This window comes from Streptomyces sp. NPDC101227, assembly GCF_044767545.1.
Taxonomy (GTDB): domain Bacteria; phylum Actinomycetota; class Actinomycetes; order Streptomycetales; family Streptomycetaceae; genus Streptomyces.
Window position 1 is genome coordinate 1 of sequence record NZ_JBIWOD010000001.1, and the last position, 114,975, is coordinate 114,975.

At 69.1% G+C, this 114,975-nt stretch carries 104 protein-coding genes and 2 pseudogenes (1 of these 106 only partly in view); 60 read left to right on the plus strand and 46 right to left on the minus strand.

Translation table 11 applies throughout. From position 1 onward, the window contains the following. A pseudogene (locus ACIRPT_RS00005) lies at positions 1-139 on the plus strand (IS481 family transposase); the annotation flags it as partial. A gap of 204 nt (positions 140-343) precedes the next feature. Here the strand turns inward: ACIRPT_RS00005 and ACIRPT_RS00010 are convergent. Beyond that, positions 344-541 (minus strand): transposase, encoded by a 198-nt coding sequence (locus ACIRPT_RS00010; protein WP_403819806.1) that lies wholly within the window; start codon positions 539-541, stop codon positions 344-346. Between the two features lie 917 nt (positions 542-1,458). On the opposite strand from ACIRPT_RS00010, the gene rfbH reads away from it, so the two are divergent. Beyond that, positions 1,459-2,763, plus strand: coding sequence for a lipopolysaccharide biosynthesis protein RfbH (rfbH, locus tag ACIRPT_RS00015; protein ID WP_403819809.1), 1,305 nt, complete (start codon positions 1,459-1,461; stop codon positions 2,761-2,763). After that, on the plus strand, positions 2,760-4,151 hold the full coding sequence (locus tag ACIRPT_RS00020) for an NDP-hexose 2,3-dehydratase family protein (RefSeq protein ID WP_403819812.1): 1,392 nt from the start codon (positions 2,760-2,762) through the stop codon (positions 4,149-4,151). The genes rfbH and ACIRPT_RS00020 overlap by 4 nt, the downstream gene beginning before the upstream one ends. 113 nt (positions 4,152-4,264) lie before the next feature. Here the strand turns inward: ACIRPT_RS00020 and rfbB are convergent, their stop codons facing one another. From rfbB to ACIRPT_RS00070, 10 genes are all read right to left on the minus strand, one after another. Then, the gene (gene rfbB / locus ACIRPT_RS00025; RefSeq protein ID WP_403819814.1) at positions 4,265-5,236 is read right to left on the minus strand and encodes a dTDP-glucose 4,6-dehydratase; all 972 of its coding nucleotides are present in this window, start codon (positions 5,234-5,236) and stop codon (positions 4,265-4,267) included. Beyond that, positions 5,236-6,141, minus strand: coding sequence for a glucose-1-phosphate thymidylyltransferase RfbA (rfbA, locus tag ACIRPT_RS00030; protein WP_403819818.1), 906 nt, complete (start codon positions 6,139-6,141; stop codon positions 5,236-5,238). Before rfbA ends, rfbB begins: the two co-directional genes overlap by 1 nt. 99 nt (positions 6,142-6,240) lie before the next feature. Further along, positions 6,241-7,164: a putative sugar O-methyltransferase gene (locus ACIRPT_RS00035; RefSeq protein WP_403819820.1), complete on the minus strand. Its 924-nt coding sequence runs from the start codon at positions 7,162-7,164 to the stop codon at positions 6,241-6,243. 73 nt (positions 7,165-7,237) lie between these two features. After that, positions 7,238-8,116: an alpha/beta fold hydrolase gene (locus ACIRPT_RS00040; RefSeq protein WP_403819823.1), complete on the minus strand. Its 879-nt coding sequence runs from the start codon at positions 8,114-8,116 to the stop codon at positions 7,238-7,240. A gap of 126 nt (positions 8,117-8,242) precedes the next feature. Further along, positions 8,243-9,109, minus strand: a complete 867-nt coding sequence (locus tag ACIRPT_RS00045; RefSeq protein ID WP_403819825.1) for a TauD/TfdA dioxygenase family protein — start codon at positions 9,107-9,109, stop codon at positions 8,243-8,245. 3 nt (positions 9,110-9,112) lie between these two features. Next, the gene (locus tag ACIRPT_RS00050; RefSeq protein ID WP_403819828.1) at positions 9,113-10,465 is read right to left on the minus strand and encodes an FAD-dependent oxidoreductase; all 1,353 of its coding nucleotides are present in this window, start codon (positions 10,463-10,465) and stop codon (positions 9,113-9,115) included. Further along, positions 10,462-12,177, minus strand: a complete 1,716-nt coding sequence (locus ACIRPT_RS00055; RefSeq protein ID WP_403819831.1) for a prenyltransferase/squalene oxidase repeat-containing protein — start codon at positions 12,175-12,177, stop codon at positions 10,462-10,464. The genes ACIRPT_RS00050 and ACIRPT_RS00055 overlap by 4 nt, the downstream gene beginning before the upstream one ends. 15 nt (positions 12,178-12,192) lie before the next feature. After that, on the minus strand, positions 12,193-13,209 hold the full coding sequence (locus tag ACIRPT_RS00060; RefSeq protein ID WP_403819834.1) for a UbiA family prenyltransferase: 1,017 nt from the start codon (positions 13,207-13,209) through the stop codon (positions 12,193-12,195). A 1-nt stretch (position 13,210) separates the two neighbouring features. Beyond that, the gene (locus ACIRPT_RS00065) at positions 13,211-14,098 is read right to left on the minus strand and encodes a fumarylacetoacetate hydrolase family protein (protein WP_403819837.1); all 888 of its coding nucleotides are present in this window, start codon (positions 14,096-14,098) and stop codon (positions 13,211-13,213) included. Positions 14,099-14,135: 37 nt separating this feature from the next. Further along, positions 14,136-15,437: a cytochrome P450 gene (locus tag ACIRPT_RS00070; RefSeq protein WP_403819840.1), complete on the minus strand. Its 1,302-nt coding sequence runs from the start codon at positions 15,435-15,437 to the stop codon at positions 14,136-14,138. Between the two features lie 549 nt (positions 15,438-15,986). Here ACIRPT_RS00070 and ACIRPT_RS00075 point away from each other — a divergent pair. The 11 genes from ACIRPT_RS00075 to ACIRPT_RS00125 all read left to right on the plus strand — a co-directional run bounded on the left by ACIRPT_RS00075 (position 15,987) and on the right by ACIRPT_RS00125 (position 29,621). Further along, positions 15,987-16,748, plus strand: coding sequence for a class I SAM-dependent methyltransferase (locus ACIRPT_RS00075; protein WP_403819843.1), 762 nt, complete (start codon positions 15,987-15,989; stop codon positions 16,746-16,748). A 228-nt stretch (positions 16,749-16,976) separates the two neighbouring features. Next, on the plus strand, positions 16,977-18,191 hold the full coding sequence (locus ACIRPT_RS00080; RefSeq protein ID WP_403819846.1) for a cytochrome P450: 1,215 nt from the start codon (positions 16,977-16,979) through the stop codon (positions 18,189-18,191). Between the two features lie 326 nt (positions 18,192-18,517). Further along, on the plus strand, positions 18,518-18,793 hold the full coding sequence (locus tag ACIRPT_RS00085) for a phosphopantetheine-binding protein (protein WP_403819849.1): 276 nt from the start codon (positions 18,518-18,520) through the stop codon (positions 18,791-18,793). A 50-nt stretch (positions 18,794-18,843) separates the two neighbouring features. Beyond that, positions 18,844-19,875 carry a ketoacyl-ACP synthase III family protein gene (locus tag ACIRPT_RS00090; protein WP_403819852.1) on the plus strand — a complete coding sequence of 344 codons (1,032 nt, stop codon included), beginning with the start codon at positions 18,844-18,846 and terminating at the stop codon, positions 19,873-19,875. Positions 19,876-19,969: 94 nt separating this feature from the next. Further along, positions 19,970-20,998: an acyl-CoA dehydrogenase family protein gene (locus ACIRPT_RS00095; RefSeq protein ID WP_403819855.1), complete on the plus strand. Its 1,029-nt coding sequence runs from the start codon at positions 19,970-19,972 to the stop codon at positions 20,996-20,998. Then, a complete protein-coding gene (locus tag ACIRPT_RS00100; protein WP_403819858.1) occupies positions 20,995-22,785 on the plus strand; it encodes an amino acid adenylation domain-containing protein in 1,791 nt (596 codons plus the stop codon). The genes ACIRPT_RS00095 and ACIRPT_RS00100 overlap by 4 nt, the downstream gene beginning before the upstream one ends. Beyond that, complete coding sequence (locus ACIRPT_RS00105; RefSeq protein ID WP_403819861.1) at positions 22,778-24,505, plus strand: cobalamin-dependent protein; 1,728 nt, start codon at positions 22,778-22,780, stop codon at positions 24,503-24,505. Before ACIRPT_RS00100 ends, ACIRPT_RS00105 begins: the two co-directional genes overlap by 8 nt. Positions 24,506-24,715: 210 nt before the next feature. Further along, the gene (locus ACIRPT_RS00110) at positions 24,716-25,696 is read left to right on the plus strand and encodes a polyprenyl synthetase family protein (RefSeq protein ID WP_403819864.1); all 981 of its coding nucleotides are present in this window, start codon (positions 24,716-24,718) and stop codon (positions 25,694-25,696) included. A gap of 117 nt (positions 25,697-25,813) precedes the next feature. Then, a complete protein-coding gene (ispG, locus tag ACIRPT_RS00115) occupies positions 25,814-26,950 on the plus strand; it encodes a flavodoxin-dependent (E)-4-hydroxy-3-methylbut-2-enyl-diphosphate synthase (RefSeq protein ID WP_403819867.1) in 1,137 nt (378 codons plus the stop codon). Continuing rightward, the gene (locus ACIRPT_RS00120) at positions 26,947-28,728 is read left to right on the plus strand and encodes a 1-deoxy-D-xylulose-5-phosphate synthase (RefSeq protein WP_403819869.1); all 1,782 of its coding nucleotides are present in this window, start codon (positions 26,947-26,949) and stop codon (positions 28,726-28,728) included. Before ispG ends, ACIRPT_RS00120 begins: the two co-directional genes overlap by 4 nt. A 146-nt stretch (positions 28,729-28,874) precedes the next feature. Further along, positions 28,875-29,621 (plus strand): SDR family NAD(P)-dependent oxidoreductase, encoded by a 747-nt coding sequence (locus tag ACIRPT_RS00125; protein WP_403821704.1) that lies wholly within the window; start codon positions 28,875-28,877, stop codon positions 29,619-29,621. A 134-nt stretch (positions 29,622-29,755) separates the two neighbouring features. On the opposite strand, the gene ACIRPT_RS00130 is transcribed toward ACIRPT_RS00125, so the two are convergent. Then, positions 29,756-31,210 carry a serine hydrolase domain-containing protein gene (locus ACIRPT_RS00130; RefSeq protein ID WP_403819871.1) on the minus strand — a complete coding sequence of 485 codons (1,455 nt, stop codon included), beginning with the start codon at positions 31,208-31,210 and terminating at the stop codon, positions 29,756-29,758. Between the two features lie 30 nt (positions 31,211-31,240). Beyond that, complete coding sequence (locus ACIRPT_RS00135; protein ID WP_403819874.1) at positions 31,241-32,287, minus strand: cytochrome P450; 1,047 nt, start codon at positions 32,285-32,287, stop codon at positions 31,241-31,243. A gap of 254 nt (positions 32,288-32,541) precedes the next feature. Between ACIRPT_RS00135 and ACIRPT_RS00140 the strand changes: the two genes are divergently transcribed. Then, entirely contained in the window at positions 32,542-33,603 is a 1,062-nt protein-coding gene (locus ACIRPT_RS00140) for a Gfo/Idh/MocA family protein (protein WP_403819877.1), read from the plus strand. A gap of 161 nt (positions 33,604-33,764) precedes the next feature. On the opposite strand, the gene ACIRPT_RS00145 is transcribed toward ACIRPT_RS00140, so the two are convergent. Continuing rightward, positions 33,765-34,763, minus strand: a complete 999-nt coding sequence (locus ACIRPT_RS00145; protein WP_403819879.1) for an alpha/beta hydrolase — start codon at positions 34,761-34,763, stop codon at positions 33,765-33,767. A 407-nt stretch (positions 34,764-35,170) separates the two neighbouring features. On the opposite strand from ACIRPT_RS00145, the gene ACIRPT_RS00150 reads away from it, so the two are divergent. Further along, positions 35,171-36,361: a nucleotide disphospho-sugar-binding domain-containing protein gene (locus tag ACIRPT_RS00150; protein ID WP_403819882.1), complete on the plus strand. Its 1,191-nt coding sequence runs from the start codon at positions 35,171-35,173 to the stop codon at positions 36,359-36,361. A gap of 1 nt (position 36,362) precedes the next feature. Here ACIRPT_RS00150 and ACIRPT_RS00155 read toward each other — a convergent pair whose 3' ends face one another. Further along, complete coding sequence (locus tag ACIRPT_RS00155) at positions 36,363-37,298, minus strand: NAD-dependent epimerase/dehydratase family protein (protein ID WP_403819885.1); 936 nt, start codon at positions 37,296-37,298, stop codon at positions 36,363-36,365. Between the two features lie 159 nt (positions 37,299-37,457). Beyond that, positions 37,458-38,033 carry a dTDP-4-dehydrorhamnose 3,5-epimerase family protein gene (locus ACIRPT_RS00160; RefSeq protein WP_403819888.1) on the minus strand — a complete coding sequence of 192 codons (576 nt, stop codon included), beginning with the start codon at positions 38,031-38,033 and terminating at the stop codon, positions 37,458-37,460. A 300-nt stretch (positions 38,034-38,333) separates the two neighbouring features. Between ACIRPT_RS00160 and ACIRPT_RS00165 the strand changes: the two genes are divergently transcribed. The 3 genes from ACIRPT_RS00165 to ACIRPT_RS00175 all read left to right on the plus strand — a co-directional run bounded on the left by ACIRPT_RS00165 (position 38,334) and on the right by ACIRPT_RS00175 (position 41,135). Next, positions 38,334-39,563, plus strand: a complete 1,230-nt coding sequence (locus tag ACIRPT_RS00165) for a cytochrome P450 (protein ID WP_403819891.1) — start codon at positions 38,334-38,336, stop codon at positions 39,561-39,563. Between the two features lie 55 nt (positions 39,564-39,618). Continuing rightward, entirely contained in the window at positions 39,619-40,431 is an 813-nt protein-coding gene (locus tag ACIRPT_RS00170) for a class I SAM-dependent methyltransferase (protein ID WP_403819894.1), read from the plus strand. A 314-nt stretch (positions 40,432-40,745) separates the two neighbouring features. Beyond that, positions 40,746-41,135: a hypothetical protein gene (locus tag ACIRPT_RS00175; RefSeq protein WP_403819897.1), complete on the plus strand. Its 390-nt coding sequence runs from the start codon at positions 40,746-40,748 to the stop codon at positions 41,133-41,135. An 868-nt stretch (positions 41,136-42,003) separates the two neighbouring features. On the opposite strand, the gene ACIRPT_RS00180 is transcribed toward ACIRPT_RS00175, so the two are convergent. Then, positions 42,004-42,909, minus strand: a complete 906-nt coding sequence (locus tag ACIRPT_RS00180; RefSeq protein ID WP_403819900.1) for an EamA family transporter — start codon at positions 42,907-42,909, stop codon at positions 42,004-42,006. A 105-nt stretch (positions 42,910-43,014) separates the two neighbouring features. On the opposite strand from ACIRPT_RS00180, the gene ACIRPT_RS00185 reads away from it, so the two are divergent. From ACIRPT_RS00185 to ACIRPT_RS00220, 8 genes are all read left to right on the plus strand, one after another. After that, positions 43,015-43,944 carry a LysR family transcriptional regulator gene (locus tag ACIRPT_RS00185; protein WP_403497632.1) on the plus strand — a complete coding sequence of 310 codons (930 nt, stop codon included), beginning with the start codon at positions 43,015-43,017 and terminating at the stop codon, positions 43,942-43,944. A 438-nt stretch (positions 43,945-44,382) separates the two neighbouring features. Further along, the gene (locus ACIRPT_RS00190) at positions 44,383-45,909 is read left to right on the plus strand and encodes a PqqD family protein (RefSeq protein ID WP_403497634.1); all 1,527 of its coding nucleotides are present in this window, start codon (positions 44,383-44,385) and stop codon (positions 45,907-45,909) included. Further along, on the plus strand, positions 45,906-47,183 hold the full coding sequence (locus ACIRPT_RS00195; protein ID WP_403819903.1) for an acetyl-CoA carboxylase biotin carboxylase subunit family protein: 1,278 nt from the start codon (positions 45,906-45,908) through the stop codon (positions 47,181-47,183). Before ACIRPT_RS00190 ends, ACIRPT_RS00195 begins: the two co-directional genes overlap by 4 nt. 6 nt (positions 47,184-47,189) lie before the next feature. Further along, a complete protein-coding gene (locus ACIRPT_RS00200; protein WP_403819906.1) occupies positions 47,190-47,960 on the plus strand; it encodes a class II glutamine amidotransferase in 771 nt (256 codons plus the stop codon). Further along, positions 47,947-48,756 carry a hypothetical protein gene (locus ACIRPT_RS00205; RefSeq protein ID WP_403497638.1) on the plus strand — a complete coding sequence of 270 codons (810 nt, stop codon included), beginning with the start codon at positions 47,947-47,949 and terminating at the stop codon, positions 48,754-48,756. The genes ACIRPT_RS00200 and ACIRPT_RS00205 overlap by 14 nt, the downstream gene beginning before the upstream one ends. Beyond that, on the plus strand, positions 48,753-49,319 hold the full coding sequence (locus ACIRPT_RS00210) for a YbaK/EbsC family protein (protein ID WP_403819909.1): 567 nt from the start codon (positions 48,753-48,755) through the stop codon (positions 49,317-49,319). The genes ACIRPT_RS00205 and ACIRPT_RS00210 overlap by 4 nt, the downstream gene beginning before the upstream one ends. Before the next feature lie 210 nt (positions 49,320-49,529). After that, positions 49,530-50,198 carry a HEAT repeat domain-containing protein gene (locus tag ACIRPT_RS00215; RefSeq protein ID WP_403819912.1) on the plus strand — a complete coding sequence of 223 codons (669 nt, stop codon included), beginning with the start codon at positions 49,530-49,532 and terminating at the stop codon, positions 50,196-50,198. A 6-nt stretch (positions 50,199-50,204) separates the two neighbouring features. After that, positions 50,205-51,209, plus strand: coding sequence for a MerR family transcriptional regulator (locus ACIRPT_RS00220; RefSeq protein WP_403819915.1), 1,005 nt, complete (start codon positions 50,205-50,207; stop codon positions 51,207-51,209). A 152-nt stretch (positions 51,210-51,361) separates the two neighbouring features. On the opposite strand, the gene ACIRPT_RS00225 is transcribed toward ACIRPT_RS00220, so the two are convergent. From ACIRPT_RS00225 to ACIRPT_RS00235, 3 genes are all read right to left on the minus strand, one after another. Continuing rightward, positions 51,362-51,610, minus strand: coding sequence for a hypothetical protein (locus ACIRPT_RS00225; RefSeq protein ID WP_403819918.1), 249 nt, complete (start codon positions 51,608-51,610; stop codon positions 51,362-51,364). Next, positions 51,589-52,095, minus strand: a complete 507-nt coding sequence (locus tag ACIRPT_RS00230; protein ID WP_403819921.1) for a hypothetical protein — start codon at positions 52,093-52,095, stop codon at positions 51,589-51,591. Before ACIRPT_RS00230 ends, ACIRPT_RS00225 begins: the two co-directional genes overlap by 22 nt. 122 nt (positions 52,096-52,217) lie before the next feature. Continuing rightward, positions 52,218-52,355 carry a hypothetical protein gene (locus tag ACIRPT_RS00235; RefSeq protein WP_403819924.1) on the minus strand — a complete coding sequence of 46 codons (138 nt, stop codon included), beginning with the start codon at positions 52,353-52,355 and terminating at the stop codon, positions 52,218-52,220. Between the two features lie 119 nt (positions 52,356-52,474). Between ACIRPT_RS00235 and ACIRPT_RS00240 the strand changes: the two genes are divergently transcribed. Then, positions 52,475-52,735, plus strand: a complete 261-nt coding sequence (locus ACIRPT_RS00240; protein ID WP_403819927.1) for an IPT/TIG domain-containing protein — start codon at positions 52,475-52,477, stop codon at positions 52,733-52,735. A 274-nt stretch (positions 52,736-53,009) separates the two neighbouring features. Here the strand turns inward: ACIRPT_RS00240 and ACIRPT_RS00245 are convergent, their stop codons facing one another. From ACIRPT_RS00245 to ACIRPT_RS00260, 4 genes are all read right to left on the minus strand, one after another. Next, on the minus strand, positions 53,010-53,810 hold the full coding sequence (locus tag ACIRPT_RS00245; protein ID WP_403819930.1) for a thioesterase family protein: 801 nt from the start codon (positions 53,808-53,810) through the stop codon (positions 53,010-53,012). 62 nt (positions 53,811-53,872) lie between these two features. Then, the gene (locus tag ACIRPT_RS00250; protein WP_403819933.1) at positions 53,873-54,379 is read right to left on the minus strand and encodes a DUF4097 family beta strand repeat-containing protein; all 507 of its coding nucleotides are present in this window, start codon (positions 54,377-54,379) and stop codon (positions 53,873-53,875) included. A 478-nt stretch (positions 54,380-54,857) separates the two neighbouring features. After that, on the minus strand, positions 54,858-56,189 hold the full coding sequence (locus ACIRPT_RS00255; RefSeq protein ID WP_403819936.1) for a cytochrome P450: 1,332 nt from the start codon (positions 56,187-56,189) through the stop codon (positions 54,858-54,860). Positions 56,190-56,406: 217 nt separating this feature from the next. After that, positions 56,407-57,543, minus strand: a complete 1,137-nt coding sequence (locus ACIRPT_RS00260) for a haloacid dehalogenase-like hydrolase (RefSeq protein ID WP_403819939.1) — start codon at positions 57,541-57,543, stop codon at positions 56,407-56,409. A gap of 212 nt (positions 57,544-57,755) precedes the next feature. On the opposite strand from ACIRPT_RS00260, the gene ACIRPT_RS00265 reads away from it, so the two are divergent. The 3 genes from ACIRPT_RS00265 to ACIRPT_RS00275 all read left to right on the plus strand — a co-directional run bounded on the left by ACIRPT_RS00265 (position 57,756) and on the right by ACIRPT_RS00275 (position 60,430). Then, a complete protein-coding gene (locus ACIRPT_RS00265) occupies positions 57,756-58,628 on the plus strand; it encodes a helix-turn-helix domain-containing protein (RefSeq protein ID WP_403819942.1) in 873 nt (290 codons plus the stop codon). A gap of 5 nt (positions 58,629-58,633) precedes the next feature. Beyond that, positions 58,634-59,053 (plus strand): VOC family protein, encoded by a 420-nt coding sequence (locus ACIRPT_RS00270; protein WP_403819944.1) that lies wholly within the window; start codon positions 58,634-58,636, stop codon positions 59,051-59,053. 279 nt (positions 59,054-59,332) lie between these two features. Further along, positions 59,333-60,430: a PP2C family protein-serine/threonine phosphatase gene (locus ACIRPT_RS00275; protein ID WP_403819946.1), complete on the plus strand. Its 1,098-nt coding sequence runs from the start codon at positions 59,333-59,335 to the stop codon at positions 60,428-60,430. 19 nt (positions 60,431-60,449) lie between these two features. Here ACIRPT_RS00275 and ACIRPT_RS00280 read toward each other — a convergent pair whose 3' ends face one another. Further along, positions 60,450-60,611 carry a hypothetical protein gene (locus ACIRPT_RS00280; RefSeq protein ID WP_403819949.1) on the minus strand — a complete coding sequence of 54 codons (162 nt, stop codon included), beginning with the start codon at positions 60,609-60,611 and terminating at the stop codon, positions 60,450-60,452. Positions 60,612-60,872: 261 nt separating this feature from the next. Between ACIRPT_RS00280 and ACIRPT_RS00285 the strand changes: the two genes are divergently transcribed. The 3 genes from ACIRPT_RS00285 to ACIRPT_RS00295 all read left to right on the plus strand — a co-directional run bounded on the left by ACIRPT_RS00285 (position 60,873) and on the right by ACIRPT_RS00295 (position 63,417). Then, entirely contained in the window at positions 60,873-61,439 is a 567-nt protein-coding gene (locus tag ACIRPT_RS00285; protein WP_403821707.1) for a heme-binding protein, read from the plus strand. Between the two features lie 224 nt (positions 61,440-61,663). Continuing rightward, positions 61,664-62,260: an ankyrin repeat domain-containing protein gene (locus ACIRPT_RS00290; RefSeq protein ID WP_403821710.1), complete on the plus strand. Its 597-nt coding sequence runs from the start codon at positions 61,664-61,666 to the stop codon at positions 62,258-62,260. Next, positions 62,257-63,417 (plus strand): YncE family protein, encoded by a 1,161-nt coding sequence (locus ACIRPT_RS00295; protein ID WP_403819952.1) that lies wholly within the window; start codon positions 62,257-62,259, stop codon positions 63,415-63,417. Before ACIRPT_RS00290 ends, ACIRPT_RS00295 begins: the two co-directional genes overlap by 4 nt. A gap of 22 nt (positions 63,418-63,439) precedes the next feature. Here the strand turns inward: ACIRPT_RS00295 and ACIRPT_RS00300 are convergent, their stop codons facing one another. Then, positions 63,440-63,826: a MarR family winged helix-turn-helix transcriptional regulator gene (locus ACIRPT_RS00300; RefSeq protein ID WP_403819955.1), complete on the minus strand. Its 387-nt coding sequence runs from the start codon at positions 63,824-63,826 to the stop codon at positions 63,440-63,442. A gap of 85 nt (positions 63,827-63,911) precedes the next feature. Between ACIRPT_RS00300 and ACIRPT_RS00305 the strand changes: the two genes are divergently transcribed. The 3 genes from ACIRPT_RS00305 (at position 63,912) to ACIRPT_RS00315 (ending at position 68,057) form a co-directional block, all read left to right on the plus strand. Beyond that, the gene (locus ACIRPT_RS00305) at positions 63,912-65,423 is read left to right on the plus strand and encodes an MFS transporter (protein WP_403819958.1); all 1,512 of its coding nucleotides are present in this window, start codon (positions 63,912-63,914) and stop codon (positions 65,421-65,423) included. A 429-nt stretch (positions 65,424-65,852) separates the two neighbouring features. Beyond that, positions 65,853-67,703, plus strand: a complete 1,851-nt coding sequence (locus ACIRPT_RS00310) for a PIG-L family deacetylase (protein WP_403819961.1) — start codon at positions 65,853-65,855, stop codon at positions 67,701-67,703. Positions 67,704-67,805: 102 nt separating this feature from the next. After that, positions 67,806-68,057, plus strand: a complete 252-nt coding sequence (locus ACIRPT_RS00315; RefSeq protein WP_403497676.1) for a hypothetical protein — start codon at positions 67,806-67,808, stop codon at positions 68,055-68,057. A gap of 97 nt (positions 68,058-68,154) precedes the next feature. On the opposite strand, the gene ACIRPT_RS00320 is transcribed toward ACIRPT_RS00315, so the two are convergent. The 6 genes from ACIRPT_RS00320 to ACIRPT_RS00345 form a co-directional block, all read right to left on the minus strand. Beyond that, complete coding sequence (locus ACIRPT_RS00320) at positions 68,155-68,787, minus strand: glyoxalase (RefSeq protein ID WP_403819964.1); 633 nt, start codon at positions 68,785-68,787, stop codon at positions 68,155-68,157. Positions 68,788-68,844: 57 nt separating this feature from the next. Beyond that, complete coding sequence (locus ACIRPT_RS00325; RefSeq protein ID WP_403819967.1) at positions 68,845-70,491, minus strand: protein kinase; 1,647 nt, start codon at positions 70,489-70,491, stop codon at positions 68,845-68,847. A gap of 103 nt (positions 70,492-70,594) precedes the next feature. After that, positions 70,595-70,852 carry a hypothetical protein gene (locus ACIRPT_RS00330; protein ID WP_403819970.1) on the minus strand — a complete coding sequence of 86 codons (258 nt, stop codon included), beginning with the start codon at positions 70,850-70,852 and terminating at the stop codon, positions 70,595-70,597. Next, the gene (locus ACIRPT_RS00335) at positions 70,849-71,295 is read right to left on the minus strand and encodes a hypothetical protein (protein ID WP_403497683.1); all 447 of its coding nucleotides are present in this window, start codon (positions 71,293-71,295) and stop codon (positions 70,849-70,851) included. Before ACIRPT_RS00335 ends, ACIRPT_RS00330 begins: the two co-directional genes overlap by 4 nt. Before the next feature lie 478 nt (positions 71,296-71,773). Further along, positions 71,774-73,267, minus strand: a complete 1,494-nt coding sequence (locus tag ACIRPT_RS00340) for a sensor histidine kinase (RefSeq protein WP_403819974.1) — start codon at positions 73,265-73,267, stop codon at positions 71,774-71,776. Then, positions 73,264-74,010: a response regulator transcription factor gene (locus ACIRPT_RS00345; protein WP_403497687.1), complete on the minus strand. Its 747-nt coding sequence runs from the start codon at positions 74,008-74,010 to the stop codon at positions 73,264-73,266. The genes ACIRPT_RS00340 and ACIRPT_RS00345 overlap by 4 nt, the downstream gene beginning before the upstream one ends. Before the next feature lie 230 nt (positions 74,011-74,240). Between ACIRPT_RS00345 and ACIRPT_RS00350 the strand changes: the two genes are divergently transcribed. From ACIRPT_RS00350 to ACIRPT_RS00385, 8 genes and pseudogenes are all read left to right on the plus strand, one after another. Then, positions 74,241-76,259 carry a LodA/GoxA family CTQ-dependent oxidase gene (locus tag ACIRPT_RS00350; protein WP_403819977.1) on the plus strand — a complete coding sequence of 673 codons (2,019 nt, stop codon included), beginning with the start codon at positions 74,241-74,243 and terminating at the stop codon, positions 76,257-76,259. Further along, positions 76,256-77,413: an NAD(P)/FAD-dependent oxidoreductase gene (locus tag ACIRPT_RS00355; RefSeq protein ID WP_403819980.1), complete on the plus strand. Its 1,158-nt coding sequence runs from the start codon at positions 76,256-76,258 to the stop codon at positions 77,411-77,413. The genes ACIRPT_RS00350 and ACIRPT_RS00355 overlap by 4 nt, the downstream gene beginning before the upstream one ends. Beyond that, the gene (locus tag ACIRPT_RS00360; RefSeq protein WP_403819984.1) at positions 77,410-78,135 is read left to right on the plus strand and encodes a hypothetical protein; all 726 of its coding nucleotides are present in this window, start codon (positions 77,410-77,412) and stop codon (positions 78,133-78,135) included. Before ACIRPT_RS00355 ends, ACIRPT_RS00360 begins: the two co-directional genes overlap by 4 nt. 210 nt (positions 78,136-78,345) lie before the next feature. Further along, entirely contained in the window at positions 78,346-79,116 is a 771-nt protein-coding gene (locus ACIRPT_RS00365; RefSeq protein WP_403819987.1) for an SDR family NAD(P)-dependent oxidoreductase, read from the plus strand. Positions 79,117-79,141: 25 nt separating this feature from the next. Then, positions 79,142-82,039: a BTAD domain-containing putative transcriptional regulator gene (locus ACIRPT_RS00370; protein WP_403819990.1), complete on the plus strand. Its 2,898-nt coding sequence runs from the start codon at positions 79,142-79,144 to the stop codon at positions 82,037-82,039. Positions 82,040-82,073: 34 nt separating this feature from the next. Further along, positions 82,074-83,303: an FAD-dependent monooxygenase gene (locus ACIRPT_RS00375; RefSeq protein WP_403819993.1), complete on the plus strand. Its 1,230-nt coding sequence runs from the start codon at positions 82,074-82,076 to the stop codon at positions 83,301-83,303. 15 nt (positions 83,304-83,318) lie between these two features. Then, positions 83,319-83,546, plus strand: a pseudogene (locus ACIRPT_RS00380) (diadenosine tetraphosphate hydrolase); the annotation flags it as partial. A 74-nt stretch (positions 83,547-83,620) separates the two neighbouring features. Then, a complete protein-coding gene (locus ACIRPT_RS00385; RefSeq protein ID WP_403819996.1) occupies positions 83,621-84,400 on the plus strand; it encodes an SDR family NAD(P)-dependent oxidoreductase in 780 nt (259 codons plus the stop codon). 137 nt (positions 84,401-84,537) lie between these two features. Here ACIRPT_RS00385 and ACIRPT_RS00390 read toward each other — a convergent pair whose 3' ends face one another. Both ACIRPT_RS00390 and ACIRPT_RS00395 read right to left on the minus strand, forming a co-directional pair. Continuing rightward, entirely contained in the window at positions 84,538-85,197 is a 660-nt protein-coding gene (locus ACIRPT_RS00390) for a class I SAM-dependent methyltransferase (RefSeq protein WP_403819999.1), read from the minus strand. Positions 85,198-85,378: 181 nt separating this feature from the next. Further along, the gene (locus tag ACIRPT_RS00395; protein WP_403820002.1) at positions 85,379-85,921 is read right to left on the minus strand and encodes a nucleoside-triphosphatase; all 543 of its coding nucleotides are present in this window, start codon (positions 85,919-85,921) and stop codon (positions 85,379-85,381) included. A gap of 121 nt (positions 85,922-86,042) precedes the next feature. Between ACIRPT_RS00395 and ACIRPT_RS00400 the strand changes: the two genes are divergently transcribed. After that, positions 86,043-86,495 (plus strand): YbhB/YbcL family Raf kinase inhibitor-like protein, encoded by a 453-nt coding sequence (locus ACIRPT_RS00400; RefSeq protein WP_403820005.1) that lies wholly within the window; start codon positions 86,043-86,045, stop codon positions 86,493-86,495. 68 nt (positions 86,496-86,563) lie between these two features. Here ACIRPT_RS00400 and ACIRPT_RS00405 read toward each other — a convergent pair whose 3' ends face one another. Further along, positions 86,564-86,965, minus strand: coding sequence for a hypothetical protein (locus ACIRPT_RS00405; protein WP_403820008.1), 402 nt, complete (start codon positions 86,963-86,965; stop codon positions 86,564-86,566). Between the two features lie 218 nt (positions 86,966-87,183). Between ACIRPT_RS00405 and ACIRPT_RS00410 the strand changes: the two genes are divergently transcribed. Further along, a complete protein-coding gene (locus tag ACIRPT_RS00410) occupies positions 87,184-88,083 on the plus strand; it encodes an aminoglycoside phosphotransferase family protein (RefSeq protein WP_403820011.1) in 900 nt (299 codons plus the stop codon). A 173-nt stretch (positions 88,084-88,256) separates the two neighbouring features. On the opposite strand, the gene ACIRPT_RS00415 is transcribed toward ACIRPT_RS00410, so the two are convergent. Further along, positions 88,257-89,108, minus strand: a complete 852-nt coding sequence (locus ACIRPT_RS00415) for a putative RNA methyltransferase (protein ID WP_403820014.1) — start codon at positions 89,106-89,108, stop codon at positions 88,257-88,259. A 395-nt stretch (positions 89,109-89,503) separates the two neighbouring features. Here ACIRPT_RS00415 and ACIRPT_RS00420 point away from each other — a divergent pair, with 395 nt between their 5' ends. Beyond that, complete coding sequence (locus ACIRPT_RS00420) at positions 89,504-89,824, plus strand: hypothetical protein (protein WP_403820017.1); 321 nt, start codon at positions 89,504-89,506, stop codon at positions 89,822-89,824. Between the two features lie 24 nt (positions 89,825-89,848). On the opposite strand, the gene ACIRPT_RS00425 is transcribed toward ACIRPT_RS00420, so the two are convergent. Then, on the minus strand, positions 89,849-91,246 hold the full coding sequence (locus ACIRPT_RS00425; protein WP_403820020.1) for a condensation domain-containing protein: 1,398 nt from the start codon (positions 91,244-91,246) through the stop codon (positions 89,849-89,851). A 419-nt stretch (positions 91,247-91,665) separates the two neighbouring features. Here ACIRPT_RS00425 and ACIRPT_RS00430 point away from each other — a divergent pair, with 419 nt between their 5' ends. The 3 genes from ACIRPT_RS00430 (at position 91,666) to ACIRPT_RS00440 (ending at position 94,117) form a co-directional block, all read left to right on the plus strand. Beyond that, positions 91,666-92,094, plus strand: a complete 429-nt coding sequence (locus tag ACIRPT_RS00430; RefSeq protein ID WP_403820023.1) for an Rrf2 family transcriptional regulator — start codon at positions 91,666-91,668, stop codon at positions 92,092-92,094. A 225-nt stretch (positions 92,095-92,319) separates the two neighbouring features. Next, the gene (locus ACIRPT_RS00435; RefSeq protein ID WP_403820026.1) at positions 92,320-93,534 is read left to right on the plus strand and encodes an MFS transporter; all 1,215 of its coding nucleotides are present in this window, start codon (positions 92,320-92,322) and stop codon (positions 93,532-93,534) included. A gap of 58 nt (positions 93,535-93,592) precedes the next feature. Beyond that, the gene (locus tag ACIRPT_RS00440) at positions 93,593-94,117 is read left to right on the plus strand and encodes a GNAT family N-acetyltransferase (RefSeq protein WP_403820029.1); all 525 of its coding nucleotides are present in this window, start codon (positions 93,593-93,595) and stop codon (positions 94,115-94,117) included. A gap of 85 nt (positions 94,118-94,202) precedes the next feature. Here the strand turns inward: ACIRPT_RS00440 and ACIRPT_RS00445 are convergent, their stop codons facing one another. Further along, entirely contained in the window at positions 94,203-96,278 is a 2,076-nt protein-coding gene (locus tag ACIRPT_RS00445) for a hypothetical protein (protein ID WP_403820032.1), read from the minus strand. After that, a complete protein-coding gene (locus ACIRPT_RS00450; protein ID WP_403820035.1) occupies positions 96,275-97,183 on the minus strand; it encodes a hypothetical protein in 909 nt (302 codons plus the stop codon). Before ACIRPT_RS00450 ends, ACIRPT_RS00445 begins: the two co-directional genes overlap by 4 nt. A gap of 153 nt (positions 97,184-97,336) precedes the next feature. Between ACIRPT_RS00450 and ACIRPT_RS00455 the strand changes: the two genes are divergently transcribed. The 3 genes from ACIRPT_RS00455 to ACIRPT_RS00465 all read left to right on the plus strand — a co-directional run bounded on the left by ACIRPT_RS00455 (position 97,337) and on the right by ACIRPT_RS00465 (position 101,625). Then, positions 97,337-98,230 carry a DUF1963 domain-containing protein gene (locus ACIRPT_RS00455; RefSeq protein ID WP_403820038.1) on the plus strand — a complete coding sequence of 298 codons (894 nt, stop codon included), beginning with the start codon at positions 97,337-97,339 and terminating at the stop codon, positions 98,228-98,230. Positions 98,231-98,758: 528 nt separating this feature from the next. Beyond that, positions 98,759-100,693, plus strand: a complete 1,935-nt coding sequence (locus ACIRPT_RS00460; protein ID WP_403820041.1) for an ABC transporter ATP-binding protein — start codon at positions 98,759-98,761, stop codon at positions 100,691-100,693. Continuing rightward, positions 100,690-101,625 carry a serine/threonine-protein kinase gene (locus ACIRPT_RS00465; protein WP_403820044.1) on the plus strand — a complete coding sequence of 312 codons (936 nt, stop codon included), beginning with the start codon at positions 100,690-100,692 and terminating at the stop codon, positions 101,623-101,625. The genes ACIRPT_RS00460 and ACIRPT_RS00465 overlap by 4 nt, the downstream gene beginning before the upstream one ends. A 170-nt stretch (positions 101,626-101,795) precedes the next feature. On the opposite strand, the gene ACIRPT_RS00470 is transcribed toward ACIRPT_RS00465, so the two are convergent. Further along, a complete protein-coding gene (locus ACIRPT_RS00470; RefSeq protein ID WP_403820047.1) occupies positions 101,796-103,241 on the minus strand; it encodes a glyceraldehyde-3-phosphate dehydrogenase in 1,446 nt (481 codons plus the stop codon). 537 nt (positions 103,242-103,778) lie between these two features. On the opposite strand from ACIRPT_RS00470, the gene ACIRPT_RS00475 reads away from it, so the two are divergent. The 3 genes from ACIRPT_RS00475 (at position 103,779) to ACIRPT_RS00485 (ending at position 105,841) form a co-directional block, all read left to right on the plus strand. After that, positions 103,779-104,246 carry a MarR family transcriptional regulator gene (locus tag ACIRPT_RS00475; protein WP_403820050.1) on the plus strand — a complete coding sequence of 156 codons (468 nt, stop codon included), beginning with the start codon at positions 103,779-103,781 and terminating at the stop codon, positions 104,244-104,246. Positions 104,247-104,572: 326 nt separating this feature from the next. Further along, complete coding sequence (locus ACIRPT_RS00480) at positions 104,573-104,809, plus strand: DUF397 domain-containing protein (RefSeq protein ID WP_403498657.1); 237 nt, start codon at positions 104,573-104,575, stop codon at positions 104,807-104,809. Between the two features lie 87 nt (positions 104,810-104,896). Beyond that, positions 104,897-105,841, plus strand: coding sequence for a helix-turn-helix transcriptional regulator (locus ACIRPT_RS00485; protein WP_403820053.1), 945 nt, complete (start codon positions 104,897-104,899; stop codon positions 105,839-105,841). A gap of 19 nt (positions 105,842-105,860) precedes the next feature. On the opposite strand, the gene ACIRPT_RS00490 is transcribed toward ACIRPT_RS00485, so the two are convergent. Then, positions 105,861-106,649 carry an SAM-dependent methyltransferase gene (locus ACIRPT_RS00490; protein WP_403821713.1) on the minus strand — a complete coding sequence of 263 codons (789 nt, stop codon included), beginning with the start codon at positions 106,647-106,649 and terminating at the stop codon, positions 105,861-105,863. Positions 106,650-107,642: 993 nt separating this feature from the next. Beyond that, positions 107,643-107,906, minus strand: coding sequence for a hypothetical protein (locus ACIRPT_RS00495; RefSeq protein WP_403497740.1), 264 nt, complete (start codon positions 107,904-107,906; stop codon positions 107,643-107,645). 422 nt (positions 107,907-108,328) lie between these two features. On the opposite strand from ACIRPT_RS00495, the gene ACIRPT_RS00500 reads away from it, so the two are divergent. After that, complete coding sequence (locus tag ACIRPT_RS00500; protein WP_403820057.1) at positions 108,329-109,345, plus strand: DUF5954 family protein; 1,017 nt, start codon at positions 108,329-108,331, stop codon at positions 109,343-109,345. 19 nt (positions 109,346-109,364) lie between these two features. Here ACIRPT_RS00500 and ACIRPT_RS00505 read toward each other — a convergent pair whose 3' ends face one another. The 4 genes from ACIRPT_RS00505 to ACIRPT_RS00520 are packed head-to-tail and all read right to left on the minus strand — an operon-like array spanning position 109,365 to position 113,523. After that, positions 109,365-110,045, minus strand: coding sequence for a response regulator (locus tag ACIRPT_RS00505; RefSeq protein ID WP_403820060.1), 681 nt, complete (start codon positions 110,043-110,045; stop codon positions 109,365-109,367). Next, positions 110,042-111,382 carry a sensor histidine kinase gene (locus tag ACIRPT_RS00510; RefSeq protein ID WP_403820063.1) on the minus strand — a complete coding sequence of 447 codons (1,341 nt, stop codon included), beginning with the start codon at positions 111,380-111,382 and terminating at the stop codon, positions 110,042-110,044. Before ACIRPT_RS00510 ends, ACIRPT_RS00505 begins: the two co-directional genes overlap by 4 nt. A gap of 10 nt (positions 111,383-111,392) precedes the next feature. After that, the gene (locus ACIRPT_RS00515) at positions 111,393-112,556 is read right to left on the minus strand and encodes an acyltransferase (RefSeq protein ID WP_403820066.1); all 1,164 of its coding nucleotides are present in this window, start codon (positions 112,554-112,556) and stop codon (positions 111,393-111,395) included. Then, positions 112,549-113,523, minus strand: a complete 975-nt coding sequence (locus tag ACIRPT_RS00520; RefSeq protein ID WP_403820069.1) for an alpha/beta hydrolase — start codon at positions 113,521-113,523, stop codon at positions 112,549-112,551. The genes ACIRPT_RS00515 and ACIRPT_RS00520 overlap by 8 nt, the downstream gene beginning before the upstream one ends. Positions 113,524-113,825: 302 nt before the next feature. Between ACIRPT_RS00520 and ACIRPT_RS00525 the strand changes: the two genes are divergently transcribed. Beyond that, complete coding sequence (locus ACIRPT_RS00525; RefSeq protein WP_403497749.1) at positions 113,826-114,470, plus strand: CatB-related O-acetyltransferase; 645 nt, start codon at positions 113,826-113,828, stop codon at positions 114,468-114,470. Between the two features lie 248 nt (positions 114,471-114,718). Then, positions 114,719-114,975, plus strand: the start of a protein-coding gene (locus ACIRPT_RS00530; RefSeq protein WP_403821716.1) for a macrolide family glycosyltransferase. Its footprint extends 934 nt past the window's final position; the window shows 257 of its 1,191 coding nt (coding positions 1-257); it begins with the start codon at positions 114,719-114,721; its stop codon lies off the right edge, out of view.

A 114,975-nucleotide genomic window follows, 5' to 3' on the forward strand; every position in this document is an offset into this window, starting at 1 on the left:
GCCCTACACCAGCAACACCGAGCGGACCGAAGCCTTGACAGACTTCCTCCACACCTACAACCACCACCGATGCCACACCGCACTGGACGGGAAACCGCCCATCACCCGCGTGAACAACGCTGCGGATCAATACACCTAGGCCTTGAAGGACCTGTTGAGGGCCTCGGCCTTGGCGTTGTCGTAGCTGTCGGCGACGGATGTGACCGATGCGGTCACGCCCTCCTCAAGGAGCCGTTCAGCGTGGCACCCGCGCCAAGACCGAAGCGCGCGCGATGACCTTCGAGACCCGGGCTGAGTACGAAGCTCGCCCGCTACAACTCGACTACTATCTCGCGGAGTTGGGTCAATCCGGTCTGCTCGGCGTCGTCAGTGGATCGGGTCGGCCGCCCTGGTCGACCTCGGCCTGGCAGCCCCAGCCGCGCAAGGCTTCCTTGTGGATACCCAGGTCACGGGCCACGTGGGCGACCGGGCGGCCGGAGGCCCGGACTTCGCGGACGGCCCGCTCGCGCAGCTCGTCGGGGTACTTCCGTGGTGCAGGCATCGGACCTGTGTTCCCTCATCGGCCGAGGCGATCATGCCTGGCTTCAGGGCCGCTGCAAAGTCCGGTTCAGCTCACCTGACCGGTTGCCGCTACCAGAGCTGCCGGAGTCCTTGCCCTGTGAGCACGAGAACGCTCGGCGGACGCGGGAGTCGTCGCGCCGACGGCCAGGTGCACGGCCCGGTTGTCGGCCAAGCCTCCGGCACGGATCTTCAGTGTGCGAGGCAGACCTGCAGAAGGCTGAGCCTAGATTGGCTTTAGCCGCGCAGGCCACACTTGCAGAACTGGTAGGTGCGGAGCGTCTACGGAGTGGGAGAGCCCCCATGGCAGGGAGCTCTTCAGGTCAGTGCCCGCCCGTGAATCGAGTGCTGACCATCAATCGCTGCTTGTACCAGACGCGTTCGGTTTCTTGGAGTGACCTATCTGCACGGCGCTCGCCGTTGCGGCCGCCCACGCGATCCGGGTCAGTTGAGGTGCCCGACATGACGACAGCTACCAGGTCGGTGGCGAAAGCTGCACGCCGACTCCGAGCCGCAGTTCGTCATGAACGCCGTGGGCGCGGTCTGGAGGGGCGATGGGCGGGCACCCAGGCCGTCCGGGAGCTGTCGTCGACATCGTCCAGGACGGATCCGTTCCGGTCCGCAGGTTCGCCATACCGATGCTCACATACCGTTGCGGCTCTCGGGGAGGCGTCGACATCCGGCGTCCGCGTGCGGGAGAGGAAGCCCGTACAGGCGAACCGCTCCGACGCTCTGTGGCAGCGGTCGGCCAACTCGCGGGCGCGACGACCGCTCCATTGGGCAATGAGCCGGAACCAGAGGGACTCCGTGCGAGATCCTCTCGTGGCCGCACGGGTGCCTGTACCCGTCCTGCCGAATGACTGCCCCCGGAACAACCCACGGCAAAGGCGAGGAGAACACATGAGTGACCGGGTCGCGCACATCCTCGATGAGGTACGGCAATACCACCAAGACACCAAGGACGACAGGGGCTTCGTCCCTGGCGTCACGGAGATCTGGCCGTCCGGGGCCGTACTCGACGACGAGGACAGGGCGGCCGTGGTCGAAGCGGCCCTGACCCTGCGGATCGCGGCGGGCCGGTCGGCCCGGAAGTTCGAATCGGCCTTCGCCCGGCGAATGCAGCAGCGCAAGGCGCATCTGACCAACTCCGGTTCCTCGGCGAACCTCCTTGCGGTCACCGCCCTCACGTCACCGCAGGTCGAGCAACGCAGGCTCGTTCCGGGCGACGAGGTGATCACGGTGGCGGCGGGCTTTCCCACAACCGTCAATCCCATCCTGCAGAACGGCCTCGTCCCGGTCTTCGTGGACATCGACCTGCACACGTACAACACCACCGCAGAGCGCGTCGAGAAGGCCATCGGGCCCCGCACCCGGGCGATCATGATCGCGCACGCGCTCGGCAACCCCTTCGAGGTCGCGGAGGTGGCACAGCTCGCCGAAGAACGCGACCTCCTGCTGATCGAGGACACATGCGACGCGGTCGGCAGCACCTATAGGGGACAGCTCGTGGGGACCTTCGGCGACCTCGCCACGGTCAGCTTCTACCCGGCTCATCACCTCACCATGGGCGAGGGCGGCTGTGTGCTCACCTCAAACTTGGCCCTGGCCCGGATCGTGGAGTCGCTACGGGACTGGGGCAGGGACTGCTGGTGCGAGCCGGGGGAGAGCAACACCTGCCACAAGCGGTTCGGCTACCAGATGGGGACGCTGCCGGCCGGTTACGACCACAAGTACATCTTCTCCCACGTGGGCTACAACCTGAAGGCAACCGATCTCCAGGCGGCCCTAGGCCTGTCCCAGTTGGACAAACTCGACGACTTCTGCGCGGCGCGGCGGCGCAACTGGGGGCGGCTGCGCACCGGTCTGGCGGAGGTTCCGTGGCTACTGCTGCCGGAACCCACGCCGGGGAGCGACCCGAGCTGGTTCGGTTTCGTCATCACCGTCGACCCCGAGGCGCCCTTCAAGCGCGCGGAACTCGTGGACTTCCTGGAGAACCGCAAGATCGGCACGCGCAGGCTCTTCGCCGGCAACTTGACGCGCCACCCCGCCTACATCGATCGCGAGTTCCGCGTCTCCGGCGAGCTGTCCAACAGCGACATCGTCACTGAGCACACCTTCTGGGTCGGCGTCTACCCCGGCCTCACCGAGGAGATGATCGACTACGTCATAACCTCCATCACCGAGTTCGTGGGGACTCACCGGTGACCGCGCGCAGCACCACACAGGCGTGGCCGCCGCTCAAGGCCCGGCGGGCTGCCACGCTGCCCGACCGTGTCGCCCGGTCCGCGGCCGCGCCGGCCGGTGAGAGCGCGGCCGGGATCCACAGGTGGCTCCAACAGCGCCGCGATCAGGCCTCGTTCGCGGTGGACCGCATCCCCTTCGAGGCTCTCGAAGACTGGTCGTTCGCCCCGGAGACCGGAAACCTCGTGCACCGTAGCGGTCGGTTCTTCACCGTGGAGGGCCTGCACGCTGCCATCGGTGAGCATCCCGATCAAGTGGAGTGGCAACAGCCCGTCATCGTCCAGTCGGAGGTCGGGATCCTGGGTATCCTCACCCGGGAGTTCGATGGAGTTCTGCACTTCCTGATGCAGGCCAAGATGGAACCGGGCAACCCCGAGCTGCTGCAGCTCTCGCCAACCGTGCAGGCCACATACAGCAATTACACCAAGGTCCACAAAGGTGCGTCCGTCCGCTATCTGGAGTACTTCACCGACCCGTCCCGGGGCCGCGTCCTTTCGGACGTGCTGCAGTCCGAGCACGGCTCCTGGTTCCACCGCAAGCGCAACCGCAACCTGATCGTTGAGGCCATGGGCCCGGTACCCGAGCACGAGGACTTCCGCTGGCTCACTCTGCGCCAGATCCATGAGCTCCTGCGTTACGACAACACGGTCAACATGGACGCGCGCTCAGTCCTCGCCGGCCTGCACGTGCGCAGCACGCCTTACGCGCTGCACTCGGACACGGAACTGCTCTCCTGGCTGGCCGTACGACGGGCCACGACCCCGATCCGCAGCGAACGCATCCCGCTCGCCGACGTCTCGGGCTGGACGCGCGGCGGATTCTCGATCGACCACGAGGACGACCGCTACTTCCGTACCGTGGCCGTGTCGGTACGGGCGAGCAACCGCGAGGTCGGCCACTGGACCCAGCCGCTGATCGAACCACGCGGACAAGGGGTGGTCGCGTTTCTCACCCGCACGTTCGTGGGTGTGCCGCACGTGCTGGCCCAGGCCCGTGCCGACGGCGGCTCCATCGATGTGGAGCTGGGTCCCACGGTTCAGTGCCAGCCCGGAAATTACGCACACCTGCCCGCCGCGAACCGACCGCTCTTCCTCGACCTGGCCACAACGGCACCCCCCTCCCGGATCCGCTACTCCGCTCTGCACTCCGAGGAAGGCGGCCGCTTCTTGGACTCGGTGAGCCGCTACCTCATCCTGGAAGCCGATGAGAGCGACGCACCGCTCGATGCGCCGCCAGGGTTCCACTGGGTCTCGCGGGACCAGCTCGCCGCTCTCACCCAGTACAGCCACTATGTCAACATCCAAGCGCGGACACTCCTGTTGTGCCTGAACTCGCTGGAGGAAGGTGGCTGAGACGTCCCTCCGGGATGTCCCACGATGCTTGGGAAATCACGGGGCCCTTGGGGGCCGGATCCGAGACGGGCGGCCCACTCGCACCCGGATCGTGGATGCGGTGGGCCGCTCGGTCATGGCATGGGGCCACCGGCGAGCGGCTCCCACCAGGAGCGGTTGTCCCGGTACCAGGCGATCGTCTCGGCGAGCCCGGACTCGAAGTCGCGCCGGGGGCGGTAGCCGAGTTCGCTCCGGGCCTTGACGCCGAGGATCGAATACCGCCGGTCGTGCCCCTTGCGATCCGTCACGTAACGCACCTGGTCCCAGGTGCGGCCACAGGCCTTGAGCAGCAGTTCCGTCAGCTCGCGGTTGCTCAGCTCGGTGCCGCCGCTGATGTTGTAGACCTCGCCTGGACGCCCCCTGGTTCTTACCAGGTCTACGCCACGGCAGTGGTCCTCGACGTGTAGCCATTCACGTACGTTCTCACCGTCGCCGTACAGCGGTACCACGTCGCCCGCGAGCAGCCGGCAGACGAACAGCGGAATGATCTTCTCGGGGAATTGCCTTGGCCCGTAGTTGTTACTGCAGCGGGTCACCCGGACGTCCAGACCGTGGGTGCGGTGGTAAGAGAGGGCGATCAGGTCGGAGGCCGCCTTGGAGGCCGCATAGGGAGAGTTGGGGCCGAGGGCGTCCTCCTCGGTGAACCGACCGGCCGCAATGGATCCGTAGACCTCGTCGGTGGACACATGCACGAAGCGGCTGACTCCCAGACGCAGCGCCGCGTCGAGGAGCGTCTGTGTGCCGGTCACGTTGGTGCGTACGAACGCGTCCGCACCAACGATGGACCGATCGACGTGAGACTCAGCCGCAAAGTGCACCACCTGGTCGGCACGGGACATGAGTCGGGCGACGAGTTCGGCGTCGCAGATGTCTCCCTGGACGAAGCTCAGACGTGGGTGCGTGAGATCCAGGTTGTCGAGCCTGCCCGCATAGGTGAGCTTGTCGAGCACAGTGACGTGGGATACCTCGACGGGGCCGAGCGCGAGCACCATCCGGACGTACGCGGAACCGATGAAGCCGGCGGCTCCGGTGACCAGGAGACGCATCACTCCTCCATGAGCTCGGCGGGTGTCGGATTGAGCTGGTGTGCGAGGGCGCTCCTCATGACGTACTGACCGTAGGGCGAACCGCACATCTCGGCGCCGAGCTGGTAACAGGCGTCCGCGTCGATGAAACCCATGTACATGGCGATCTCCTCGACACAGCCGAGACTTATGCCCTGGTGATGCTGTATGTCCCGGACGAACCTGCCCGCGTCGAGAAGGGATTCGTGGGTTCCGGCGTCCAGCCAGGTGACGCCCCGGCCGAGCCACACCAGATCGGCACGTCCCTCGGCCAGATATGCGCGCAGGACATCTGTGATCTCCAATTCACCGCGCATGGAAGGGCGTAGGCCCCGTGCGATGTCCGTCACGGTGTCGTCGAAGAAGTACAGGCCCGGGATCGCGAGGTTGGAACGTGGCTGCTCCGGTTTCTCTTCGATGGAGATGAGCCGTCCCTTCGCATCGATCTCGGCGACGCCGAAATGCTGGGGTTCGGCGACCTGGTGACCGAAAAGGACGCATCCACGCAACTTTCGTACAGTCCTGCGCAGCATGGAGGGCAGTTTGGCGCCGTGGAAGAGGTTGTCACCCAGGATCAGGGCACATTCTTCGCCCTCGATGTGCGGGGCACCGACGAGGAAGGCGTCAGCGATTCCCCGTGGCTCTTCCTGGGACGCGTAGTCGATACGCATGCCCAGTCTGCTGCCGTCTCCGAACAACCTGCGGAACAGCCTGAGCTCCGCGGGTCGAGCGATGATGAGGACGTCATCGATGCCCGTGAGCATGAGCACGGACAGTGGGTAATAGACCATGGGCTTGTCGTAGACCGGAGCGAGCTGCTTGGAACCCACGAGGGTGAGGGGCTGTAGCCGGGTCCCGTTGCCGCCTGCCAGGAGTATGCCCTTCACCGGAGTGGATCCTTATGACGGCGGCATGCAGCCATTTGGCACGCCGCCCGGGTCACCGGGCGGACCACGGCTCTCTTTCCATCCATGACGTCCAGCAGCTCACCCATCACTCGACTTTCGCGGGTTCTTGTAGAGGACCTGCCAGAGGTAGCTCCACGGAATCGCGCGGCTGTCACCGACGCAGTCCCAGGCGTCACCCGGCCGGTATCCGTCGATGAAGGCGGGGACCGCGGCTTGCACCGCCTGGCTGTCATGGATGTCCAACAGCTGCCGGAGAGGTCCGTTCTCCAGCGCCATCTGCACGGCCTCCTGGCCCTGCAGGTAGCCGTCCAGGCTTTTGTCGATGTATTTGCCCACCGGATTCTTCACGTAGAAGGCCGAGCAGGTTTCGTTGATCAGATCGAGATAGGCCCTGACGGTCTCCGGACTCATCTCGGTCATCGAGTGGATGTTGATGCACAGGTCAAAGTGCTCGGACCTCAGGGAGTCATCCTCCAGGCTGTTGACCTCGATGAAATCGATCAACTTGAAGCGAGAGTCGTCCAGGACTTGGCGAAGGTACGCCCTGCTCAGCTGCAGTGTGTTCTTCAGGTCAACGATGCAGTACCCGGAGACGTCGTGGTTGGACATGACCATGTGGCACGTGCGCCCGTAGCCGGCACCGATCTCCAGGATCTTGGCGCCGCTCAGGTTGATTTCACGTTCGATGAATCCGACTTCGAACGTCGCCTGCAGGTAGTCCATGCACAGCGTTTCACCCTCGCACTGCACCGTGATCGGGTCGCCCACGTCCCGGTTTGGGGTCTGCCTGATCCTCGCCAGCTCCTCCGGACTCAGCGCCATGCCGAGGTGGTAGGCCAGTGCCTTGAGATACCGGACGCCGTTCGTCGACGGGTCCCAGAGGGAGAGCTTGAAATTTCTCGGGTCGGACTTGAGATTCGTCAGGTCGACGGCAGCGTCCTCGGTGATCCAGCGGTTCTGTATGCGCTCCCACTGCCGGCTGGCCTGGAAATTGTGATCCATTTCGCTCCATCCTGGTGTGATGATTCGGTCCGGTCGAGCCGTGGACGACCGCCCTGTCCGCGGCCCCTCCACGTCACTGCGGTGCGGTGGTGTGCGCCCTGGGGTGCGGTTTGGTGTGCGCCGTTCCGAAAGCCTCGCGGAGCAGGTCGGCGAACGGCTCCGGTTGTTCCTGAAAGCCGGTGTGTCCCGCGGGGAAGGTGGCCAGGGGGGTATCGAGCAGACCGGCGAGCGCCGCCGCGGTCCGGTGGTAGAGCTGCCCCTGGGACGTCGTGCCACCTCCTACGACGATGGGGACGGACGCTGTCCGGAGCGCGTCGAGGTCGGGACGGTAGCGCGTGGTGGGCTGGAGAATGTATCCGAAGAAGCGGTCGAGGATGGCCCGGACGTCCTTCGGCGGGGTGTACAACTCGCGGGTCGACGCCTGCCCGACGGGCGGCGGCGGGGCGAAGCTGACGCCGGACAGTGCCGAGTACTTTCGCAACGCCACGTCCGAATGGCCGGCGGCGTAGTCCCGGCAGAGCTCATCGATCGTGGTGCGCACCTGCTGCACGTCCGGCAGGAACTCGGTCACCGGGGGTTCGTGGGCCACCAGGGTGCGCACGGCGTTCGGATGCCGGGTGATCAGGGCGAGGCCGGTGGTGGCTCCGCCGCTGTTGCCGAATACATGCGCTGGTCCGGCGTCCAGCGTCGATATCAGTTGCTGAACGTCATCCGCGATCAGCTCGGGCGTCGCCTTCTGGCCCGGATCGCTGATGGTGCTGCGGAGGATGCCGCGGGGATCGTAGGTCACGACGGTGAAGTCCGCGGCGAGCAGGGACGCGAGGGCCGTGAATCCCCTGCTGCCCATGGGGGAGCCGATCATCAGGAGAAGCGGGCCGGAGCCGCGGATGTCGTAGCACAGACGTGCCCCTGGCACGTCCAGGGTATGTGTCGTGGGGCCGACGTTGGCCATGCTCAGTTCTCCCTCACGAGTCGCCGCAGCGGATTCCGGTGCTCTCTCGGCATCATGGGAGCACCCGGGCAGCAGTGGATGGCCTTTCGCAGGAGGTCAGCCGGGCGCCGCCCCTGGCCGAGCCCATCAGTACGCTTCCTTCGCGTTCACCCAGTCCGGTACGTACCGCTGGCCCGGCATGGGGCGGTAGTGTTCCCACCGGGGCTCGCTCCCTGAGGGGGTGTCGCCGAGCACCACGACGCGCAGGCCCCGGCGACGTTCGGAGTAGTCGTCCACCGCGTAGTGCTGCGTGACCCTGTTGTCCCAGATCGCTACGTCGCCCGGCTTCCACTGATAGCGGCAGATGAACTCGGGGGAGGTGGAGAAGCGATAGAGGTACTGCAGGAGCGAGTCGCTCTCGTTCCGGCTCAGTTGTGCGATGTGCGAGGTGTGGGCCTGGTTGACGAACAGTGCCCGACGGCCCGTCTCCGGGTGGACACGCACGACCGGGTGCTCGGCCAAGCTGTCCAGCCCCGGAATGTGGATGGCATGGATGGCGGTGAGGCCGTCGAGCAGGTCGCGGAGCGGCGCGGACAGCCCCTCGTACGCCAGATACTGGTTCGACCACATCGTGTCGCCGCCCTGCGGCGGGTTGTCGACGATCTGCAGGACGGTTCCGATGGGCGGGTTCGGCGCGTAGGTCATGTCGGTGTGCCAGATCGGAATCTTGCCGTTCTGCTCCGAGTCGATGATCTGGATCTGACGATGCCCGTCCAGATGGGGCAGGTAGGCGTGCTCCTCCAGCGCGCCGAACCTGCGGCCGAAGGCGATGCGCGACTCCGGCGACCAGCCCTCCTGCCCCGGGATGAAGATCACCAGGTGTTTCAGCAGCAGCCGGCGCAGCTCAGCGAACTCCGCGTCGGTGATCTTCTCTAGCCGCACGCCGTGAATCTCGGCTCCCAGCGCACTGGTGAGCGGCCGGACCTCGAAGGCCGTGGTGAAGGTGTCTGACACTTTTCAATCCTTCTGTCCGTTGTCTCGACATACCTGCGTTCCGCTCCCGGTCCGGTGCCCGGGAGATCGCGGGGGTGCGAACGACCGCGCTCGCAGGTCGGGCATGACCCCCAACTGCACGAGCCGGTCGAACCTGCCGAGCGGGCGCATGCCGAGGCCCGACATGTTGTACGTCGTCAGGTAGCTCAGGCGGCTGCTTCTGGCGGTTCCTCGCATGAGCCGCCGACCGATGGCCCTGCCGCCGCGTGAGGTGCTGGTCATCATGCGCGCCGCGTTGTGGCTCATGGTGTGCACGGCCTGGATCTTGTTCATCCGATCGTTCTCGTAGCCGCGCAGCGCCCTGTCGACGGCGGCGCCGTCGGCGAAGTCGACGGCCGCGAGCCGGGCCGCCAGGCCCTCGGCCTCGTCGATCGAGGTGTTCATCCCCTGGGCCGCCAGGGGATGAACGACGTGTGCCGCCTCCCCGAGCAGGACGATGCCGGGTCGGACGAGCGACGGGGCGCGGTATCGCCAGACCGGGAGCAACTGGCGGCGTTCCAGGTTCTCTTCGAGCAGCTTGGCGATCGGGTTCAGCGCGGGTACCTGGTCGACGAGCCCCTCGCACCATCGCCGCAGCTCGGCCGGGCCGGCCTTGCGGAGCTCGTCCGCCCTCACTTGGACGTAGACCCGGATCCGCGCATCCGGCAGCGGGTAAACCATGACCAGACCGCGGTCCGTGACGTAGGCCGACACTTCGTCGCCCACCGGCAGGGGGCCGGGCAGCTCGAAGGACAGCAACCGGTGGTCGTACGCGACGGGTTCGGCATTGATCCCCACAAGCTTGCGCAGGCGCGAGGACATGCCGTCGGCCGCCACGACGAGTCGGGCCCGAATGTCGACGGCCGTGCCGTCCATCATGGCGCGTACCCCGGAGATCCGGCCTCCCGCGTCCGTGCTGAGGCCCTTGACCAGGACGCCACGGCGCAGGCTCACCGTTGGGCCGAGCGACTCGGCCATGCACTCCAGGATCGTCGAGTAGCCGTGGGCGAGCATCCAGGGCCGTTCGCCGCCGAGTGCCGCGAAGTCCATGGCCATCAACTCCTCCCCGTCGGCCGTGCGGGCGACGAGGCGGCTCAGCCGAACCGCCTGTCTGGCCTCGAGGTGGCCGAGCGCGCCCCACGCGTGCAGGGAGTCCAGGGATCCGGGCTGGAGCACCTCGCCCTTCCAGACCGAAGGCTGGGTCGGCCGCTTGTCCGACAGGGTCACCTTCAGGCCCAGTCGGCCGAGGGCGCAGGCCGCCGCCAGCCCGGCGACCCCGGAGCCGCAGACCACCACGTCGGTGTCCACCCGATGGTCGGTGCCGTGCTCGGTCGTCACAATGTCTCCCGCTCCGCCACCGGACCGGCGGCGAGCGCGGTCCGGTAAGCGCCCAACGCCCGGAGTACCAGCCCGTTCACGATCAGGCCGTCCACGTAGTAGGCCAGGCGCCGGATGTGCAGGCACACCGGGCTTGCCTCCCACAGGCCGTCGTCCCCTTGTGCGGACGTGATCCATTCCGCCGCTCGCCGGAGCCGGTCATCCTCCGCAGGCAGACCGGCGGCGAGCAGGCCGCGCAATGCCCAGGCGGTCTCCTCGACGGTGCCCACCGACGGGTCGTCGCCGAGCGTGGCAGTCTCGCCCGGACCCCATGAACCGTCGACCAACTGCGAGTTGAGGAGGGCCTCGCGGGCACGCCGTGCCGCCGGGTGGTCGCCCACTCCGCCGCGTGCGAAGGCCACGAGCGCCGTGGCTGTCGCCGAGGTGAGGCCCCTGTACCACAGGCCTTCGTAGGTGCCGTCCGGCCGTTGGCTGGCGAGCAGCCAGTCCAGGGCCTTGACGATCCTGGGGTCGCTGCGGGACAGACCGCCGTCGAGCAGCGCCTCGACACACTGTGCCGTTGTATAGGGGCAGGGGCCGTCATTCGCGAGTGTGGTGTCCGGGACAAAGGTCCCCCACGACCCTCTGCCGTCCTGCCGCGAGACCAGCCAGTCCAGGCCGCGCCGCAGATGCTCCCCCGGCTCTCCGCCGCCGGCGGGCGTGAGTGCGGCCAGAACGTTGGCGCTGTCCAGGAAGTTCGGCCACCCGCGGGGGCCCTCCCAGCCCCATCCGCCGGGCGGCGCGTCGTAGACCGGGAACGCCTGGGCCTGCTGACACTCACGCAGCCACTGGCGGGCCCGGACCAGCCGCAGATCCTCGGTGTAGCCGGTGTCCGCCAGGCCGCGGGCGACGTAGGACCCGCCGATCAGGTCGAGCCCCTGCATGATGTGCCAGGAGCCGTCAGGCTGCACGTTCGACCGAAGGTAGTCGACGGTGTCGGCGATCATGTGTTCGGGGGCCTTGGCAAGGCACAGGCCGATGCACACCACCGCGGTGAGCCAGTTGTCCCCGCCGTATCCGCCGCGGTCGTTCTCCCCGCGTTCCATCTGTTGGAGCAGGCGGAGCCCGGTCGGCCGGGCCAGCCGGTGCAGCAGCCGTCCGACGCCCTTCGGGGGGTTGTGGTGGGCTTGGATGAAGGCCATGGCCACGAAGGGCGCGGCCCGGAAGGACAGCCGGGGCCGCCATAGCCGCCGAGGCAGCAGGAGCAACTCCAGTGGGATGCGCCGGGATCCGCGCATGTCCCGCAGACCCGCCAGGACGAGAAACGTCGTGGCCATGTGGATCATCCCGGGGTCGGCGAGTGACTCCACGCCGCCGAGCGACTCGAGCAGATCCAGCGCACGCCGCGAAGGCTCCTCGGTTGTCTGTGGAGCCGTCAGCCTCAGGGCCGATGCCGTCACTACAGTGGGCACCAGCTGCGACGCGGCGCCGGGCACTCCGCCCCAGCCGCCGTCGGCGTTCTGGACGGACACCAACCACGCCGTTCCCCGCTCGATCAGGTCGCGCGAGCGCTCGGGGTCGGCGAAGTGCAGGGCGGTAATCGCACCGGCGGTCCCCAGGACGGCGGTGGGGCGGCGGTTCGGCCAAAAACCCTCTGGAGGCTGCGTCGCGAACAGCGCCTCCGCGGCGCGCGCGACCGATGCCTCGACCCGGCTGTCCATATCTGAGCACAAAACGAACCGTCCTCCTTAGGGAAAGCGAGCCGGTGCGGTCGCCGCGTCCTCGCCGGGGCGTGCGGCGGCGCCGTGCGGGAATTCGTACCGGGAACGCATGGCCTGTTGGGTGCCGAGCGTGACGGCGAGCATCGGGGCGAGGATCCCGAGCGCGACGAGACCTCCGAGGCTCGGCACCAGGAACACGGCCGCCAGCACCATCCGTTCGGCGACCAAGACCTCATGCGAACGCAGGGCTAGGTGTGCCGCGGGCTCGGGTCCGGACGCGTACAGCATGCCGAAGGCGCCGCCCCCGAGGCCGGCCGTGACCAGGAGCATCACGAGACCGCCCTCCCGGTCGCCCGGCATGGTGAGAAGCCCCGCCGTGGCCACGGACACGGCCAGTGCGTAGAGTCCCGCCGCTGTCCGGACGGCCGTCCGGAGCCCGTGTCGGACCGGGAAGGTGGCGTATCCGCCCGCGCGGTCACCGGAGGCGTCGCGCAGTGTGCCGACGAGATTGGACGCGGCGTCGTGCGCCCAGAACACCGGCACGAACATGAGGATCTTCACCGGCGGGTAAGCCGAGTCCGTCATCGCCCCGAAGACGAGCGCCCCGCCGGTCAAGGATCCGCGGACGAGATTGCCCAGCAACCCCTTGGCCTTGAAGAAGCCGTTGTAGGCCATCGCCCCGCCGATACCGGCGGCGGTCACGATGAGGGTGCGGTAGTTGACGACGGCCGCTGTGACGACGGCAGCCATGGCCAGGGCTGTGCCGCACCACACTGCCGTGCGGGGGCGGATCAGACCCGAGGGGATGGGCCGCTGAGGTTTACTGATGGCGTCGAGCTCGCGGTCGAGGTAGTCGCCGAGGTAGTGCGCCGCGACCCAGATCAAGGTGGGCACGGCCCATGCCGCCGCCAGGTGAGGGGCAGAGTGCCGGTCGGTGGCAATGGCATGTCCGGCCAGGCCGACCAGGCCGACGTACCAGAGGGTGTAGGGCCGCCACATTCGCACATGGGCCATGAACGTTGTGCTGAGTCGGCGTCCGCTCACCTCAGGCGCTCCTTCCGGACGGACGGTCCGTGATGCCGCTGAGCGCCGCGTCGCCGTTTCCGGTCGGGTCGGGTGCCCACGGCCGGTCGGAAGTCGTGCTGACGGTGTTGCGCAGGGTGCCCATTCCCGCTATCGACACTTCGACCTGATCGCCTACCGACAGGGGACCCGAGCCTGTGGGGGTTCCGGTAAGGATCACGTCGCCGGGGAGCAGCGACATGTGCCGGCTCACCACCGCGACGACCTCGTTCACCGGTGTGATGAGGCCGCGTGTGCTGCCGTCCTGCCGGATTTCGTCATTCACCCGGCAGGTGATCCGCAGGTCCGCCGGGTCCAGGTCGGTGGCCAGCCAAGGTCCCAGCGGGGTGAAGCTGTCGAAGTGCTTCGCCCAGACGGGCGGGTGCCCGGTCTGTTCCTCTGGGGCCCTGCGGGCGTACGCGGTGAGGTCGTTCGCGCAGGTGTATCCGGCCACGACCTCCCCTGCGCGCTCTGGCGGGACGCTCTTGCAGGCCGTCCCGATCACCACCGCCAGCTCGGCCTCGTGTCTCAGCTCCCAGGCCTCCCCCGGATGGCCGACCGGATCGCCATGGCCGACCAGCGTCGACGGTGGCTTCAGCACGACGGCGCAGGAGGCGGGGTCCGCAGGGCGCCCGAGGTCGACGGCCACAGTCCCGTGCGGCGCGTAGTTGAGCGCGACACAGACAATCTTGCTCGGCGCCGCCGGCGGCAGCAGCGTGACCTCGCCCATCGGGCGCGCCCCGCCGACGTCGTCCACCCAGCCACGGGTGGGGGCGTCGTACCGGACGGGCACGATGAGATCACCGTTCTCGTCGTGTTCGATACGCCCGTATCCGCGCCGGCCGTGGTCGGCGAATCTGCAAATCAACACCTGTGTGCTCCCCGTTCAGCAGTGCAGACGGTGGGTCCTACCAGGCGACCGGCAGCTCTTCGAGGCGGAGCGTGACGTGCCCGCCCCGCCAGCTCAGGCTCTCCGGTGGCACGGCGGGCCGCAGGTTCGGGAATCGCCGTAGGAGTGTCGAGAACGCCGTCTTGAGCTCAAGCCGTGCCAGGGCCGCCCCCAGACAGTGGTGCGCGCCGTAGCCGAACGCGAGATGCGGGTTCGGCCCGCGCGTGACGTCGCAGCGTTCGCTGTCAGGGAAGACCGTCTCGTCGTGGTTTGCCGCGTTGATCGATACCTGGACCAGATCCCCCTCGCAGATCTGCTGATCTCCGAGACGCACCGCTTCGGTGGCTATCTGTACTCGGTTGACATCGATGACGGGCTGGTAGCGCAGCAGCTCCTCGACGGCGGGGACGACGAGATCCGGATCGGCGCGCAGCTTGTCCAGCTGGTCCGGGTTGCGGAACAGCCGCAGCATCCCGCCACTGATCGCGGTCTGGGTCGTCTCCAGGCCGCCCGCGAGTACGACGACGGTGAGCGACAGCAGTTCCTCCATGGAGAGCGCGTTCTCGCTGTCGTGAGCGTGCACCAGCCTGGTCAGGATGTCCGCGTCCGGTGCGAGCCCGTCGTCCAGCGCCGCGCGCTTGACCGGCACTTGGCGCTCGATGTAGGCGGTCAGTTCCCGCCATGCCTTCTGATCGGGAGCGCCGTCGCCGATCGTGGTGATGCGGTCGCACCATCCGCTCAGCGCGTCGCGGTCTTCGATGGGGAAGCCGAGCAGCTCGCAGATGGCGATGGCAGGCAGCGGAACCGCCAGGTGGGCGACGAGGTCTGCCGGTGGCCCCTCCTCTTCCATGGCGTCGATCAGGTCGTCGGTCCATGCCTGGATGCGTGACGTCATGGCCTCGATCCGCCGGACGGTGAATGCCTTGGAAACCAGGGCACGCAGCTCGCTGTGGGGGCGGCCGTCCATGTTCACCGACCGTGCGCCGCCCGGCTCTTCGCCGGACCGCCGGGCGCGCACACCCACGACGTCCCGGCTGAAGCTCCGGTCGTTCAGCACCGTCCGGACGTCCTCGTGCCGGGTCGCCAGCCAGGCCTCCTGCCCGTCTGACAGCAGCACCCGAGGGAGCGTTCCCTGGCGACGCAGTTCGACCAGTCGCGGATGCAGTTCGCCCGCGGAGTCCGCGGAACTCGGAAAATCAAGAACACGGTCCATTGTCGGGAATCCGATCTGAATGGTCTGCGCGCAGGGCGTGCTTCGCCGCGTGCCCGGCCCGGTACGGTGCGGTTCGCGGGAAAGGAGTTGCGGAAAGGGAGCCCGCATCTCTTCGCGAGGGCGGCTTACGCGTCCTCGTAACGTGGAATTACCCTGGCAGCTGCTTACTGTGACAACAATCCCTGATTAGTGGGGGAGTGTCCGCCGGCGCGGGTGCCATGACCTGTGTCCCTCCGTCCCGTCCCGTTGCGTACCCTGGTCGCTGGCGGCATGGTCACCAGCCCCGATCCCATATCAGTCATTATTGGCGACAAGTCGCAGCACAGACATGAAGATCACGATCCACTGCTGGCGTATTAGCAGGTGGAATCACATCTTGGCCAGCCCTAACTTTTCGGAGTTGTCGTCGCCCGCGCCGTCCGGCATCGTGGCCACTCGATTGTGGATTCGTACCGTACCGACGATGTGTGGACTGAGCTGCGTGCGCGGCATCAGTTCTTGCGCCAGTTGGAGTGGCGGGTATAGGAGATGGCCCTGGCTCACAATTTCTCGTCGAAATTGATCTGAGCGGGAGTTGGCTCATCAAGATAGGTGGTACAGGCTGTGCCCAACACACGAGCATCTTTCTCCGAGGACGAGCTTCCCCGACATCGCCGGGTGGCGGAGGGGTTCGGCGCGGACCCGGAACGCTACGACCGGACCCGCCCCAGCTACCCGGAAGCTTTGGTCAACCAGATCGTCGAGGCCCGCACCGAGCTCAATGTCCTTGACGTCGGCTGCGGCACCGGCATCGCTGCCCGACAGTTTCAGGCGGCCGGCTGCACGGTGCTCGGAGTGGAGCCGGACACGCGGATGGCCGAGTTCGCGCGGCGGCGCGGGCTCGAAGTCGAGGTGTCGACGTTCGAGGCCTGGGACCCAGCAGGCCGGCCCTTCGACGCTGTCGTCTCCGGGCAGACCTGGCACTGGCTGGACGCGGTTGCCGGCGCGGTGAAGGCCGCTCAGGCGCTGCGGTCTGGTGGCGAGCTGGCGGTGTTCTGGAACGCGGAAATTCCGCCGCCCGAGGTGCTGCGGTCCTTCGGCGAGATCTACCGACGGGTATTGCCCGATTCCCTCGTTGCACGCCAGTGGACGACCAACGCCCTGGACGGATACGCGATGTTGAGCAGGAATGCAGCCGACGGGATACGGAAGGCCGGTGGTTTCGGTACCCCGAAGGAGTGGCGATTCAACTGGGAGAAGTCCTACACCCGGGACGAATGGCTGGATCAAATGCCCACTCACGGTGACTTCGGCCAGCACCCTTTGGCCCAGGTGACAGAGGTACAGGAGGGCATCAGTGCCGCCATCGACGCGATGGGGGGCAGCTTCACCATGGGCTACACCACGGTCGCGATGAGTGCGGTGCGGACGTCCGTATGAGCGCGTGCCCTGCATAGGAAGAACACCGGCAGCAACGGAACGACGAGAAACCAGAGTCCGTCAAGAGCCAACCGCTACGACGTGTGTCGTGGGCGTACCGAGCGACGCATGGGGAGAGCTGTCGTTCACCTACGTCGGTGCTTTCGACGACATCCCCCGAGGACGGTGCCCTGGTGTCCGTCACCTCTATGACCGGGACCGGCACGGCGAACCACCGATCGGGAAGGGATGACCGAGATGACGGCTACCGAGCGAGGGACCAGGTTGGCCGACCAGTCCGCCGATGCTGGGACGATGCTCGCCTGGTTCCGGCGGATGAGGGAGAGCGAACCTGTCAGCCACGACGGGGAAGCCGGCGTCTGGCACGTCTTCCGCCACAGCGACGTGGAACGGATCCTTGCCGACCCGGGCACCTTCTCCTCCGACTTCAGTTCGTTCATGCCGGCGCAGGAAGATGTCGACCGCTTCATCAAGGGCAACCTTCTCCGCAAGGACCCGCCCCAGCACCGCAAGCTGCGCACCTTGGTGAGCAAGGCCTTCACCCCGGGTGTGGTCGCCCAGCTCGCGCCTCGCATCGAGGTGATCACCGATGAACTGCTGGACGCGAAGGCCGGAGCGGAGCAGATCGAGCTGGTCTCGGATCTGGCGTCTCCCCTTCCGGTGACCGTGATCGCCGAACTCCTTGGTATACCGGCCGAGGACCGCCCGATGTTCGGGCGTTGGGCCGATTCCCTCGTCGCACCGGAGAGTCAGACAAGTTTCATACCGAACGAGGAACGCACGCAGTCCATGGCGATCGTCATGCGCGAGATGAACGCCTACTGCCTGGAGCACATTCGCCGTCGGCGGGCCAGACCGAGGGAGGACCTGGTCAGCAAGCTCGTGGCGGCGGAGGTGGACAGTCAGCGTCTGGACGACGACGAGATCATCGGGTTCGTGGGGCTTCTGCTGCTCGCCGGACACATCACGACCACGGCGCTGCTGACCAATGTCGTCCTGTGTCTGGATGAGCATCCGGAGGTCGCCGCGACACTGCGCGCGGACCCTGGTGGGCTGCCCGGCGCCATAGAAGAGGTACTGCGTTTCCGCACACCTTTGGCTCCGAGCATGCGCAGGACGACGAGAGACGTCCGGGTCGGTGAACAAACGGTACCGGCGGGCCAGATCGTTCTCGCGTGGCTGGCCTCGGCCAACCGGGACGAGCGGCAGTTTCCCGGGCCGGACAGCTTCGACATCCGTCGCGCACCTAATCCGCACCTAAGCCTCGGGCACGGGATCCACTTCTGCCTGGGAGCACCGCTCGCCCGTCTGGAGGTAAGGATCGCCCTGGAGAAGATGCTCGGTCGCTGGAGCGAGATGTCGGTCGGAGAGGGGGTCGAGTACCACGATGCGCGAGGGATTGTCGGGGCCAAGCGGCTCCCGCTTCGCCTGCGCTGGACCTGACGGCTGGACCCGAGCGGCAGAAGAGAAGACCGGAACAGGGCGATCGACTTGCTGTAGTCCCTGCCCCGGGTCGCCATGGCGAACGAACGGCCGTGCAGTGGCCGAAGGTTGACCAGGGCCGAGAGTCCCCCAGAAGTGGGGGTACTCCCCAATGAATGTGCGTGCGAGTATGTTGCGCAACCTCCGTTAGACAGAACGAAAAGGGCGCGAGAGCCTGCCATTCGATGGCGGCATGACGCGAATAATTCAGTCCTCTCAAGCGTCGATTCCCCTGCTGCACCGAGGAATTTTGACCAATCCGCTAATTGGACCGAGGTTCTGTGAATATGGTCACGGAGAATACAGATTCGGTATACGTTCTTGCTCGTCTCGACTCGCTCCTCAGGGAAGTCTGGGACCAACTTCCCGCCGGCGTTCCGGTCCAGAGCGACGCGTCGTTTCTCAGTCTTGGCGTCGACTCGCTCACGCTGGTTCTGCTGCTCGACAAGGTGGGCTCGGAGTTCCACATCGACTGGGAGACCGAGACTTCTCCAGGCGCCGCCAGCTCGCTGCGCTCGATTTCGGACCTGGTGGTGCGAAGGCATTCTGACAACGCCGCTTGAACAGGGGGGAACCAGTGCGTACCAGGGGTATATACCTCGCCGGAGTCGGCGTGTTCCTGCCTACGGCGCAGAGCATCGAATCGGCAGTGGAGCAGGGGCTCGTCCCGGCCGGCACGGCGGCGGATTACGACCTCTCGGGCGTGGCGGTCGCGGGGCGGATCGCGGCGCCGGAGATGGCCCTGGCCGCCGCGCAGGAGGCACTCAAGGGCAGCGGCGTGAGTGCCGAGGACATCGGGCTGCTCCTGTACACGGGCGTCTGGCATCAGGGCCCCGACGGATGGGGTCCCCAGGCATACCTGCAACGGCACCTGCTCGGCGACGACCTGCTCGCGATCGAGGTCAGGAACGGCTGCAACGGAACGTTCAGTGCGCTGGAACTGGCAGCCGGGTACCTCAAGGCCTTTCCTGAGATCCCGGCGGCGCTGGTCACCGCGAGCGACAACTTCGGCACGAGGCTGATCGACAGGTGGAACCCCGGCGACGGAGTGTCCTACCTGGGTGACGGCGCCAGCGCCGTCGTGGTGAGCACCGCGCCGGGATTCGCGGAGCTGACTTCCCTGTGCTCGGCCACGTTCTCGGAGATGGAGGAGGCCCATCGAGGCGGGGAGCCGCTGTTCCCGCCCAATGCCACTACCGCCACCGCGCTGGACTACGGAGCCAGAGGTGCCGCCTTCCAGCGGAAGGCCGAAGGGGACGGATCGTGGGTGCGGCTGCTGCTGGGCCACCAGAGGCACAACGTCGAATGCACCGAGCGGGCGCTGGAGGAGGCCGGTGTGACGGCCGGCGACATCAGGCTCGTCCTCATCCACGGCATGCCGCGCCGGGCGGCCGCCTCCTATCTCAAGATCCTCGGTTTCTCCCTGGAACAGTCGACGTGGGACTTCAGCAGGACCGTCGGGCACCTCGGCGCGAGCGATCACATGGCTGCGCTGCACCACCTGCTGGCGACGCACCGGCTCGAAGCCGGGGACCACGTGCTGCTGTGCGGCTTCTCCCCGGGAGTGACCTATAAGGCGGCAGTCGTCCGCATCCTCGGTACCGAACCGACACGGGAACGTAAGGCCCAGGCCAGTGGACTTTGACCTCACTCCGGAACAACGACGACGGTTACAGCGCATCCGCGACGCCGCCGGCCGTCTGCCTTGCCCAGAGCCGGGGGAGGCCGCAGGAAGGGACATGTGGCAGGCCGCGGGAGAGTGTGGGATCACGGGCCTGTGCCTGCCCGAGGACCACGGCGGCGGCGGGTTCGGTGCGCTCGACACGGCTCTCGGCCTCGAGGCGTTCTGCGCGGGCGGCGCCGACACAGGGCTCGCCTTCGCGATCGCCGCGCACCTGCTGGCATGCGGCACCGCTCTCGCGGAGCACGCCCACGAGCCGGTGCGGGCCGACCTGCTGCGCGGTTTGAGTTCCGGCAAGACGATCGCCGCCAACGCGATGACCGAGGACGAGGCCGGGTCGGACGTGAGCCGGCTCGTGACGACCGCGGTGCCCGACGGCGACTCCTACGTGATCAACGGGGTGAAGTCGTTCGTCAGCAACGGCCCCTTGGCGGACGTTCTCGTCACCTACGCGGTCACCGCGCCCTCTGCCGGGTTTCTGGGACTGTCGGCCTTCGCCGTTCCCGCCGGCTCGCCCGGCCTCCGGGTCGGTCCCCCCCTTGCCAAGGTGGGCCTGGACGGGTGCGCCGCCGCACGGGTGGAGTTCTCCGAATGCAGGGTTCCCCGTCGGTACCTGATGGGTTCGGAAGGTCAGGGAAGCTCCATCTTCCAGGAATCCATGACCTGGGAACGAGCCTGCCTGCCCGCGATCTATCTGGGCATGATGGAGGCCCAGCTGCGCCGCTGTGTCACGCACGCCCGGGAACGACGGCAGTTCGGCAGGCGCATCGGAGACTTCCAAGCGGTCTCCCACCGTCTGGCCACGATGAAACAGCGCCTGGAGAGCAGCCGCCTGTTGTTGTACCGGGCGTGCTGGCAGGTCGACCAGGGCAGCCCGGACGCCGGTGAGGCAGCGGCCCTCGCCAAGGTTGCCGTCGCGGAGACTGCGGTCGCGAACGGCGTCGACGCGGTGCAGGTGTTCGGCGCGAGGGGATATCTGGCCGCAGAAGGGGTCGGCGGCCGGCTGAGGGACGTCGTACCGATGCACATCTTTTCGGGAACCACGGACATCCAGCGAGAGATCATCGCCAAGGGGATGGGCCTGTGAGCAAGCCCGCCAACCTCCACCAGCTCATGGCTGAAGCCGCGGCGCGGACCCCGCACGCCCTGGCCGTGGCGGGCCCCTGCGGCGCGGTGACCTACGCGGAACTCGACACCCGTGCCGACGCGCTGGCCTGCGTCCTGGCCGGCCACGGCGTGGGCCGCGATGACCGCGTCCTCGTGTGGAGTCCGAAGTCGGCGGACGCGCTCGCCGCCATGCAGGCAGTCCTGCGGCTCGGTGCCGCCTATGTCCCGATAGACCCTCTCAGCCCCGTGGAGCGCGTCGCGACCATCGCCCGTGAGTCCGCGGCGCGGGCGCTGTGCGCCCCGGCCGAACTGCTCTCGCGCGTTCCCGGCGCACTCCGCGACCTCCTGGCCTGCGTCGACACCGCGTCCCCGGAAGGCGCGGCCGCGGCACAGGACGGTGTGGGTACGCAGAAGGCGGCGAGTGCCCTCGTCGGCCAGGACGAGCCTGCGTACATCCTCTTCACCTCGGGTTCGACGGGAACACCGAAGGGCGTGTCCATCAGCCACCGCAACGCCCTGGCGTTCGTCGAATGGGCCGTGGAGGAGCTGTCGGCCGGCCCGGGGGACAGGTTCGCCAACCATGCCTCGTTCTCCTTCGACCTGTCAGTGCTGGATATCTATGCGGCGTTCGCGGTGGGCGCAGCAGTCTGTCCCGTGCCCACCGAGTTCGCGTACGCCCCGAAACGTCTTGTCGAGTACCTGCACCAAGAGCGCATCACCGTCTGGTACTCCGTTCCTTCCGTGCTGGTCCTCATGCAGCGCGACGGTGGCCTGCTCGATCAGCCGGCACCCGAGTCGCTGCGTGCGTTGCTGTTCGCGGGCGAGCCATTCCCCATCCGCCATGTCCGGGAGTTCGCCGAGTGGACCGACGCCCGGCTGCTCAACCTCTACGGTCCGACCGAGACCAACGTGTGCACGTACCACGAGGTCCGGCCCGAGGACCTTGAGCGCGACGTTCCGGTCCCGATCGGCGCGGCCTGCAGCGGCGACCGTGTCTGGGCGGGCAAGCCCGACGGCCGGGTGGCCGGCCCCGGCGAGGAGGGCGAGCTCATGGTCAGCGGCCCGACCGTCTTCCTCGGGTACTGGGGACGGCCGGCGCAGAACGGCCCCTACGCCACCGGAGACCGGGTCAAGGTCCGCCCCGACGGCTCCTTCGACTACCTGGGGCGCGCCGACGGACAGGTCAAGGTCCGTGGCCACCGCATCGAACTGAGCGAGGTGTCCTCGGCACTGCACACGCATCCGGAAGTGACCGAAGCCGCGGTCGCCGCCGTGGGGGACGGGCTCGACCGGCGTCTGGCCGCGTTCGTGACCCGGACTCCGGCAAGCACCCTCGGGAACATCGCGCTCAGACGCCATCTGGCGCAGCGGCTTCCCCCACAGATGATTCCCGACGACGTTCGTTTCATCGACAAGTTGCCCCGAAACGACCGGGGGAAGCTCGACCTCGCGGCCCTGGTCGCCGAAAACAATATACGAGGGGTATCAGTGACAGCTACGCAGGAACGAGAAGAGATCGCAACGAAGTTGCTCGCGTTCATCCGGGAGAGTTTCCTCTCCGGAGACCCTCAGGGAGAGCTCGCCGGCGACACGCCACTGCTCGAACTGGGCATCCTCAACTCGCTGAACACCGCGACTCTCATCGCCTACATGCATGGAGAGTTCAAGGTCAAGGTGCCCTGGCGCGACGTCACTCCGGAAACTTTCAAGAACATAGACAATCTCAGCGCGATGTTGCATGAAAGGCGGCTCTCCGCTCATGCATGAGCTGAAGTCCGACATGTTCCTTCTCCACGCTCCGAGCGTATTCGACTTTCGCGAGCGTGACGATCTCCTCTTCGCCTATCTGAGCGACAGTGACAGCGTCAATGTCACGTCCGTCTACGAGATGTATCCGATAGGCTGGTTCTCGATCAAACAGCATCTGGCCGAGCATGACGTGCAATGCGACATCGTCAATGTCGCGTCACTGATGCTGATGCATCCGGAACTCGACGTCGAAGCGCTGATCGGACGGCTTGAGGCACCGATCTTCGGTTTTGATCTGCACTGGATGACGCAGTGCTATGGCGCGATCGAGCTGGCGAAGCTCGTCAAGCGGGTGCATCCGGAGGCACTGACCGTCTTCGGCGGTATCTCGGCGACCTACTATGCCGAGGAACTCTCCAGGTATGAAGCGGTGGACGTCGTCGTTCGGGGTTACGACACCCTCGAACCCGTTCGTCGCCTCACCGAGGAAGTGCTGAGGGGGAACCGGGACTTCCGCACGATTCCAAACCTTCTCTACACGTCCGGAGACGGAGTCGAGTCCACAGGGTTCGACCACAAGCCCGCGACCAACTACAACAACGTCGCCAACAGTTGGTCGTACTACCAGAAGACGCCGGTGACGCCGCTCTCCAGCAAGCTCATCATGACGCTGCCGAATACCGGATGCGCCCACGACTGCGGTTGGTGCGGGGGCTCCCGCTTCGCCTACCGCAACATCATGGACGTCCGGAAGACCCTGGTGCAGAAGGACAACGACCTGATCATCGAAGAGCTCAGGACGATGGGAGAGGCGGCCAAGCACACCTCCATCTACGCCCTGCAGTGCTACTCCGAAAACAAGACCCGCATGCACAGCTACCTCGATGCCGTGCACGATTTCGGTTACCGGAGCGTCTACTTCGAGCAGTTCAACCTGACGCCGGACGACACGTTGAGAAAGATGGGCGAATCCACCGACGCCTACATTCTGCTCTCGCCCGAGTCCCACGATCCCAGGATCAGCAAGGCGGCCGGTCGGGGTACGTTCACCATGGACGAGATGGAGCGGTGGATCCCGCGCGCGCTGGACGCCGGGATCAAGGGCGTCATGGTGTGGTTCTTCATCGGCATGCCGTACCAGGACCGTCAGTCGGTGATGGACACGGTCGCTTACTCCGAGCGCTTGATACGCAAGTTCGACGGGTGGCCCGCACTTCCTCTCATCTGCCCGATGGTGCCCTTCCTCGACCCCGGATGCCGCTTCTTCGAGGAGCCCGATCAGCACGGCTACCGGATCTTTCACCGCACGTTGGAGGAGCACCGGCAGGCCATGATCGAACCGATCTGGTACCGCCGCCTCAACTACGAGACGCAGTGGCTCAGCCGACGCGACCTGCAGGACGTCTCCTACGAGGCGATCGCACGGCTCGTCAGCATCAAGGGCGAGTATGGCGTCCTGCCCGGCGAGTTCTGCGAGGCCGTACTGGAGACCATCGGCCAGACCCGGCGACTGCTCGGGGAAATGGAACGCGCACTCACTCTGGACGGGAAGCTTCCTGCCTCCCTGCGGGACGAGATGCGCGCCTACAACCGCAAGATTCTCGCTTATTCGAGCGATCAGATCCTGCCCATGCCGCGTCCCTTCGGAGGGCGCTGGTTCGACGATGTCACCGTGCCCGCCGAGTTGATCAGCGAGGTATCGGGCCAGAGTGCCCAGGCGGTGAGCAACCCCGCGTGAACACCTACCTGCCCGCTGGTCCCCCGCGACTGGACTACCGGTCCGCCGGTGACCTGCGCGGCCCGACGGAAAGTACCTCCGCTCCTGAACATGAGACTTCCGAGGTGAGCTGTGCATATCGAGACGGCAGCATCCCAAGATCTACGTAACTCCACGCTTCCGGACGCCGCCTCGAGGGCGATCCCACCGGAGATCGAGCGGGTGAACCGCATGGTGACCCCGATTCTCCACCAGGTGGTCGCCGAGTTCGACGACCGGCTCCGGTCCATGATCGCCCACCACTTCGGGTGGCCGGAGACCGATCTGCCGCCGGCAACCACCAGCGGCAAGATGGTACGCGCCACGCTCACCGTCCTGACCGGTGAGTGTTTCACGGACGACGCCGAGGCGATCTCCCGCGTCGCGGCCGCAGGGGCGGCCGTGGAGATGATCCACAATTTCTCCCTCATCCATGACGACGTCATGGACGGTGACACCGAACGCCGCGGCCGCCCGGCCGTCTGGCACGAGTACGGAGTACCGGCCGCCATCCTGGCGGGCGATCTGCTGCTGGCCCAGGCCCCGTTGATGCTGGACGGGTCCTCGGCTTTTGACCCACGCGCGACGCGGCTGCTGGCCGAGGCCGTCACCCGGCTCGCCGCCGGGCAGATGGCCGACCTCTCGCTGGAGGGCCGGGCCCAGACCAGCCCGGACGAGGCGCTCGCGGTCGCGGCGGACAAGACCGGTGCGCTGCTGGCCTGCGCCTGCGAGCTCGGGGCTCTGCTGGCCGGCGCCTCCGAGGCGGCAACGCGGCGGTTCAACCGGTTCGGTCTCCATCTGGGCCTGGCGTTCCAGATAGCTGACGACATACTGGGCATCTGGGGTGATCCCCGGCGCACCGGCAAGCCCGTCGGCTCCGATCTTCGCAGCAGGAAGGGCAGCTTCCCCGTGACGGCCGCCCTGGCCTCCGGTACTCCGGAGGCCGCCGAACTCGCCCGCTTCTACGCCGGCAAGGGACCGGTGGGTGAGGACGAGGCGCGGCACGCCACCGACCTGGTCACTCGGGCCGGCGGCCGGGCGAGCGCGGTGCGGGAGATCGAGCGGTTCGAGATGCTGGCCCGCGAGGAACTGAGCTCCGTACAGGGGTTGCCGGTGGACCGCGTGGCCGCCCTGCTGTCGCTCACCAAATACGTCTCCAACCGGAATCACTGATGAGCGAGATCGTCCAACGCCCGCCTGCCCGCCCGCACGACGATCGGCTCAGCCCTGGGGACATCCTGGTACCCGACGGGACCGGCATTCCGCACGAGCCGGAATCGGAGGCCTCGCATGAGCAACGTTGAGCACGTCCCGTCCGGTCGGCCCGCGCCCCGCCGCCGCGAGACAAGGCAAGTGATGGTCGGCTCCGTCGGAGTGGGCAGTGACCACCCTGTCTCTGTCCAGTCGATGACGACGACCGTGACCGCGCGCGTCGACGAGACGCTCCAGCAGATCGCGGAGCTGACGGCCGCGGGCTGCGACATCGTCCGGGTCGCGGTCCCCTCGCGCGACGACTGCGAAGCGCTGGCCGGCATCACCGCCAAGTCGCCGCTTCCCGTTGTCGCCGACATCCACTTCCAGCCGCGTTACGTCTTCGCGGCGATCGAGGCGGGCTGTGCGGCAGTGCGGGTCAACCCGGGCAACATCAAGCGTTTCGACGACCAGATCAAGGACATCACCCGGGCCGCGAGCGACCACGGTGTGCCGCTCCGCATCGGTGTCAACGCCGGGTCACTCGATCGCCGCATCTTGGCACGCCACGGCTCGGCGACCGCGGAGGCGTTGGTGGAATCGGCGATGCAGGAGGCTGAACTGTTCGCCGAGCACGATTTCCACGATTTCAAGATCTCGGTGAAGCACCACGACCCGATGGTGACGATCCATGCCTACGAACTGCTGGCCGAGCGGTGCGAGCAGCCGCTCCACTTGGGCGTGACCGAGGCCGGTCCGACCCAGCAGGGCACGGTGAAGTCGGCCGTGGCCTTCGGCTCTCTGCTCCGTCAGGGCATCGGGGACACCATCCGGGTGTCGCTCTCGGCGCCGCCGGTCGAGGAGGTGAAGGCCGGGGTCGAGATCCTGCGGTCGCTGGGACTCCGCCCGCGGCAGCTGGAGATCGTCTCCTGTCCCTCCTGCGGACGGGCCCAGGTGGACGTGTACCGGCTGGCGGAGGAGGTCGCCGCCGGGCTCGACGGGCTGCCCGTGCCGCTGCGGGTCGCCGTCATGGGCTGCGTGGTCAACGGCCCTGGAGAGGCACGCGAAGCCGACCTGGGAGTCGCCTCCGGAAACGGCAAGGGCCAGATCTTCGTCCGCGGCGAGGTCGTCCGGACGGTACCGGAGAACCGCATCGTCGAGACGCTGATCGAGGAGGCGCTCCGGATCGCGGAGGAGTCGAAGAACGAGGGCAGTGAGGGCGAGACGAGGTCATGACATTGCTACAGGACATCACCTCACCTGCGGACCTCAGAAGGCTCGATCGGGCCCGGGACGGGGAACTGTGCGCGGAGATACGCGAGTTCCTTGTCCATGCCGTGGCGGAGTCGGGCGGTCACCTCGGTCCGAACCTGGGCATGGTCGAACTGACCGTCGCGCTCCACCGGGTCTTCGAGTCCCCACGTGACGTGCTGCTGTTCGACGTCGGCCATCAGGCGTACGTGCACAAGCTGCTGACCGGGCGGGCGCGGCGGTTCGGCAGTTTGCGCTCCGCCGGGGGGCTGTCGGGATATCCGTCGCGTGCGGAGTCCGACCACGATGTCATCGAGAACTCCCACGCCTCCACCGTGCTGTCGTACGCGGACGGGATGGCCAAGGCGTTCGCGCTGCGCGGTGACCACGATCGCAAGGTGGCCGCCGTGGTCGGCGATGGGGCACTCACCGGCGGACTGGCCTGGGAGGCGCTCAACAACATTGGGGCCGGCCCGGAGCGGCCCATGGTGATAGTTCTGAACGACAACGGGCGGTCTTACCGGCCTACGACCGGGGCGCTCGCGAGACATCTGGACGCGATCGGCACGGAATCCGCGGACCGCTCCGAATTCTTCGAGAGCCTGGGGATCGCTTACCTGGGAGCGGTGGACGGCCACGACTGCGCTGCAGTGGAAGAGGCGCTGTGGACCGCGGTGAGGATGAGGCGTCCCGTGGTCGTGCACTGCCTGACCAAGAAGGGGCACGGCTACGCTCCCGCCGCCCAGGACGACGTGGACTGCTGGCACGCGGTGGGTCGCTTCGACGCGGTGACCGGTACCGTCGAGAGGTCGGGCGCACCGTCATGGACCGAGATCTTCGCGGACGAGATGCTCGCCGTGGCGGCCGAACGCCCGGAGGTGGTCGGTATCACCGCCGCGATGACCGTCCCCGTCGGCCTGCACAAGTTCGCCGCCAAATTCCCCGATCGGGTCTACGACGTCGGCATCAGCGAACAGCACGCGGTGGCCTCCGCCGCCGGTCTGGCCACCGCCGGGCTGCGGCCGGTGGTGGCGATCTACTCGACCTTCCTGGCCCGAGCGTTCGACCAGGTGCTGATGGACGTGGCCCTGCACCGCCTGCCGGTCGTCTTCGTGCTGGATCGGGCCGGTGTGACCGGACCCGACGGCCCGAGCCACCACGGTATATGGGATCTGTCCTGGCTGTCGCTCGTGCCCGGTCTGCGCGTGGCCGCGCCCCGCGACACGGCACAGCTGTGTCTCCTGCTTCGCGACGCGCTCGACCGGGACGACGGCCCGACGGTGCTGCGGTTCCCGAAGGGGCAGGCGGGACCGGGCATTGACCCCGTCGGACAGATCAGTGGCCTGGACGTCCTTCGCTCGCCGAAGGCCCCGGACCTGCTGCTGGCCGCGGCCGGCCCCATGGCCACCGCCTGTGTGGAGGCGGCCGGGCTGCTGGCCGACCAGGGCGTGGAAGCGACGGTGGTGGATCCGCGCTGGGTGGTGCCCGTTCCCGATGCCTTGGTGGAGCTGGCGAGCACGCATCCGCTGACCGTGACCGTCGAAGACAACATCGGCACCGGGGGATTCGGCGAGCGGCTGGGCCGGTCCGTCGCCGCGGTCGGTGCCACGACGCGCGTAGCGAACCTCAGCCTGCCGACGCGCTTCCTCGAACCCGGCGGCCGGGACGAGTTGCTGCACGCTCGTGGTCTGTCGGCACCGCGGATCGCGGAGCAGGTTCTCGCCTGGCTGATCGGGACAACCGACACAGAGGGAGGCGAATGAACCACACCAAGCACACGCAGCCCGGCGATGCCGAACATCTGCCCGTTCAGGATCGCCGGCTCGACCGCGGAGGACGGGAAGTGTCCGACGGGCACCGCACCAACCCCCGTCAGCTCGCTGCCGACCGCCTCGTGAAGGGACAACCGATGTCCGTACTGTCCGGCGTGTCGGCCCTGGTTACCGGAGGGACGAGCGGGATCGGCCTGGCGACCGCCATGGCGCTCGCTGGGCGCGGTGCGGACGTCGCGGTCGCCGGGCGGGACGAGAAGCGTGGACGGCAGGTCGTCGCGGCCATCGCCGAGGCCGGGGGCACGGCGGACTTCATCGCCGCCGAGCTGCACGGAGAGTCTTCCGCGAGGGAGTTGGCGCGCGCCGCGGTGGCGCGGTTCGGCCGGATAGACGTGCTGGTCAACAACGCCGGAGTCTTTCCGTTCGGTCCGACCGAGCAGACGACGGAGGCGGACTTCGACGCGGTCTTCGGCCTCAACGTCAGGGCTCCGTACTTCCTCGTCGCGGAGCTCGCCCCCGCGATGGCCCGGCGCGGTCACGGGGCGATCGTCAACGTCACCACGGCGGCGGCCGCCTACGGTGCCGCCGGCCTGGGCCTCTACGGTGCCAGCAAGGCGGCGCTGGTGCTGCTGACGAAGGCGTGGGCCGCCGAGTACGGTCCGCATGGAGTTCGGGTCAACGCGGTCAGTCCCGGTCCGACACGCACGGAGGGAACCGCCCCCAGGGGGGCGGCCCTCGACCGGGCGGCGATGGCAGGGCCCGCGAGGCGACCGGGCACGGCGGAGGAAATCGCCGAGGCAATCGTCTTTCTCGCCTCGGCGGAGCAGTCCAGTTTCGTGCACGGGGCGATACTGCCGGTCGACGGCGGTCGAGCCGCCGTCTGAAGCCCATTTCTCGCTTCAAGTTCTCGCTGCAAGAAAACCGCGGAACCCAGGGGTGAGACCTGGCCAACACGTGGTGGTGCGCCCGCTCTTGACGGGCACGCCATCACTACGTCCCGCACTGCGGGAGGGGCGGGCTACGATCGCCTGTCCGACCAGAATCGCACCGGCGACGGATCTTCGAAGCCCTTGCTTCCCCATTCCTTGCGCGCGAGCTTCCGGAAGAGGCCGCCGACCGGGCAGTGCGTGTCCAAGTACTCGTCGATGCGCTGCTCGCGCACCGCGGCCTGCATGTCCAGGTACCCCTTGACGAAGAGGTCCTCGTCGAACGCCATGCCGGAGGGCTTTCCGACCGCCCGGGACCCCTTGGCCATCCCGGAAATCTGGTCCTTGTCCAGTTCCGCCCCTAGGAGGCCGGCGAACCTGTCGGCGGCGACGAGGCCCATCGTGTACGAGCCCCACTCGGTGCGGGTGGGCAGGCTGCGCGCGTCGACCTTCCCGCTGAGGATCCAGCCCGCGATCTCCTGGGCGAGAATGCCGAAGGAATACTGGTCGGGCGGATTGAAGACATCCCGCTGGTCCGCGAGATTCGTGCACACGGTGACGCAGAAGGGCTCGGCGGCGTTGGGATAGGCGAGCGAAACGGCCCACCATCCGAACGCGTAGTGGCCCACGGAGCGTACACAGTGGTCGGCCGCCTCCGGATCTCCGGCCAGATGAACACCGAATCCGACCTGGCTTCCGTCCCGTGCGGTCGTCCGCGGCCGCAGTATCTCCTGGGCGACACCGCCACCGAACAGACCCTCGCGGCCGGTCAGCGCCAGCATGAGCGTCGTGTAGTCGGCGGAGGACATGACCGCTCCGACCGAGTGGTAGGTTCCGCATTCATGCCACGGCAGCGGGACGGCGCGGTTTCCGAAGACCATGTGCCCCGTGGTGCAGCGGCCACGCACATCGTCCCAGTTCGGGCTGTCGAGCCAGGCGGTGTCGCGCATGCCGAGCGGGTCAAGGATCTCGGCCTTCACATACTCGCCCAGCGGCATCCCGGTCACTGCCTCGGCCGCCAACGCGGCCACCTGGTACATGAACGAGGACGATTGCCATTGACTCGAGTCCGCCGAGCTCACGAAGCGGGGCGCGCCCGTGCCGTACTCATGGACGACACCGCGCTTCAGTCCGCGCTCGATGTACTGCATCGCCGGCTCGGGCTGCTCGACCCAGTCGTATCCGTCCGTAGCGGCACCGCTGAGCATGGCCAGTGCCTTCGTCAGCGTGATCGTGCCGCCCTTCGGATTGACGACCGGAAAGGGCAGATGCTTGTCGATGGGTGCGTCCAGGTCGAGCTCACCGGAGTCGGCCAGGCCCGCTATCGCGGTGGCCACCAGGAGTTTCCCGAGGCTGCCGACTCGCATGGTGTGCGACTCGTTCACCGGAGCGCCGGTCTCCACATCGGCCAGGCCGAACGGCATGGTCAGCGGGGTCTTCCCCGCGATGCCGACGGTGATGAGGGCGCCCGGGGTGCTGGTGACTTCCAGCACCGAGGGAACGACCCGGTCGATGCCTGTTCGCAGCGCATCCCGCGTCAGGCTCATATGGGTTCCTCTCGATCTCTGTGCATCGGCCTACCAAATGACAGGTATGGACGTGGGGATGGCGGCGAACGAGCCCGGGCGGACCGTCAGGTCCTCGACCGGAACGGTCAGGCGCATCTGCGGAAAGCGCAGGACCAGCTGACTGAGGGCGGCCTGTAGCTCCAGCCGGGCGAGGGGGGCCCCGATGCAGTACCGCAGGCCGAAACCGAAGCAGAGATGGGGGTTGTCCTCGCGGGTGATGTCGAACCGGTCGGGATCGGGAAAGATGTTCTCGTCATGGGTCGCGGCGTATATGTCGAGCATCACGAGCTCGCCGCGCCGAACGGTCGCCCCGGCGATCTCCAGTTCCTCACGCGTGTAGCGAATGACCGGAGGGAGCAGCCGGCTGACGACCCGCACGCTCTCCTCCGCCGCGGAGGGTCCCAGCTCGGGGTTGTTGCGAAGCGCCTGCCACTGCTCTCGGGAGTCCAGCAAGAGCGCCGTGCCGACACAGAGCGCCGTCGCGGTGGTCTCGTACCCGGCGAACAGCACGCCCATCGCGAGCTGGGCGACCTCGCCGTCGGAGAGGGTTCCGTCCTCGCACAGCCAGGAGATGACATCCTGGCCCGGCCGTGCGCGCTTGCGTGCCACCAGCTCTCCGCCGTATTGGTGGAGGCTGGCCAGCCCGGCCGCCGAGCGTTCCCGGTCGCGGGCGTCGCTCACCGCCGTCGTCCACTCGTCCAGACGCTCCCTTTCCTCCACCGGCACCCCCAGGAGTTCGCTGATCACCTCCCGCGGCAGGAGCAGCGCCAGGGCATCGGCCAGATCCGCCGGCGGGCCCTGCTTCTCCAACCGGTCAAGGAGTTCACCCGTCAGCGCCTCGACCCGAGGGCGCATGGCCTTCACATGCCCCGCCGAGAAGAACGGCTGCAGACGCGAGCGCATCGTCGCGATCCACTGCTGTTCGGTTTCGTAGTCACCGCGCGGACCGTCGAGCAGCTCCGACGCACCGCTGCGTGCAGCGTTGTCGGGGTCGTGATGGCTGCGACCCAATCGTGGATCGCCGAGCAGCTGTTTGATCTCCTGATATCCGGTCACGAGCCAGGCGGGGTCTCCCACGGCAGTGCTGACCCGGTGCACCGGGGCCTTTTTCTGGAGTGCCCGTAGGTTCCGCTGCGGTCGAGCCGGATGCGGTGGGTCGAGCGGAAGTTGAATCTGGGCGGCCATACCTGATTACCTCTTCCTGTAAGCACCGGAAGGTACTTTCCCGAAAGCCGTCCCGGCCGAACAATCCCCGATTTTGCAGGGGTTCCCTTGTCTGTGGTGCCGGCGTTAACATCCACCATGTTTTTGTGCTGCCGCATTACCTGCCGAACGCCCATTGCGAGTCGGATGGGAGGATCGGCGTGGGAAAGCAGCCCGGGCCGGTGAGATTCGGCGTGATCGGTTGTGCCGACATCGCGTGGCGGCGAACCCTGCCTGCGATGCGGGCTGAACGCACCATCGAGATACGGGCCGTGGCGAGCCGCAACTTGACGACGGCCGAACGGTTCACCGACAGCTTCGGTGGAGTAGCCGTGAAAGGCTACGCGGAGCTGCTGAAACGGGAAGACGTGGACGCCGTCTACATTCCGCTGCCGGCCGCGTTGCATGCCGAGTGGGTGGAGCGTGCGCTGCTGGCTGGCAAGCATGTGCTCGCCGAGAAGCCGCTCACCACCCGGTCACGGGAGACCAGACGCCTGCTCGGCCTGGCCGACGAACGCGGGTGCCTGCTGCTGGAGAACATGATGTTCCTGCATCATCCGCTCCACCGCCACGTCGATGATCTCGTCTCGGGTGGAGCCATCGGCGAACTCCGCTCCTTCCTGAGCACCTTCACGATTCCGCCGAGGCCGCCGGAGGATTCCCGTTACCTGCCTGACGTCGGCGGTGGCGCTCTGGTGGACATCGGGGTCTATCCCATCCGTGCCGCGCTTCGGTTTCTCGGGCCCCGCCTTCGTCTGGTCGGCGCAACACTCCGCGTCGAACGGGCGCGGGGTGCCGTGGTGGGCGGCAGCGTGCTGTTGTCCGATCCCGTCGGTGTCACGGCTCAGCTCTCCTTCGGCATGGAGCATTCCTACTGCAGCGGTTACGAGCTGCGGGGCGCCTCCGGCCGGCTCTGGCTCCACCGGGCATTCACGCCGCCGCCCGAACATCGCCCCGTCCTGCGGATCGAGCGTCAGAACGGCGGTGAAGCGATCACCCTTCCATCGGGAGACCAGTTCGCGAACATCGTCGCCTCCTTCGCCGCCGCCATCCTGTCCGACGACGCAGCGAGCGCACGGGACCTGGCCGCCCAGAACGTCGATTCGCTCCGCCAGGCCGATCTCGTCGACGACATCCGCGACAGGGCCCAGTACGCGTACACCTCCTGAGCGATTTGCGTGGGGGCTCGGTGGACATCCGCTGTGGCGCCTGCAGCTCGCCCGGCAGCCGTAACAGGACTGTCCGGCCAACGCGTTGAAAGCGTTGGCCGGACGGGGGAGCCGGTAAGCGTCCCCAGCCCTGACGGATATCGGACGTCCGTCGCTGGGTACTACGGTGCCGCGACGCCCTTGGCCCACTTCAGCATTATGGAGCTGGTAGCCGGCGCCGTCCTCGCCAGCGCCATGTCGTGACCCGTCTCCGGGACCATGGCCACCTTGAGCTTCGCTTCAGGCAGGTAGAACTGCGACTCGTGGGCACGCACGCTGTCCGTGTCGTCGCAGTCGTAGGCGGTCACCCCCTGGCACTCCAACCAGTCCTGCGCACCACCGACGACGAGCACCGGCACCCGGATCCCGTACGGCGGTTTCGCCGGCTCGGTCTTCGCCATCGGCTGGACGTCTTTGGTCTCCTCGTCCTTTGCCACCACTGCCGGATCGGTCGTGGCCGGATAGTAGAACATGGAACCGCGGGTTCGCGGCTTCGTGGTCATGTACCCCGCGTCGTAGCCGGAGTTCGCGAACTTCGGATCTTGCGCTGCCGGGTACGAGTTGGCGCTCATGATCGCGGCGTGGTCCGGATTGTGGCCGTTCAACGCGCTGGTAAGGATCGCTCCGTCCACGTCGCCGTACCGTGGAATCTCGCGCCAGGCGTAGAACGAGCCGAGCGCATGTCCCACCCAGATCACCTTTTTGAACGCCTGCCCGTCGAGGGTTCCGTTGCGCAGAGCGGTGATGGCGTCGTGCAGCGCCACGGTACCGGCGTCGCCCGTGACCTGGCTGCTGAGGGGGTGAGAGCTGTTACCCGAACCGATCGGGTCGACGTTGAAGGTGGCGTACCCGGCCGCGACGGCGTCGCGCACGTACGAGTAGTAGCCCTTGCCGACCGGGAAATCCCAGTACACGTGGTTGTAGAACCCGCCGTGTACGAGCAACTGCACTGTGGTGGGGCGGTGGTTCTGGGGTTGGCAGAGCTCACCCCACAAGGTCTCCGTCGCCTTGCCGGAATCGGAGAGGCGGACCGGCAGCGAGTACGGCTTGCAACTCACCTCCGGGACTGCTCCGTCCGCGGTAGCGGGAGTGGAAGTGACCACCAGCCCGGTGACCGTCATGAGCGCCGCGATAAATAAGTATTTCCATTGTGAATGTCTAGCTGACAAAGGATCACTGCTCCACAACCGAAGTGGAAGAATTCCACGAGGGAGATCTGCTGGACCTGGCGCACGATGCCCGAGGGCCTGGAGACCGACACCCGAGCCGTGCGCCCTCAAGGGTTCCGTTCTCTCACAGGCCCCATAGTGGGCACCAGCCCACTATGGGGCCTGTGTTCACCTTGTCAATAGCCCGCGGCTTCACAGGTGGTGGTACGAGCCGGGTGCCGCCATGACGGGCAGGACGCTCCTGTTACCAGAGATCTCGGCCAGGCGGTACCCCGATCAGCCAGGCTTGTCGCGGCCGCACCGAAGCGGCAACGTTGGTCCCACGGTCACATCTGCTGACGAGAATGGTCGGGTATCGGATGCGCATACTGTTCATTCCGGCTTCCGCGCCGTCGCACTATTTCCCGATGGTGCCGCTGATCTGGGCCTGTCGCACCGCTGGTCACGATGTCTGCGTCGCCGCACAGCCCTGGGGCGAATCAGTCGTCGTGAGTTCCGGGGTGTCGATGGTTACCATCGCCAAGTCCTTTGACATGACTGACGAACTGGCGCGGCACCGGCAGAGGGGACCGGTCGAGAGTGAACCGGGCGCCCCGCCTCCGCTGTACCAGACGCTGGTCAACGCCCAGGTTCGATTCGCCATGGAGGCCGCGAGCGACGTCGTGTCCCTCGCCCGTGACTGGCGCCCCGACCTGGTGGTCGCGGACCCGCTCGTGCTCGCGGCGCCACTGGCGGCCGCAGCGGTGGACGCACCGCTGGTCCACCACCTCTGGGGCCCGGATCTGCTGCGCGGCTCCGGATACGGCTACCCCGGATGCGGGATGTCGCCGGACGCCTGGCCCGAACCCCTGCGTGAACTCTACGCGCGACATGGGTGCGCGGCGCGCACCGAGAACGCTGTCGCGGCGGTCGATCCGTGGCTGGAGAGCATGCAGATCGTTGAGATACCGTCGCGGATTCCCGCTCGGTTCGTCCCCTACAACGGGACCAATGTCCTGCCGCCCTCGGTTCTCGCTGCTTCACAGCGGCGACGGGTTCTGGTCACCTGGGGCTCGATGCTGGTGATCCGTGATGGCATCGAAGCGTTTCCGGTTGCTGACGTCGTCAAGACGCTCCAGGAGCACGATACCGAGGTCGTGCTCGCGGTCACGGGCGCCGATCGCAGGTGGGTGCCCAGCCTGCCCTCGGGGGTCACGGTGGTGGAGAACGTCCCCCTCAACGCGATCATGCCGTCCTGCGACGCGGTCGTACACCACGGTGGAGCCGGCACGATCATGACGGCCGCTTACTACGGAGTCCCGCAGCTCGGCGTCCCGGCCACCCGTGACGTGCAGACCTGCTGCGCTCGTCTGGCCGACACCGGAGCCGGTATCGCCGTCAACAGGGAGGACGCGACCGTGGACGCACTCGCGAGCGCAGTCGCAACCCTCCTGACCAGCGACCGAGTCGGACGTGCCGCTACGGCGCTGCGCGGCGAGGTTCTCGCCCAGCCGAGCCCCGCCGAGGTGGCCGCCCGTCTGACCGCAATCACCGCCGGTGCTCTCGGGTAGCTCAAGAAGAGAGCGCGTCCGCCACACCGGCCAGGCCATCGGTCAGCCGGACGAGCGGCTGCCAGCCCGAGGCCGCGGCGAAGGACGACGGATCGATGTGCACGTTACCGAAGTCGGTGGCGTCCGCCCAGTCCGGTGGCGGCACGGTGACCACGGGCACGGGCGGGCGCCCGGTCCGGGCGGCGACCAGGTCGGCAAGAGTGCGGAACACCTTGCCGAGTCGCACGGGCCGGCCGGTCCCCACCGGCCAGCAGCCGCCGCTGAGTGCCTCGGGCGCACACATCGCGGCGACGAAGGCGCGCGCGGCGTCCGTGACGTGCACCAGGTCTCGCTCGACCGTGCCGTCGTGCCACATGGTGATCGGCTCGTCAGCGAAGGCTCTGCGGGCCATCGCGGCGACGACGCCGCGGCCCGTTGCGCCGGTGATGGGGGTGCTCCCGTAGATCGTGGCCGGGCGGAGCACGATCCCGCGTACCGCACCGTTCTGGGTCGCCTCTCCGAGCAACTGCTCGGCCGCGATCTTCTCCCGCACGTAGTCGTTGAGCGGTCGTCCGGGAGGGGCCGATGCCTGGACGGTGCTGGCGAACACGACGATCGGCGGCCGTCCGCGCACTGCGCGGACGAGCGTGTCGAGCAGGCCTGTACTCAGCCGCTGGGAGTCGCTGCCCGGTGCGCGCCAGGAGCGTTCGTCGGGGAGGTGAGCCGCCAGGTGGATGATGGCGTCCGCGCCGTCGACAGCCTCACGCACCGCCCGCGGATCGGTGAGGTCCGCGAGGTGAACCTCGGCTGACGAGGCCGGAAGCGGAAGCCTCCGCTCACGAGAGGCGAGTCGAAGGCGTACCGGGAGGTCGATCAGCTCGGCGGTGACCGCGGCGCCGAGAAACCCGGATGCGCCGAGTACCGCTACGAGCGGCCGGTTCTTGGCCGATGGCAACACGATTGCTCCTCTCTGCTCTTGCTGTGTCGAGACGCTGTCCTCACGCGTACGCCCAGTTGCGAGTCTCGTCCACGCTGCGGGGCGTCCTGCACGCCTTCGACCACGGCAACATGCGGCAACTGTGGGCGGTACACCGGCGGCTGTCGTCCGATGATGGCCTTAGAGAGGGCCGGCGTAGTGGGGGAGTATCCCGGACGCTGCCGCCTGCCGTAGACCTGGCGCGGCCCTGTCCTTGTCCGAGATGATCGGCTCCTCATCCAGCGTCCAGGGTAGGGGGAGTTCGGGGTCCAACGGGTTCACGTCGATCTGGGAGCCCGGGACGAATTGCTCCGCGCACAGGTAGTTGATCCGGGTGTCCTCGGCGAGCGCCTGGTAGGCGTGCCCGAGGCCGGGGACGAGAAACACCAGATCGCCGGATTCCTCGGTCAGGGGCGCGGCGTCGAACGCGCCGAAGGTTGGCGACCCCACCCGTAGATCGACCACGACATCGAGCACGGCGCCGCGCGTGCAGCTGATCAGCTTGGCTTCGCCGGAATCGGCCCCGGTGCCATGTACGCCCCGGATCGTCGCGCGCCTGCTGACCGAGACATTGCCTTGACGGACTTGGAAGGGAAAGCCGGTCGCGCGGGTGAGATCCTCGATCCGGAAGGCCTCGAAGAAACATCCCCGTCGGTCACGGTACTTGTCCGGGATAATGCGAAATGCACCCGATATTGCCATTTCCTTGATCTTCAACGGTCGACCACCTCCTGTTCGTCGACGCATTCACGCGCCATTGTGTATAGAAAGTAAAGTGCTAGTCACGGGTTCTCCATTATCCTGCTGGAGGGGCGACGTGACGCCACCCCCTATTTTTTGGGGTTGCAATTGCGGATTCCTATCACGGTGCGGCTTAGGACCTCTTCGCGACCAGGGGAAGTGTCCACAGTGGTAGCTCTGATCTCCTCGCGGCCATAACTGCGCTCCGCTGCCGCCTCCCGATTGTCTGGGTTGGCGTGTTGATCAGGCGGGTATATGTTTGTTAGCGTCAATATCATGGCCGAAATGTTGGAAATGACCTCGCCCGACCCTGCTGGAAAAGGAAATTCCGAGACCGGTGTCACCCCTGGTTATACGGTTCCGGCGCAGGTTAACGCGATGTGGCGGGAAGCACCTGTACGCAGAATTACGACCAGGGACGGTCGCGACGCCTGGCTGGTGACCGGAATGGCCCAGGTGCGCGCCGTACTCGCCGATCCGCGGTTCGGTCGCGTCGAGGCACGGCGACTTGGAGCCGTGATGAGCCCCGCCGTGATCTTCACCAAACCCGGCATCCTCGACATGGACCCGCCGGAGCACACCCGGCTGCGTCGCTTGGTCGCCGGGGCGTTCAGTGCCCGCCGTATCCGGAGCCTCCGCCCACGGATCCAGCAGATGGCCGACGAACTGATCGAGACGATGAAGGCGGTCGGGCCACCCGCCGACCTGGCGGAGGGGCTGTCCTATCCGTTACCGATCGCCGTGATCTGCGAGATTCTCGGTGTCCCGTACGCGGATCGGGAGCTCTTCCGCGCCTGGGCCGATCGCGTCAGCGCCCCCGGGACGCAGCCGGAAGAGGCGATGTCGGCGCTGCGATCACTGTTCGACTACATGGGCGGCCTGGTCGAGGACAAGCGCGTCCACCCCGATGGCAGTCTGCTCCACGGGCTCGTCACCGCCCGCGACGAGCAGGGCCGTCTCGATGATGAGGAGCTGGTCACCCTCGCCTGCGGCCTGCTCCTGGCCGGCTACGAGACGACCGCGACCATGCTCGGCAAGGGGCTGCTGGCCCTGCTGGACAATCCGGACCAGCTGGCGACGGTTCGCGCCGATCCGGGAGCGGTGCCCGCCGCTGTGTCCGAGGTCCTGCGCTATGTCACTCCTGGCGTCGACCCGCACACCGGACTGATCCGCGCCACCACGACCGACGTGGAGCTCGGCGGAACCACCATTCCCGCGCACAGCGTGGTCATCGCGTGCAATTCGGCCGCCAACTTCGATCCGGCGACGTTCCAGGACCCGGATCGTTTCGACGTCACCCGCGAGGGTGCCGCAGAGCACCTGGCGTTCGGGCACGGGATGCACCGCTGCGTGGGTGCGCAGCTCGCCCAGATCGAACTCGAGGTCGCGTTTGGCACCCTGTTCACGGTGATTCCTGGATTGCGGCTGGCAGTGTCCTCCGACGAGATCGTTTACACCAAAGGCACGCTCATCAGGGGTTTGCGCTCGCTTCCGGTCATCTGGTGAATGTGGGGAACGCCTATGTTTGACATAGTGGGCGCGCGCCCACTATGGTCAATCCATGGCGAATGGGAAGCTCGACGGAGAACTCCATCAGCAGCGACGCGTGGCCGAATCCTATGGGATAGACGCCGAACGCTACGACCGGACTCGACCTCGTTATCCGGATGCCCTGGTGGACCGCATGGTGCGGTCATGCCCGGGTGTTGAGCTACTGAATGTAGGTGCGGGTACGGGTATCGAGGCACGCCAATTTCAGGCCGCCGGGTGTTCGGTTCTCGGCGTCGAGCCGGATGTGCGGATGGCGGAGTTCGCGCGAACCAAGGGCACTGAAGTCGAAGTCGCGCGATTCGAGGAATGGGAGCCAGCGGAACGTCGATTCGACGGGATTATCTCGGGCCAGGCGTGGCACTGGGTGGACCCCGTAGTGGGTGCGGCCAAGGCGGCGTCGGTGCTGCGTCCGGGAGGACGGTTGGCCGCCTTCTGGAACGTCGCCGAACCTCCGGCAGAGGTGCGCGAGGCCTTCAGGGAGGTCTATGTCGAGGTGGTGCCGGACGCGCTGGCCACTCGCGCCTACAGCATGCCGACGCCTCCGCCGACGAGCTCCTCTCCGTTGCTCACCAAGACCATCGAGGGGATCCGCCAGGTCGACGGATTCGGTGAGCCCGAGCAGTGGCAGTTCGAGTGGCGGTACGTCTACAGCAAGGACGAATGGCTGGATCAGCTGCCCACGCAGGGGGACCACGGTCAGTTCCCGCCTGAGAAACTGGCCAAGGTGCTGGCGGGGGTCGGCGCCGCCATCGACGCCATGGGCGGCAGCTTCGACATGAAGTACACCGCTGTCGCGGTAACCGCGACGCTGCCCACGTCCTGACGCCACGCCGCCGCGCTCCGCGGGGGTACTGCAACGACATGCCTTGACCTCGTGAGTCCGAGGTCAAGGCATGTCGTTGTGCCGACTGGCATATCTGACGAGTGATCAGAGAGGTTCGATGACTTCGAGGCTCGGTGCGCGGGGCGTTTCGGGCGAGTGGTGACCCGGCGGCGGATGAAGCAGGCCGTGCCATGCTCGGCGTCGGGGTCCCGTCGCGCCCTTCGCTGTCGTAGCGACGCAAGGTCCCGGCTCGCATCCGGCTGCGCATACGCGTTCATCGAGGCGGAGAAGACCACCCATGGTGTCGCTTTCCTGTGCCCGCTGCTGAGGTGGCCCGCTCCTCGTTCTACGCCTGGCTCGCCGCGGCGAAGACGCGAGCCGCAAGCCAGGCCACCGATGAGGCCCTGGCGCATGAGATCACCGTCATCCACGCCGAGCTGCGGCGCATGGGCCGGGTGGTGAACCGCAATTGGGTCGCCCGTCTTGTGCGCGAGCACGCCATCCAGGGCGCTCACCGCCGCAGGCGGCGTTCGCTGACGCGGCCGGACAAGAAGGTAAGGCCGGCCCCGGACCTGATCGGCCGCGACTCCCACGCCGAGCAGCCCGCCACGAAGTTGGCGCGGGTTCCGTTCAGCCGGAACACGTGGTCAGTGCCCAGGAGCTTGGCTATGGATGATGTGGCAGACGTCCTGGGTGGTACCTGAGCCCGCATGCGTGAAGCTCTCGAAGTGAGGCTTGCCCTGGCGCTTGGTCAAGTAGAGAGCGGCGGGTGCGCCACCCCCGGTGAACGCCTTCAGGCCGGCCGCATCCGACTGAGCGAGGACGCGACGGAGTTTCCACGAGGCGGAACGACCGCATGTCACCAAGGCGCGCCACGAGCCGGAGCCGGCCGACGTGGCTGGCTACGCCGCGGTCCGCCGTCTTCAACCAGGCCGTTACAGCGATGGCGAGGGCGAGGAACTTACAGAAGCCCTGAACTGTCCCTGCTCCTGAGGTCCGTGTCCATGGCCTGCTCCCTGTTGGGAGCTGCTCGTTCCGGAGCGTCGGATGGTAAGCAAGTTTTCCGTCCGACTGGACTGGGGAACCGGCATCCGTCAGGTGCGGGCCACGGATCGTCCCTCTGCGTGCGGGACCGTCCATACGTCTCCGGGTGCGGGAGCGTGATTCTGGCTGCGGACGGTTGCGATATCCGATGAGCGTGCGAAGCCGGTAGGCATTCTGCATCAAGGCCAATGTCCGGGCACCTGCGACGGCCGGCCCGGAGGTGACGCCGAAGTCCGAGCTCTCCAGCAAGCGGCGGAGTCCCTGAGCAGTGAGCAGTGAGCAGGGCGTGCTGGTGAAGTGGGCGGATCAGTGATCCCTGATCAAGGAATTCACGTATCACGACCAAGTCGAGATCGACTACCCGAGCAGTAGCGCCGGCAAGAGAACCCCGCCAATCGGGCGTGCAGCGGTCGGCGGTCGCCGCCATCACCCTCGTAGAGTCATTCACCGGGAGCGGATCTGCGGTAAGGAGAGGGGGAGTTCGGGGAGTTCTCCCGCCGATTTGACGGCTCGTTGGTTTTTTCGGCCTCAGGGGGTCGCGGCCGTTACGGCCGTTCGCTCGGTTTCGGGAGGCATTGGCTTCTTCGGGCGCCGGAGCATTCCGACCGCAATGCCGGTGATGACGAGGGCCGTGGCGGAGAAGGTCAGCGCGGTCATGCGCTCGCCCTGGAAAATCCAGGCGGATGCCAGGCCGAATACCGGGACGAGCAAGGAGAACGGCGCGACGGTCGGCGCGTCATAGGTGCGCAGGAGATATCCCCATGCGGCGAAGCCGAACAGCGTTGCCCCCCACGCCACATAGAGCGCGGCGCCCACTCCGCTGAGGTTCAGATGCTGGAGCGCCCGCAGGTCCGCGTCCCAGCCTTCGAAGGGTACGGAGATGAGCGCGAGCGGGACGGGCGGTACGACGCTCACCCAGACCATGAATCGGAAAGTGTCCGGCGGACCCGCCTTACGCATCGCGATGTTCGACAGGCCCCAGCACGCCGCGGCGCCCACGACCAGCAGGAATCCGGCAAGCGTGCCGGCCGTCGAGTCCAACCCGGCCAGCACGATGCCCACCGCAGCGATGGCCATGCCGACGATCTGCACCCGGCGGGCGCGCTCCTTCAGCAGCACCGCGGCGAAGAGCACGGTGAACACCGCTTGGCCCTGGAGCACCAGGGAGGCCAGCCCCGGGGGCAGTCCCGCATGCATGCCGATGAACAGCATCCCGAATTTCATGATGCCGAGCGCGACGCCGACCGCGATTACCCAGCGCCAGGCGACTCTGGGCCGGCCGACGAAGAAGACCGCGGGCAGCGCGGCGAGGAGAAAACGCACCGCGGAGAAGAGAAGCGGCGGGAAATCACGGAGCCCGACGTCGATCACAACGAAGTTGACGCCCCACACGGCAGCGACAGCCACCGCCAAGGCGATGTGTGCGGGCTTCATGCCAATGGCTCCTGATGACGCGTGACTTCGGGATGTCCCATCACAACAGTCGCCGTCGGTAAGGGCCAGCGAAGGTTTCTGAAGGTGGGGTATTAGCATCTCTTCATGTTCGACCTCAATCGCCTGCGTGCCCTGCGTGCCGTGGCCACCCACGGCTCGGTGACGGGCGCGGCCGCCGCTCTGGGCTACACCCCCTCCGCCATCTCCCAGCAGATCGCCAAGCTGGAGCGCGAGGCCGGCTCAGAACTGCTCGACCGGCAGGGCGGCAAGGTGGAGCTCACGCCCGCGGCCTGGCTGCTCGCGGAGGCGGCAGACGAGGTGGTTGCGGTACTGGAGCGGACCCGCTCGCGCCTCGAGGAGCAGCGTGACCAGCCCACCGGGCGGCTGGTGCTCGCCGCGTTCCCCACGGCCTGCCGCGGGTTCGCCGCCGCATCGCTCGCTGATCTCACCGGGCGCCATCAGGCCTTGGACTGCCGGCTGGTGGAGTCCGACCCCAACCGCGCCATCAGCCTGGTCGTACGGGGTGAGGCGGATGTCGCGATCGTGCACGACTGGCACAACACCCCACTGACGCTGCCCGCGTCGCTGTCCGTCACGGAGCTGGGCGAGGACATCGCCGATGTCGCCCTGCCCGAACGGCACCCGCTCGCCGAGCGGGACGTGGTGACCCCGTACGACCTGCGGGAGGAACGGTGGATCGGGCAGGGCTCCGGGGCCATGTGCCATGAGTGGCTGGTGCGTTCCTTCTCCGGCCTCGGCATCGAACCGGACATCGCCTACCAGATCGAGGAATACGAATCCCAGCTGTCGCTTCTGGCGGCGGGTCTGGGCGTGACCATGCTGCCCCGGCTCGGCCGCGGTGCCCTGCCGCCCACCGTCCGTGTCGTCCCGATGGAGCCCCCGCCCTCCCGTCGACTTTCGGCCCTCTGGCGCTCGCAGGCCGACCGCAGGCCCGCTATTCACGCCGCATTGGCAGCGCTGCGCAGGCATTGGCTGGGTGCTAATTCCAGCCAGCCGTCGCGACGCACGGCGTAAATACCACGGCAACTTCGCCGGCAGGAATGGGATTTAACGCACAGTGGGACGACTCACATCCTGAGGCGGGTTGATTGACAAGCCCGAGAACCATGATCAAGAGTAGGCCGGGACAGGGAAGTCCGTAAGCGCTGAAGTTTCCGGTCGGGGGTAGTTCCGGATCGCTTCTTGTTTCTCTTGCACGGTTCATTGGATGTCTCCACAGGACACCACCGGATCGACCGGTGCACCATCGGGTAATTCATGTACAGATGCCGGCCGCACTGAACTGAATTCCCTTCTTCCGGTGCTCTGATCGCCGGCAATCCCGCCTGCCCGCGTCCCCTTCTTTCTCCCTGGCGCTATGCCAGGCCACCACCAGACCAGTTTCTTCGTGCCCATGCGCCTGCCATGGGTGCAGGCCCACCGTCGTTCGGTTGAAAGAGGTGCTCGTCCGTCATGACAATTGACGCGTCCACGCCCGCGCCCTCAGCGGCACCCGACTATGCGTTAGCCCTCCAGGAGCTGCGGACCATCCTGTCCGCAGAGAACTACGAAGGCGCCGTCCGCTGCGCGGCCCGCCTGTACGACGCCCTCCCTGACAAGGAGCAACTCGCCCGGAATGTCGTCCTGGTGGCCTACGGCGGCGGCAAGGACAGCTCGTACACCCTCGCTTTCGTCCGGACGATGCAGCTGATCCTCTCCCAGGAGCACGGCGCGACGTTCCGGATGCGGGTCGCCACCAACCGGCACGCGGGCATGCCGACGGCCGTGATGGACAACATCGACCGCGCCTACCGTGCCCTGCACCTCTCGGCGGACCCCGCCTGCGAGCTGCTGCTGATCGACGGGCAGCAGGTGCGGACCTTCGACGCCACGCTGCCGCAGACGGACGAGGTCGTGGGGCGCAACCGCCTCGACATCCTGATGACCGGCCACCGCACGGCCGCCGACGCCCGCCCCACGTTCTGCAACGCCTGCAACCTGAGCATGGTCAACTCCTTCGGCCTGGCCGCGGGGTACGGCGGCGGCGTCGACCTGATCATCACCGGCGACTCCCAGCAGGAGCAGCGGGACTACTACCTGTGGGTCACCCGGCTCGCCCGGAAGTTCGGGCTGCAGCCGCCGCGCGACCGGCGGGCCGGATTCCAGGGCTTCCTCGCCTCGCTCAACAACATCTCGCAGGCGTACTTCGCCGACATCCACGGTCCCGACGTGCCGGAAGTCATCGCCGAACACGCGATCACCACCGACGTCCGCACCGGCCTGCAGTTCTTCTCGATCTACGACGACACGGCCTACGCCTCCGGCGACCACTGGGAGCTGCTCACGGACTACCTGGGCTTCCGCTTCGACGACATCGCCTTCAGCTTCACCGAGTCCGACTGCGGCAACCCCGCGCTGATGGCCCATCTGCGCGCCCTCAAGTGCGAGCGCCGCTACGGCCAGTCGTACGCCGAAGGGCTCGACGAGTACGTCGAGTTCGCCATCTCCCTCATGCACAAGAAGGAGTTTCCGCCGCAGCTCGTGGAGATCATGCGGGAGCGCTACGAGGGCAAGGCCGACCACATGCGGGCGGCCATGAACGCCTACGGCGCTCAGGCGTACGGCTTCACCGAGGAGCAGCTCGTCGCCATGGTCCACGCGCCGTTCACGGAGAAGGGCGTGAACCTGGAGACGTACCTCGCCGCCGAGCAGCCGGACCTCCTCGCCCACGCCCCGCTCGTACGAGGGCTCTTGGACGGATCGGTCGCGGCGGCGGACGGGGAGCCCGCCCGGGTCGCCGAACGTCTGGAGCACCTCAGCGGCCTGGCCCTGGACCAGCTCCAGGTGCTGTACGGCAGCTCCCTGCGGCTGCCCAGCCTCACCCCCGCCGGCGGAGAGCTCATCGACGCCATTCTCGAAGGCGACCCGCACAAGCAGGTCGTACAGACCCGGCACAGCGCCGGGGGCCCCGTGGTGCCCGAGCTGCTCTCCGGCCGGTGACCGTGGCAGCCGGCAACCCCCCGGGGGACTTCGTACAGGTAGGCGCCACACGCGACGGCCTGGACCCGTACCTGGCCTGCGCGCGCCGCCGCGGCATGCGGACGGTACTGGTGGAGACGCCCGCCTATCTGCGCTGGCGCAGGCTGCTCGGGCGGCGGGAGTTCGACGTCGAGGTGGCCGTGGCGCGACCGCAGGACCCGGACGCGGTCCGCGCGTCGCTCGCCGCCGCCGCGGTCGCCCCCGCCCTGGTCCTGACCGGGTTCGAGCGCTATGTGTACGCCGGGTTCGCGCTCGCCCGTGCGCTGCGCGTGGCCCCGTGGCCGGGCGCGGGCGACGGCTTCCGGCCGCTGGACAAGCGCGAGCAGCGCGAGACGCTGCTGCGCGGCGCTCCGCAGGTGGCCCAGCCCCGCTTCGTACCGCTGGGCCCCGGGGACGGGGACGAGGCGGATCCGCTCGCCTTTCCGCAGGTCATCAAGCCGGCGGACGGCGGCGGCGGGCTCGGCGTGCTGCTCGTGGACGGCGCCGCACAGCGGCGCCGCGCCCTGGACCGCGTCCGCAACCTGGTCAACTACGGGGGCGGGGCGTTCTCGGCCATCGTGGCGGAGGAGTTCGTCAAGGGCCCCGAGCTCTCGCTCCAGGGCGTCGCCCACGAGGGCGGTGCCGTGCTGCTGAGCGTGTGCGAGAAGCTCACGTCCCTCGAAGAGGTACGCGGCGAGCCGGGCCTGGCGGGCTTCCGCGAGGTGGGCCACGTGGCCAGGGCCGGGGGCGGGGCACCGCCCGCACTGCGCGAGCTGGCGCAGGCCTGCCTGGACGCCACCGGATACCGCGCGGGCCCCTTCCACGTCGACGTCATCCAGGGGCCGTCCGGCCCGGTCTTCGTGGAGATGGGGTTCCGGCTCTCCGGGGGCGGTCTGGTGGCGCTCGTCGAGAAGGCCACCGGCGCCGACTGGGCGGAACTGGCCTTCCGCACCCACCTCGGCGACGCGGTGCCGGTGCCGCCGCCCGGCGCGGGCATCGCCGGCCAGGTCTCGGCCGTGTCGGAACACGAGCTGACGGCCGCCGAGGCCCTCCAGGAGCCGGGCGTGGCCGTCGAGATCCAGCGCGCCGCGCCCCCGCCGGACCCCGCCGCGCTGCCCGCGGACGACCTGCCCGTGCTCGCTTCCGACCTTGCCCGGCACACCGGGGCGGTCGGCCGGGTCGTCGTCAGCGGCGACCCCGGCGACCGGATCCCCGCACTCCTGCATTCACTCGTTGCCCACCGATTGCGAGGCTGACCTTTCATGTGCCGACTCATCGTGGCCGCAGGGGACTTCCGCGCCACGGACATCCTGGCCGCAGCCGAGGCGATGAGCTGTGGCCGTACCGCCGACCATGACGGTCCCACCGATGTGCACCCCAACGGGTGGGGCGCGGTATGGCGCCAGGAGGACGCACCGTACGGCCTCGGCCGCCACCGGGACGTGCGCCCCCTCACGGAGAGCTTCCGCGAGTCGCCCGTACCGGACATCAAGACCGACTTCCTGGCCGTGCACGCACGCCACGCCACCCTGGCCAAGAACCACGGCCCGCGCTTCACCCACCCCCTGGAGCGCACCGGCGGCGCCGTCCCCTGGCTGTTCATGCACAACGGCTTCCTGCCGACGGTCCACCGCCTGCTCGGCATGGAGTCATCGGAGTTCGACTCCCGCGAGTACTTCGACTACGTCGTGCCCGCCGGCGCCCGCCGACTGGACGAGGCGGAAACCCTCGACCGGCTCAACTCCATACCCAGGGGCGGGAGTTCGGGCAACGCCATCGCGGTGAACCCCTACTCCGCTTACGTCATCCACTGGACCTCGCCGGACACCGTCTCGCCGCGGTACTTCGGCATGTACCGGCTGCAGACCGACCGCTCCCTGGTGATCTCCTCGGAGGTGGTCCCCGACCTCGCCCCCGCGGACCACTGGGAGCCGCTGAAACCGGACACCGTCACGGAGATCCCGTGGACGACGGGCCGCACCCCCCGCAACCGTTACGACCTCGAAGGAGCACCGACCCATGTCCACGACTGACACCTGGACCCGCGTCGTCATCGACGCCGCCGCCGAGCGCCCGGACGCCGACCTGCTCCGCCGGCTGGCCCATGGCGAGACCGCCGTGGTCGTGCTGCGCAACCTGCTGCCCGCCGAGGCGTTCGCCGACAACCGGACCCGTATCGGCAAGCTGTTCGCCAACGCCTCCACGACGAGCTACGCCAACGGCGCCCTCACCACCATCGGTCCCTACCTGGCCAGGTACCTCCAGGACCTGGACGGTTACTTCCAGGCCGCCGCCGAGGCCAAGGGGATGCTGGATGACGCCGGCTTCGACCTCGCCGACCAGGTCCGCGCCGGGCTCAGGGAGGCGTTCGGCCTCGATGCGGTGTCGGTCGCGCAGGAGCCGGACGGCCGCGACTACGCGGCGTCCGTCGTCCGCATCCATGCCGACGGCGTCCGCAACCCGCTGCACAACGACAACATCATGCGGGACGCCCGGGGCACCGGCATCGCCCTCACCGATCTCGCGTGCCAGTTGAGCTGCGTGGTCTGCCTGCAGGAGTGCGACGAGGGCGGCGAGCTGCGCATGTACCGCAAGCCCTGGGAGCCCGCCGACGAGACGTACAAGATCCAGGGCGGTCTCGGGTACGACGAGGCCGTGGTCGACGGGCACCCCTGTCACGAATTCAAGCCGCAGACCGGCGATGTCTACCTGATCAACCCGATGCGGTACCACTCCATCGAGCGGGTCACCGGTAGCGACCGGCTCACCATGGGCTTCTTCATGGGCTTCGGCGCCGACACGCTCAATTCCGCGGTGGTGTGGGGATGACGGCACACACGGTCTCTCCGGACGCCCCCGCACAGGCGGACCCGGTACGGCAAGCGGACAGCGCGACGGGCAGGACATCGGACCGGCTGCTGGCCCTTCTGCGGGACGGCCGGGCCCGTCACCGGCTGATCGAACACGCCCCGGAGGGGCGTACGGACGTGGTCAGCGCGCTGCGCGGGAACGCCCTGAACCAGGCGGCCAAGTGCATCGTCATGCGAGTGAAGGTCACCAAGAAGTCCTCGCGTTATGCCCTCGCCGTGATCCCCGGAGACCGGCGGGTGGACCTCGGCCGGGTCAAGGAGCTGTACGACGCACGGCATGTGTCCTTCGCCGACCAGTTCACCGCGGAACGCCTGTCCGGCTGCGTCAGCGGCGCCATCGTGCCGTTCTCCTTCGACTCCGAACTGGAGCTGATCGTCGACCCCAGTCTGCTGGAACACCGCGAGATCTTCTTCAACGCGGCCGAGCTGCAGCTGTCCCTGGCCCTGCACACGGAGGACTACCGGCGGCTGGCCCAGCCGCGGGTGGCGCACGTCGCCGAGCCTCCGCCGACGGAGTCATGACCGCGGCGGCGACCGCATAGGGACGACGGCCGGCGGCGGAGTTCGCCGGCCGACGCAGCCGCCGAAGCCGAGCGCCAGTGGCGACGGCATGGTCGCGGAATCTTCTCGTCACGCTGCCTCGGCCGGGGAGCCCGGGGAAGCCCGCGGCGGGCGCTCGCTTGACCTTGACACAGTGACAAGGCCTTCACTGTGGCCGAGGAGGTGGTCCCGATGACCATGCCGGCACAGGACACGGATACGATTCGAGCTCTTCAGAGGCTGGAGGACAGCCGCTCGTCGGTGCGGCTGCGGGCAGCGCTGGCGGTCGGCACGACCCCTGACCCACGGTTCATCGACAGGCTCATCGAACGATGCAGGACCGAACCCGACTTCTCCGTACGCGAAATGCTCACCTGGGCAATCACCCGCCACTCCCCATCAGTGACGGTCCCGGAGCTTCTCAAGGAAGTCCGCTCGGAGGGTGCGCAGGCGCGAAGCCAGGCGTTGCACACGCTGTCCAAGATCCGGGACCGGCAGGCGTGGCCGGCGATCACACGGGCGCTGCTGTCCGACGCCGACGACGAGGTGGCGCGGAGCGCTTGGCGGGCAGCGGTCGTGCTCGTGCCCGAAGGTGAAGAGCCGGAGTTGGCCGCAGTGTTGTCGACACAGCTCGGGCGCGGCCAGCGTCAGACGCAGCTGAGCCTCAGCCGCGCGCTGATCGCACTCGGCGAGCTGATCTTGCCGGCTCTGCGCGCTGCGATGACGGATCTCGATCCGCGCGTGCGCTCCCACGCGAGCGCCACGGAACGGCTGTTGCGCGACCCGGATGCCGGATTCGAGTTCGCGATCGAGGAGGCGAAGCGCGCCGTAGCCCTCGGCGGGGCCCACCAGGAGGAGTGAGCGGCAGTGTTGATCGGTGATGTGGCACGACGGTCCGGGGTCAGCGCCCGCATGCTCAGGCACTACGAGTCGCTCGGCCTGGTGCGGCCAACGGGCCGTACCGACGCCGGCTATCGAGAGTACTCCAGCGAGGACATCCGGCGGATCCTGCATATCGAGAGCCTCCGGTCATTGGGGCTGTCGCTGCGCGAAGTCAGGCGCGCGCTCGATGACCCAGGCTTCACGCCCTCGGAGCTCGTCGACGACCTCATCCGCCAGACGCGGGAACGCATTGCCGTCGAGACGGCGCTCCTCACTCGCCTCAGCCGGATCGGTGCCGCGGAACCGGCCGGCTGGGAGGACGTCCTCCAGATCGTCGCACTCCTCCAGGCGTTGGGGTCCAAGAGCGCCGGGAGGCGCCAGCGCGCGGCCCTGTCCGCAACCGAAGAGGTTCCCGTGCCCGTGGAAGCCCTGGTCGAGGCAGCCCTGAGCGAGACCGACCCGAACGTCGCCGGAGCCCTTCGATGGGCTTTGGCGCAATCCCGCGACGGCGGCTGGGAGCTGCTGGCGGAGGGCCTCGACTCACCAGCAGCCGAGGTGCGGAAACGTGCCGTCCAGTCCATCGCCGAGATCCCGAACGCTGAGGCGACCGCACTGCTGCGGGATGCCCTCGCGAACCCCGACATCGTGGTCCGCAGGTATGCAGCCCTGGCGCTCGGGGCCCGCGGAGTGGCCGACGCGGTCCCGACGCTCGTCGACATGATCGTCGAGGAGACGAACGACGCCGATGCGGCCGATGCACTGAGCGCGCTCGCGAGCTGCTACTCGGTGGCGGAAGAGATCGCTACCAGGCTCGTGGACTGCCTCGCCCACGGCACCCTTGATTCGTCTGCACGTCGACGGCTGGCACAGGCGCTCGCGGACATCCCGGGAGCCACGGCGTCACGTGCCCTCGCGGAGCTGTCACATGACGAAGACCGCGCCGTTGCGCTCACCGCGTCATACATCGTCGGGATACGCAACGCACGGTAGTGGGCTTCCTTCCAGCTGGGCAGATCGTCGCTCTTGCGGCGGCGGTGCGGCCTCACAGGGCCGGCGGGCCGAAGGAAGCGGTCGGACGCACACACGCGAAGCGATACACCCCTGGTGCATCGCTTCGCGTGCTCTCGCCTCCGCCCCCCGACCTACGCAGGGGCTGGGGGAGGCGGTATCCAACCCGGTGGGGCAGGCTCGACGAGGTCGAGTTCTTCGTCGAGATACATCTCGCCGCCGGCCAGGGGGAAGTCCACCAGGAGCTCATCGGTGGAGACTCGCGTCATGACCGTGCCGACCGGGTCCTCGGGGTGGTCTGTCGCCTCCCGCGGCGTGACCCGGTCCCCGGGCACGAAGCGCCGGGCGGGCGGGGCATCCGTCAGTCGTCCTTCGTCAGGCATGAGTCGCGTCCGTTCGGACCCTTCTGTCCCTTGGTCCAGTACGCCGTAATAATGCCCTTCTGGCCCATATTCTGCCCATGGAAAGTGTAGTCGCCGTAATCGACGAACACGCACATCGTGCGCTTCTCCGAGCCCTGCTCATAGGGGTAGCAGTACAGCGTGTAGTACTTGCCGAGGGAGTCGCAGATGCTGTTGTAGAAGGCCAGCTGCCACTTCTTCTTGGCCGCCGCGTCGTAGGGGTGGCTGGGCTTGTCATGGTGCTTTCCCCCTTGCTTGATGTGAGCGAGCCCGAACTTCGCGTTCCCCGCGCGCAGTATCGGGTCTTCGCCTCCCGGGGACGCCAGTGTCGTGAAGCTGTCGTCCACTATGTGCGCCGCGCCGCTGCCGTCCCGGATGGGGCCAGGACTCGCCATGGCTGGTGTGGTGGCGATCGTGGTCGCGCAGGCTGCGGCGACCAGGGCAACGACGTGCTTCCGGTGTAACACGGTCAACTCCCGTTTCTCGTACTCCCGTTCGTGGCTCGCCTGCCCAGGCCCCCCACCTCCTAACGTCGTCGAATCCTCGCTTCGGGACGATCGGCCGAGCGCTGGGGAGGGCTCAGCGGGGATCAGGAGAAAGCGAGGGATGCCGCACGCTCGGTCTCCGCCGTGACCGCGAGGAACGCGGACAGCGGCTTGGCGGGGCTGGTGGGGTCGTAGATGCCGGGCAGGGGTCGGGTGAGCCCCGGAGCAATGCCCTCTGACAACTGGGTGAACCTGGCCCGGGAAGCGGTTGGGAACCGTGGCGCAAGGTCATTCGCAGGGTGCACGAGGCGGCCGGGACATCCGCCCGGAGAACGCCGTACCACGAGACGAAGGGCGCGCGATGAGCTTGCAGATCGACAGCATCGACCCGGCAAGAGGCACGCAGGGGGACGAGGTCACCCTGACCGGAACGCTGCTCCGAGCCCAGGCCCTGCGCTGGGGAGACCAGGAATGGGACGAGACCTTCTGGGAGGGCGGAGCCTCCTCCGGGAACGGTGCGACCGAAATCTTCTTCCAGGTTCCTCCGGGAGAGGGAACGGTCCAGATCATGGCCGTGAACGGCGACGATCGGAGCAATGTCGTGGAGTTCACCTACGTGTAGGCCGTGCCGCGCATGTCGGAGGGCGGGGGCGCACCGATCGCGAACGGCATCGAAGCCCCGGCCCGGGTCGCGGAGGGCGTTGAGGAGGACGGCGGCTTGGTGGCGCTCCCGTGGAGAGCGAGGGAGTGGCGGCCCGTTCCCGACGGCATCGATGACGCGCCGGGCCTGCCCGGGGGTAAAGCCCCGTCCTCCTCCTCGGCCCAGCGCGAACCCGTCAGTGTGCCGTCGCCACCGAGCTCTTCTCCGGGGACATGCACCTGGTGAAGCGTCAAGCTCAAGGCAAAAGGGCGAGTTGGCGTGACTGGGCGACCAGGACGCCTCGCGAGTCCCAGATGTCGCAGTCCTCTTCGTGAAAGCCGCCGGCGACGTGACGGGTGTTGATCTGGCAGGCCAGCCAGCCCGGGGCGGGCCGGTCCCGCAGGTGGATGGTCAGCTCGAGAGTCGCCGAGGGCATCTCTCCCAGCTCCATGACCGCCGGATATGCCGCGTCGGCGAGGAACGGAAGGCTCAAAAGGTCGGGTTGGCGGCCGTCGGTGAACCTCATCCAGAACGTCATGCTGGGGTCGCCGCTGGGCTGTCCGTGCAGCCAACCGGGCGGTTGAACCGTCCGGTATTCGACCCGGTCGGCGACGGTGATGCCGGGCAGTTCGATCCCGGCCAGTGGATCGCAGAGGTCGTCCGGCGACGGCAGTCCCGGCATTTCCGCCAGCGACAGACGGCGACCGTCCGCCTGGTCGAAGTCGGTGAACGTCGCCACGGTCCGCAGGATCTCCTGGCCGCCCTGGTACATCCGTGCCTCGCGAGTGGAGGTACGGCGCCCTTCCCTCGCCGACTCCACCCGGATTTCGGCGGGCCCCGGTGATCCCGGCCGGAGGAAGAACGCCGAAGCCACCAGTGGATGTGGATGGGCAGAGCGCTCCTGCAGGGCACGCACCCCAACGGCCATGAGATAGCCACCGTTGGCGTGACCGCTGGCGGTGTTCCAGCGATCGGTGAGCTGGGCCGTGCAGCTCGCCTCACCGGCCCAGTCGAGCCGGGTGTCCTGGTCGAAATCGTGCTCGATGGTCTGCTGCATGGGACAGAAGCTACTCAACAAGCGACACCGCTCAGCAGGCGGCCCATGCGTCGCTCCACACATCAGCGCCGGGCGACTGTGACGTCCCCGCCATTGCTGCGTGCCGTGACCTCGTGGCTCGCGTTCTTTCCGGTCCTCACTCCGACCACGCGGTCCCCGCCGCCGGCCTGTGCGCGTACGGCGTAGGTTGCGGCCGGGAGGGCGAGGTCTACGTCTCCGCCGCCGCTGAAGGCATCGATGCCGGCCGGGGCCTGGGCGAACGAGAGATACACATCGCCGCCGTTCGTTTTGGCGACGGTCCTTCCCGCCAGGGCCGCCCCGGTGATATCGCCCCCGCCACTGACGATGGTGGCGGCCAAGTCTTCCGGGATCTCGATGCGATAGCTCACCGAGCAGCTGCCCGACCGGCAGTCGCGGTCCTTGAGTGTCACGTGGCCGTCGCGTGAAATGTGGGACGTCTTCGGCTTGTCAGCCGTGTAGGTGAACTTCTCGGTCACCTTCAGGCCGGCACGGTCCGAGGCGATCACGCGGACGTCTCCGGCCGTGGTGGCGACACTGAGCCCGGACACGGGCCCGCGCACTTCGTAGGAAGCGCTCGACGATTTCTCGTGCCGGATGTTCCCCGGATGCGCCGAATTCGCCGGAGAGTGGGAGCGGGTGGGGGAGTCGTTTGTCACGCATCCCGTCAGGAGCGCTACGCCAGTGGCCGTTGCCAGGGAGTGAGTGGCCAGCGCATGAAGTCTCACGGTGGTTCCCTTTCGTAGTGAGGCGGGTACTCACCAGCCCCGAGACCACCGGTTGTCGCTACGTGTGCCGCAGGCAACCCCGCGCGCTCCCAGGCCGCCGTGCAGATCCTCCGGACGGGATACCACCGGCAAGTCCGGGCTGGGCAAGACGTGCCCCTCGTGCTGTGACCGGTGCCGGTGCTGGTGCTGTCTCTGGCCAGTATTCGGATCGCCCGCACTTCCGTATTGACCGGTCGGCACACGTGTCGGGCGAAGGTTCGTCCTCTCGTACGAAACCTGCGGCGGCCCTGCCCCGGCGGCTTCAGGTGCGTGCCGGTTCCAGGGTGGCGGGGGTGGCGCCGTCGGGGCGGACGGTGATGCCGTACGTCGCCTTCGTGGGGGTGGAGTGGAAGGCCGGGACGTGGGCCGGCAGGAGGTGTTCGAGCAGGACGGTCGATTCGCGGAGGGCGAATTGCAGACCGAGGCAGGCGCGGGGGCCGAGGCCGAAGGGGAGGTAGGCGCCCGGGTGGGTGGGGCGGTCGTCCCGGGTGGTGAAGCGCCGGGGGTCGAAGTGCTCCGGGTCCGGCCACAGTTCGGGATCGCGATGCGTGAGGTAGGGACAGATCAGGATGTCGGTGCCCGCTGTGACGGAGTAGCCGGCGAGGGTGTCGTCCTCGGTGGCGTGGCGGGGCAGGATCCAGGCGGGTGGGTAGAGCCGGAGCGTCTCGTGGACGAGTGCCTGGACGGCCTGGCTGCGTTGCGTCGAGCCTTCGCCGCCGGCGGCGAGAGCCTCTTCGCGGGCGGCGGGGTAGCGGTCGAGAAGCAGGTAGAGCCAGGTCAGGGTGGTGGCGGTGGTCTCGTGCCCGGCGACGAGCAAGGTGATCAGCTCGTCGCGGATCAACTGGTCGGTGTATTCGGGGCGTTCGGTGGCGGCGTCGACGAGGACGTGCAACAGGCCCGGGCCGTCGGGGCCGGCCGCCCCGCTGCGGGCGGTCTCGATGGCGTGCCGGGCGACCGCGTCGATCCTGGCGAGGTCGGCGGCAACGGCGTCCTGCGCGTCGGTGACATCGGCGGGCAGCGTCGGGAGCGCGGCTGCCACGGCCGTTACGGCGGCCAGTTCGCGCTCGGTCCCGTCATCGAGAGGGTGGCCGGTGAGGGAGCGCCAGATGGAGTCCAGGGCGAAGCGGCGCATCTCCAGCCCGACATCGAGGGTCTGCCCGGTGCGGGCGTATCCGGCCCAGCGCCCGGCGGTGGTCCGCGCGGCCTCGGTGATCCGCTGTTCGAAGCGGCGCATCCCGGTACCGGTGAACTGCGATTGCAGCAGGCGGCGCTGCCGCTGCCACGCCGCACCGGTGGCGGCGAGGACGCCGTCGCCGATCAGCAGGCGCGCGCGGTGGGAGCGCTTGACGTACCGGTCCGCGTGCCGGGCGAGTACGTGTTGGACCGCCTGCGGGTCGGTGACGAGGAGGGTGGGGTCAGGGCCGAGGCGGAACGACGCGATACCGCCGCACCGTTCGCGTACCTGGGACAGCAGATCGACCAGTTCGCCGCCCCCGGAACGCCACCGCTCCACGAGGGCGGGCCCGGCTGCGGGGACCGGCCGCTCCGTTCCGGGAATGTGTGGGAGGGGGCCGGGGCTGGCTTCCGTGGCCACAGGTCGTCTCCTGTTCAACCGCTGGGCTTGGCTCCTGACGGAACGTTGGAGCCACGGACTGTACAGCGGTGAACGCACCCCGTCACAGCCCGACCGAGGCGGCAGGGGACGCCTGGCTGAGCGGCGGCGGGCCCGCCCGTCAGTCGGACGGCGGGCCCGCGAGCGGCCCTGAGCGGTCGGGCACGGCGTTCAAGTGCGTGCCCGACGACGTAGGCGCCTACCGGCCGATCTGCTCGGGCGTGACGGTCAGCCACTTCTTGTCGGCCGTCACCCGCTGCCCCAGCTCCTTCTGCCGCTTCGCGTTGGCCTGCTTCATCGCGTCGAGCTCCTTCATGTAGCTCTCCTTGCGGTTCACCCAGATACGTGCCCCGCCGTGCGCCACGTCCGCGGAATGGAACAGCATCGGCCCGTCGCTCTTCGGGGTGTCACCGGCGGCAAGGATCGGCTGCTTCCACTCGTCGATGTACGTGTTGATGGCGGCCGGCTTGCCCTCGTACCAGGTGAGCGGCGCCCACAGCTTGGGCGTCAACTCCCGGTTGGTGAGCGCCTTTTGCGCCTTCGGGTCGAAGCGCCCCTCGGCGATCTCCTTGCGCGAGCTGGTGACCTTGCCGGTCTTGCGGTCCTTGAGCAGCGCGGAGACGCCGATGACGTTCTCCGGCTTCACGTCGTACCCGTACTTGGAATCCGCCAGGACCATCCGCACCAGGTCCTCGCTTGCCGCACTGACGACGTACACCTCGACGCCGTGCGCACGCAGCGTCCGGTACAGCTCCTGCATCCCCGGGAAGAACTCGGGTGCCTTGACCTCTGTCTTGGTCAGCTTGCCGGCTTCGTAGTACTCGGCGGGTATGGCCTTCTTGTACGCGAGCAGCTCATCGACGTACTGCTTCAGCTCCTTCAGGGTGAAGCCGGAGAAGATCTGCGCGGCCCACGGGTAGCAGACCTGGTCGTCGACCTCGCACAGCCGGTTGTAATAGCTGTAGAGGCTCTCCTTGTGGGTGGCCGTGTCCTTGAAGGGGATGATCTTCAGGGACGGGTCCATCGACTTCCGGGTCAGCACGCCCTTCATCTCGAGGAAGGGGAGCAGCGCCTCTTCGAGGTCGTTGCGGTAGGTGGTGTTGTCCGCATCGAAGACGGCATACGCGCCCTTGTGGTCGTGCTCGGCGATGACCTTGCCGAGCTGCTTCGCCACCGGGGCGGGCCAGTGCTTCAGCTCCTGGGCTACGGAGTGTGCGGAGGGGCCTGCCGCGGAGGCGTCCGTGCCCGGCCACAGGGCGCTGCACGCGAGCACCGCGACCGTCAGCACCCCCGCCGCACCGAAGACCGCAAGCTTGTCTTTGCCGCGTACTTTCACGTGTGTTCATCCCTGCTGAAGCGAGTCCTACGGTGATCGGCCCCGTTCGGGGCGGCGCGCCATGCTAAAGGCAGGGATCAAGATTTCCCATGAGCGAAGTCACGGTGAGTAAGGGGCATGAAGCAGGCGGCTCTGGGTAGTAGCACGGGCCTGGGTGAGGGGCGCAGAGCGCCGGAAAGCCCCCGGAACGGCGCGCCGCACATACTGTCACTGTGGCCCCGAAGCAGGAGTTCGTGAGAACCAGCCCGCCGCCCGGAGGCGTGGTCTCCGCCGTCGGCTACCGCGTGGAAAGGCCCGGCCACGCAGCGGCGCGCCCCCTCCACCGCGGCCTCCCCTCCCCCTACCTCACCCTGATCTTCTCCCTGGACGGCCGCGTCACGAGCGGCCTCACCCCGGCCCAGGCGACGGGCCCCGACGCCATCCGCACGGACATCGTCGTGGGCGGCCTGCACCAGAGCCCCACGTACGTCGTACAGCCCGAGCGGGAGTCCGGCATCCAGCTGGCCGTGCACCCACTGGCCGCCCGCGGCCTCCTCGGGCTCCCGGCCGCCGAGCTGACCGGACAGGTGGTCACCTCCGGCACGGACGTGCTCGGCCGGCGCGTGGCCGAACTGTGCGAGCGGCTGGCCGAGTTGACGGAGTGGGACGCGCGGTTCGCCGCGCTTGCCGGGTACCTGAAGGGACAGCTCGCGACCCACGACGACCGGCCACCGCCACGTCCCGAGGTCACCGAGGCATGGGCGTGGCTGGCCCGGCACCGCGGCGCGGGCACCTTGCGCGGCCTCGCGGCGCATGTCGCGCTGAGCGAGCGCCGCCTGGGCACCCTCTTCCGCGCGGAGACCGGCGTGACCCCCAAGCAGGCGGCCCGCCTGATGCGCTTCGAGCACGCCAAGGCCGTCGTCGTCCGCGCGACCGCCGCGGGCACCCGCCCCGATCTGGCCCGCGTCGCGGCGGACTGCGGCTACTACGACCACTCGCACCTCGTACGCGACTTCCACCAGTACACGGGCGTTAGCCCCAGCGCATGGCTGGCCGAAGAGTGCCGGAATATCCAAGCCGGCGGCCACCTCAACGGCGCAGGCTGAAGCCCATGAACACACAGAACACGCCCACCACGACACGCACCCCCGATGTCTGGCCCACCCTCCAGGCCCACGATGCCCCCGCCCTGATCGACTTCCTCGTCGGCACGGTCGGCTTCCTCCGCACGGCCGTGTATGAGGACGGTGGCCGCGTCGCTCACGCCCAGCTGGACTGGCCCGAGGGCGGCGCCGTGATGCTCGGCTCCTACGACCCCGCCGGCGACGGGTGCCTGAAGCCGGGCTCCTTCGGCGCGTACGTCGTCACCGACCATGTGGACGAGCTGTACGCCCGGCTTGCCAGGGCGGGCGTACAGGTCGTCCGCGAGATCGAGGACCAGCCGTACGGCAGCCGGGAGTTCGCCATCACCGACCCCGAGGGCAACAAGTGGTCCTTCGGCACGTACCGCGGCGAACCCCGCCCGAACTGACCGCACGGCAGTGCTTGCCGCGCCGCCCCGCTCCCGGCTTCGGAGCCCGGCCCCCTGTCGTCCGATGAACGGCCGATGACGACCAACGGCCGATGGCGGGGAGAAGCGCAGGTGAAACCGCACCTGGACGTGAGTGGGGTGCGCTGGCAACGAGCACATCCGGCCCACAAGGCGTATATGTGAAGTCATCGGAAGTACGAACCTGGTGCGGTGCGGCACACCGCGCGGTGGCTCCGGTGCCGCGGCGTCGCGAGCGTGGCCCGGCAGGGAGATGCCCCTGTGAAAGTCCTGCAACCCACGCTGGCGAAGGTGCCGTGGATGCTCGCGGCACTGGCCCTCGTGGCCGGTGTGCTGCTGGACCTCTTCGCGCCGCAGCCGTACACGGGACTCCCGCTGCTCGCCGCCGCGCCACTGGTCGCGGGCGCCACGCTCACCTTCCGCTCCGCGCTCGCCGTCGCGTGTGTGACATGCGTGGTGTCGGTGGCGGTGGATATCGAACGCGGACGTCCGGCGACGCCGTTGTTCGTCGATCTGGCCGTCGTCGGCGTGATCGGCGTGCTGGCTCTCGTGGTCAACCGGCTCATGGTGCGCCAAGGCCGCGATCTGGCGCTGGCCAGGGATGTCGCGGAGGCGGTCCAGCGGGCGGTGCTCCCTGACCCGCCGAGGGAGGTCGGGCCGCTGGCCGTGGCCGCGGAGTACACGGCGGCGCAGGCCGAGGCGCGGATCGGCGGTGATTTCTTCGCGGTGCAGGAGACGCCGTTCGGAGTGCGGATGATCATCGGGGATGTGCGGGGCAAGGGCTTGGCGGCCGTCGCCGCCGTGTCGGTCGCGATCGGCGCGTTCCGCCAGGAGGCCGAGTACGCGCCCACCCTGACCGGGCTGGGGCAGCGGATGGACGAGGCATTGGCCAGGGAAGCGGCCCGGGGCGGCCCGGTGATCTCCACCGAGGGCTTCACCACCGCCGTGCTGGCCGAGGTCTCCGCCGACGGCGAAGCGGTGAGCCTGGTGAACCGTGGACACCCGCCCCCGTACCTGGTGTACGACGAAGAGTGCGTACGCCTCGACCCGACCGCCCCACAGCTGCCGCTCGGCGTGGGGCTGGGCGATATCGCCGCCCCCGCCGGACCCGGGCCCGTCGATGTGGTGCGGCTGCCCCCTGGGGCCGCCCTGCTGCTGGTGACGGACGGTGTCACCGAGGCGCGGGACAAGCGGGGAGCGTTCTACGATCCGGTCTCCTCGGGGCGCATGAGCAGGCGGTTCCGGGACCCCGACGCACTGGTGGATGCCCTCACCCAGGACGTCGGCCGTTGGACCGAGGGCGACCGCGCGGACGACATGGCCATCCTGGTGGTCGCCCGGTCTCGTCCACGATCTTGACCTCCCGCGGCCTCTTCGGTCAGTCCGCCGGCTCGAACGACCCGTAGCGGGGTTCGCCCGCCCGCTCGTACGTGCAGAACACGACGCCGGTGCCGGTCGGCCGGGCGCCGGTGAGTTTGAACGCGGCGGGTACGGTCCCCGCCGCGAAGAGCCGCTTGCCGCGAGCGCCTGAGCGTCGCACGGCCGGGGCGGCGGGGCGCCCCCTACGCACCGGTGGGCGACGGCGGGGTCAACCGATCGGATGACCCCGGGCTCCACCGATCCGCCCGTCACGGCGAGCCGGTACGACGACGGGATACGGCCGGACGCGGCCGCAGGATGGATGACGGAGCGGGGGAGAGGCCCCGGTCACCCGCCGAGAGGGAGCGCCGGACAAAGCGGCCCCCCAGTCAGGCGGATCCCCAACACCCAACACCCCAGAAAAATGCCGGAGTTGACTTCCGTGAAGCACGTCAAGAAGGTCTCCCAGCGCGCCCGGGTCGTCACCGGCGGCGCCGTTGCCGCCCTCGTCATCGGTGGGTTCGGTGCCTGGTCCGCGGGTGCCACCGCGCCGGCCGCCCCGGCTACCCCGGCCGCCGGCAAGACCGCCGCGAGCGGCGGCAACCTCACCCGGTCCACCCACCTGACCGTCGCGGCCGCCACCGACGCCGCCGAGGCCGTGCTGGACGCGGCGAAGAAGGAGAACCAGCGCGTCTCCGTCGCCGTCGTGGACCGCAACGGCAACACGCTCGTCACTTTGCGCGGCGACGGCGCGGGCCCGCAGTCCTATGAGTCGGCCGTGAAGAAGGCATACACCGCCGTCTCCTGGAACGCCCCGACCTCCGAGCTGGTCAAGCGCCTGGACAGCGCCCCGACGCTGAAGGACATCCCCGGCACCCTCTTCCTGGCCGGCGGCGCCCCGGTCACCGCCAAGAACGCGCCGGTCGCCGGGATCGGTGTCGCCGGCGCCCCGTCCGGCGACCTGGACGAGAAGTTCGCCCGGGCCGGCGTGGCCGCGCTGGCCGATTGATCCGCGACATGCCGAGCGTTTCGGGCCGTACGGCCGCTCGGACCCCGGCGGCGCACGGGACGACCCCCCGTACCGTGCGCCGCCGGTCGCCCCTCTCCGCCGCGCGCATCCGCGCCGCGCTGCCCACGGGGGCCGGGATCGCGCTCCGTACGAAGACGGCGACGATTCTGTCCGCGCTGTCCGTGCTGCGCACCCGCGCCCCCTGGAGTGCAAGGAGCACCACGATGAACGCCCTCGATCGCGATCTGCTGGAGGCCGCAGCACACGGCGAAACCGACGCCGTGCGCGCCGCCCTCGACGGGGGCGCGGCGGTGGACACCCGCGACGAACACCGCCGCACCCCCCTGCTGCTGGCCGCGCTCGGCGACCATGTGCCGGCCGCCGGGGTACTGGTGGCCGCCGGCGCCGACCCGAATGCCCAGGACGACCGGTACGACAGCCCCTGGCTGGTCACCGGTGTCACCGGCAGCGTCGCCATGATGCGCGCCCTGCTGCCGGCCGGGCCCGATCTCACGGTGACCAACCGCTTCGGCGGCACGTCGCTCATCCCGGCGGCCGAGCGCGGTCACGTCGGCTACGTCCGGGCCGTGCTCCGCGAGACCGACACCGACGTGGACCATGTGAACCGGCTGGGCTGGACCGCCCTGTTGGAGGCCGTCATCCTCGGTGACGGCGGCCGCGCCCATCAGGAGATCGTCGAGCTGCTGATCACCGCCGGAGCCACCCCGGGCCTGCCCGACAAGCACGGCGTCACCGCCCTCGGGCATGCCGTTCGCCGCGGATACCTGGAGATCACCGATCTGCTCAAGGCCATCCGATGAGGCGTCAACGCCCTTTGGCGAGGCGGGCCGCGGCCCTGCGGAAGGCCCTGCCTGCCGTGCTCGCTTCGGTCCTGCTCGTGGTGACGGGGTGCTCCGCCGGCGCGGCGGACGACTCGGCGGCGGAGCAGGCCGGTTCACCGTCCCCCGCGGCGAAGAAGGTCCCCGCGCCGTCCGGCCGGACGCCGGGCGGCACCGTGCTCGTCGCCGACTTCGGCGCCGACACCGTGACCTTCGTCGACCCCGCCCGTGGCGCGTTCGACTCCGTACGCGTCGGCACCGCCCCGTACGGGCTGGCCGTCGGTGACGACGGCCGGGCCTGGGTCGCCACCGCCGAGGGCGTCGCCGTCGTCGACACCGCTGAACGGAAGCGGATCACCCGCATCCCGTACGAGACGGAGGGCATCGGGGGTCCGGCGCACGGCGAGTACCGCGGCGGCGGCATGGGTATCGCGCTCGCCCCCGACGGCCGTCACGCGTATGTCGGCGTCAACCGGCCCGGCGGCAACGGCACCGTCGAGGCGATCGACACCCACACCCTGAAGGTCACCGGCGTCGCCGAGGTGGGCCGCCGCCCGTTCGACGTGGATATCGCGCGCGACGGGCGGGCGGTGTATGCCACGGACCACGATTCCTTCGACGTCACCGTGGTGACCCCCGGCTCCCTCCACACCCGGCGCATCGAGGTCGCCCCCTACGGCACCGAAGGCGGCCTCGGTTCCTGGCTCAAGCCGCACTACACCGCCGTCCGCCCGTCGGACGGCAAGCTGCTGCTGCCGTTCGAGGGGGAGCGTCTGGCCGTCGTCGACCCGGAGACGGCCCGCTCCCGCATCGAGAAGATGGCCGCCAACACCCATCAGCACGGCGTCACGATCACCGGCGACGGCACGCTGTTCGCCGTCGGCACCGGCCCGATCGACCCCTCACGGGACGACGGCCCGTCGCTGACCGTGCGCACCCCGCAGGGGCGGGAGAAGGTGATCCCGTTGGACGGTGCCCACGAGGCCGTCGAGGTCTCGGCCGACGGCCGGACCGCGTACGTCACGGGAGGCTTCACCCGCGACGGCTACTGGAACGGCATCTCCGTCGTGGACCTGGACTCGGGAACCGTCCGCCGCCTTGCCGCGGGTGAGCGTCCGTTGGGCATCGCGGTGCTGTGACCTGTTGCGGCGGGGGACGTGGTCAGGCGTCTTCGCGGAGGGTCCGCTCGAGTACGGAGCGGTGGGTCGGCTTGGCGTCGCTGTAGCGCTGGTGGCCCTCGTGGGTGAGGACGACGAAGATGCCGCGGCGGTCGAGATCACACATGACGCGATCGACGAGGCCGTTTCGTTCCAGCCTGGCGACCAGCCGGGATGCGGCGCTCTGGCTGAGGTGCACCACGTTGGTGAGGTCCTGGCCCCGGCACTTGCCGTGGTCGGAGGAGGCGAGGAGCTCGAGTGCCTCGAACTCGCTGACGCTGAGGCCGTGCTGCGCCTGCAACTCGTGCTCAAGAGCGTTGTGCACGGTGGCATGGCGGGCGAGAAGCCCATGCCACTCGTCGACCAAATCCTGCTCCGAGCCACCAGTCATGGAGCGAGAATAGCATGCGCCAGCATTTGATGCAGGAAAATTAAATGCACTTGCATTCGATGCGCGTGCATGTGAGAGTCATGGCATGACTTCCTCCGCACCGCTGTCCGCCTCCACATCCACGTGGAACGCCAAACTCTGGGGAGTGCTGCTCACGGTCTCCCTCGTCATCGGCCTCGACGCGCTCGACGTGTCGATGGTCGGCGTCGCCCTCCCCTCCATCCAGGCAGACCTGGGCCTGTCCACCAGCGCGCTGCAGTGGGTCGTCAGTGGCTATGTCCTCAGTTACGGCGGTCTGTTGCTGCTCGGCGGACGCGCCGCCGACCTGCTCGGACGCCGCCGGGTGTTCCTGACCGCGGTAGCCGTCTTCGCCGCCGCCTCCGTGCTCGGCGGTCTGGTCGACGACGGAACCCCGCTCATCGCCACCCGCATACTCAAGGGCATGGCGGCGGCGTTCACCGCGCCCGCCGCGCTGTCCATCGTCACCACCACGTTCGCCGAAGGGCCGGCGCGCAACAAGGCGCTGGGCGTCTTCTCCGTCTTCGGCGCCAGCGGCTACTCCGCCGGCCTGGTGCTCTCCGGCCTGCTGACCCAGGTGGGCTGGCGCTGGACGTTCTTCCTGCCGGTACCGATCGCGCTGATCGCGTGGATCGCGGCCAACCGCCTGCTGCCCAAGGACGGCCCCCGCTCCTCCGGCGGCTACGACATCCCCGGTGCGATCACCTCGGTCGGCGCGATGCTGCTGCTCGTCTACACCGTCGTCGAGGCGCCTGAGGCCGGCTGGGCCGCGCCGAACACCCTGATCCAGTTCGCCATCTCCGCGGTCCTGCTGCTCGCCTTCATCGTGATCGAGCGCCGCAGTGCGCATCCGCTGGTCCGCCTCGGCATCCTCCGCTCGAGCTCGCTGGCACGGGCCAACCTGGGCATATCCGTGTTCTTCGGCGGCTACATCGGCTTCCAGTTCGTGGTCATGCTCTACTTCCAGTCGGTGCTGCGGTGGTCGGCGCTCCAGACCGCGCTCGGCTTCCTTCCGGCCGCGCTGATCGTCGCCTTCGGCTCGCCTCAGATGGAGCGTCTGATCGCACGGATCGGCACCTCGCGGACCATCGCGGGCGGCGTCATCGCCCACCTCGTCGCCTATGTGCTCTTCCTCGTCATCGACCGGGACGCCCCGTACGCCGTCGGTGTGCTGCCCAGCATGATCCTGCTCGGCATCGGGTTCACCCTGGCCTTCGCGTCCTTCAACATCCAGGCCACGGCCGGCATCCCGGACCACGAGCAGGGCCTGGCCGGCGGCCTGCTGAACACCTCGACGCAGGTCGGCGGCGCGATCGGACTCGCCATCGTCACCGCGGTCCTCACCGCCGGGGGCGAAGGCAAGACCGGCCCCGACGCCCTGCTCGCCGGCTTCACTCCGGCGCTGCTGACGATCACCGTCCTCTCGGCCATCGGCCTGCTCATCGGACTGTCCGGAGTGCTCGGGCGCCGCAAGACCGACGAGCCGACGGCTGAGTCCGCGGAAAAGCCGGCGGACACGTCGACGGAAAGGCTGTCGGCAAAGCCGACGGACGAGCCGGAGCTCGCCCTCGTCGACTGACCGGCGCATCCGCGAGACGCGCTGACGGCTACGTCGCGCATGCGCCAACCGGGGCGCGGCAGGGAAGGACTAGCTGGTGCTCAGCCAGTCCTGCAACGGTGCTGTGAAGTGACGAGGCGGCAGCTCTACGAGCTGCCGCCTCGTCGTTCGTAGTGGCTGCGACGGCTCGGCGCTGTCCGCGCTCGGCGTTGTGCCGGTATTCCGCCGGCGGCCGCCCTGTCGCCGCCCCGTCCTGGAATGGCCTAATTTCTGGCAATTCGCGCGCGTATGGGCGAGCCGTGGAATAACACGCCGATTCTGCCGGGCAAGGCTTCCCCATCGCTGGTCATTGCCGGCCATCGTTGGTCATCGCTGCGCATCAACGGGTCTCAACGAGTCTCGAACGGGACTCGCCGTCGCGCTTCTCCGATGAGGAGGATGGGGTCCTTGATGCGTTCGAACCCTCGGCCTGTTCTGCGGGCCGCATGCTGCGCGCTCGGGCTCATCGGAGGTGCGCTCTCCCTGGCTGCGTGCACGACGCAGGCCGAGCCGCAGGCGCGTTCCTCCGCTCCGGGGGAGCCGGGCAGTGCGCACACCGATGTGCTGTTCATCGGCGCCCATCCGGATGACGAGTTCCAGTCACTGGCCACGTTCGGGCAGTGGGGGGAGGAACAAGGGCTGAGTACCGGCGTGGTGACCATCACTCGGGGTGAGGGCGGCGGAAACGCCGACGGCTCTCAGGAGGGCGTCGCTCTGGGCATGATCCGTGAGGGCGAGGAACGCAAGGCCGTCGAAAAGGCCGGCATCCGCAATGTGTTCTACCTCGACAAGCCCGACTTCTGGTACACCCTGTCCGCTCCGCTGACGACCACGGTCTGGAACAAGTCGCCGCAGCCTTCGGCGGACACCCTCTCGCGGCTCGTCAGGCTGATCCGTGCGACCACCCCGCAGAAGGTGGTGACCATGGACCCCCGCCCGTTCAATCAGCACGGCGGCCACCAGGAGGCCGGGCGCCTTGCGACGGAGGCGTTCCGTCTCGCCGGCGATCCGAAGGCGTTCCCCGACCAGATCACCCGCGAGAAGTACAAGGCGTGGAAGCCCACCCAGCTGCTCGCCCAGAGCTGGGGCTTCCAGGGGCCCGTGGGGGAAAAGTGCGCCGCACACAAGGCCACGGACCCGCACACCGGACTGCCCGTCATGGGCGTATGGACCGGGACGATGTCCATCGAACAGCGCGGTAAGACGTGGGCACAGATCGAACGGGACGCGGCCCGCGAATATGCCACCCAGGGCTTCGGCTCACTTCCGCCCTCGGTACAAACCCAAGAGAAGCTGCTGCCCTGCGAGTGGTTCACCGTCCTGGCCGACAACGCCAGCGGCGCGCAGCCGCCCTCGGTACGTGAGCAGTCCGGGCTACGGCCGCTGTACGCCGGCTTTCGTGACTGGGCGCGGCGGATGAAGATGCCGTGGCTGGCCAACGGCGCCCAGCCCGCCTACCCGGCCAACCCCTCCACCGACGTGCCCGAAGTCGCCAAGGCCCCCGTCGTCGACGGCACGGCCGGTCCGGGCGAATACCCGGGCCCGAAACTGGGGTTGAGGCACTGGGAGGGCAAGGAGTGCAAGGGCGGGAACGACTGCGCGGCCGCCGCCGAATTCTCCCGCCACGGTAACGACCTGTACGCGATCATCCACGTAACGGACGACGTCAAGGGCTTCGCGCTGGACTCCGCCGACGACTGCAAACGCCACTGGCGCACCGATGCCGTCGAGATCGACCTCGACCCGCAGGGCCATTCCAACGACACCTCGACCACCTTCAAGACCGGCATCCTGCCCTTCACCAAGGGCGGCAAAGGCGCCTGCGCCGGGCGCGACGGCGACAATCGCCAGGGCCCGGCGAGCAGTACCGCCCGCGGCATGGCCGTCGCCTCCGTCGTCACCGACCAGCCCTACAAGGGCTATTCGGTCGAAGCGAAAATCCCGCTCGGCGACCTGCCCGCCCCCGTAGACCCGGACCGTCTGACCGCCAACGTCCTCCTCTACGACTCCGACACCCAGGACAAGACCGGCAAGACCCGCCTGGCGTGGTCCGCCTACGGGAGCGCCCAGGCGGACCCGTACGTATGGGGCGCACTGCACCTGCCCGGATACGTTCCGCCTTCCGAACGTGGGACACGGCGCCCGGACATTCCGCAGGACGCGGCGCAGAGCGCAAAATCCCCGGCATCCGTCGAACAGGCCCGGCGCACCGGCGTCCCCCTCGCAGGCGGCCCCCGCAACCCACCGAGCCCTGCCGCGTGACGGCCGCGGACCGCGAGCGAGGCCGGCACGTAGCCTGAAGACGACCCCGGCCCCGACCCCGGCCCCGGCCATGTCCGATCGATCGATCTGAAGGTGACGAGCGTGCCCACACCCCTGCCGCAGTGTCCGCGCTGCGAACAGGACTGGGTCCACCCGTACCGGTTCAAGGACGACGGGGCGGCCTTCTCCCTGTGCACGGAATGCGACTCCGTCTGGTGGCCCCATGAGGCTCTGGAGGTCTCCGCCGCGCACTTCCTCGACGATGTGGCGGCCGAGCGGCTCGAGGTGAGCGGCAACCCCTGGACCACTCGCACGTGGGCCGATGTCATCGAGCCGGTCGATGGAGGCCGCTGACGTTCACGGCTGACGTCCACGCCGGCGAACGGTGGGCGCGCGACCGCGGCGGCCGTCTCGCGGCCGGCGACCGCGCCGGGCGGGCGGTGCCGGCGGGTCAGGGCGCGGGCGTCAGCGGGGCCGGCGTGGTGGCCTCCCAGGCGAAGCCGTCCGGGTCGGTGAAGGCCTCGGTGTCGCCGCCGAGCGCGAGCCGGTGCGATCCGGTGCCGTCGGCGGGGACGCCGAGGTCCTTGGCGAGGGCGCGGCGCCCGTACAGCGCCAGTGTGAAGGGGCTCGACGGGGTGGCGAACTCGACGTACTTGCGCCCGAAGCTCTTCGCCACGGCGAGACCGCGGTCGACGTAGAACTGCCTGCTCGCGGCCACGTCCGAGGCTCCCAGCAGGAGCACGACCGCGTCGATCTGCCGGGTGTCCGGGCCGGTGTCCTTCTTGGCGGACGTGGCGACCTTCCAGATCGTCCCGTCCGGTGCCCGTACGACGCCGCCGTAACCCCAGAACGACTTCGCGGCAGGCTTCAGCGGCGTGGCACCGGCGTCGAGGGCGGCGCCGATGAAGCCGTTGACGGTGGCCGGCTGGGACACCGTGAGCGACAGCGCGAAGCCACGGAAGCCGGTCGTCGGCGCCTCCGAGGCCCGCAGGCGCACCTGAGTGTCCAGACCGAAGGCGGTGTAGAAGTGGTTGGCGGCCGTGGGGTCGGCCACTTCGAGGGTGAGGGATGCGAAGGAAGTCATGGCGTTCACGCTAGGCGCGGCCCGGGGACCGGCGCTTCTCGAATCCTGCCCGGTCCGTCAGTCCGCGCGGAGCGCCGGCGGCGCAGTGGGCATCGCGGCCGGCGGGCGGGTGTCCCCTCGGCCAGTGGCTTGCGGGGGCGGGGGTTCGCTGCGGTCACTGCCGTTGTCGGCCGGAGGACGAGATCCGGTGGCGCCCGCGGTGGTGCGGAGCGTAAGGGAGTGGGCTGCGAGGGCGCCCAGTGCGAGGGAGATGAGGTGCCCGGCGTCGGCGAGTCGTGGATCGTAGAGACAGGCGCCGGTCAGGAGTACGGCCAGCAGGGGCAGGCCGTAGCGGCGCAGGTGTCCGGGAGTCTGCGCGAGAAGGCAGGCGCCCGTGGTGACCAGGCCGTAGCTGATGCCGACGTCGCGGGCGCGGGCGGGGATGCCGTGCAGGTGCGCGATGCGCACGAGCCACAGGGTGCCTTCGGTCAGGAGCGTCGCGGTGAGGTGACCGTAGAGGAAGACGCCGAGGGCTCGCAGGGTGCCCCAGCGCCATTCCGCGTATCCCAGGACGGCGGCCACGGCCGCGATTCCGGCCACCACGGGTACGCCGTCGACCACCAGGCCGCTGGTGAAGAAGGTCCACCACTTGCCCGCCTGGAGGTGGTGGACGTTGCTGCTGTTGTGCCGGATGAACCGGGCGTGCTGCGCCCGTGGTTGCGCCGCCAGCCACACGGCGACCAGCAGGAGGGCCGTCACGTACGACGCGGTGCCGCGCAAGCGCTTCAGGATCTGCGCAGCGGCGGCGAGGGATCCGATGCGGTGCCGCTCCCCGTGGGAAGTGGGGCGCCGGCCCTGTGCGCTCGGGGCCGGGGCATCGAGGCGGTGGAGGGCACGGTCGATGTCGGCGTGCATCTGCTCGGCGCTCTGATACCGCTCGTCCCTGTCCTTGGCGAGTGCCTTGAGGACGATGGCGTCGTAGTCGGGCGTCAGGTCAGGGGCGCGGGCCGAGGGCGGCCGGGGAGCCTCGTTGACGTGGGCGTAGGCGACGTCCAGCGTCGTGTCGCGGATGAACGGCGGTTGTCCGGTGAGCAGTTCGTACAGGAGGCAGCCGGTGGAGTACAGGTCGGTACGAGCATCCACCGGAAGGCCGCGGGCCTGCTCAGGGGAGAGGTAGGAGGCGGTGCCGATCATCGTGGCGGTCTGTGTCAGCGTCCCGCCCTGCGCATCGAGGATCCGGGCGATGCCGAAGTCCAGCACCTTCACGGTGCCGTCATCGCCGTACATGACGTTGGCGGGTTTGATGTCGCGGTGCACGATGCCGTGGGAATGCGCGTGCGCCAGCGCCTCCAGGACGCTCGCGACCAGCCGCAGGGCCTGTGGGGGTGTGATCCCGGCTCCGCGGTGTGCGAGGTCGTGCAGCGTCCGGCCCTTGACGTGCTCCATCACGATGTACGGCAGTCGCGTGGGCCCGTCGGTGTGTTCGCCGCTGTCGTAGACGGAGACGATGCCGGGGTGATTGAGGGCGGCCGCCGAACGTGCTTCGCGCAGGAAGCGGGCGCAGGCGGCGGCGTCGTCGGCGAGGGCGGGGCGGAGGGTCTTCACGGCGACCGTCCGGCCGAGTTTCAGGTCCTCGGCGAGATGCACCTGGGCCATCCCGCCCTGGCCCAGCGGCCGGCCGAGGACGTAACGGTTGCCGAGCGGTTGCGCAGGGGGATGGTCCACCGAGTGCGGCCCTTTCCTTGGGGAGCCGCGCGGCATCGAGGCTCGGCTCCCTCACGGGCTGGCGCCTCCGCCCGCCGGCGCGGCCCGGCGGAGGCGACAGATGTCAGTTGTCGGAGTTATTGGAGTTGTCGGCGCTGTCGGAGTCGTCGGCCTTGCCGTTGGCGTCCGCCGCGTCGACGGCGCGCTCGGCGTCGTCGACCTTCTTCTGCATCTGCCCGAGTTGGCCGGACGAGGCCGGGGCGCTGCTGCCGGCGGAGGGGGCCGCCTTGTCCGGCGTGGCGGACGAACAGGCCGTGGTGGCCAGGAGCGGCGCGGCGAGGGCCACGGTCACCAGCATGGACAGGCGTCGCCGGCGGTTCATGACGTGGCGGCCGTCTTGTCCTTGGCCCCGCCGTTGTTCGCCGCGCACCAGGTGGCGACGTCCTTCAGGTCGGGCTTCTTCTTCTTGAGGCTCGCCAAGAGCTCCTTGCGGGTGGCGAGGCGGTCGCCCAGGAACTTGGCGATGGCCGTGTGGTTGGCCTTCTTGGCGTTGTCGATGCGCGCTTCCAGGAACTTGAGGGAGCCGCGCCTGGCGACCGGGCCCTCCATGCGCTTGATCCGCCTGTCGATCCGCTTCTCCAGCCTGGGCACCCGGTGGCACAGCTTCCGCGCCCCGTCGCCCTTGGGGCCCTTGGTGTGCGCGGCCGCGGAATCCGACGTGGCCGGGCTCGCGCCCGCCGCCGCGAACGAGGGGGCAGCGGCTGCCGTGGTGGCGAGGACGAGGCCCGCCAGGGCCGCGGTCATGGTCGCTTTGCGACGCTGCATGAGGAGTCTCCGTTCTGTGTACTGCCCGGATGCGTGCGGCAGCCCGCCCCGCACGGGGCCGGCGGCGGGCTGCGTGAGAGCGAAGGTAGGAACTGTTCTTGTGGTTTCTTTGTGAGCCGCCCGGCCCGGACAACCGGCCCTCGCCGCCTCCGTGTGGGACGGCCAGCCGGTGCGGTCCGGCCGTCCGCCGAGGTGGGCCCCGGTGACGGGCCCTTCCCGCCGGACTCCGCTGCCGTCCGTGGTGATCAGGAGACCGCAGACGAGGACGGCCGGCGTGAGAGTGGCCAGGGCCAGCGCGGTGATGCCCGCTTCGCGGCTCATGAAGGGACCGCGGCGCAGCGGCCGCGACCCCCGCCCGGCCGGCGCGTCCGCTCGTCGCCGGACGCTCCCCGCGGCCTCGGGCGGGGCGGCGAAGGTACTGGCGAGCACGAGGTCCCCCTCTCGCGGCGCGGGCACGGTGCCGGCGCACGGGAGGACGCTAGGGACGTACTTTGTGGAATTCCTGTCGCTGCCGGGCGGTGTCCGAGAGCCAGGTCCGGTGCTGCGGCACGGTGGCACCGGGCCGGTCCGGGCGCGTGAGGGGGAAGGCGATCTCGAATCGGGCACCCTTGCCGCCGGGGCCGTCCAGCACCCGCAGTTGCGCGCGGTGCAGGTCGATTTGCTGGGCAACCAGCGTCAGGCCCAGGCCCGACCCCGGGCTGTCGGCGCGACGGTAAAAGCGCTGAAAGATCGTCTGCCGCCGCTCCGGCGGCACTCCGGGCCCCTGGTCGTCCACGGTCAGGACGGCCACCGGGGCGCCGGCGTCGCCGTCCGCCCGCAACCGCACGGCGACACGGGCCCCGCCGTCCGCGGAGCGGCCGTGGGCCAGCGCGTTGGCGAGGAGGTTGTCCAGCAGCGAACGCAGCCCCGGCTGCCATCCGAGCACCGTCAGGCCCGGCGCGCCGTCGAGCGTCACCTCCGCCTGGGGATGGGTGCGGCGCAGATCGGAGACGGCCGCGTCCGCCAGCTCGGCCAGGTCGACGGGCGCGAACGCATCCGACTCCACCAGGTCTCCTTGGCCGAGCGCCCGCAGCATCACCAGCAGCCCCAGCAGGCGGGCGTGGCCGCGTCGCAGGTCGTCCACGGTCTCCGCGCGGTCGGCGGGACCGAGGTCCTGGAAGGCGTCGAGGATGTCGAGGTTGGTCTGCATGCTCATCAGCGGCGTGCGCAACTCGTGGGAGGCGGCAGCGGAGAAGGAACGGGCCGTCGCCAGGGCCTCGGCGGTGCGGGCGGCTTGTTCGTCGTAGCGGGCGAGGACCGTCTGCAGGGTGTGCGCGAGGTCATCGACCTCGGTGATCCGGGTCGGGGTGTGTTCCAGGCGTGCGGCGGTGGTGTGCGGGTCCAGGCCGCTGGTGCGTTGTTGCAGGCGCCGCAGCGGTCGGGCCGCGCCGGCGGCCAGCGCCCAGGCCAGGCCCGCGGACACCGGTGCGGCGAGCACCGCGACGGTGATCACCCGGCCGCGCACCAGCGCGATCTGCCGCTGGTTCGCGGCCTCCGGGGAGAACAGCCACAGCCTCCCCTGCACCCCGGGACCGTGGCCGGACACCGGGACCGTCAAGGCGCGCCAGGTCTCTCCGCGGGAGTGGACCGTGACCGGCTGCCCGGCCGCCCGGTCCGGCAGGCGCACGGACGGGTCGGGTTGCGGGCCGTCCATGACGGTGCCCTGCGGGCCGCTCAGGCGGATGCCGATGTCCAGCGCCGCGGCGAACAGCTTGCGCTGGCGCGCCTGCTCGACCTGCGGCCGGTCCTTGGAAGCGGCGCGCAACAGGCCCTTGGCCGCCACCGCGACGCCCCGTGACCGCTCGCGCAGCCGCTGGTCGGCCTGCGCATGCAGATCCTTGGTGACCAGGCCCACCAGCACCCAGCCCGCGGCCACCACCAGCAGCGGCACCACGGCCCCCACCACGATCGCGATCCGGGTGGACAGCCTCATGCCCGCGGCCCCCTGTCGCCGTTCTCGCCGTTCTCTCCGCGCGCGCCGCCCTCGTCGTCCCGCAGGACGAAGCCGACGCCGCGCACCGTGTGCACGATCCGGGACCGTCCGCCCGCCTCCAGCTTGCGCCGCAGATAGCTGACGAACGTATCGACCGCGTCGGTACGGACCTCGAAGTCATATCCCCACACCCGTTCCAGCAGCTGGTCACGGGTCAGGACCAGACCGGCATTGCGGGCCAGGACTTCGAGCAGCTCGAACTCCCGACGGGTCAGCTCCACCGGCCGGCCGTCAAGGCAGGCGGTGTGCGCCGCCGCATCGAGCAGCAGGCCTCCGATCCGAACGGTGTCGGTGGCCGCGGGCGGCCGCCGGCGCAGCAGGGCGTGCAGCCGCAGCACCAGCTCGTCCAGGGCGAAGGGCTTGACGAGGTAGTCGTCCCCGCCGGCCTGCAGCCCGGCCACCCGGTCCGCCACCTCGTCCAGCGCGGACAGCATGAGCACCGGTATGTCGTTGCCGTCCGCTCGCAGCCGCCGGCACACCGCGATGCCGTCGAGGTCCGGCATCGAGATGTCCAGCACCACGACATCCGGCGCCGCGTCCGCCACCTTGGCCAGTGCGTTCCGGCCGCCGTCCGCCACGTCGACGGTGAAACCGTTCAATCGCAGCCCACGCCCCAGCGACCGCCGGATCGTGGCGTCGTCATCCACCAGCAGGACCCGCCCGCAACTGGCCTGTGCGCCCATTCCCGTCTCCCCTGTCACCTTTTCGGCCACCGAAATGATGCACCACCGTCGTGACCGGTCTTCCGGCGCCGGTGCCCGGTGCAATTCCCGGTCTGACGCGCAACGGGGGAAAGGACGCGCCGGCGTCGGTTCACCCGATCGGACGCGCCGGAATCGCCCCGCAATTGGGAGATTTCCACAATGAGTGGGCTGGGGGAAATGTGGAGATCAGTCCAAGTTGGGATCCCGTAATGGATGAACAGATCGTACAAGTGAAGATTCACCCCGCCATCGGCATAGCCCGGGTCGGCAACAGTGACGAGGTGCCCTTCATCGGGCCGGAGTCACCCGACCAGCCGCCGCTGGCACCCGGGTCGTACAAGGACAGCGCGGGGCAGATCATCCGGCAGGCCGCCCGCTTCCGGATCTACGGCTACAACAAGGCCGGTGAGGTCGTCAGGGAGCTGAAGCTCGGCGAAGGGGACGTCACCGAGATCAACTGGTCGGTGCACCTGGCCAACAAGAAGGCCGCCTGGTACCAGTTCCACGTCCCGCTCGACATCGACGAGGCCAAGAGGCTGTCGGACAAGCAGCGGAGTCGCCGGAACGCCGACGTCACGGGGGACAAGCGGAAGAAGCTCGTCATCGACTCCGGCCGCCAGACCCTCAAGGCGTCCCAGCACCAGACCGCCACCTTCGCCGGCAAGATCATGGACAAGCCGGTCTCCCTCGGCTCGGCCGCCACCCAGAAGGACGGCCGGCTGGTGGTCGTCGGCGGCGACGGCACCTCGGCCTCGTACGCCGGTAAAGAGATCACAGGGGTGGCCAACAACGACACCTGGTACGACAACGTCTCCGACGGTCCGATCACGGCGGAGGTCACCATCGGGGGCGTCACCAAGACCGCCTCCCCGGCCTGGGTCGTGGTCGGCCCGCCGCACTACGCACCGGGTGTGAAGACCATCCGCACCGTCTGGGACCTGCTGTACGACGTGTTCGTCAGCGAGCGCACGGTGGACATGGCGGAGCCGGTCTCCTACCCGGAGCACATCGAGCCGCTGCTGGCACGGTTCTGCGGACTCCAGTGGGTCAACCACGGGTTCGCCACCCAGTTCGGCCGGCGGGGCCCGTACGACTTCCTCGCCCCGGACATACGCAAGCGGCTGAACGACCCGAGCGAGACCCACCGCGACCTGCGCCGCCAGATCTACCTCCAGATGCGCGACTACGACCGGGACGGGATGTCGCCCGTGCCCTGGCCCTGGCTCTACGGCGACGCCATGACCAGCGGCAAAGCCGACTCCGTTCGGCAGCACCTCACCCTCTCGCCGACGCAGGACCGCATGCTGGCCCGGTGGGCCGAGGGCGATTTCGTGCCCGGCGAACCCCGCACCGGTCACCCGGACGTCGACAAGGCACCCGTCGCCGAACAGCCGGAACTGCTGGAACGCGGCGCGCTGGAGAACTGTGCCGCCGACGCCTTCCACCCGGGCAGCGAGGTCACCTGGCCGATCCGCCACAAGACCATGTTCAGCGAGCCCTACCGCATCCTGCACCGCGACCCGGCCCAAGCCGAACCCGACTACGGCGACGTGCTCAAGCTCTCGGACGTGCTCAGCAAGACGGGGCCGCTGTACGCACAGGGCCCCGGCGACCTCACCCGCTGGATGGCCGCACCCTGGCAGTGCGACACCGCCAGCTGCCGCTTCGGCTACCAGGTCGTGCCCTCCGGGCTCGGCCCCCGCTACAGCCCCTACCTGCCCACCTTCTGGCCCGCCCAGATGCCCAACCACGTGCTGAAGAAAGCCGACTTCGACACCGTCAACACCAAGCCGGGAGGCGGCGACGACAGCGCCCGCGAGAAGGCCTTCGAGAACCGGGCGGTCTGGCTGCGCGGCCTGAAGGGCGACACCTTCAACAAGCAGCGCAAGCAGATGATCGGCGACTGGTACAAGTTCGGCATCGTCGAGACACACGAATACACCGTGGGCGACGGGAAGTTCCCCAAGTACATCCAGGTGGAGTCCGAGCCCGGCTATGACACGGTCCCGGACCACGCCAACCTCATCAACATCCAGGTGCCCGAGGCGGGCGGGCCCCTGCTGGCCGCGGCGGCCGGGACCTGGAGCGGCGGCATCTCGGCCGAGGAGGTCGAGGAGGCCCTCGTGCAGCAGGCGGTCGCGGAGGCCAAGAGGCTGACCGGCGAGGACGAAGAGGCCATCGCCGCCGGCTACTTGGAGAAGCTCGACCCCTTCCACGACAGCCAGTGAACCCCGCACCCGCCTACGACGTCGTGGTCGCGGGCGGCGGCCCGGCCGGCTGCGCCGCGGCGCTCGCCCTCGTCAGGGCGGGGCGCCGGGTGCTGCTGGCCGACGCCGGTACCGGCCCGCCCAAGGTCGGCGAGGCGCTGGTCTCCGCCGGCCGGCTGCTGCTGGCCGACCTCGGCGTGGACCGCCCGGTCCTGGCCACCGGCCACCTGCCCTGCCACGGCACCCTGTCCGCCTGGGGCTCCTCCCAACTCCAGTCTGTGGACTCCCTCCACGACCCCTACGGCCATGGCTGGCACCTGGACCGCCCGCTCTTCGACCGGAGGCTGCGCGCCGCCGCCCGTGCCGCGGGCGCGGACGTCGCCGAACGCACCGCCGTACGGCGCCCCGACCGGCAGCCGGACGGCACCTGGCGGATCGTCCTGCGGGGGAGCGCCGACCGGGACGGCGCGCGCACGGTCGGCTGCCGCTGGCTGGTCGACGCCACCGGGCGGGGCGCCGCGCTCGCGATGCGCGCCGGCGCCCGCCGCACCACCGGCGACCGGCTGACCGCCCACCACCTCCTCCTCGACCCGGTGCCGCAGGACCCGCAGGACGCCCCCGACGGCCGTTCCCTCGTGGAGTCCGACCGGGACGGCTGGTGGTACACCGCCCCGCTGCCCTCCCGGCAGCGCCTGATCGCCTACTTCACCGACCCCGACCTGCCCCTCGCCACCGCCCATACGCAAGGCGACGAGGGGTTCCTCGACCGGCTGCTGGCCACCCGGCACGTCTCGCGCCGGGCCCGCCCGCACGGGCTCACCGCCCTCCTCAGGCCGCCACGCCGCGCCCCCGCGCACACCGCCCACCTTGACCGGGTGCACGGGGACGGCTGGACGGCCGCCGGAGACGCGGCTGCCGCCTTCGACCCGCTCAGCTCCCAGGGCATCCTCACCGCCCTCTACACCGGGCTGAGCGCGGGCGAGGCGGTCGACGCCCGGCTGCGCGGCGACCGCGCGGCGCTGCCCGGTTACGCGACGAAGGTCGCCCTCGCACGTGTCGCCTACCAGGACGGCCACCGCGCCGTCCACGCCCAGGAAACCCGATGGGCCGACCGCCCGTTCTGGGCCCGGCGGCACCACACCCCGCACCCCACGAAAGGCAACCACACACCATGAGCACTGCATCCGACGCCGCCCAGGCCGGCGGACACGAGCACTTCCACCGCTTCCTCATCCTGGGCAAGAAGAAGCTCTTCTTCTACCACCTGGCGCTGTACAACAAGACGTCCGGGCACAACTACCAGGCCCTCTTCACCTTCGAGATCAAGGACGACGGGGCCCTGCGCAAGATGTACCTGGACGACCTCAAGAAGAACGAGGACAAGCGGGTCTTCTACTCCCTGCGCTGCCCGCACCACTTCGAGCTCCCGGAGCTGCAGAAGGGCAAGTCGTTCAACGTCCACCTGGAGCGCGTCGTGGTCGACAAGAACGGCAACCGCGACTTCCAGAAGATGACCCAGACCGAGACCACGGTGGAGTGCAAGCCGGAAGGCGTCCTCTCCTTCCGCAAGCTGGGGGACCTGCCCTACCCCGAGCACCTCACCTACCTGCTGTTCGGCGAAGGCGACGAGATCCACCTCGCCCACCAGCTCGCGGCCCACCCGAACTGGGACGAGGCCATCACCATCTCCCCCGAGAAGAGCATCGATCCGGCGACGCTCAAGCAGATCCCGACCCTCGTCATCGACTCGATCAACGACGCCCACGGCAAGATCACCGAAAGCCCGCTGAAGAAGAACCAGCAGTACCAGGGCAAGATCAGCACGAACAAGCAGACGGTGGACTTCATCGTCGGCCGCCAGGGATGGTGGAACCACACCACCCTCAACAACATGTGACCGGCGCCTGACCGGCCGCTCCCCACGCGCCGGTTCCGCCTGGCCCGGGTCGCGACCACGGTCACGACCCGGGCCCCCGCGACGCCCCTCCCGCGCAAGCAGGAGGGGCGTCGGCCGGTGAGCGGGCGGTGAGCGTGTGGTGAGCCCCCGCCGCCACTGTTGCTCCATCGCCGGATCCGCCGAGGGCCGGCCACCCACGAGGAGCAGGCAATGGACACGCTGACCGGCAAGACGGCACTGGTGACGGGCGGCTCGCGCGGAATCGGCCGGGCGGTCGCCCGGCGGCTCGCGGCCGAAGGCGCGCTGGTCGCCGTCCACTACGGCGGCAACGACGACGCCGCCAAGGAGACCGTGGCGAGGATCGAGGAGGCGGGCGGCCGGGCGTTCGCCGTCCGGGCCCGGTTCGGCGAAGACGGCGCCGTGGACCGGCTGTTCGAGGGCCTGGTCCCGGGGCTGGCGGGACGCGGACTGGACATCCTGGTCAACAACGCGGGCATCATCTCGGGCAACCCGATCGCGCAGGTGACCCCGGAGGAGCTCGAGCGGCTGTTCACCATCAACGTCAGCACGCCGTTCTTCCTGGTCCAGCGCGCGCTGCCGCTGCTCAACGACGGCGGCCGCATCATCAACATGGGCTCGACGGCAAGCCGGTTCGCCGTCTCCACGCAGATCGGCTACACCATCAGCAAGGCGGCCCTGGAGTCCATGACCCCGTCGCTGGCCAATGAACTCGGCAGCCGGGGCATCACGGTGAACACGGTCGCTCCCGGCGCGGTCCGGACCGACATGACCGCCGGATACACCGCCATTCCCGAGGTGGTCGCCGGCCTCGAAGCGATCACCGCGCTCGGGCGGATCGGCGAGCCCGAGGACGTCGCCGATGTCGTCGGCTTCCTGGCGGGACCGCAGGGCAGGTGGGTGACCGGCCAGACCATCGACGTCTCGGGCGGGACGTATCTCGGGCCGATCGCCCCCGTGTGATCAACCCCGGTGGATAATCACCGGCATGCTGTTCGGAATCCTCGGTGAGACCCGGGCGTGGCACGACGACGGGACCGAGGTTCCGCTGGGCGGACCGGCCCGCCGCGCGCTGCTGGCCCTGCTGCTGATACGTCCCGGAGAGGTCGTGTCCGCGGACCGGATGGCCGACGCCGTCGACCCGGAGGGGGCGGTGTCGGCGCACGCCCTGCAGTCCCAGGTGTCCAGGCTGCGCAAGGCCCTGGGCTCCGGGGCCGCGCTCGAACAGGCCGGGTCGGGCTACCGGATCGTGGTTCCGCAGGACGACGTGGACGCCTGCCGGTTCGAGCGACTGGCCCAGGAAGGACGGGCCGCGTTGCGCGCCGGCGACGCGGCCCGCGCGGTCCCGCTGCTGCGCGAGGCGCTGGAACTGTGGCGAGGGCCCGCGCTGGCCGGCCTCGCCGACAGCGGGACGGCCCAACCCGCCGCCGTACGGCTGGAAGAGCATCGGCTCGGGGCACTCGAGGACCGGATCGAGGCGGAGTGCCGGCTCGGCGAACCCCGCGCCCTCGTACCCGAGTTGCGCGAGCTGGTCGGCCGCCATCCACTCCGGGAACGACTGGCGGCCCTGCTGATGCGGGCGCTGTTCGCCGAGGGCGGGCAGGCCGCGGCACTGGTGGTGTTCGAGGAGACCAGACGGCACCTCGCCGACGAGCTGGGCGCCGACCCGTCCGCCGAACTCATGGCGCTGCACCGGGAGTTGCTGAGCGCCGATCCGTCACCCGCGCCCGCCGCGCCGCCCGCCCAGCTGACGGCGTTCGTCGGCCGCACCGACGAGGTCGCCGAGGTCGCCGGTCTGCTGCGGATGGCCCGGCTGGTCACGCTGATCGGCCCCGGCGGCGTCGGCAAGACCCGGCTGTCCGTCGAGGTCGCGGGCGTCGCGGCCGACGACGTCTGCTTCGTGGAGCTGGCTCCGCTGCGCGACGGCGCCGGACTGCCGCAAGCGCTGCTGAGCGCGCTGGGCCTGCGCGAGAACGGGCTCGGCATGGGGGACAGCCGCCAGTCGCCGGTCGACCGCCTGATCGCGGCGCTGTCGGACCGGGTGCTCCTGCTGGTCCTGGACAACTGCGAGCACCTCGTCGACGAGGTCGCGACGCTGACGGCGCGGCTCCTGGCGGTCTGCCCACGGCTGCGGGTCCTGGCGACGAGCCGGGAGCCGCTCGGCATCACCGGAGAAAACCTCTGGCAGGTGAAGCCGCTCGACGGCGACGCGGCCGAACGGCTCTTCACCGACCGGGCCCGCGCCGTGCGGCGCGGCTTCACCGCCGAACCCCAGGTCGTGAGCCGGATCTGCGCGGCCCTCGACAATCTGCCGCTGGCCATCGAACTCGCGGCGGCACGCATCCGGACGCTCGATGTCGACGACCTCGCGGGACGGCTGGACGACCGGCTCGGCGTCGCGGCCCGCGGCAGCCGCACGGCCGACGAGCGGCACCGGACGCTGCGCTCGGTCGTCGCGTGGAGCTGGGACCTGCTGACCGGGCCCGAGCGGCAGGCCGCGCGACGGTTCACGGTCTTCGCCGGCGGCGCGACGGCCGAGTCCGCGCTGCGGGTGTGCGGAACCGACGGCGAGACGCTGGAGTCGCTGGTCGACAAGTCGCTCCTGGAGGTGGCCGGCGGCCGCTACCGGATGCTGGAGACGATCGGCGCCTACGGCGGCGAGCGGCTCGACGCGGCCGGCGAACGCGAGCCGGCGCAGCGCGCCCACGCCCAGACCTTCCTGGACCTGCTGCGGACCGCCGACCCCCATCTGCGGCGGGCCGAACAGCTGGCGTGGCTGCCCGTCCTGACGGCCGAGCACGGCAACTTCCTGGCGGCTCTGCGCCGGGCGGTCGAGGCGCCGGACGTGGCGACGGGCCTGAAGCTGCTGGCCTCGGCCTCGAACTACCTGTGGATCCGGGGCGTTTCCGCCTCGGTCGCACCGCAGGCGATCGCGCTCCTCGAAGCGGTGGGCGACGCACCGCCGGCCGGCCTCGGCGAGGAGTACGTGACGTGCGTACTGCTGGCGGCGTCCGGCGCCGCCGGCCGGCCGGTCTGGCAACGCCACCGCGCGACCGCCGAGAAGGCACTGACCGCCGCATGGTCGGCCGGCCGGCCGGGCCGTTACCCCGTCGGCCTGTTCCTGTGGATGATGCGCAACGCGAGCGAAGCCGACCCGGGGAGCGCCTTCGCGCTCGTCTCGTCCCAGCGCGACTGCGCCGACCCCTGGGCGCGGTCGGCCGCACGGTACGTGTCGGGATTCGGCCCCCTTGGCGAGGGGGACACCGCACTGGCCGAACGTACCTTCGCCACGGCCGTCGAGGGCTTCCGCGCGCTCGGCGACCGCTGGGGTACCGCTCTGGCGCTGGACGCGCTCGCCGGACTGGCGGGCGGACGCGGCGACCGCGCGGGGGCCATCGCGCTCACCGACGAGGCCCTCACGCTCACCGAACAGCTCGGCGCCCTGGAGGACAGCGCCGACCTGCTGGTCAACCGGGCCGATCACCGCATCGGCGAGGAGGCGACGGCGGCCCGCGCCGACTACGACAGGGCCGCCGGTCTCGCCCGCCGCGCCGGCAGCTCCACCTGCCTGGCGGCGGCCCTGCGCGGGCTCGGTGACATGGCCCTGCTCGACGGAGACCTGGCCGAGGCGGAGCGGCTGTACGGCGAGGCCCTGGAACGGGTCGACCCGCACTGGGTCAAGAGCGTCGGCACCCAGGTTCGTACGCTCGCCGGACTCGGCCGCGTCGCCGAGGCCCGCGGCGATCACGCCGAGGCCCGGACCCGCTACCGGGAGGCCGCCCGGGCGGTGGCCGACATGGGGGCCGACATCTGGGACGTGCTCCGCCTGCTAGGCCTTCCCGCGGACGTCATCGAGAGCGTGGCGGGAGCGGTGAGCGCGCGGTGAGCGGGCGGTGAGCGCTCCCGGAGAAGCTCACCTCATGAAGAACACCAACGTACTGATCTCCGGTTCCTCCGTCGCCGGCCCCGCGCTCGCCCACTGGCTCCACCGGTACGGCTTCCACCCGACGATCGTCGAGCGCGCCCCGGCGCTTCGCGACGGCGGCTATGCCGTCGACTTCCGGGGCGAGGCACATCTGTCCGTCCTGCGCCGCATGGGCATCATGGACGACGTCGAACGCGCCCGGACGGGCATGGGCTCCATGTCGTACGTCAACAGCGCGGGCAAGCCGCAGGCCCAGCTGCCCGCCGACCTCTTCGCCGGCGACCTCGAGATCCTCCGCGGCGACCTCGCCCGCATCCTCTACGACGCGACCGCGCACCACACGGAGTACATCTTCGGAGACTCCATCGCCTCGCTCACCGAGGACGCCGAGGGCGTGACCGTCACCTTCGAACGCGGCGCGCCCCGCAGATTCGATCTCGTGATCGGCGCCGATGGGCTGCACTCCCGTACCCGCGACCTGACGTTCGGGCCGGAGGAGCGGTTCGTGAAGCACCTCGGCGTCCACTGCGCGATCTTCACCACGGCCAACCACCTCGGGCTCGACCACACCGGCCACGCCTACCGCACCGCGGGCAAGCTCGCCGCGATGTACAGCGCCCGCCACAACACCGAGGCCAAGGCCGTCTTCTACTTCTCCTCCCCGGACCTGGACCTCGACCGGCACGATGTGGCGCGACAGCAGGCGGTCCTGGCCGAGCGGTTCGCCGGAACCGGATGGGAGAGCGACCGGCTGCTGCGGGACATGCGGTACGCGCCCGACTTCTACTTCGATTCGGTCGGCCAGGTCCGCATGGACTCCTGGTCCCGCGGCCGGGTCGCCCTGGTCGGCGACGCCGCCTACTGCCCGTCCTCCCTGTCGGGCATGGGTACGGGACTGGCCCTGGTCGGCGCGTACGTCCTCGCGGGAGAGCTGGCCGCCGCGCAGGGCGACCACCGGATCGCGTTCGCCCGCTACGAGGACGAGCTGCGCGAGTACGCCGAGGGCTGCCAGAAGATGGGCGACGGCGTCGCGAAGCTGATGGTCCCCGGAAGCCGCTTGATGGCGACGCTCCTCAACCGCTACTACAAGGTCATGCCCTACCTGCCGGGCAAGAACATGGCCGCCAAGATCGCCCGCAAGACCGCCGAGAACATCACGCTACGGGACTACCGCGCGCCCGCCCGCCCTCAGCCGGGTAACCCCCTTCCCTCCCATCAGGACTGAGCCGCAGATGGATTCCCGGCCTTCCGGCGGATCAACCTCGAGATCCTGGGGAACAGGGACCCGTTCCTGCACGCGCACATCTGGCCGCGGTACGAGTGGGAACCGGCCGATGCGGTGGGTGCTCCGGTGTGGCGCTATCCGCGTGACCGGTGGAGCGACGGGCGTTTCGGGCTCGGCCCGCAGCACGACGTGCTGCGGGCGGCGATCGGCAGCGAACCGGACCGGTTGCGCGCGACGGCCTGACGATGGCGGGCCCGCCACATCGCGTCGCGCCGGCCGGCCCCGGTCGCCGTGGACGCCCCGTCTAGGGTGCGGGCATGAGCCCACACACTTACCTCTCCGAACTGTTCTCCCTGGACGGCCGGATCGCCGTGGTGACGGGCGGCAGTTCCGGCATCGGCCGCGCCATCGCCGGGGCTCTCGCGCGGGCGGGGGCGAGCGTGGTGATCGTGGCCCGCAAGGAGGCGGAACTGGTCGCCACCGTCGACGAGTTGGCGGCGGACGGCTGCCGGGCGGCGTGGGTGAGCGCCGATCTGAGCACCCGCGGCGGGGTGCGCGCGGCGGCAGAGCAGGCGGCCGAGGCATTCGGAGAGCCCGACATCCTCGTCAACAGTGCCGGGATCAACCTGCGGCCACCGATGGGCGAGCTGGGCGACGAGGTATGGGACGCCACGATGGCGGTGAACCTGGAGGCGCCCTACTTGCTGGGCCAGCGGTTCGGGCCCGGCATGGCCGAGCGGGGCTTCGGGCGGATCATCCACATCACCTCCCAGCAGGCGCACCGCGCGTTCGTCCAGAGCGGCGCCTACGGGGTCTCCAAGGGGGCACTGGAGTCGCTGGCCCGCTCTCAGGCCGAGGCCTGGTCGCCCCACGGCGTCACCTGCAACACCCTGGTGCCCGGCTTCGTCATGACCCCGCTCAATGTGCGCTTGTCGTCCGACCCGGAGAAGGTGGCGGCGCTGGCCGCGCGCACGATGGTCGGGCGCAACGGCCTGGCCGAGGACTTCGCCGGCGCGGCGGTGTTCCTGGCGGGCCGCGCATCCGGCTACATCACCGGGCAAGCGATCTTCGTCGACGGCGGGCTCTCCGTTCACTGAGCCCAACTCGGCTGGAACGCCGGGCACATGGGGTGCCGGCCCCACCGGACGCCCGTCGACCAGGCCGACGGCGGTCCCACCGAGCGGAGCCGCAAGGAAGCCGCAAGGACTGCATCGGGCAAGTACGGAGACCCCGCTCAGCGGTGATCCCATACGAGCGTGTAGCGCCAGAACAGCCCGCGGCGCAGTCGCACGCCGGGCAGGACCGCATGGGCCGCGCGGGCGATTTCGGGGAAGCTCATGTCCGCCGGCCGGGTCCTGGCCGTCATCGAGACCGGCCGAGGCGCGGTACGGCCCCTGTTCTTGAGCCAGCCCGTGGCGGCATTGAGTGGGATGGACACGGTCCCGAGCAGGTGGTCGACCGGCGTCGCCGGGCGCGACAGTCCAAGAACCACCAGGGTTCCGCCCGGTGCCAGGTGCTTGCGGAAGACGGCGAGAGCCTCGGTGAACGGCAGATGGTGGATCACGGCGACGCAGGTGATGACGTCGTAGGAGGCCCCTGAGGGAATTCCGGTCAGCGCATCCGCGGTCGTGAAGGTGACGGGCGTCGCCGGAGGCGTCAGTTCCCGGGCCCGGACGGTGATCCCCGGGTCGGCGTCGATGCCGTGCACCGTGCCGGCGCGCCCGGCCAGGAGCCTGGCCAGGTCGCCGCTGCCGGAGCCGACGTCCAGGGCGCCGCCGAAGCGCCGGGGGAGCTGCCGCAGGATCCAGGGGTGGTAGTGGGCGTTGTGGTCCCACGGGTGTGCGGCATTGAACTGCTCAAGAGCCCGGAGGACGCGGTGCGGCAGTGTCGTCATGCCGTCACCCCATCAAGATCCTCGTGCTCGTGTCACGTCCATGGCGGAAGTCCCGGCCGCAACACCACAAGCCGACCCGCAGCGCGCGGCCCCTGGAAGCTCCGAGCCGCTCGCCGCCATCGCGGCCCTCCGCCGGCGGCGGGCGTTGCGCACGCGGGGGCCCGAAGCCCACAAGGGCTCTTCACCGGGCCTCCATCTCCTCCAACCGGGTTGCCAGTTCCTGGGGGAGGGCGTCCCGGTTCGCCCTCGTCACGTGGATGAGTTCGATGTCGGCGCGCCGCTTGAGGGCGTCGGTGAACGGGTCGCCCTTCGCGTGGACCGTGGCGACGATGTCGATATCGGACGCGAACAGACATCGGACCGCGTCCTGGAACGCGGTGCACGCCAGCTCCATACCCCCGAGCTCGTCGATCAGTACGAGTTCCCCAGGGTCCGGATCCACTGCCGCCGACCGGAGCGGTGGGAGTGCGAGCCGCTCCATGACGCCCAGGTCGACGCCGTAGCGGCCCACCCGCGGCGGACCCGCGAAGTCGACATGGGCGAGCACACCTCGTCGACCGTCCTGGAGAGTTTCCAGCGCGAAGCCGGTCCGGGTGCGGTCCTGCCGGATCTCTCCGGTGGTGAAGCCGACGGCCCTACGGGTGCGCAGAAGAGCGGCCAATCGGCGGACGACGGTCGTCTTCCCCACGCCCGGGCGGCCCTCGAGCAGGATTCTGGTCGGCATCTTGTGCTCCGTATCGGTCCGTCCTACGGTTCCCGGCGCGCCGGCCCACGTACCCGGCCAGTCGGGTGTTCCGCCCGCCCGGACCGGTGCCGACCGGTTGGTTCCGGGTAGAGCCGCGCGCATGACGAGAATCGAGCTCAGCAGCGAGGCGTTCGACGACCATGGGGAGATCCCCCGGCACCACAGCGGGGAGGGCGACGATGTGTCACCACCCCTGACCTGGTCGGCGGCGCCGGGCGATACGTCGGAGCTGGTCCTGCTCTGCGAGGACCCCGATGCCCCGGGCGGGTCGTTCCTGCACTGGTTGGTCACCGGTATCGACCCGCGGAGTGCCGGTACGGCGGAGGGCGAGCCGCCTCCCGGCGGCCAGGAGTGGCCCAACGGATTCGGCCGGGTGGGCTGGGGCGGCCCGATGCCTCCGCCGGGGCACGGCGTGCACCGCTACTTCTTCCGCCTGTGGGCCGTGCCGGAGCCGCTGTCCCTGCACGGCAGGCCAACGGTCGACGCGGTGCATCGGGCCGTGAAGGGGAGGGAGTTGGCGAGCGGCACACTCATGGGCACTTACCAACGCTGACCGCCTTGCGAACGTGGGTGCAGAAGCCTGTGGGCGCACGAGGTAACCGGCGCCCGGGACTGACGAATTCAACGGTCTCGACGGGCAGCCGCGACGAGCACGGCGGTAACTGGCGCGAGGGCCGCGAGCAGCCCGAGCACGGCGAACTGGGCGCTTCCGGGCAGCGCCCGCAGGGACGTCGGCCCGAAGTAGGCGAAGCCACACAGGACAGCGCTGACGCCCGCCGAGCCGATGCCCAGCAAGAGACGGTTGACCGAGCGACCGGGATCCCAGGGGAGAGATACGCCGAACATCGCGGCGACCGTCGCCAGCAGCATGGCACCCATCAGCTTCAGCCCCTGCAGAGCGAGATAGCCCGCGCAGACGGCGGTCGTAAGCCATAGCACGACGCCGACGGAGACCGCTATCGCGATCGTGATCGAGCCTGCATGGTGGGCCGGCCCCGCGAGCGTCGACGGTATGTGATGCATATTCGCCATGGTCCAGGGTGCAGCGGGACCGCTCTATCCGTGCTTCTACTTACCCGTCCTGAACTGACCCGTCCCGAATTCACCCTTCCCGAACTGACCCGTCCCCTGCGGATGGCATGCCCAACGGCCCGGACGTCGCCCAGGAGGAGATATTCGGCGACGTGCCGGCCGGAAAAGTGTTTGACGCCTGCCGGTGTCCAGCGATCGGATGGCGCCCCATGAGCACAGGGCGGATGCATCCCGGCCAACACCCCATCGACGACGACCTCGTACGGCGGCTGATCGCCGGGCAGTTCCCACAGTGGGCGGGGCTGGCGCTGGAGCGGATTCCGTCGGGAGGCACGGTCAACGCCATGTACCGGCTGGGCGACGGCATGGTCGTACGTCTGCCGCTGGTGAAGGGCGGAGCCAAGGACGTGTCGATGGAGCAGGAATGGCTGCCCCGCCTCGCGCCCCGGCTGCCCACGGCCATTCCCACGGTGCTCGGGGCCGGGGGCCCCGGCGAGGGGTATCCGTGGCCGTGGTCGGTGTTCGGGTGGCTGCCGGGGGAGAACGCCGAGGTGGGGGCGGTGCGCGAGCCCATTCCGCTGGCCAAGGACCTGGCCGGATTCGTGGCGGCGATGCGGAACATCACCCTGCCGGGGGCGCCGATGGCGCACCGCGGCGGGCCGCTTGGCTCGCTCGACGCGTCGACCCGGGCGGCGATCGAGGAACTGCGCCGGCTCCCGCAGGAAGACGTCGACTGCGATGCCGCGGCGGCCGTATGGAAGGACGCGCTGCGGGCCCCCGACTGGGACGGGCCGCCGGTATGGCTGCATGCCGATCTGATGCCGGGCAATCTGCTGGTGGACGGTGGCAGGCTGACCTCGGTGATCGACTTCGGCTGTATGGGGGTGGGCGATCCGGCCTGCGATCTGTTCCCGGCGTGGAACCTGCTGCGGCCCGACGCACGGGACGTCTTCCGCGACGCACTCCGCGTGGACGACGCGACCTGGAACCGCGGCCGAGCACGGACGCTCTCGCAGGCGCTGATCGCGCTGCCGTACTACCGCAAGACGAACCCGACGATGGCGCACAACGCCCGGCACGTGATCCGGGCGGTGCTGGGGGAGGGCTGAGACCCCTGGCCCGTGTCTCTCGAGTCCGTCGCCAGGCTGGTCGGCGCGTTCGGGTTCGATGACGCGGCGGTGGCCGGCGGACGGGCGCCCTGCCTTCCCCGTGTTGCGGGAAAGGCAGGGCACCGAACGTGCTCACCGCCCGTCGGCCGGCAGGCGCGTGCGCCCGCTCGTGGTCACCGAGGCCGGTACGCGGTGGCCAGTACGGAGACGGTTACCCGGTTCGGCAGGATGCCGTCTGCGTCGAGGTCTGCACGGTTCAGATGGCGTGCGCTAGGCGTCATCCCCACCAGATCGAGGGCCTCCAGCCTGGTCAGGGGCGTGGCGTACTCGATCCGCTCGGTGACGGTGGCCTCGAAGAAGGGGTCCATCCCCTGGTGCAGTCGTTCTTCTTTGGCCGGGTCGATCGTGACCATTGCGGACACCCGGCCGCGCAACTCGGCCAGGTGTCGCCCGGTAGGCCGCACCACGATCAGCCGGCCGGTCGGGCGCAGGATCCGGCGGAACTCGGATGGGTTGCGCGGGGCGAACACGTCCAGCACGACGTCGGCCATCCCGTCGGCCAGCGGGAGGGGGCGAAAGACGTCCCAGGTCGCCGCGGCGGCTCGGTCATGGAGTCGGGCCGCCGAGCGCAGTGCGCGCACCGAGGTGTCCAGCCCCAGGCCACGGGCGTGGGGCAGTCGGTCGAGTACGCCGGCCAGGTAGTACCCCGTGCCGCACCCGACGTCCACCACTGTGCCGCGCTCGGGCACCGTGTCGGCCGCCAGGCGGGCCACGGCCCGGCGGATGGTCGCGTACCTGCCGGTGGACAGGAACCGGTCCCGGGCCCGGGCCATGGCCGCGTCGTCGCCGCTCGTGGGGCGAGTGCCCGTCAGGAGGCTGACGTAGCCGTGGCGGGCGATATCGAAGGTGTGGCCCGCCGGGCAGCGCAGTGCACCGCGGTCGGGGCGCAGGCGGGGCATGCCGCACGTCGGGCAGCACAGCAGGCCGAGGAACAGTTCGAGGGCGGGGGGAAGCAACACGGGCACAAGGCACTCCTGGCAACGGTGAAAGGAAAGAGACCGTGCCTGTATGCGCACTCGGAAAGTCACTGCCCCAGGAAGGAACGGGCAGCGCCGGCAACGTGGTTCACGCAACAGGCACACCAAGGAGGGCGATGCCGTCCGGCATCACCCTCGGGTCCTCCCGATCACAGGAAGCAGTAGTGCGGGTTGCTCGTGAATGCCACGCCAAGAGTCTATCGGCCGCATGGGAAGTCCCACGCCCCGCCCCGAAGTTGAGAAGCACGGCCTAGGCTGCCGGCGTCAGCACCCACCGAATCCGGCGCTGCCCCCGAGTGCCGGGCTCCGCGAGACGATCACGAAAGAGATGCGGGGACCGAGGCACATCTGTCCGGCCACCCCTGCCGCGATGAAAGCGAGAAGTGTTGAGGAACAAGCCCGATACCGCCGAGTTCGTTTCCGGCGGCACCCGCCACCACATCACCCGTCTCCAGGTCGAGGCCGCCGCCGCACGCCTTGCCCCAGCGCACAGCGCGACGTTCAGCCGGAACCGGGAGTGGTATGCCCTCGTCGGCACCGGCCTCCACTACGTCCTGGATCTGATAACCGAGGCGACCGGTATCAAGCCGTCCGACGTGAAGACCGCCCGCCTCGCCCTCGACGCCCTGGGCTTCCCGGTCGTGTGCTGGGCGTGGGGCGAGCTACTCTCCGCCGGCCATTCCGGCCACACCGCATCCGCTTGACCTGGCGACGGGTGGCGAAGGCACCTAGGCGCGCATCGCCGTGTCTCGTCGTGCCACCGAAACGATGAGTTCCCGCAGTCGCTCAACGCACAGCCGCATGTTCTGGTACGCGACGTCGGTGTCCGGGTAGCGGCTGGCGAACTGCAGGCCCTCGTGGAGCCGGGTGACCCATGCGCACACCTGGTCGCCGTACGAGACGCGGATCAGCCCGTAGGCCTTGAGGTCCTGCCAGCTCTCCGAGCCAGGGGTGTCGCGTGCGTCGACGAACGAGACGATCGAGTACAGGTCCGGAGACGTGGGCCGGAAGTCGGAGCCCAGGAGACGGAGCACCCGGGCGATGGGCATCCGCGACAGTGGCCGGTTCTTCCGCAGTGCGGCGCGGACCATTCCCAGTGCGCTGTCGAAATCCGGTGCCTGCGCCACGGGGATCTCGATCGGTGCGCCGCCCACGTACCAGCCCACCGAGTCCGACCACTGGGACTTCGCCCTGGTGTGGAACGGCACGACGGTGCGGTACACCTGCTGCCCGCCGATCTCGCGGACGATGAGGCCGATGGCCGCGAGGACGCCGACGAAGCTTCCGCCGTACGGGCGGCAGTACGTCTCGAAGGCGGCGGCGTCCGCGTCGTCCACGAGCATCTCGTGCATGAACTTCTGGGTGGGCACCTTCCCGCCGGGGTCGAGACCGAGGTCGACGGGGAAGTTCGGCAGCTTCCCGTCGCACTGGGCGATGAACTCCCGCCAGCGGGCGACGATCGCATGCGTGTCGTCGATCTGGTCCGCGTTCGTGCGCTCGGTTGCGCAGAAGTCGACGTAACTGGCGACCGGTGTCCTGTCCACGGCGCGGCGTTCGCGGCCCGCCGCGTAGAGCTCGTGGACCTCGGCGGGGATGCGCTGGATCGAGTACGAGTCGACGTTGCTGTGGTCGAACGCCATGTAGACGCTGGTGCTGACGTCCCTGACGACTGCGGCGAAGATGAAGTTAGGCCAGGTGAGCGCGTCCGCCGCGACGTCGAAGCGGTCCTGTAGGTGCTGGGTCAGCGTCGCCGCGTCGGGAAAGTTCCCGACGTCCTCCCGGTGCAGCACGACGGCGTCGGCGTCCAGCGTGAAGCGCCGCATGTCATCGCCGATCCAGCGGAAACCGCTGCGCAACGTCTCGTGGCGAAGTGTCCAGGCCCGCAGCGCGTCTTGGAGGGCATCGAGATCGACCTCTCCCGGGATGTCGAACGCCGTACCGAGCCAGGTCGGTACGAACAAGCCGTCCTGGCGTACCGATCGCGCGGTGCGGACGTGGGACTCCTGTACGTACGCGGGTGGGCGGGAATCGTCCGGCGAACTCACTGCGGCCTCGACGGTCGTCCGATGCAGCGTCCATTCCACGAGACGTCCGGGCCGGATCTCGCAACGCTGGATGTCGGTCATTCGCACAAGGCTCTCCATTCGCATGTCCTGAGGGACACAGGTGGGGAAGAGGACGGGCGGACAGGATGGGCGCGGGGGTCTCGGCCGCCGACAGTGCCGTGGGGCATCGCCACCACTGGGGCCGCCGTCGATCCACGCCTACGGGGCATTGCTCAATGACACGACCGGACCAACGATCCGATGACCTCGAAGAAACTCTGTGCGAGTGGCCGGTGCACGGCTGCCGTGGGTGGGGGCGGCCTCGGATTCGCAGTGGTGGAGGCGCCGGGCTGCTCCCGAGCCTGGACACGGGGCTGGACACGGGCGCCTGTGTCGTAACAGAATCGGTTGCGACACGTGGTGCGTGGTGCGTGGTGCGTGATGTGTGACGTGTGACGTGTGTGTGAGTGGCGTCGACGGATTCGGGGGCGGGAGGTTTCATGAGCGCGAGCAGCCGCATGACCGTGGCCACGCATGTGCTGACGTGGATGGCGCTGGTCTGCCCCAAGCGCCCCGACGGCATCGTGACGTCCGATCAGATCGCCGCCAGTGTCAATACGAATCCCGTCGTCATTCGCCGCACCCTCGGGAGTCTGCGCGAGGCGGGTCTGGTCGTCTCGCAGCGTGGCCAGGGTGCTGGTTGGCGGCTGGTGCGCGCCCCGGAATCGATCACCCTGCGGGACGTCTATCTGGCCGTCGAGTCCCATCCGCTCATCGCGTTGCACCCCGCACCGCCCAATCAGGAGTGCCCGGTGGGACGGGGTATCCCGCCCGTGCTCCGCGACGCGTACGACCGCGCGGAGGAGTCGATGAAGGCGGAACTTGCCGCCGTCACCGTCGCTGATGTGCTCAGGGAGACGATTGCCTGAAACGTGGAATCCTGAGCCCTGGATCCCACCAGTCTGGATTCCCCAACCCCGGGTTCCTCAACGCGTGGATTCCTCAACGCGTGGATTACTGAACTCGTGGATTACTGAACTCGCGGATTCCTGAACTGCGTTCCGCGTCGGCCGGTCCCTTGTGGATCGGCCTCTCTTCGGGGCGGTGTTGTAACTGTTCCTGTTACGTCAAGAAATCTCGGAGGTTCTTCCCTCGTGTACCGATCACTCGTCGTCCTTGCCGCCGGAATGTTCGCCATCGGCACCGACAGCTTCGTCATCGCCGGCATCCTGCCCGACGCGGCGGATTCCCTCGGCGTCCCCGTCGGCACCGCCGGCTGGCTGCTCACCGCCTACGCCTTCACCTACGCGGTCTTCGGCCCCGTCATGGCGGCGCTCACCACCCGCTGGCCGCGCCGCACCCTGTTCCTCACCGGGTTCGCCGTATTCACGGCGGGCAACATCGTGACCGCCGTCGTTCCCGTCTTCGGCGTAGCCCTGGCGGCACGGGCGCTCGCCGGGCTCGGCGGTGCCATGGTCACCCCCGCCGCGGTCGCCGCCGCCACCGCGCTGGCGCCGCCGGAGCGGCGCGGCCGCGCCATCGCCACCGTGATGACCGGCCTCAGCGCCGCGACCGCACTCGGTTCCCCCATCGGCACGGCAATCGGCAGCCTCACCGGCAACTGGCGCGCCACCATGGTGTTCGTCGCCGCACTCGGAGTGCTCGCCGCCGCGGGCACCGCCCTGCTCCTGCCCACGATCCCCACGCCCCCGGCGGTCCCCCTGCGCGCCCGCATCGCCCCGCTCGCCGACCGCCGCATCGCACTGACCCTGCTGACGACCCTCCTCGTCTACACGGGCCTGTACACCGTCTACACCTTCATCGACACGAGCCTCGACCGCGCCACCGGCGGAAGCGGCGGCGTCCTTGCCGCGCTGCTGTTCGTGTGGGGCCTGGCCGCCACCGCCGGAACGCTCGGCTCGGGCGGACTGATCGACCGCTTCGGCAGTCGCCGCATCATCAACACCGCGATCGTCCTGGCCGCGATCGACTTCGCGCTGCTGCCGTGGACGAGCGCATATCTGCCGTCCACCGTCGCGGCACTCCTCGTATGGAGCGTATGCGGATGGGGACTTCTGGCACCGCAGACCCACCGCCTGGTCACCGCCATGCCGACGGCGGCTCCGCTGCTCACCGGCCTGGCCTCGGCCATGGTCTACGTCGGCGTCTCGCTGGCACCCCTGGTCGGACAGGCCGGTATGGCACGGTTCGGCGCGCACTGGCTCGGCGTCGTCGGCGCCGTCCTCATCGCGCTCGGCCTCGGGGCGGCGGAAGCGGCACACACCGCCATCCGCCGACGCGCGCCGCAGACCACGCCCACGTCCACGCCCACGCCCACGGCACCGGCGCAGCCCACGCCGACCAAGTAGCGCCGCAGGCAGCACGCACCGCCCTCGGCAATCCCCGGACAGCAAGGAATGAACGACAGTGATCACCACGGAACGCCTACGGCTGCGCCCGCTCACCGCGAGCGACACCGCCTGGTGGGTGCGCCTCCACGCCGACGACGAGGTCAACCGGTTCGTCGGCGGCTACACCCACCAGCAGGCCGAAGCGCGACTGCGCGACATCCAGCAGCAGTGGTCCCAGCGCGGCCACGGCCTGTGCGCCGTGGAGCTGCGAAGCACCGGCGAGGCGATCGGACGCAGCGGCCTCAACTGGTGGGAGTGCTTCGACGAAACCGAGATCGGCTGGACCTTCGCCCGCGCGCACTGGGGCAGGGGCTACGCCGTGGAAGCGGCCCGAGCGGTTCTCACTTGGGGCTTCGGCGCCCTGGGACTCGACCGGATCACCGCCATGATCCACCACGGCAACACTGCCTCGGCCGCCGTAGCCAGGCGTCTCGGATTCACGCCGGTACGAGCGGACACCGTCCTGGGCCGCCCGTGCACCGTCTACGCCCTGACCGGGAACGACTTCCCGTCGCCCCGAACGGACGCTGAGCACCTCTGAATCACGGTCAGCGGCGTGCTCGCGGCCGCTCCGTTCCGTACGTCGCCGGGCGGCGCCACGCCGAAGCGCCGCCCGGCGGCGTCTCTCAGGCGCCGCCCGCGCCCTCCTCCCCGGCTCCGTCGTCCTCATCGTCGTCCTCGTCGTCTTCGTCCTCGCCGTAGTGCTCGTACTCGTAGTCGCTGACATAGTCGTAGAGCTCGTCGAGCAGGGGCGAGCTATCGGCCCACCACGGGGTCGGACGCTTGCCGGAGCCGCCATCGACGATCGAGGGATCGACGGCTTCCAGCCAGGGTTCGCTCGCGCCCTCTTCCAGTTCGTAGAGGTCCAGCTCGGCGAGCGAGCTGATCCTGGGAACGGGGACGGTTGCCTGCTGGTGCTTCACCATCCAGGTGTTGCGGAAGAAGTCGAACTGCAGGTGGTAGCCGTCTTCGGTCTCGGAGAAGACGATCGGCGGAACCAGGAAATGTGCCGCGCCGACCGTGGCGGCCACGTCGATGTAGTTTCCGGGGACTCCGCCGGAGTTCCAGCACGCGGCGAAGTTCACGGGGGTGAGCGACTCCTTGCCCAGCACGTGGATCTGGTTGCCGCGGATCACGAACTTCTCGGGATCGAGAACCACGTCCTCCCCGAGCATCAGAATCGGCGCCGGCATGATGTGCGCCTTCGCGAAGCTCTGCGCCCGCTCGTTCAGATCGACGACCTCGTCGAAGCGCGTGGGGTCGAACTGGGGGAACTGGTGGAAGGGACAGCAGACGTCGTCCGTCAGCTCCGACTCGGGGAAGAGCGCGGACTTGTCGAACGGTGCCACGGCCGGCGTACCGACGTTGCCGCTGCCGTTGCCGGTGTCCTTGCTCTCGGGCTTGCTCCTGTCTTTGTCCTTGGTCTTGGTCTTGTCGTTGAGGAAGGCGGGTATCCAGGCCTGGTCCTCGGCCTCGATCACGGCCGATTCGCACAGGTCACGGAAGGCCGTCTCGCCGAGCTTGCAGTTGAAGTAGTCGAGCAGCGTGATGGCGGCACACTCGGCGAGCGAGAGCGTGTCGCTCTTGCCGAACCAGAAGTCGTAGCCGTTCGCGACGAAATGCACGCCGCGGAACTGCTTGTGGACATAGGGCTCGCGCGCGGCGTCGTCGAGGGCGAGGCCGTTCCAGTGCGCGGCGGAGACCTGGTTGTAGTAGGCGTCGGCGTGGCGGGCCAGCTCGGGTGCGAAGACGCTCTCGCCGGTGAGGTAGCAGGCCTTGCTGAACTGCGCGCCGATCTCCGGGTCGTGGGTGACCTCCGGAGCCTCGGCGAAGATGAGTTCGGTGCGCAGGAACACCTTGCGGCCCTCGCGGAAGGGCGCGCCCTCGTGCTCGTACCGCTGGTCGAAGATGACGCACGTGAAGCTTTCGATGTCCTCGACCGCCGTGCCGCCTATGAGGTCGAGCGCGGGATCTCCCGAGCCGCCGGTGAGGTAGAGCAGCACCGTGTAGCGGGAGACGTGCCCGCGGGCGGCGTCGTAGTAGGGCGTGTCGCGGTGGCGGTGGAAGTGGGAGTCGCCGGGCTCGAAGCGGTTGCAGCGGAACACGGGGTTCACATGGGAGAAGCCGTCGAGCAGCGGCTTCGGCATGGCCTTGGCCACCGCTTCGGTGAGTGCCTCGGCGAGCAGCGCCGAGTGGAAGATGAAGCGTTCGCCGCCGCGGGTGGCGGCGTTGAGCGGCGGGACGTAGAGATTCAGTGCGTCGAGGCCTTCGAGTCGGGCGCGGTCGGCGTCCGGGAGCCGCAGCGTGGACGCGTAGGCGTCCTTCGTGAGCTCCACGGCCTCGGTGAGCTCGAGCTCCGGCGGGGAGCCCTGGGCGCCCGCGAACCAGCGGTCGAGCGGCACGATGTTCTCGAAGGTACGGAACGACAGCTCACGCGGGTCGACGAAGACGGCGGCCAGGTGGGGCGCCGGCTCACTGGGCCGCGCGAACCGTTCGCGCACGCCCTCGTCGATGCGCTCGGCGTCGATGAAGCGGACCGCCTTGAAGCGCGCGGTGGGGTGCCAGGAGATCGCGAGTCCGTCCAGCGTCGTGGCGGGCTCGGTGTCGGTCACGTCGACCTCGGCGCGGTACCGGGCAATCTCGTCCGCCGGTGCCTGACCGTTCGACAGGGCAAAGAATCGGTCGCGGAGTTCGGTACTCACACGCTCCTCCAGAAGCTGCGCAGGGCGGTCGGAAGCTGCGGGGCGTGCGCCAGTTTCTGTGCGCCGGCGTCGGAGACGTCCTCGCGGTAGAGCAGCAGGCGCTTGAGCGAGCCGACGAACGGCGCCTCGATCAGGGCCTGTGCCCCGTCCGCACCGATCGGGTTGTAACGGAGGTCGAGCTCTTCGAGCCGCTCGAAAGCCGCCAGCGCGCGGACGCCCTGGGCGGTGAGCCGGTTGCACTGAAGGTGCAGGCGCCGGACGTTGCGGAAGTTCGGCGACGCACCGAGGGCAGCCGGTCCGGCGTCGCTGATGCCGCAATAGCGCAGGTCGAGCGTCTCGATCCGCCCGTCCGAGGCCGCGGCGGCGAGGGCCTCGGCACCGGGATCGCCGATCCGGAAGTACGCGAGACCGAGCTCGGTCAGCCCGCCGAGATCGAGGTCTGCCAGGGCGCCGACCTCGTGGGGAGGCGGCGGCTGTGGCATGTCGTCCTCGTCGAAGTCGGGCTCGTCGTCGTAGTAGTCCTCGTCCGCCTCCTCCGCTTCCTCGCCCGACATGATGTGCAGCCCCGTCACAAAGCGGCCCTGCAAGGCCTTCCCGATCAGCGTGGGCGCCCCTTCGGACCATTCGACGGCGACCTTGAGGACGAACCCGTGCCGGCGCAGCCGGACGGTCGCCTCGGGCGGCAGCTCCGCGTCCCAGGTCTGCTGGTGCTCCTCCACCAGCAGATCCACCCGGCGCTTGAGCTCGTCCCGGTCGGCGGGCCTGGCATGCGCGTGGAGCTGTTCCAGACGTATCAACTCGCCCCGGATATCGCCCTGTTCTCGTAGCAGACTGCCGTAGGCACCCCAAGAGGCCTCGTCGTCGGGACGCTCTCGCAGCGTCTGTTCCAGAGCCGTTGCTTCCATGCTGGGCACCTTAGGCGCAGCCACTGACAATCGATCCGCCGCCCGTGTTCGGCGGCGTCGTCCCGCGAGGCCGGGCTGTCACACCTGGCGGTTACTCTGCCGTTCGCCGTGGCATCAGCCGCCGCGCTTCCCGGTCCCTCAGGAGTGCCTGCAATGGCTCGTACCACCCCGCCGCGTCCCGTCGATGTGGAGGCGTTGTTTCCCGAAGTCGCCGCCTATCGCAGGGATGCGGTCCGGTTGCATCCGCGGGCGGGGCAACCGGGCGTACGGGACAGCTCGTTGGGCGGGCCCCTGCTGTGGCCGCGGTCGCTGCCCTGGCCGCACTGCGAGGATCAGCACCCCCGCACGGCCTTCGCCCCGCCCCCGACGGGTCCGCTGCCCCTCGTGTCCGTGCTCCAGCTGTTCTCGGCGGACGTACCCGAGCTGCCCTTCCCCGCCGGCACGGACGTCCTCCAGGTGCTGTGGTGCCCCTTCGACCACGAACCCGGCTACGTACCGCGTCCGGAGCTCTACTGGCGGGACAGTTCCCGGTGCGAGGAGCAACGGGCCGAGCCGCCCCGGCCGGACGGCGCCGACGACCACTACCTCCCCGATCCGTGCGTACTGCACCCGGAACGGGTCACCGAGTACCCGAACTGGGATCTGCCCGACGAGCTCTCCGAAGCGCTGGAGGAGCGGTTCGACCGCCTGGAGGACGAGACCGGCTGGTCCTACTGGTCGCACCTCTCGGTGGCCGACGGAGTCAAGGTCGGCGGGTATCCCACGTGGACCCAGGAGCCCGTCTGGCCCGATTGCCCGCGCTGCGGCCGGCGCATGGACCACCTGCTCACCGTCAACAGCGCGGAGTTCGACGGCGAGAGCTGGCGGACTTGGCTGCCCCTCGAGGACACCCCCGACATCGGTACCATCCGGGACGTTCCGTACGAGCAGCGCAATCGGATCCAGTGCCCACCCCAGCTGATGCTCGGCGACATGGGCGGCATCTACATATTCGACTGCCGACGCTGCCCCGACCGGCCCTACGCCTACCACTCCGACTGTTCGTAGAGTGCCCGCCACCGGCCCGTAGAGCCCCTGTTACCAACGGACTTCACGGAGCGGGCACTCAGGCGCCGCCGAGGCGAACCATCCCGGGCCAGGAAGCGCACGACGAGCAGCCAGATCGCATCGAATTACGCAGAGTAGTCGTCAAGCGCCAGAAATGTGTCCGCGAACTCCGGCCCAATCCTTTCTCAACTCCCTTTCGTATATGTGGTTGATGAGGGATTTCAGGGGCTCATCAAGGGCCCGTCAAGGGCCATCAGGGGGCCATGAGGAAGGGGAGATCATGGGAGTCTTCGATCGCCTGACTCCCGCGCTGGGCCGTCGCCGTGACCGCACGACGACGGACAGGCACAGGGACACAGGCGGACACGGCCACGACCGCCGCCGGCGTCGGCGCCATGACAGGGACCATGACCACCACCACAGGGACCATGGACGGAGGTACTGACGCGTACCGACGCGTATCGATGCACTCGTTGTATCTGTCAGCGGCCGGGCCTCCTGCCCGGCCGCATCAGTCGGTGAGGCGATATGAGCAGCGAGCGCCCGGACGCTCCCGCCCGCGGTGACGCCCGAGCCGAAGGCGCGGACGGGGCGAGAACGAGCCGTACCGCGACGGGCCGCCTTGTCCGGATGGTGCGGCGGTTGCTGTCCGTCACCGAGGGGCCCGATGGCCCGGACGGAATCGTCGAGGCCGCTCCGCCGGTGGCCCTGCGGGAGATCTTCCGGCGCTTCTGGCCCTACACCCGTGGCGGCCGCCGCTGGCTGCTGGTGATCCTCGCCTTCGTCGTGCTGGGGCCCGTCGTCGACGCGGCCGAGATCTGGCTCTTCAAGATCGTCATCGACGACATGCTGGTCCCGCGCAACCTGCACCTCTTCCTGCCGGTCGCGCTCGCCTACCTGGGCTTCACGTTCCTGGCGGGAGTTCTCGACTTCACCGACGAGGTCACCTCCACATGGGTCAGCGAACGGTTCCTGCTGGCCCTGCGCTCGGATCTGTTCCGCCACGTCGAAGGTCTGTCCCTCGGCTTCTTCGAACGGCGGCGGCTCGGCGATGTGCTCTCCCGCGTGACCGGTGACGTCGATGCGGTCGAGACCTTCCTGCTCTCCGGGATCGTCGACGCGATCGCGCACGTCATGCGCCTGGGCATCTTCCTCGGCGTCCTGTTCTTCCTGCGGTGGGACCTGACGCTCCTCGCCCTCGTCATCGCCCCCATGTTCTGGTTCACCGCGCGGCGCTTCTCCCGGCGGGTGAAGGCCGCATCGCGGGAGCGGCGGCGCCGCAGCGGCTCGATCAGCGCGATCACGGAAGAGGCGCTGGGCAACATCGCCCTCGTGCAGGCGTACAACCGGCAGCGGTGGGAGCACGGCCGGTTCGAGCGCGAGAACCTCGGCAGGTTCCGGGCCGCCATGGCCTCCGCCCGCATCGGTGCCCTGTACGGAACGGTCGTCGACCTCATCGAGCTGGCCGGCGCGCTGCTCGTGATGGGCCTGGGCACCTGGGAGCTGGCCCAAGGCCGCCTCACCCTCGGCGGCCTGATGGTCTTCCTCACCCTCCTGAGCCGGCTCTACAGCCCCATCCGCGGCCTCTCCGGCCTCAGCAACACCTTCTACTCGGCCTCCGCCGCCGGGGAACGGATCATCGAGCTGCTCGACCAGCGGCCCCAAGTCGTCCAGGCCCCGGCCCCACGGGTGCTCGGACGCACCCGCGGCGGCATCGAGTTCGACGAGGTCTCCTTCCGCTATCCGGGGACCACCCAGCCGGCCCTTACCGGGCTCTCCTTCGCCGTGGCACCCGGCGAGACGCTGGCACTGGTCGGGCCGAGCGGTGCCGGAAAGTCGACCGCCGCCAAGCTGCTGCTGCGCTTCTACGATCCGGACCACGGAACCATCCGCCTCGACGGAAACGATCTCCGCGACCTGCGCCTGGACGACCTGCGGGACAACGTCGCCATGCTGCTCCAGGAAACCCTGGTCTTCCACGGCACGGTGCGCGACAACATCGCCTACGGCCGCCCCGACGCGAGCGACGAAGAAATCGTCGCCGCGGCCCACGCCGCCGACGCGCACGCCTTCATCAGCCGGCTTCCCGAAGGCTACGAGACCGTGGTGGGCCAGCGCGGCCGGCTGCTCTCCGGCGGACAACGGCAGCGCCTCGCCATCGCCCGCGCCATGATCCGTGACGCGCCCGTCCTCATCCTCGACGAGCCGACCACCGGCCTTGACGCGGAATCAGGACGGCACATCCTGCAGCCACTTCGGCTGCTGATGGCAGGGCGAACAACGATCCTCATCTCCCACAACCTGCTCACCGTCCGCGACGCCACCCGGATCGTGCTTCTCGAGCGCGGCCGCATCGCCGACCGCGGCACACACGAGCAGCTGCTCACCCACAGCGCCTCGTACGCACGGCTCTACCGGCTGCACGGGACCGGCGAGGCGCCCACGGTGGAGGCCGTGCCATGAGCCGCGCACCAACCTCCGAGGCACCGCCGCTGGCGGCCGGAACGAGGGTGGCCCCGCGCTACGAGGTCCTCGCGCACCTGTGCCGCACCGGCTGGCTGGATCTGTACGACGCCTGGAGCCAGGAACGCGAGTGCCGATGCGTCGTGAAGGTACTGCGCCCGGGCCGGCGAGGTGAGCGCAGCCTGCGCGACCGGCTGCTGCAAGAGGGCCGCTGGCTCCAGACATTCACGCACCCGCACCTGGTACGAGGCTACGAGACGGGAGAAATCCCGGAGCCCTTCGTCGTGTTGGAGACGCTCACCGGGGAGACCCTGTCGCATCTCATCGACCGCCGACGGCGCCGCCTGGCCGCCAACGACATCGCCCTCCTCGGCCTGCACCTGTGCTCGGCCATGCACTACCTGCACGGCAAGGGCCTGCTGCACCTGGACCTGAAGCCTTCCAACATCGTCGTCGGCTGCCGGCGCGCCAAGGTGCTCGATCTGAGCATCGCCCGCCCACCCGGCTCCGCCCCGCCGGGCCTGGGCACCTACTGCTACCTCTCTCCCGAGCAGGCCCGCGGCGGGATGCTCACCCCCGCGGCCGATGTCTGGGGAATCGGCATCACGCTGTACGAGGCCGCCACCGGCGATGTCCCCTTCGACGACGGCGGGGCCGGCGACCGGAGCGGAGCTGAATCGGGCGCCGAGGACACCGAGAACCACGGGTTCCCCCAGCTCGACGAACGAGCCCCGCCCGTCAAAACTCGCCGACGTCTTCCGCACCACCTCACCGCGGCGATCGACCGCTGCCTCGCCGCCGACCCGGCCGCCCGGCCACCGCTCGCCCAACTCGCGGCGCTGCTCGACGAGTTGCTCCCGCAAGGCCTACGCGAGACGCGGTCGACTGCCGCTATCGCGGGTGAGGAGGGGACAGAGGAGCTCCTCGACTGAGTTCCTTGACCACCGAAAGCGGCCGGCGGGTGGTGGTGGGTGAGCAACCGGTTCCGATCGGAGACCGACCGGAACCGGTTGCCGCCCCACTGCCACCCGCCGGCCGGGAGACGGGATCGGACGGTCCGCCGAGAGCGGACCGTCCGCCGAGAGCGGACCGTCCGCCGAGATCAGACCGTCGGGACCGGGTAGGTCGGGTACTCCACCCCGGAGACGTGCTGGACGACGCGGATGACCTGGCAGGAGTAGCCGAACTCGTTGTCGTACCAGAGGTAGAGGATCGCGTTGTCACCGTCGACCTTGGTGGCGCCCGCGTCGACGATCGAGGAGTGGCGCGAGCCGACGAAGTCCATGGAGACGGCGTCGGGGGCCGTGGTGAAGTCGATCTGGCGCTTCAGCGGCGAGTGCAGCGAGACGTCGCGGAGGTAGTCGAGGACCTCCTCGCGCGTGGTTTCGCGGCCCAGGCGCAGGCTCAGGATGGCGATCGAGACGTCCGGGACGGGGACGCGGATCGAGCTGCCGGTGATCGGGGCCTTGAGGTCGGGCAGCGCCTTGGCGACGGCGGAGGCGGCGCCGGTCTCGGTGATGACCATGTTCAGCGGCGCGGAACGGCCGCGGCGGTCGGCCTTGTGGTAGTTGTCCAGCAGGTTCTGGTCGTTGGTGAACGAGTGGACGGTCTCCACGTGGCCGCGCAGCACGCCGTACTCGTCGTCCATGGCCTTCAGCGGCGGGACGATCGCGTTGGTGGTGCAGGACGCGCAGGACAGGATCTGCTCGTCCGGCTTGATCATGTCGTGGTTGACGCCGTGCACGATGTTGGGGACGTCGCCCTTGCCCGGAGCGGTCAGGACGACCTTGTCGATGCCGGGGCGCAGGTGCTTCGACAGGCCCTCGCGGTCGCGCCACTTGCCGGTGTTGTCGATCAGGATGGCGTCCTTGATCCCGTACGCCGTGTAGTCGACCTCCGACGGGTCGTTGGCGTAGATCACCTTGATCTCGTTGCCGTTGGCGACGATCGTGCCGTTCGCCTCGTCGACCGTGATCGTGCCCTGGAACTGGCCGTGGATCGAGTCGCGGCGCAGCAGCGAGGCGCGCTTCACGAGGTCCTGGTCGCCGCCGCCGCGGACGACGATCGCGCGCAGGCGCAGACCGTTGCCCGAACCGGCCTTCTCGATCAGGAGGCGGGCGACGAGGCGGCCGATGCGGCCGAAGCCGTAAAGGACGACGTCGCGACCCTCGCGGCGCTCAATCTTGTTCTCGCCTGTGGCGCCGGCGACGGCCTCGGTGGTGAACTCCTCCACCGAGAGACCGCGGTCGTCGGCCCTGTACGCCTCGGCGAGCATGCCGATGTCGATCTGCGAGGGGCCGAGGTCGAGCGCGGCGAGCGCCCGCAGGAACGGCATCGTCTCGGTGACCGACAGCTCCTCACCGGCGATCTGGCGGGCGAACCGGTGGGTCTTGAGGATGCTCACCACCGACTTGTTCACCAAGGAGCGGCTGTGGATCAGGACCGTGACGTCACGCTCCCGGTGCATCTTCCCGATGATCGGAATCATCGACTCCGCGATCTCCTCGCGGGTCTTCCAGTTGGTGAACGAGTCGTCGTTGACAGTCACAGGCTTATCTTTCGAGCTAGGCGGTGCTCATATGCTAACCCGCCACCATTTTGATCGTTCAACCGGTGCCATCCGGGCGGGATCGCGATCGTGCCCCAGGGCCGCCCCTTGGTGGGGAACGAGCCGCGATGTGAGATAGATCTGTCGATGTTTACGGCGATTTAGCCCGAAATAATCCCCTGTGTGGTCCACGTCGATCTCGGCGCCGAATGTGACCCGCGTCGCCGAGCCAGGGGGCATCGGCCGGTCCGGGGCTCGACCTCGCCACCCCCTTGATCGACTCCGCGCCGTTCCGCGCCCACCCGTGTCGTCCGGTCTGTGCATGTCCATGCCGTCCGGCCCTTCGGCGTGAAGTCGAAATCTCGGCCGTGGCGACGTCTGGCGCGGACCCGTGGTCCAGCCGTACGCCCGCACCCGCCGGCTTCTCCGGGCGCCTCCCCGTAGTCGCGGTCGACCGGGAGGGTTGCCGCCTTGACCTCGACCGAACTTGAGATTTTACGGTGCTTGCACAGCGATCACCCATAGGAGGCACCGCACATGACGACCCATCAGAAGCCCAGAGCGGAGCTCGCCGCACAGCCGGCCGCCTACTGGACCGGCGTGGCCTACGAGGCCCTCATCGCGTTCACCCGAGCCCAGCAGGCCGAACTCGGCTTCACCCAGCCTCAGTACTGGCTGCTGCGCAACCTGTCGAAGAACGACATCTCACCCGACGGTCACGGCATGACCATCCCCGAACTCCACAAGGCCATGAGCTCCTACCTCCGAGCCGAGGACGACCTGACGGCCGAGGCGGAGGTCTTGCTGGAGCGCGGCTGGCTCACCCGCGACGGCGAGGGGCGGCTGTGGATCACCGAGTCCGGGGACGAGGCCCGTGCCGGGCTCAAGCGGCACGCGCCGGCCATCCGCGAACGCATCCACCGGGGCATCGACGACGCCGACTACGTGACCACCCTGAAGGTGCTCCAGCAGATGATCCGGAACACCGGCAGCACCCTGGTCTAGCCACTCACGTCGGGTCGGCCACTGCGGGGGCCGGTGCCCCGAGTGCCACCCCGCGCTACCGCAGTCACTCCAGCCATTCTGGGCGGCACGTTCCACGAACCCCTGGCGACATTCATTCGAATGGTGCGCCTCGTATTTTCATGCCGCAAGAACGCTCCTTCGAGGGACGGTAAAGCCCTGGTCGCGTAGCTAAGATCGTCGACACCTCACGATCCCGTGCAATTTCACGAATGCGTGCAAGTGCGTGCCGGGTTCACCGGGGCTGCGTGTACGGAAGGCCGGTGCCGCGGCCGTCGGCGCTGGTCAGGAACGAAAGGGCGGATGACATGGCGGAGTATGGAAATGGCGTGTCGGCGAGTGCGATTGAGGCCGTCACCTGGGTGAAGGCCAAGGCCAGCGACTCCTACCACGACTGTGTGGAAATTGCACGGTTGGCTGATGGCGAGGTGGCCGTTCGGAACTCCCGCTTCCCGGACGGTCCGGCGTTGGTGTTCACGCGTTCGGAAGTGGCAGCTTTTCTCGATGGCGCGCGGAAGGGCGAGTTCGACGGCATGGCTGTCTGAAATTCGTCATACATGGGTAGTTGCACCCGCCCTCACTCCTCATGCTGCGATGCTGTGCAGTGATTCGCTGGCATAAGAGGAGCAAGAGTGAGTGACCGGGTCCTTGGCGTGGTGCCGGACGGCGGCGAAGGGACGGCCCAACCGCCCGCTGCCGCAGGTATGGTGCTTGGCAACCACCTGCGGCAGCTGCGGGAAGACCGCGGCTACATCATGGCGGACGTGGTGGCCGCCGGAGTGATCGGATCCGTCTCCACGCTGAGTCGGTACGAGAGTGCGAAGACGCCCTTTCAGGAAGAGGTCGTCGTCGCCCTCCTGAAGTTTTACGGAACCACGGATGCCGGTGAGTTGGCGGACGTGCGCGAGCTGGTTCGGCTGTCCCAGGCCAAGCAGTGGTGGGCCGGGTTCCGCGATGTTGTGCCGGGATGCCTGGACCGTCTGTTCAGCATGGAGACTTCGGCGGAAGAAATCCGCACCTACCAGGGGTTCTTCGTCCCCGGGCTGCTGCAGACCGCGGACTATGCCCGTGCCGTGATGAAGGCGCCCTTTCGAAAGCCCGCCAATGAGCGGGCCATCAGGGAGAGCGAGAGGAAGGTCGGGCGGAGGCTGGCGGTGCGTCTTCGGCGTCAGCATTTGCTCGACCAAACCGACGCTCCCCACTATTACGCGCTGCTGGACGAGGGAATCCTGAACAGGCCGACCGGCGGAAAAGCCGTCATGCGCGGACAACTCCGCCACTTGTACAACCTGGCGGAGAACAAGGAGCGGATCAATATCCGCATTCTCCCGTTCGCCGCCGCGGAACACGCCGCCGCCCCGACGTCATCCCTCACCCTGCTGAAGCTTCCGCCGGCACACGGCGGCGACATGGTGTACGTGGAGGCGACGAACCAGGGCGGCACGTATATCAACGACATCGATGAGATGGAGGCGCACCGGGCGGCCCTCGACGACCTGTGGACGCTGGCCGTCGGCAAGAAGCAGACCTTGGCTCTTCTCGAGCAGTACATCGAGCGGCTTGCCGATACGGAGTGACGGACCAGGGCCCAACGGACTAAGGGATACGGGCCACGCCGCCGTACTCGATCCATTCCTGGGTGGCCTGTCGTGGATACAGGTCGGAGTCCGGGTACCACTGCGACACTTCCACGGGCTTGTCGGCCTTTTCCAGCTCCAGTCCGCAGAAGAAGCGGTCCACCTCGTCGAAGGAACGGACCCGGCCCCATGCGCCTCCGGTCGTCTCGAGCATGAAGTCGGTGACTCGTTCGCGCAACTTCTCGTCATCGCTGGCGAGTTGGGAAATCACCAGATAGCTGCCCGACGGCAGGCGGCCCGCCACGTCCCGGATGAGCTTCCAGGGATCGCTGCTGTCGGGAATGCAGTGCAGTACGGACACGAACAGCGCGGCGACCGGCTCGTCGGGCAGGATGAGCCGGCCCACTTCGTCGCTCGCGAAGATGGCGGCGGTGTCCCGCATGTCCGCCCCTATGACGGAGGTCGTGGTGAGGTTCTCCTCGAGCATCATGCGGCCGTGGGCGAGCACGATGGGGTCGTTGTCGACGTAGACCACCCGCGCCGCCGGATCCACTCCCTGCGCAATCTGATGGACGTTGGGGTGGGTGGGCAGGCCGGATCCGTGGTCGATGAATTGCCGGATTCCGCACTCGGCCGCTAGATAGCGCACCGCGCGGATAAGGAATGCCCTGTTGATGAGGGCCAGTTCCCGCGTGCTCGGGGCGATCCGGAGAAGTTCGGCGCACGCCTCCCGGTCGGACACGTAATTATCCGTCCCACCGAGCAGATAATCGTACATTCTGGCTACGCTGGGTTCGCTGACATCGATGGAAATGTGGTTCTCCCCGCGTCGTATTCCCGCGCCGAAGTGTCCTGAGGAGGGCGCAGGTTCCCTGGTGGAGTAAGTGGCCCATGCTAGGACCGATGCCCCTGCATGAGCCAGCCCTTCGACTACGCACAGCTACCTGTCGTGAGGCGGGTCGACTGCTTTGGGCCAGGGGTGCGCGCAGGCGTACGCGGTGACGCAGGTATTGCTCCCGATATTGCCCCGATTTATGTCCGTGCGTATGGCAGGGGCAAGGGCGCCGGATGCGCCATGCGCCGCATTGCGGACCGCAGGACTCCCGCCATTTCCCGGTCGTTGATCCCCATGAGGTCCCCCGCCTGATGCATCGACAGGCCGAGGCGGTACCGCAGGATCACGGCGTCCGCCTGCCGTCCGGGCAGGATGCGATGGGGTCCGCTGTCCCGCTGGCCTCGTGCGCCGACGGCGGTCCGACGAGCGAGCAGCCGCCACGAGACGGCCGCCGGCGAAGCGCTCTGCAAAGCCTGTAACCACACCGTGCCCAGGTCTCTCAGGGCGGCTTGGGCCAGCTCTTGGCCGACTCCGCGGCATCCCACCCGGGCCGAGGCGTAGCGGATGTAAATGTCCCGTCGGAGGGTGCAGAACGCGGTGTAGGAGAGCGGCATGTCAGCCAAGGGGTGGGCCTCCGTTGTCCGGCTCGCCGCAAGGTGGCGCATCGCTGTCGGGTCGCCGACGGGCGGCGCCGCAGGGGTGGGGCCCGGCTGTGGGGGCCGTGGCGCGCGGGCGGTGGGGTTCTCGCATCTCGCGGGCGGCGCCAAGGGCTCCCGCGGGGAGGGGGATCCATGTGCGGTCCGTAACGCCCACCGCAGTTCTTTTCACGATGGCCGAAACGCGACTACATGTCTGCCCAAGGGTTCGATGGCTTGGCGGCGCCGGCGGAGGGTGGCCGGCGGGCGCGAGCGGGGCGTTGCTGTCGGCGCCCCGAGGCGGACCTCGGGGCGCCGACAGCGGCCAGGGCTACATGCGCCGGATGCGCAGGTACGTGATCCCGGACCGGTCCAGCCATGCCATGGGCGGGACCGCCAGGAAGAGCTCGGCCGGCAGCTCGAGGCCTCGCCATGCGAGGGTGGCCGCGATCGCGGTGAGCAGTACGGAAATCCATCGCACGGTGATGGCGAAAATGCTCACCACGGCCGTTTGCGCCAGGGCGTAAAGCGGAATGCTAGTGTCGGCAAACTCCGGAAGTCGGCTGGTCCGCTTCCGGTGTGCGCGTTCGATCAACTCGGTCTCCTTCAAGGTTGGTTGGGCGGACGCGTAAAGGGCTTCGAGTCAGGCGACCAACCACTCGAAGCCCTTCTTGCTGTCCTGACTCGCAACGTAACCAGGGCCCCTCCTTCCCGCCAGCGCGGTGAGCGCCATGAAAACGGAATGATCTTGTTCCGGTATGTGGTGGGTTGACGTACGCCTCACCGCATTTCTTGGGCGGTCGTTGCCATTTATCGAGCGAGGTCGATCAACCGCGAAAGTTCTGGGGTGAGATATGCGCGGCGGCGTTGCACCCCGACCGTGGAGCGACCGCCCGTGCCATCACCTGAAAGGACTAGTTTTGCGCCGCGGATATCCGGCGCGTATGCAAGTGCACCGGCGGAATTAATTGACGCGTTCGGGGTGGGCGGGCATCACCCGGACGCCACACTGTGTGCATGAACGATGACTGGAAGCGGCGGATCGACCGGCTCCACGAGGGGTTGGTGCGTCGTGACGATCCGACGGAATGGGTAACCGAGGCCGACGCCGTGGACGCGTCGTACCGCTACCCGCATCTGACACTCCGGGGACCGGTCTTCGGCCTCGCCGTACGGGAGCCCGGAGCGGCACACTGGCGCGTGGTGAGGCCCGTAACCAGTCGCACGCCCCAAGAGGTCCGGGACGGTCTGAACTCACTGCTGTGGTTCAAGGCCAAGGACGACACCGACGACCCCGGCGTGCGGCGCGAGTTGCTGGCCGCGGTGGCCGTGCTCGAGCGCGAGCCGGTCGACGAGCTGACGGTTCTGGGCATGCGCTACCGGGTCGTGCGCGGCGATGAATTCGCGCGCTGCGGCGAGAGCGGCGTCGAGCCGCCGCGGCCGACGGACCCGGAACCGGTGGACCGGTCCTGGGCCGGGCGACGCCGGGCGCCCTCGCCGGACCTCGACTTCGCTCTCGCCCCGGACCGGGAGGAGGGCCTCATGGCCGGTGCCATGAAGCTGGCACTGCAGGAGTTCGCCTACTCCGGAGAGCAGTTTCCGGCCGAGGTGTGCAAGGAGTCCGAGCGGGCGCTCACGGACTATCCGGGCGTCGTTCTCCTTCCCGTCGGGTTCGGTGTGGCGGAACGTACCGGCGGGGGATGGCGACCCCATGGAGGGCTCATGCCGACACCGCACGACGCGCGGCAGCTGCTCTTCGAGCAGCTGGTGGAACTCTGGCCCCTGCTGTACGGGCTCAGCGAGCGCGAGAGCGCCCACTACGCACGGGCCGCCGAGGAATTCAAGGCCGCCGGCCGCGCCGACGAAGCGCGCGTGGGCGACCGGCTGTTCCGGGTCTGCCGCATCGAGCGGATGGTCCGGACCGGCCCCGACGGGCCGGAATCGCCACGCCCGTCCGACCCGGACGATTACGCACCGACGAAGATCCACCCGACGATGGACGAGGACGGCACCCTCCACTACGGGGAGGCATGAACCACCCGCCCACGTCCGGTCAGTACCCCACCGGACGCACCACTCCCGTTTCATAGGCGAAGACCGCCGCCTGGGTGCGGTCGCGCAGCCCCAGCTTGACCAGGATGCGGCTCACATGGGTCTTCACGGTCTGCTCGGCCACCACCAGGCCCTTGGCGATCTCGGCGTTCGACAGGCCCTGGGCGATCAGGGACAGGACCTCGGTCTCGCGTTCCGTCAGGTGGGCGACGCGGCCTTTGAACGGAGCGCGGGGGGCGCCGGTCAGCCGGGAGAACTCGGTGATCAGGCGCTTGGTGATGTTGGGGGCGAGCAGGGCGTCGCCCGCCGCCACCACCCTCACCGCGTGGGCCAGTTCGGCGGCCGAGGCCTCCTTGAGGAGGAACCCGGAGGCGCCGGCGCGGAGCGCCTCGTAGACGTACTCGTCGAGGTCGAACGTGGTCAGGACGAGCACCCTGGCGGTGGAGCCGGTGGGCCGGGTGATGCGGCGGGTGGCTTCTATGCCGCCCAGTTCGGGCATGCGGATGTCCATCAGGACGACGTCGGGGGCGAGTTCGGTGACCTTGGCGACGGCGTCGAGCCCGTCGACGGCCTGACCGATGACCTCGATATCGGGTTCGGCGTTGAGCAGCACGGTGAAGCCCTGGCGGACCATCATCTGGTCGTCGGCGATCAGCACGCGGATGGGCGGGGCGGTCGTCATCGGGTGTCCTCAACCGGTTCGGCAGCGGGGAGGGCGGAGGGGGCGGGAGCGGCGGGGGGTTTCGTGGGGAGCACGGCCGTCACCTCGTAGCCGCCCTCCGGAGTGGGGCCGCAGGCCAGTTCGCCGCCCAGCATGGTGGTGCGTTCGCGCATGCCGAGCAGGCCGTGGCCGACGCCCGGGGACGGTGGGGCGGGGCGCTTCGGGGCGGTGTTGGTGATGCGGACCGTGAGGCGGGTGGCACGGTGGTCGATGTCCACCCGTACCCGTGCTCCGGGTGCGTGGCGCATGGCGTTGCTCAGGGCCTCCTGGACGATGCGGAAGGCGGACAGCTCGATGCCGGGGGAGAGGGGGAGCGGGTCTCCGGTGGTCTCGGTGGTGACCGTGACGCCGGCCGCGCGGACATTGGCGACCACCTCTTCCAACTGGTCGAGGGTGGGCTGCGGCGCATGCCGCGCGCTCTCCGGAAGGGCGTCCTCGGAGCGCAGGACCCCAAGAACGCGGCGGAGTTCGGTGAGTGCGTCGATCGCGTTCTGCCGGATGCCGGTGAGGTTTTCCCTGAGCTCGGCGGAGGGGTTTTCGGCGAGGTGGGGGGCGACCTGCGCCTGGATGGAGATGACCGACATGTGGTGGGCGACCACATCGTGCAGTTCGCGGGCGATCCGGCTGCGCTCCTCGAGGAGGGCGCGCCGGGCCCGTTCCTCGGCGGTGAGCTCCTCCTGCGCGACCAGCTCCGTACGGGCCACCTGGCGGCCGCGGAGCAAGGCCCCGACGAGGACGGCGAGCGCGAGGACGGTGACCGGGAAGCGCGGATCAGAGGGCACGCCGGAGATGAGCACGCCGCAGAACAGGCCCATCAGCACGGTGATCACCAGCACTTCGACCGCGATCCGGGGACGGACCCGCAGCGCCAGCAGGAACAGCACCGCGGCCTGGAGTGCGAAATCGGTGCCGGTCCAGGGGAAGTCCGTGGGGACGAGGCCGGGCGCCGCCGCGAACCTCGTGACCACGAGCGTGACCCCCATCGTTGCCCACCAGGCCTGTACCGGCCGGAACACCGCGGCCACGAGCGCCGCCGAACCGATCGCGGCGAGCAGCACACTGAACGGGGCGCTCATCCCATAGTCGGAGGTGTACTGGTTCGCGTGGGGGACGACCAGGACCACCGCGATGATCACCAGCGGCACCACGATCGCCGGTCTCCAGTCCAGCCAGCGAGGTCGCCGGGCGGTGCGCGGCAAGGGATCGCCGGCCGCCCGCGTCCAGAGGTCCTCACGCAGATTTCCCGGCACCGCGCGAAGCGCCCGCGCGAACCGCCTCGCCAAGTCCCCCCGTTTCATGGCCGTCAGCCTAGACACGCCGGACCTGCGCCGAACGTGCGGGACGGCCCTCGCGGACGACCCGGCTGTGGCTCCTTCGCCGTCGCTGCTCGTAGGTGTGGAAGGCGGCCCAGCAGATCAGCAGCGCGGCGGCGAAGGCGGGCAGCCAGGCCAGGCGGGCGAGTAGCCAGGCGGGGTGGTCGGGGGAGGTGTGCAGGCCGGGCAGGGGATTGTCGGCGAGCAGGCCCAGTGCCGTGACGGTCATCATGGCGGTCTGGTGCCAGAGGAAGACGGTCATGGCGGAGAGGTTCATCAGGGCCACCGCGGCCCAGGCGGCGGGGCGTTGCAGGACGCGGCGCAGGGGGGCGAGGAGCAGCAGGGCGGCGCCGCACTGCGCGAGGCCGAAGGTGGCGGCGGCCAGGGTGGGCGGGTTGAGGTTGGAGACGGTGGCGCCGGGAACGCCGACCATGGAGGCGGGGTAGCCCGCGAAGAGGATCAGGAGTGCGGTGGTCGCGGTGCCGCCCAGGAGCAGGGTCCAGGCGGTGGCGCGGCTGTGGAGTGCGCCTCGTGCCCAGGCCGCGCCGAGGGTGAAGGGGATGAGCCAGCCCGCGGCGATGTTGATCCAGCCGAGCCAGGCGGGGGCGCCGAGGCCGAAGCGCAGGAGGTCGACGTGCAGGACGACGGCGAGGGGCCACAGGGGGTGCAGTCGGGTGGTGAGGGGGGTTGCGGCGGTGAGTGCGGCGAAGACGAGGAGGAACCAGAGGGGCGACAGGACCAGTTTGAGGAGGGTGTGGAGCGTTTCGAAGCCCACTCCCGAGGCGAGCATCGCGAGCGTTGCCGCGGTCCACAGTGCCCCTACGGCGGCCACGGGCCGGAAGAGGCGGGCCAGGCGGTCGGTGAGCCAGTGCCGGTAGGTCGTGCCGCGGGCGCGGGCGGCCGTGTAGCTCTTGGCGGCGACCTGCCCGCCGACCAGGAAGAACACGGCGAGGGTCTGGAAGGCCCAGGACAGTGGGGTGAGTTGGGGCAGGTTCTGGAGGGGGCTCGCGGTGTGGACGGTGCCGCTGTCGGAGACCAGGGCGGTCACCAGCCAGTGGCCGAGCACCACACCGAGGATGGCGAAGGCGCGCAGGGCGTCGACGGCCCGGTCGCGGTCGGGCGGGGTCGCGGCGTCGATGCGCCGGATGAGGTCACGCATGACGGCCCCCCGCGGTCGGCGTGGCCTTTCCGGACGCGATGCGGGCGATGTTTTTCAGGGAGGTCGAGCCGGGGGCGAGGTAGTGGCTGTGGTCGGCGCCGCCCGCGTCGAAGCGGCGGGCGCCGAACTCCTTCGCCACCGGGTCGGTGCCGAACCCGAGCGTGGCGAACGGGAGATGGAGGCTGCCGTGGGGTACGTCGGCGACCCAGTCGTTCGCGCCCCGGCCCGCCCAGACGGTGGCCCCCGTATGCAACTGCCCCGCGGTGTCGACACCGGCGCCGGGGCTGCCGTACAGGACGATGTCCGCGAGCCGCAGGCCATGGGCGGCCCGGCCGCAGACGACCGAACCGTAGGAGTGGCAGAGCAGCGAGATCCGGACGGTGCGGGGCAGGGAAGCGGTCAACCCCCCTATGAATGCCCGGAGTTGCGGCGCGGCGTCGTCGGCCCGGCCCGGCGTCAGCACGTCGGGGCTCACCGTGGCCGGGGTTTTGTAGCCGAGCCAGGCGATGACGGCGCCCCGGTCGCCCATCTCGTCCCGGAGCGCCACCGCGCCGGCGCGGAAGCGCTCGTAGGTATCGAGGTTGGTGTCCGAGCCGGGCACCAGTACGGCGATCCGCTCCGCGCGCGAGAGATCGCCGAAGACCTCGGCGGTGCGGCCGCCGTCGCGCCCGTCGAAGGAGAGAAAGTGCCGCTCCGGGGCCGCCATGGTGCGCAGCGCGGCGGCCCGCCTGTGGTCGCCGTGGCCGTCGGCCATCCGCTCGGCCGCCCGGATGCCGGAACGGTTGGCGGCGTAACGGGCCTCCAGGGTGACGGGGCTCGCGTCCCGCAGCCGGCCGAGCTCGGCCGGAACGGGCGCCGGAACGGCAGCGGGGCGGGCCGCGCCCGACACCGGCACCGCCACCGAAGCGGCGACAAGCACAGCGAGCAGAGTGCGACGCAGACGACTGCTGCGCTGGCGGGACGCCATGGCGGATGGTCCTTCCGTCCGTACGGGATGTCTTTCGTTCGTGCGGTACGGAAGGTATGGAGCGGGTCGTGTCGTTGGCGTCCCACCGGAGTGTGCACTTGCCGGGTAGCTCTGGGGTATTACGGGTAGGGGGTAGGGCTCCCTGGCAGACCGGGGGCGAGGAGCAACCGTGTCGGATGGTGCGGTGTCGGATCGTGCGCCGAGCACGGCTGTTCTCACCGGCGGTAAATCGGTGTGCCGGCCGGCGAAGTACGGCGATCATGGACCGGAGCCGACACCCGACCCTTGAGGAATCGCCCACCGTGCCTGTACCCGCCGACCCGACGGTCCTCCACCCGATGCCCGAGCAGCCCCGGGTGGTGCTGCTCAGGCCGCTGGTCAAGTCTCCGCTGATCGAGGTGGGGGAGTACTCCTACTACGACGACCCGGACGATGCGACCGCGTTCGAGACGCGCAACGTCCTCTATCACTACGGTCCGGAGAAGCTGGTCATCGGCAGGTTCTGCGCGCTGGGCACGGGAGTGCGGTTCCTCATGAACGGCGCCAACCACCGCATGGACGGCCCCTCGACCTTCCCCTTCCCCACGATGGGCGGCTCGTGGTCCGAGCACTTCGACCTGCTCACCGGCCTGCCGAACCGAGGGGACACCGTCGTCGGCAATGACGTCTGGTTCGGCCACGGCACGACGGTGATGCCCGGCGTGCGGATCGGACATGGCGCGATCATCGGCTCCGGCGCCGTGGTCACCACGGACGTACCCGACTACGGGATCGTCGGCGGCAACCCGGCCCGACTCATCCGCAGCCGCTACAGCGAACAGGACATCGCCCGGCTGCTGGCCATTGCCTGGTGGGACTGGCCCGCGGAGCACATCACCGAGCATGTGCGGACGATCATGTCGGGCAGCATCGCCGACCTGGAAGCCGCCGTCCCGGACGCCCGTTAATTGAGATGACCGGGAGCCTGGGGGAGAGCTAGGGTCGCGACCATGTTGCTCTATCAGATCTACGGCTGACACGGACGGGGCAATGCCCCGGCTTCCGTCCCGCACACCCATGTGCGCCCCACGCTGCACCCTTCTTCACGGGGCAGTTGGCGCACCGGTTTGCCGTACCCCTTTCCCCGTAGACCTGAAATGAGTACTTCTCCGTGCCTTCTGTGTCCTCCGCGTCCTCCGCGTCCTCCGCGTCCTCCGTGTCCCGTCACCGTGCCCATATCGCCATGGTCGGCATCCCCATCGTCAGCCACGTCCTGCCCAGTCTGGAGATCATCCGGGAGCTGGTGGCCCGCGGTCATCGGGTGACCTACGCCAACGACCCGGTGGTGGCCGACCTGATCACAGCCACCGGCGCCGAATTCGTCCCCTGCACCTCCGGGTTGCCGGTCGCCGACAACAACTGGCCGGACGACCCGATCGCCGCGATGAGCCTCTTCCTCGACGACGCCATCCA

Coding starts and splice junctions, on each gene's coding strand:
- ACIRPT_RS00010 (WP_403819806.1), bottom strand. CDS start 541: ATGCCTGCACCACGGAAGTACCCCGACGAGCTGCGCGAGCGGGCCGTC.
- rfbH (WP_403819809.1), top strand. CDS start 1,459: ATGAGTGACCGGGTCGCGCACATCCTCGATGAGGTACGGCAATACCAC.
- rfbB (WP_403819814.1), bottom strand. CDS start 5,236: ATGCGTCTCCTGGTCACCGGAGCCGCCGGCTTCATCGGTTCCGCGTAC.
- ACIRPT_RS00035 (WP_403819820.1), bottom strand. CDS start 7,164: ATGGATCACAATTTCCAGGCCAGCCGGCAGTGGGAGCGCATACAGAAC.
- ACIRPT_RS00040 (WP_403819823.1), bottom strand. CDS start 8,116: ATGGCCAACGTCGGCCCCACGACACATACCCTGGACGTGCCAGGGGCA.
- ACIRPT_RS00070 (WP_403819840.1), bottom strand. CDS start 15,437: ATGCGGGCTCCCTTTCCGCAACTCCTTTCCCGCGAACCGCACCGTACC.
- ACIRPT_RS00080 (WP_403819846.1), top strand. CDS start 16,977: ATGACCGAGATGACGGCTACCGAGCGAGGGACCAGGTTGGCCGACCAG.
- ACIRPT_RS00085 (WP_403819849.1), top strand. CDS start 18,518: ATGGTCACGGAGAATACAGATTCGGTATACGTTCTTGCTCGTCTCGAC.
- ACIRPT_RS00095 (WP_403819855.1), top strand. CDS start 19,970: ATGTGGCAGGCCGCGGGAGAGTGTGGGATCACGGGCCTGTGCCTGCCC.
- ACIRPT_RS00105 (WP_403819861.1), top strand. CDS start 22,778: ATGCATGAGCTGAAGTCCGACATGTTCCTTCTCCACGCTCCGAGCGTA.
- ACIRPT_RS00110 (WP_403819864.1), top strand. CDS start 24,716: ATGGTGACCCCGATTCTCCACCAGGTGGTCGCCGAGTTCGACGACCGG.
- ispG (WP_403819867.1), top strand. CDS start 25,814: ATGAGCAACGTTGAGCACGTCCCGTCCGGTCGGCCCGCGCCCCGCCGC.
- ACIRPT_RS00120 (WP_403819869.1), top strand. CDS start 26,947: ATGACATTGCTACAGGACATCACCTCACCTGCGGACCTCAGAAGGCTC.
- ACIRPT_RS00125 (WP_403821704.1), top strand. CDS start 28,875: ATGTCCGTACTGTCCGGCGTGTCGGCCCTGGTTACCGGAGGGACGAGC.
- ACIRPT_RS00130 (WP_403819871.1), bottom strand. CDS start 31,210: ATGAGCCTGACGCGGGATGCGCTGCGAACAGGCATCGACCGGGTCGTT.
- ACIRPT_RS00145 (WP_403819879.1), bottom strand. CDS start 34,763: ATGACGGTCACCGGGCTGGTGGTCACTTCCACTCCCGCTACCGCGGAC.
- ACIRPT_RS00150 (WP_403819882.1), top strand. CDS start 35,171: ATGCGCATACTGTTCATTCCGGCTTCCGCGCCGTCGCACTATTTCCCG.
- ACIRPT_RS00165 (WP_403819891.1), top strand. CDS start 38,334: ATGGCCGAAATGTTGGAAATGACCTCGCCCGACCCTGCTGGAAAAGGA.
- ACIRPT_RS00170 (WP_403819894.1), top strand. CDS start 39,619: ATGGCGAATGGGAAGCTCGACGGAGAACTCCATCAGCAGCGACGCGTG.
- ACIRPT_RS00180 (WP_403819900.1), bottom strand. CDS start 42,909: ATGAAGCCCGCACACATCGCCTTGGCGGTGGCTGTCGCTGCCGTGTGG.
- ACIRPT_RS00185 (WP_403497632.1), top strand. CDS start 43,015: ATGTTCGACCTCAATCGCCTGCGTGCCCTGCGTGCCGTGGCCACCCAC.
- ACIRPT_RS00190 (WP_403497634.1), top strand. CDS start 44,383: ATGACAATTGACGCGTCCACGCCCGCGCCCTCAGCGGCACCCGACTAT.
- ACIRPT_RS00200 (WP_403819906.1), top strand. CDS start 47,190: ATGTGCCGACTCATCGTGGCCGCAGGGGACTTCCGCGCCACGGACATC.
- ACIRPT_RS00205 (WP_403497638.1), top strand. CDS start 47,947: ATGTCCACGACTGACACCTGGACCCGCGTCGTCATCGACGCCGCCGCC.
- ACIRPT_RS00210 (WP_403819909.1), top strand. CDS start 48,753: ATGACGGCACACACGGTCTCTCCGGACGCCCCCGCACAGGCGGACCCG.
- ACIRPT_RS00215 (WP_403819912.1), top strand. CDS start 49,530: ATGACCATGCCGGCACAGGACACGGATACGATTCGAGCTCTTCAGAGG.
- ACIRPT_RS00225 (WP_403819918.1), bottom strand. CDS start 51,610: ATGCCTGACGAAGGACGACTGACGGATGCCCCGCCCGCCCGGCGCTTC.
- ACIRPT_RS00240 (WP_403819927.1), top strand. CDS start 52,475: ATGAGCTTGCAGATCGACAGCATCGACCCGGCAAGAGGCACGCAGGGG.
- ACIRPT_RS00245 (WP_403819930.1), bottom strand. CDS start 53,810: ATGCAGCAGACCATCGAGCACGATTTCGACCAGGACACCCGGCTCGAC.
- ACIRPT_RS00270 (WP_403819944.1), top strand. CDS start 58,634: ATGAACACACAGAACACGCCCACCACGACACGCACCCCCGATGTCTGG.
- ACIRPT_RS00290 (WP_403821710.1), top strand. CDS start 61,664: ATGAACGCCCTCGATCGCGATCTGCTGGAGGCCGCAGCACACGGCGAA.
- ACIRPT_RS00295 (WP_403819952.1), top strand. CDS start 62,257: ATGAGGCGTCAACGCCCTTTGGCGAGGCGGGCCGCGGCCCTGCGGAAG.
- ACIRPT_RS00300 (WP_403819955.1), bottom strand. CDS start 63,826: ATGACTGGTGGCTCGGAGCAGGATTTGGTCGACGAGTGGCATGGGCTT.
- ACIRPT_RS00305 (WP_403819958.1), top strand. CDS start 63,912: ATGACTTCCTCCGCACCGCTGTCCGCCTCCACATCCACGTGGAACGCC.
- ACIRPT_RS00310 (WP_403819961.1), top strand. CDS start 65,853: ATGCGTTCGAACCCTCGGCCTGTTCTGCGGGCCGCATGCTGCGCGCTC.
- ACIRPT_RS00320 (WP_403819964.1), bottom strand. CDS start 68,787: ATGACTTCCTTCGCATCCCTCACCCTCGAAGTGGCCGACCCCACGGCC.
- ACIRPT_RS00330 (WP_403819970.1), bottom strand. CDS start 70,852: ATGAACCGCCGGCGACGCCTGTCCATGCTGGTGACCGTGGCCCTCGCC.
- ACIRPT_RS00335 (WP_403497683.1), bottom strand. CDS start 71,295: ATGCAGCGTCGCAAAGCGACCATGACCGCGGCCCTGGCGGGCCTCGTC.
- ACIRPT_RS00340 (WP_403819974.1), bottom strand. CDS start 73,267: ATGAGGCTGTCCACCCGGATCGCGATCGTGGTGGGGGCCGTGGTGCCG.
- ACIRPT_RS00345 (WP_403497687.1), bottom strand. CDS start 74,010: ATGGGCGCACAGGCCAGTTGCGGGCGGGTCCTGCTGGTGGATGACGAC.
- ACIRPT_RS00350 (WP_403819977.1), top strand. CDS start 74,241: ATGGATGAACAGATCGTACAAGTGAAGATTCACCCCGCCATCGGCATA.
- ACIRPT_RS00360 (WP_403819984.1), top strand. CDS start 77,410: ATGAGCACTGCATCCGACGCCGCCCAGGCCGGCGGACACGAGCACTTC.
- ACIRPT_RS00365 (WP_403819987.1), top strand. CDS start 78,346: ATGGACACGCTGACCGGCAAGACGGCACTGGTGACGGGCGGCTCGCGC.
- ACIRPT_RS00370 (WP_403819990.1), top strand. CDS start 79,142: ATGCTGTTCGGAATCCTCGGTGAGACCCGGGCGTGGCACGACGACGGG.
- ACIRPT_RS00375 (WP_403819993.1), top strand. CDS start 82,074: ATGAAGAACACCAACGTACTGATCTCCGGTTCCTCCGTCGCCGGCCCC.
- ACIRPT_RS00385 (WP_403819996.1), top strand. CDS start 83,621: ATGAGCCCACACACTTACCTCTCCGAACTGTTCTCCCTGGACGGCCGG.
- ACIRPT_RS00390 (WP_403819999.1), bottom strand. CDS start 85,197: ATGACGACACTGCCGCACCGCGTCCTCCGGGCTCTTGAGCAGTTCAAT.
- ACIRPT_RS00395 (WP_403820002.1), bottom strand. CDS start 85,921: ATGCCGACCAGAATCCTGCTCGAGGGCCGCCCGGGCGTGGGGAAGACG.
- ACIRPT_RS00400 (WP_403820005.1), top strand. CDS start 86,043: ATGACGAGAATCGAGCTCAGCAGCGAGGCGTTCGACGACCATGGGGAG.
- ACIRPT_RS00405 (WP_403820008.1), bottom strand. CDS start 86,965: ATGCATCACATACCGTCGACGCTCGCGGGGCCGGCCCACCATGCAGGC.
- ACIRPT_RS00410 (WP_403820011.1), top strand. CDS start 87,184: ATGAGCACAGGGCGGATGCATCCCGGCCAACACCCCATCGACGACGAC.
- ACIRPT_RS00425 (WP_403820020.1), bottom strand. CDS start 91,246: ATGACCGACATCCAGCGTTGCGAGATCCGGCCCGGACGTCTCGTGGAA.
- ACIRPT_RS00430 (WP_403820023.1), top strand. CDS start 91,666: ATGAGCGCGAGCAGCCGCATGACCGTGGCCACGCATGTGCTGACGTGG.
- ACIRPT_RS00450 (WP_403820035.1), bottom strand. CDS start 97,183: ATGGAAGCAACGGCTCTGGAACAGACGCTGCGAGAGCGTCCCGACGAC.
- ACIRPT_RS00455 (WP_403820038.1), top strand. CDS start 97,337: ATGGCTCGTACCACCCCGCCGCGTCCCGTCGATGTGGAGGCGTTGTTT.
- ACIRPT_RS00460 (WP_403820041.1), top strand. CDS start 98,759: ATGAGCAGCGAGCGCCCGGACGCTCCCGCCCGCGGTGACGCCCGAGCC.
- ACIRPT_RS00465 (WP_403820044.1), top strand. CDS start 100,690: ATGAGCCGCGCACCAACCTCCGAGGCACCGCCGCTGGCGGCCGGAACG.
- ACIRPT_RS00475 (WP_403820050.1), top strand. CDS start 103,779: ATGACGACCCATCAGAAGCCCAGAGCGGAGCTCGCCGCACAGCCGGCC.
- ACIRPT_RS00480 (WP_403498657.1), top strand. CDS start 104,573: ATGGCGGAGTATGGAAATGGCGTGTCGGCGAGTGCGATTGAGGCCGTC.
- ACIRPT_RS00500 (WP_403820057.1), top strand. CDS start 108,329: ATGAACGATGACTGGAAGCGGCGGATCGACCGGCTCCACGAGGGGTTG.
- ACIRPT_RS00505 (WP_403820060.1), bottom strand. CDS start 110,045: ATGACGACCGCCCCGCCCATCCGCGTGCTGATCGCCGACGACCAGATG.
- ACIRPT_RS00510 (WP_403820063.1), bottom strand. CDS start 111,382: ATGAAACGGGGGGACTTGGCGAGGCGGTTCGCGCGGGCGCTTCGCGCG.
- ACIRPT_RS00515 (WP_403820066.1), bottom strand. CDS start 112,556: ATGCGTGACCTCATCCGGCGCATCGACGCCGCGACCCCGCCCGACCGC.
- ACIRPT_RS00520 (WP_403820069.1), bottom strand. CDS start 113,523: ATGGCGTCCCGCCAGCGCAGCAGTCGTCTGCGTCGCACTCTGCTCGCT.